Source organism: Curtobacterium sp. PhB78 (assembly GCF_003751685.1).
Taxonomy (GTDB): domain Bacteria; phylum Actinomycetota; class Actinomycetes; order Actinomycetales; family Microbacteriaceae; genus Curtobacterium.
Genome location: NZ_RKIA01000001.1, coordinates 392,678 through 503,146, shown reverse-complemented (window position 1 = coordinate 503,146; position 110,469 = coordinate 392,678). Strand labels below are relative to the sequence as shown.

The following is a 110,469-nucleotide window of genomic DNA, read 5'->3' as shown; positions in this document are numbered from 1 at the left end:
GGAGCTGCCCGTCGTCATGCTCGAGGACACCGCGGCACTGCTCGGCCTGGTGTTCGCACTCTTCGGCGTCGGGCTGACCGCGATCACCGGCAACGGGGTCTTCGACGCGATCGGCACGATCTTCATCGCCGCCCTGCTCATCGCCGTCGCGGTCGTCCTGGGCATCGAGACGAAGAGCCTCCTCGTCGGGGAAGGCGCGACCGCCGCCGACGTCGAGCGGATCAAGCACGCGGTGCTCGACGGCCCGGAGGTCGACTCGATCATCCACATCAAGACCCTGTACCTGGGTCCGGACGAGCTGATGGTCGGCGTGAAGGTCGCCGTCGACGGCGACCGCCGCCTGGGGGACGTCGCCGCGGGCATCGACACGGTCGAGCAGCGGGTGCGCTCCGCGGTGCCGATCGCCCGGGTCATCTACGTCGAGCCCGACGTGCTCCGCACCGGTCCGCGCCCGCCGACCGAGGCGATCGTCATCCTCGCCGCAGACTGAAGAACGCGTCGAGCAGCGCGGCGCACTCGCGTTCGAGCACGCCGCCGACGACCTCGGAACGGTGCGGCAGCCGGCGGTCCCTGGCGATGTCGTAGACGCTGCCGGTCGCGCCCGCCTTCGGGTCCCAGGCGCCGAACACGACCCGCGGCACGCGTGCGGCCAGGATCGCCCCGGCGCACATCGGGCACGGTTCGAGGGTCACGACGAGCGTGTGCTCGTCGAGGTGCCAGTCCCCCGTGACCGCGGCGGCCGCGCGGAGCGCGAGCACCTCGGCGTGGGCGGTCGGGTCCTGCAGCGCCTCGCGCTCGTTCCGGCCGACGGCGACGACGACGCCGTCGCGGTCGAGCACCACCGCGCCCACGGGCACGTCGCCGGTCGCCAGGCAGGCCCGGGCCTCGTCGAGCGCGCGCTCCATCGCCGGGACGAACGGACGGGCAGCGGGCGCTTCCACGGGACCTCCAGGTGGTCGGCAGCACGGTAGGCTCGACCCTATGCGAGTCCACGTCGCCGACCACCCGCTCATCACCCACAAGCTCTCGGTGCTCCGCGACCGGACCACACCCTCCCCCACGTTCCGCGCCCTGACCGAAGAGCTCGTCACGCTCCTCGCGTACGAGGCCACGCGGAACGTCCGGGTCACCGCGACGCCCATCGACACCCCCGTGGCGCACACCATGGGCGTCTCGATCGCCAAGCCGCGTCCGCTCGTCGTCCCGATCCTGCGTGCCGGCCTCGGCATGCTCGAAGGGATGGTCAAGCTCGTGCCGACGGCCGAGGTCGGGTTCCTCGGCATGGCCCGCAACGAGGAGACGCTCGAGCCGCAGACCTACGCCGAGCGCCTGCCCGACGACCTGTCCGGCCGTCAGTGCTTCGTGCTCGACCCGATGCTGGCCACCGGCGGGACCCTCGCCGCTGCCATCGACTTCCTGTTCGCGCGCGGTGCCGAGGAGATCACCTGCGTGTGCATCCTCGGTGCGCCGGAGGGGCTCGCCATGGTCGAAGAGGCCGTCGGCGACCGCAACGTCTCGATCGTCCTCGGTGCCCTCGACGAGAAGCTCGACGAGAACGGGTACATCGTCCCCGGTCTCGGCGACGCCGGCGACCGCCTCTACGGTCTGGCCGAGTAGGCAGTCGACGTCACCGACGATCGACGGGAGGCCCGTGGCGACACCGCCACGGGCCTCCCGTCGTCCGTCAGCCCGGTCCACCGCCACCCGTGCGCGGAACGCACCGTCTGCTCGGACGGTTGACACCACCTTGGTATACCGCCGATACTCGTCCCATGACTGCAACCGTGTCCACCCGCGTCCTCTCCGAGGTCCAGGGGACTGCCGGCATGATGATGCCGGTCGCCGTCATGCGTTGTCGAATGTGTGCCTGATCGGCACCCGTTCCAGCCGGATCCCCCGCGACACCACCCCGGTCGCGAGCGTGTGATCCCCGGGTGACGGACACCGTCGGCGACGCGCACCACGTCACGAGGTCTGTCTCCCGTTCCCCCGGGTCCGCCCCGGTCCGCAGCAGGACCGCAGGGCACATCGGCATCCAGCCGTACCCGGGTCGACGCATTCGACACCGCCGCCAGCGCCACACGCGCACCGGCCACATCGCCCGGAGAACCACCATGTCGCTCACCATCGCCCAGCCCCGCACCGCGCTCCGCACCGCCGCTCCGGCGCCGACCGACCTCGGGACGGTCACCCCGATCCGTCCGCGTCCCGCGACGCCGGCCACGACCGGGCAGACGAGCGTGCCGACCAGCCCGGTCGTCGCACCGCAGCGCAACCGCTCCCTGCCCGAGGGCACCGAGGCCCGTGGCTTCGCGCTCTACGTCGGGATCGACGAGGCGAAGGCGGCAGCGGCCGGTACGACGCTCGCAGCCGTCGTCGAGCAGCTGAAGGCACTGACCGCGCAGCTGGTGCCGAACTCGGAGACCTATGCTGCCGTCGCCGTCGCCGCGGAGCAGTCCGGTGGCCGTGACGTCGACGTCGTCCGACTGGCCCTGCAGGACCGGTCCGCGGTCGCCGCCCGCAAGCAGGCCGAGAAGCCCGAGCCGGAGGAGACCGGGGTCGTCATCGACATCTCCCGCAAGCGCGTCACGCTCGACGGCGACGCAGCTCCCCTGACCTACAAGGAGTTCGAACTCCTGCAGTTCCTGGTGCTGCGCGAGGGCCAGACGGTGGACCGCTCGGCCATCATCGACGGCCTGTGGTCGGACGGCGAGGACGAGACCCCGAACGAGCGCACCATCGACGTGCACGTGCGCCGGCTCCGCTCCAAGCTCGGCGCGTTCGAGGAGATCGTCCGCACCGTCCGCGGCGTGGGCTACCGGTTCGACCGGCACGCCGACGTGGCCGTGCGCTACGCCTCGACGCCCTCGCCCGACCTCTTCTGATCCTGATCGGTCGCTCTTGGTGAACTCGCAGCGAACGACGCACGCGGAGGCTAGCGCGCCGTTACCGCTTCGTTATACAGTCGGTGGTGCAGACGGTGTTTGCTGTGGCACCGCCTGCGGAATGTGATTGCAGGAAACTCTTGGTGCAAGGGAGAGGGCCGGTCGCTCGGAAGAGCGGCCGGCCCTCGTGCATGTCCGAGCGCGTGCATGTCGAACCCGCGCCTGTCGGGGGCCGTCGGTAGTGTGGACGGACCGTCCGACCAGAGGGGAGCGCCATCGTGAGCGAGTCACGCCGCAGCGAGAAGGCGACCGCCGTCGCCGCCTGGGAATCACTGTTCCGCGCCCAGGTCACCGTGATGCGGAGCCTCAACGCGGATTTCCCCGGCGGCGAGATCTCCTTCAACGAGTACGACGTCTGCTTCAACCTGTCGACGCAGCCCGGTCGACGCTGCCGCATGCGTGACCTCACCGGCCACCTGCTCCTCACCCAGCCGAGCGTGAGCCGTCTGGTCGATCGCCTGCTCGCCCGCGGGATCGTCGAGAAGCAGCCGGATCCGTCCGATGCCCGCGGCGTCATCGTGGCGCTCACCCCGCACGGGTTCGACGTCTACCGCCAGGTGGCCGTGCAGCACGCGGCGAGCATCGCGCAGCAGGTCGGCGCCGGACTGTCCGACGCCGAACTCCGCACCCTCACCGAGCTCTGCACGAAGCTGCGCCTCGCGGTCGGCACCGCCCCGAGCCGACGGGCCGTCACGCGGTCGGTCTCCGAGTCGGACCCGGCACCGGTGTGACCGGCGCACTGGTCTGGCTCCGCGACGACCTGCGACTGGCCGACAACCCCGCACTGCGTGCTGCGATCGACCACGGCGGCGACGTCACGGTGGTCTACGTCCTCGACGACGAATCCCCCGGCATCCGTCCCACCGGCGCCGCCAGCCGCTGGTGGCTCCACCACTCACTCACCGCGCTGGACGGCGAACTGCGTGATCGTGACTCGCGCCTGGTGCTGCGTCGGGGTGCGGCCGCCGCGGTGATCGACGCCCTCGTCGCCGACACCGGTGCCGACGCCGTGTTCTGGAACCGTCGGTACGGTCCGGCCGAGCGCGAGGTCGACGCCGGCATCAAGAGTGCCCTGCACGACCGCGGCATCGACGCGCACAGCTTCGCGGCGAGCCTGCTCTGGGAACCGTGGACCGTCCGCACCGGACAAGGCGAGCCGTACAAGGTGTTCACCCCGTTCTGGCGCGCTGCCCAGGCGATGCCGGAACCACGGCACCCGCTCCCGAAGCCCCGCGACCTGCCCGCCCCGGCCCGGGTCGCGAGCGACGACCTGAGCCAGTGGAACCTGCTGCCGACCCGTCCCGACTGGGCCGGCGGACTCCGCGACGCCTGGGAGCCCGGCGAGCACGGCGCACACCAGCGGCTCGAGCACTTCGTCACCCACGCGCTCGAGGACTACGACCAGCGCGACGAACCCGCCATGGCCGCCACGAGCGACCTGTCCCCTCACCTGCGCTGGGGCGAGGTCAGCCCGTACCAGGTGTGGCACCGGTTGCACGGAGCACTCGAGCCCGAGCAGCGCCAGAACGCCTCCGCCTTCCTGCGACAGCTGGCGTGGCGCGAGTTCAACTGGAACGAGTACTTCCACTGCGAGGACATCACGACGGTGAACGTGCGTCGCGAGTTCGACGCCTTCCCGTGGCGGGACGCCCCGGCTGCCGAGGTCGACCGGTGGCGCACCGGGACGACCGGGTTCGACCTCGTCGACGCCGGCATGCGCGAGCTGTGGCACTCCGGCGCCATGCACAACCGCGTCCGGTTGGCGACCGCGAGCTTCCTCGTCAAGAACCTGCTCGTCGACTGGCGGGTGGGCGAGCAGTGGTTCTGGGACACCCTCGTCGACGCCGACTCCGCCAACAACGCCGCGAACTGGCAGTGGGTCGCCGGGTCGGGCTTCGACGCGGCGCCGTACTTCCGGGTGTTCAACCCCGACCGGCAGCTCGAGCGCTTCGACCCGCACCGCGAGTACGTGCACCGGTGGGTGCCGTCGGAGGAACTCCGGCCCGAGCCGATGGTCGACCTCAAGGCGACCCGGCAGCGCGCGCTCGACGCGTACGCCGAGATGCGTCGGTCATGAGCCCGTGGGACACCGCCGTCGCGCAGGTCGACGCGCTCTTCCGTGACCGTGTCGACCGTGGCGTCGCACCGAGCAGTGTGTGGGGCGTCTTCGACCGGACCGGCCTCGTCGCCTCCGGGGGCCACGGCGATCGCGGCGACGGGCAGCGGCCGGACGCCGACACCGTCTACCGGATCGCATCGTGCACGAAGAGCGTCACCGCGGCGACGCTGCTGACGCTGGTGTCCGACGGTCGGCTGGACCTCGACGCGCCGATCACCGTGTTCGTCCCGGCGTTCGGCGCGGTGCCCCTGCCCACACCGGACTCCCCCGTGCCGACCGTGCGGATGCTGCTGACCATGTCGGCCGGCTTCCCCACCGACGACCCCTGGGCGGACCGGCAGGAGTCGATCAGCGACGCCGAGCTCGACGACGTCCTGCGCGGTGGGCTGTTGTTCGACTCGGTGCCGGGCACCCGGTTCGCGTACTCGAACCTGGGCTACGCCCTGCTCGGGCGGGTCGTCGCCGTCGTCACCGACCGTCCGTTCACCGAGGCAGCACGTGACACCGTGCTCCGACCGCTCGGTCTCGACCACACGGTGTTCAGCGCGGCCGAGGCGCAGGGACCGGTCGTCACCGGGTTCCGCCCGCACGACGGCGACTGGGAGCCCCTGCCGATGACCGGCCCGGGTGCGTTCTCGTCGATCGGCGGCCTGTTCTCCACCGTCCGCGACCTCGCACGGTGGGCGACGCACCTCGGGTCGGCGTCCTCCGATGCTCCGGAACCCGGCCCGGTCTCCCCCGCCGACCGCCGGCTCATGCAGCAGGCGATGCGGGTCGTGCCGTCGTCCGTCGTCCCCGGCTCGTCACGCGCCACGGCGTACGGCTTCGGGCTGTTCGTCGAACAGGACGACCGGTTCGGCGAACTCGTCTCGCACTCCGGCGGCTACCCGGGGTTCTCGGCACACATGCGCTGGTCCGCGCAGACCGGTCTCGGTGTCGTCGCGTTCGAGAACGCCACGCAGGCGAAGGTCTCCGCCGCTGCCCAACAGGCACACGACCTGCTCCTGGACGCAGCGCGTCCGGCGGCGTCCGACGGGCACGGCGACACGACGACCGGACCGGTGCGCCGCCCCGGCGCCGAGCCGACCGTCCGGGCGACGCGAGCGGCGCAGGCTGCCGTGACGGGCCTCCTGGCCGACTGGCAGGACGCCGTGGCGGACGCGGTCTGCACGCCGAACGTGGCGATGGACGTCCCCTACGACCGACGCCGGCGGGCGATCGCGGCGGCGGTGGCCGAGGTGGGTGCCGACCTGAGCGCCGCTCCCGTCGCGGAGCAGTCGTCGACGCCGTCGCATCTGCGGTGGTGGCTCCTCGGCACCTGCGGGCGGTTGCGCGTCGAGATCAGGCTCGCCCCTGGCGCGGCAGGACGCGTCCAGACCCTCACCGTCGTGGCGGAGCCCGCCGAGCACTGACACACCGGACCGCACGCGACGGGCCGGCCAGGTCCGTGTCGGTACCGGTCTGACGACTGCCCGTCACACCGGTGGGCGACCCCCCACGAACCCGAGTGCTCGGGCCGCCACGCGCGTGCCCTCACGTGCAGCCGCTCCGACGCGCACGGGATCGGTCGCCCAGGCACGCACGAAACCCGCGGCGAACGCGTCACCGGCGCCGACGGTGTCGACGACCGTGGCCGGCGTCGCGGGGACGCGGTGCACGCTCCGTCCGCGTCGCCCCACCAGCACGCCGTCGGCGCCCACCGTGACCACCACGAGCGGCACGTGCTCGGTGAGTCGCCGCACCGCGTCGTCGAGGTCGGTCGTCCCGGTCAGTTCGAGGGCCTCCTGCCGGCCGGGGAAGAGGACGTCGACGCCGACGAGGGCCTCGAGAAAGGCGGGGGCACCGACCGACCGGACGATCGCTGCCGAGGACGGGTCGAGCGACACCCGGGCAGATCCCGTCCGGGCGCGGGCGACCAGGGACGCGATGCGGGCGGCGCCGCCACCGAGCGTCGCGTGCCCGGTCAGGTGCACGATGTCCGCGCGTCGGGCCACGGCCTCGGGGACGTCGGCAGCCGTGAGCTTGCCGCTCGCGGCCGGGTCGGACATCGCCGTGCGGCCGCTGTCGTTGCGCACGGACACCACGACCCCGGTGGAGGTCATCGCGTCGTAGCGCAGGTGCGGGCGGACACCGGCGTCCTCCAGCGAGCGCTCGTGCCGGTAGATGTCGTCGACGCCGACCCGCGCGACGAGGTCCACCTCGGCACCGAGCCAGCCGAGCCAAGCGGCGGTGTTGCCGGCGGCACCCGTCGGTCGGTGGCGGATCACGGCGGCGGGGTCGTGCACCCCGATGGTGTGCGCGGTCGTCTGCACGAGCATGCCGTCCAGGACGTCGCCGATGACCAGGAACCGTTTTCCGGCGCCACGACGGCGGCCCGCGACCACCCGTCCGGCACGGGTCCCCTCGGGCTGCGACACGGGCACGGAGGCCTCTTGCGGCATGGACATCTGCTCCAGTGTACGGGGAACCGAGTAAAGCTCCGTTTTCGGGCCCGCACGGACCCTCATCGTGGTGGCCAATCGCACTGTCCGACCGGTAACATACGCAATGCCACCATGTGGCGGGTCGTGTGCCCGCCACCGACGATCCGACGGAGATGCCATGCCCCGGAAGCCCGACCCGACGCTCAAGCCGGCGATCCTCGAGAAGGTCACCCTGCACCTGCTGGACACCAAGCTCGAGGACGTCTCGGTCCGCAGCCTCGGGCGCATCCTGGGCACCAGCGCGTACCCGATCGTCTACCACTTCGGCTCCCGCGACGCCCTCATCGACTCCGTCGTCGTGCACCTGGCCGACACGGTCTGCCACGCTGCGCTCGATCCCGCTGCAGACCGCTCCGCCCTCGCTGACTACTTGGTGACCAGCTTCGGTCGCCTCGACGACCCGCACCGAGCACTCGCGGCCCGGCTCACCTTCGAGCTCGGGTCCGTCGAGGCGATGGACAGCCGGGTCCGGCAACGCGGTCTGCACCGGGACCACGTGGCAGCGGTCGCCGCGTGGTGCCTCGCACACGGCTACGACGCCGAGGCCGCCGACCGCGTCGCACGCGACGCCGTGACGACTGCCCGCGGTGCCCAGTGGACCGCGATCGTCGACCGCGAGCGCGCCGACACCGACGCCGCGCTCCGGGCGATCGCCGACCGGCTCGCCGCCGGCGCGGCAGTCACCGCGGGGTGATGCACGAACGGGAGGCACGGTGCCAGCTGGCACCGTGCCTCCCGTTCGTCCGTCGGTCGCGTCACGCGACCCGCGGTCGGTGGATCAGAGCGTCACGAACGACTGCGACTTCGCGTTGGCGAAGCGCGCCGCGACGTTCTCCCAGTCGACGATGTTCCAGACGGCCTTCACGTAGTCCGCCTTGACGTTGAGGTAGTCGAGGTAGAAGGCGTGCTCCCACATGTCGAGCAGGAAGATCGGCACGAGGCCGAACGGCACGTTGGCCTGCTGGTCGAACAGCTGGAACGTGGTCAGCTTCTGGCCGACGGTGTCCCAGGCCAGGACGGCCCAGCCGGAGCCCTGGATGCCGTTCGCGACGGCGGCGAACTGCGCCTTGAAGGTGTCGAACGAGCCGAAGAACTCGTCGATCGCCGCGGCGAGCTCGCCCTCGGGGACCTTCGTGTCCGGGCCGAGGTTGGTCCAGAAGATCGAGTGGTTGACGTGGCCACCGAGGTGGAACGCCAGGTCCTTCTCGAGCTTGTTGATCGCACCGAAGTTGCCCGACTCGCGCGCTTCACCGAGCTGCTGCAGCGCGGTGTTCGCTCCGGTCACGTAGGCCTGGTGGTGCTTGTCGTGGTGCAGCTGCATGATCTTGCCGCTGATGTGCGGCTCGAGTGCGGCGTAGTCGTACGGCAGCTCCGGCAGGGTGTACTCAGCCATGTGAGGTCCTTTCGATCAGTGGGTTGCGGATGGGATTCCGCGGCTCACGAGAGCCGGGAACGATCGGTGAGGGAGTGGAATTCCCGGTTGTGGTAGACCAGCGGCTCGCCGTGCTCGAGGCCGACGACGATGTCGAGGACCTCGGCGACGACGACGGTCGAGCTGCCGATCGGGGTCGTGGAGAGCGGGCGACACCGCAGCGCGCTCGCGGCACTGGGCAGGTAGCGGTCACCCGAGGGCAGCGTGCCCCAGATCGGGTCGTCGGCGGTCGGGCTGCCGGTCGAGGCGAACCGCCGGGCGAGCGCCACGCTGAGCGAGTCGACCAGGTGCACGACGAAGACCGGGGCACCGAGCACGACACCGGCGGACCCGGAGTTCGTGGACAGCGAGAAGACGAGGACCGGCGGGTCCACAGCCACGCTCGCGACGCTCGAGGCGGTGAGTCCGGTCGGACCGTCCGGTCCCTCGGCGGTGATGACGGCGACGCCGGCCGGGTGCCCGCGGAACGCGGACTTGTACGCTTCGGCGATGTTCGCCGGGGCTTCGTCGGGCATGGTGTTCGTCGTCGTTCCTTCGCGCGGGGGTGTGCCGTCACTGGGCGGGCATGTCCCAACGTATGACCTGAACCATGGTTGAGGTCAACGATTCACAGGTTCGACGGCTCCCGGGCGCGCCGTGGCGATGGCTTCGTGAGCAGAAATGGTCGGGTCGCGTGGCGCAACCCGACCATTTCCGCTCACGAAGCGACGCGCGTCAGCGGCGCTTGAGCATGACGACGGCGCCTGCGGCAGCGATCACCATGAGCACCGCGGCGACGCCGGCCGTGATCGTCACGCCGGAGTCGAACGCCGCCCGCGCCGATTCGAGGAGCGCCTGGCCGGCACCGCCACCGAGGGACGACGCGGCGGACACCGCACCGCCGAGCGTCTCCTGCGCAGCGGTGTGCGCGGTCGAGCTCAGCCCGCCGGGCACCACGACGTGCGCCCGGTAGGTGGTCGCCAGGATCGTGCCGAGGACGGCCGTACCGAGCACCGCACCGATCTCGTACGCCGTCTCGGACATCGCCGACGCCGCACCAGCCTTGTCCGCCGGTGCGGTCGAGATGATGAGGTCGTTCGTGACGGTCTCGGACGCACCGATCCCGATGCCGAGCAGCACGAACGCGAAAGCCAGCGCCGCGATCGACGCGTGGTGTCCGAGGACCGCCACGAGGGCGTACGCCGCGGCGGAGAACAGCAGGGACACCGACACGACCCAGCGCGGTGCGACCCGTGCGACGACCGGCACCACCGCGAGGCCGGCGACGATCGTGAGCACCGATCCGGGGATGAGCACGACGCCCGAGGCGAACGGATCGAGCCCCGCCACGAGCTGCAGGTGCTGCGCGATGAAGAACAGGAAGCCGGTCAGCGAGAACATCGCCATCAGGTTCATGAGCACGCTGCCGGTGAACGCCGTGCTGCGGAACAGGCGCAGGTCGAGCATCGGCGTGCGGGACCGCAGCTGCCGGCGGACGAACGCGATGCCGCAGACGACCCCGACGGCGAGCATCGCGACCGCGAACCCGCGCTCCTCCGGGTGCACGAACGACTTGATCGCCCAGGCGATCGGCGCCAGCGCACCGAGGGACAGGAACATGCTCGGCACGTCGACCGGCCCCGGCATCGGGTCGCGCGACTCCGGCACGCAGAACGGGACGCCGACGAGCATGAGCACGAGGATCGGCACCGCGACCAGGAAGACGCTGCCCCAGTGGAAGTGCGCGAGCAGCGTGCCACCGACGAGCGGACCGAGGGCGTTGCCGGCCGCGAACATGGTCGACCACACGGCCAGCGCCATCCGCCGCTCCCCCGCGTCGACGAAGACGTTGCGGATGATCGAGAGCGTCGCGGGCATGAGCATCGCCCCGAACACCCCCATCGCGATCCGTGCGGCGACGAGCATCCAGGCGTCGGTCGCGAAGGCAGCGGCGACGGAGAACAGCGCGAAACCGGTGGCCCCGATCACCAGGATCCGACGGCGGCCGATGCGGTCACCGATGCTGCCCATCACGACGAGCAGCCCGGCCAGGACGAGCGGGTACGCGTCGACGATCCAGAGCTGCGTGGTGGCGTCCGGGTTGAGCGCACGACTGATCGACGGCAGCGCGAAGCTCAGCACGGTGTTGTCCACCGAGATGAGCAGCACCGGCAGCATCAGCACGGCGAGCGCGAGGAACCGTCGGGCGCGGCTGCCGGTGACGCGGGTGGCGATGGGGCTGGTGAGCAGTGCGGACACGGCGGACTCCTGGGACTTCGAGCCGGACCTGGTCGACGGCGGGCGGTGCGTGGGGCAGACGAGACGGGACGCGGGATGGACACGCGCCCCGTCAGGACTCCGTCAGTGTACCGTCTGGACGGTTATGGTTGCAAATGCAACCAACAGGCGGACGGGAGGCCCGTGGCGGGCTCGCCACGGGCCTCCCGTCCGACGGCTGGTCCCGCCCAGGGCGGGAGGCTGGGGCGACGGCCCGACCTGCGTCCGGTGCCGGGGTTCCGGTGCCGGGGTTTCGGTGCCGGGGTTTCGGTGCCGGGGTTTCGGTGCCGGGGTTCCGGTGCCGGAGTTCCACAACACGCCGCGTGGTCTCCGCCCGGGTTCCGATGTCGGGCGGCCTGCGCGCCGACATGCCGAGATTTCGGAACCTCGGGGGCGGGCTGGGCCGGCGGGGCGGGGCGGGGCGGGGCAGGGCTGGGCCGGCGAGGCGGGGCGTGCGGGCCGGCCGCCGTCAGGCGGAGTCGCGGACCAGCAGACTGTGGCGCACGGTGCGCTGCACTGCGGCGCCGTGCCGCGGCAGCTCACCGGCGAGCATGCCGAGCGCGAGCGTGAGGGCCTCGCGCGCGACGGCGTCGAGGTCGACCGCCAGGGTCGTCAGCATCGGCGACACGAGAGCGCCGAGCGGCAGGCCGTCGACGCCGACGACCCGGACCTCACCAGGGACGTCGACGCCCGCGCGGCGGCAGGCCTGCAGCACGCCGAGCGCCATCACGTCGTTGAAGGCCAGGATCGCGTCGAGTCGCCGCTTCCGAGCCAGGATCCGCACCGTCTCGTCGGCACCGCACTCGGCGGTGCCGTGCGGCGCGTGCACGAGCTCCGGCAGGTAGCCGCGGCGGCGCAGCGCGTCCAGCATGAGCAGCCCGCGCGCACTCGTGTGGTCCGGCGACGAGTTGTCGAGCACGACCGGGTGCCGCACCCCGGTCGCCACCAGGTGGTCGGCGAGGGTTTCGATCGCGTCGGCGGGGTCGATCCACACCGCTGCCGTGGGCGGGTCGGATGACGGGTCGAGCTCGACCATCGGCACGTTGCCGAGGAGCTCGCTCCACCGGTGCCGGCGCGAGCCGAGGTAGCCGATGACCACGTCGGTCTGCGCGCCGAGCGCCTGGACCATCCGGTCGGCGTCACTCGCCAGGTCGACGTCGGCGAGCATGACGTTCCACCCCTGCTCGGCAGCGAGCCGGAACACGGCGGACGCGAGCTGGGGCGTGTACGGGTTCCGCAGGTCGTTCACGACGAGCCCGAGCTGGTGGTCGCCGCCGGTCACCAGCCCGCGGCCGAACCGCGACGGCCGGTAGTCGAGCGACGCCGCGACGGCGAGCACCCGTTCCTTCGTGGTCGCGCTGATGCCGGACATGCCGTTCATCGCGCGGGTGACGGTCTGCCGGGACACCCCGGCGGCCGCGGCGACGTCGATGATCGTCGCGCGGCCGCCGGAGTGCGGGCCGTCCGGTGGCGACTGGGTCAGTCGCGGAGGTCCAGCCATGCCACCTGTTCCGGGGTGAGGTCGACGGAGAGGCCCGTCATGGACGATCGGGCTTCCGCGATCGTACGCGGTCCGAAGAGCGGGAACGTCGGGAACGGCTGGTTCAGCACGTACGCCAGGGCGATCGCCGTGGCGGGGACGCCGAACCGGTCGCCGAGCTCCCGCGCGCGACGGAGCCGCTCGAAGTTCTCGTCGCTGTAATAGCAGCGGACGAGTTCGGCATCGCTGGTGTCCTCCGGCGTCGCGCGGCCGGTGAAGAAGCCACGAGCCTGCGACGACCACGGCAGCAGCGGGACCTGACGCTCCTCGAGCCACGCCTTCGACGCGGCGTCGGTCGCGTGCTCGCAGCCGTCCCACGGCACGTCGTAGGCCTCGGCCAGGCCGAAGTGGTTGCTGAGGACCTCGAACTCGTGCTTGCCGTTCGCCCGTGCGTAGGCGTTGGCCTCGTCGAAACGTGCCGGCGTCCAGTTCGACCCGCCGTACACGCGGATGCGGCCGGCGCGGCGGTGCTCGTCGAGGACGTCGACGAACTCCCCCACCGGGATGTCCGGGTTGTCGCGGTGCATCATGTAGATGTCCGCGTAGTCGGTGCCCTGGCGCTCGAGGCTCTCGAGCAGCTGCTTCGTCAGGGACTCCGGGTCGCAGAACGGCGTGTGCGCACCCTTCGTGATGACGACAACGTCCTCGCGGATGCCGCGGTTCTGGATCCACTTGCCGAGCCGACCCTCGAGCACACCGCCGCCGTAGATGTAGCCGGTGTCGAAGACGTTGCCGCCCTGCTCGACGAACAGGTCGAAGATCGCGCTGGCGTGGGCGAGGTCGGGCTGGTTGTCGACGCCCATCACCAGGCGCGACAGCCGCTTGCCGACACCCGGGATCTCGCCGTACTGCATGGGGTTGCCGTCCTGCACCCGGAGCGGCCGACCGCTCACGGTGGGGATGTCGGCGGACTCAGCCTCGAACGGGTAGCGCAGGCCGATCGCGGCGCGCCACTTGTCGAGGGTGCGGGCGGTCGCGAGCGACTCGTCGATCGTCATCTGTGCTGCCTCGACCGCACCGGCACGCAGGGCGTCGGTGGTGGCGTCGGCCTCACGTGCGTAGGGGTGCTCGCCGGCGAAGGACAGCGTGCGCGGATCCTCGTCGACGGTGTGCACCTCGATCGTCGGGTCGGCGCCGAGGGTCCACGGGTCGGCGAGCAGGAGGCGACCGCGCGTGCCGTACACCGCGACCGCGTTGTCGTCCTGCACGAAGACGCCGGTGCGGACGGACGCCGTGATGCCGCCGCGGTAGGTCAGCTGCGCGACGGTCCACTCGTCGACACCGGTCGGCCCGAGGGTGCCGGTGGCGGTGAGCTCCGTCGGCTCGGCGACGGCGACACCGGTCGCGGCCTGCACGATCGCGGCGGCCATCGTCACCGGGTACCCGCCGACGTCGAGGATCCCGCCGCCGGCCGTGTCGACGTCGAACAGTCGGCCGGTCCGCTCACCGGTCCGGAACGCGAACGAGGCGTCGATGTGCGTGACCTCGCCGATCACGCCGTCCCGCACGAGGTCGAGCAGTGCGGCGGTCTGCGGGTGGAAGCGGTACATGAACGCCTCGACCAGCGGCAGGCCGGCCTGGCGTGCGGCATCGGCGAGCGCCATGGCGGTGCCGTGGTTCGGGGCGAGGGGCTTCTCGCACAGGACGGCCTTGCCGGCCTCGAGCGCGGCGAGGACGAGCCGCGCGTGCCCGGTGTGCACGGTCGAGACGTACACGGCGTCGACGCGCGGGTCGGCGAGGACCTCGTCGTAGGTCGCAGCGGAGACGTCGGCGAACCCGAGCTGCGCGGCTTCGTCGGCGAAGGTCTGCGCCCGCTCGGTGGACGAGCTGCCGGCAGCCACCAGGGCACCACCGCTCGCGGGCAGCTGGGAGAGGAAGCGGCGGGCGATGCCCCCGGGGCCGAGGACGGCCCAGCCGGGGCGGTCGGCGACCGTCGGAGTCGGGGTGCTGGCGGTGTTCGCGGTCTGCGCTGACATGCGGATCCTTGTCGTCTCGTGAACCTTCACGGTCACGACGACGCTAGTGCCACACGCCCGGCGGATCAATGCGGAAGTGCTTGACACGGCGTGTCTCACAGAGGATGCTCTGGACCACTTCGTGAGCGTTCACGGTCGAACGCTCCGGGGACCCGGTATCGCTGTTTCCAACCCGATCTCAACGACGAGAGCAGGTAGTTTCGTGACGTCATCTCCATCGATCAGTCTCAGCAGGCGGGGGTTCCTCGCCGGCGCAGGTGCCCTCGGAGCCCTCGCCACCACCGCCTTGTTGGCCGGGTGCTCCACGAGCACCGCCATCTCCAAGGACCCTGACGAACTCGTCCTCTGGTACTGGAACCGGTCGCTCGACCCGAAGTTCCTGCGGCAGGCCGCCGGGGGCATCGCCGGGCAGGGGTCCAAGCGGCTCCGCCCCGACCTGATCGGCGGCGCCTCGTACGACACCAAGTTCCGGACGGCACTCGCCGGGAACGCGTTCATCCCCGACGTGCTGATGGTCAACTCGAACTGCTGGCTCTACTTCCCCGACGAAGACCTGTTCACCGACTTCGACGACCACGGCGGCGCGGCGAAGCGGGACGAGTACTACGACTGGAAGAGCGCGCTCGGCCGGACACCGAGCGGCAGGCAGTGCTTCTGGCCCGTCGACACCGGACCGACCGGCTTCTTCTACCGGCAGGACGTCCTGGCGAAGGCCGGGCTGCCGACGGACCCGGACGAGGTCTCCGACGCGATCGCGACGTGGGACGGGTTCCGCTCCTTCGGCGCGAAGATCCGGAAGGGTGCGGACGCCGCGACGGTCATCACCGCCAACCAGCTCTTCAACCAGTACATCTACGCCAGCCCCACGCGGTACTTCGACCGCGACGACCAGCCGGTCTTCGAGCAGGACGACAGCTCGGTGCGGCAGGCGTGGGAGAACGCCGTCGCCTGCGTCCGTTCCGGGCTCACCGGCAACCTGCAGTCCGGCACCGACCAGAACGCCGGGTGGGTGTCCGGCCGGGTCGCGGGACAGATCGAGGGCGCGTGGTGGACGCAGGTCATCCACGACACCGCTCCGGACGCCGCCGGCACGTGGCGGGTCGCCCGGCAACCGGATCGGCCGGGGAACAGCGGCGGGTCGTTCCTCGCCGTCCCGAAGACCTCGAAGGACCCGGCCGCGGCCGCCGCGTTCGCGCAGTGGATCACCTCGCCCGAGGTGCAGTCGCACACGTACAACGACATCCAGCTGTTCCCCTCCACCCCGGCGTCGTTCGACAACGGGATCATGCGGAAGCCCGGCGACTACTTCGGCGACCAGGACCCGCTGGCGTTCTTCAACGCCTCGGCGATGGACGTCCCGGTGACGTACATCTCGAACTCCGAACGGTTCATCGGTGCGTTCGCGACCGAGATCACGAACGTCGAGGCCGGGGGCAAGGACCCGGACCGCGCCTGGCAGGACGCCGTCGACCAGACCAACCGGGTCCTCGACAAGCGGGGGGTCCGCGCATGAGCACCAAGCAGGCACCACCGACCACGAGCATCCCCGCGGTCGTCGGGACCCCGACGTCCTCCATCACCACCGCAGCGACCGGCAAACGGTACGGCCTCCGCCGGTTCTGGCCGCAGTACGTCGCGATCGCGCCGTTCTACGTGCTCTTCCTGGTGTTCGGGCTGTTCCCGATCGTGTTCTCGATCGTGCTGTCGTTCACCGACTGGGACGGGGTCGGCTCCCCCGCGTTCGTCGGTCTGGCCCAGTACCAGTACCTGCTCGGCGACCCGCGGTTCTGGAACGCCGTCGGCAACACGTTCCTCATCTGGGTCATGTCGACGATCCCGATGCTGTTCCTGGCGCTCGTGCTCGCGTTCCTGCTGCACGGCAACATCCGGGCGAAGGGCTTCTACCGCGTCGCGTTCTTCGTGCCGAACGTCACGAGCATGGTCGCGATGGCGATCGTGTTCGGCTCGGTGTTCTCCGACGGCTTCGGCCTGGTGAACGCGGCACTGCGCGCACTCGGGGCGGACCCGGTCGGGTGGCTGTCGTCGTACTGGGGCATCAAGGTCACCATCTCGGTGATGGTGATCTGGCGCTGGACGGGCTACAACGCGATCATCTACCTGGCCGGACTGCAGTCCATCTCGACCGAGTTGTACGACGCCGCCAAGGTGGACGGCGCGAACGCGTGGCAGATCTTCTCGCGCATCACCGTGCCGCTGCTGCGCCCGGTGATCCTGTTCACCCTCATCACGTCGACGATCGGCGGGCTCGGGCTCTTCACGGAGCCGCAGATCCTGTTCAACGGGCAGGCGGTGGGCGGCCCCGACGAGGCCGGCATGACGATCGTCCTCTACCAGTACGAGCAGGCGTTCAACCAGTTCGACTTCGGGTACGGCTCGGCGATCGCCTGGGGGCTGTTCCTGTTCTCCGTGGTGTTCGCGATCATCAACTGGCGTCTGCTCAGTGAACGCGACGGCCTGAAGACCCCACGACGACTCCGCGTGGCCCGCACGGTCCGCACCAGCACGAAGGGGGTCGACGCATGACCGCGACACCGACCACGACGACGACCAACACCGCCGCGGCACTCGGCCGACCGGGGGCCGCAGGGAACGACCGCGGCCGCGGGTTCCGCCGCGGCTGGCTCGGGACCGCCGTCACGCACCTCTGCCTGATCATCGGGGTGCTGCTGTCGATCTTCCCGTTCTGGTGGCTCCTCGTGATGTCGACGTCGACGAACGCCGAGATCTTCGGCTACCCGCCGTCGCTCTGGTTCGGGGACAACGCCCTCGCGAACGTGGCGTCGGTGTTCAGCAACGTCGACATGCTGCGGGCACTCCTGAACACCGTGCTCGTGGCCGGCAGCACCGCCGTCCTGGTCATGCTGTTCGACTCGCTCGCTGCGTTCGCGTTCGCGAAGTACGAGTTCCCCTTCAAGCGCACGCTGTTCACCGTCATGCTCGCCACGTTCCTGGTGCCCGGCAGCCTGTCGCTGGTGCCGAGCTTCGTGCTCATGGCGAACCTCGGGTGGATCGGTGGCCTGCAGGCGCTCATCATCCCGGGGGCGGCGAACGCGTTCGGCATCTTCCTGCTCCGGCAGTTCGCCACCTCGTCGATCCCGAACGAGGTCATCGACTCGGCCCGGGTGGACGGCGCGGGGTTCTTCCGCACCTGGTGGTCGGTGGCGGTCCCGATGCTCCGCGGCGGGCTCGCGTTCCTCGGCATCTTCACGTTCATCACCGCCTGGAACGACTACGTCTGGCCGCTCATCGTCCTCATCGACCCGAAGGGACAGACCCTGCAGGTGGCCCTGGCCGGACTGAGCTCGGTGAACGCGACCGACCTCGGGGCGGTGATGGCCGGCGCCGTGATCAGCGTGTTCCCGCTCATCGGCGTGTTCATCATCGGCTCGCGCCACTTCATCGCCAACATCGCCGCCGGAGCGCTGAAGGGCTGACGCGCCGAGCGCCCCGACCGGCAGGGTGCAGGCGTCGCGGGACGGCCCGCGACGCCTGCACCTGCTCGTGCACAACTCCTCCTAGACTCGTGCCCATGGCCAGTGCCCGCGACCGCGTCCTCGACAGCTTCGTCGCCATCGTGTGCGAAGACGGCGAACGTCCCGCGACGCTCGACGCCGTCGCCGCCCGCGCCGGTGTCTCCAAGGGCGGGCTGCTGTACCACTTCGGCTCCAAGGCGGCCCTGGTCGAGGGGCTGTGCGAGCGACTCTCCGACCTGTCCGCGATCGACGTCGAGCGCATGGCCGAGGCCGAGGACGGTGCCGCCCGCTACTTCGTCCGAAACTGCCTGTTCGTCGGCAGCGAGCTCGACCTCGCGCTCCTCGCCGCGAGCCGCCTGCAGCAGGCCGGCTACGAAGAAGCGGGCCGGACCCTCGACGACACCGAGAACGCGTGGCTCGTGACCCTCGTCGACGCCCTCCACGACGAGCCCACCGCCCAGGCGGTCAAGCTCCTCGGCGACGGCCTGTACCACCAGGCCTCCCTCGGTGCCGCGAGCGACGGTCGACCGAAGCGCAGCACCGTCGACATGGAGGCGCTCCTCGCCGTCGTGGACCGTCTGATCGCGACGAAGCCCGGCGCGTGAACGACCATCCCCGTTCCTGGGGATAGACTTGGCGACGTTCCACTCGTCGACACCCGGAGGTATCCCGTGGGCCGCGTCATCGCCGCTGTTTTCTCGATCCTGCTGCTGCTGGTGTCGATGTACCTGTTCGGGTTCGCGTTCCAGGTCGACTCGGGCCAGGCGTTCATCTTCATGGGTGGTCTCATCCTGATGACCCTCTCCTTCTTCCTGCCGATCCACGTGTTCGGCAAGCGGTAACCACTCCGCCGACGCAGAACGGCCCCGCACCTCTCGAGGTGCGGGGCCGTTCTGCGTGCGGGAACCGTGTCGGGAACCAGGTTCCGCGAGCCCGCGCGAGCGCGGTGCACAATCAAAGTGCATCCACGCCGTGGCATCACGCGGTGCGGACGCACTGTGGCTGTGCGGGCGCAGTCACGTGCTCGGAACGCACGACGCCACGGACGGGAGGCGCAGGGCGGGGCCGCCACGAGCCTCCCGTCCGTCGTCGCGCGCGTCCACAGCCCGCCGCACAACCACAGTGCGCTCGCGCCGGGCCGTCGCGCGGTTCGGGCGCCTTGTGGTTGTGCGCAGCGCATCCGCGCCATCCGCGCGCGGCCGCCGGCGCGGCCGCCGGCGCGGCCGCGGGCGCCGCTAGGCGAGCACGCGCAGCGAGCGCAGCGTCACCGCGGTCGCGACGGCGGCGTGCACGGCCTCGGCGCCCTTGTCCTCCTTCGAGCCGGGCAGCCCGGCCCGGTCGATGCCCTGCTGCTCGTCGTCCAGGGTCAGCACGCCGAACCCGACGGGCTTGCCGGTGTCGATCGCCACGCGGGTGAGCCCACTCGTGGCGGCGTCGGACACGTACTCGAAGTGCGGGGTGCCGCCCCGGATGATCACGCCGAGCGCGACCGCGGCGTCGAACCCGGCCTCGAGGGCGGTCTTCGCGACGACGGGCAGCTCGAAGCTCCCCGGGACCGGGAACACCGACGCGGTGGCGCCGAGCCGTTCGACCTCGCGCTGCGCCCCGGCGAGGAGGCCCGCCGCGATCGTGTCGTGCCACTGCCCGGCGACGATGGCCACCCGGATCCCGGTGCCGTCGACGTGGTCGCGGTCCGCCGCGCCTGCTCCGCTCATCGTGCTGTTCCTTCCGTGGACAGGGCAGCTGCTGCCGTTGTCCGGTCTGCCGCGTCCAGCCACTCGACGAGCGCGGCGATGGTGATGACGGGCACGCCCTCGCGCGCCCCGAGTGCGACGAGCGCCGGCAGCCGCATCATGCTGCCGTCCTCGTCGACGATCTCGCAGATCGCCGCGGCAGGCCGGAGCCCGGCTGCGGTGACGAGCTCGATCGCGGCTTCGGTGTGTCCCGCACGTTCGCGGACCCCGCCCGGTCGTGCCCGCAGGGGGACGACGTGGCCGGGGCGGTGCAGGTCGTCGCGCACGGAGGTCGGGTCGGCGAGGACCCGCAGCGTGCGCGCTCGGTCGTGGGCGCTGATGCCCGTGGTGACCCCGACGGCTGCGTCGACGGTGACGGTGTACGCGGTGCCGCGGACGTCCTCGTTGTGCTGGACCATCGGCGGCAGGTCGAGGGCGTCGGCGATCTCGACGCTGACGGGCGCGCAGATGAACCCCGACGAGTGCGCCACGGTCCAGGCGATCCACTCCGGCGTCGCGAGCTCGGCGGACAGGATGACGTCGCCCTCGTTCTCGCGGTCCTCGTCGTCGACGACGATCACCGGGCGGCCGGCCGCGACCGACGCGATCGCGAGTTCGATGCTCGACGAACCGAGCGTCTGCGGGACCGAGGCGACCATCACCGGGCCTCCGATCCGACGGGCTCGAGCGGTCCGACGGGCTCGAGCGAGCCCGCGGTCTCGAGCGAGCCCGCGGCGTCGACCGAACCGACGGCGGCGTCGAGCCGCAGCATCCGGCGCACGTGCCGCGCGAGCACGTCGGTCTCCACGTTCACCCGGTCGCCCGGCACGCGCAGGCCGAGGGTCGTGGCCTCGAGCGTCTCCGGGATCAGGCTGACCTCGAACCAGGCGGCGTCCGGCGCGGTGTCCTCGGGCGAGACGGCGCTGACGGTGAGCGAGACGCCGTCGAGCGCGATCGACCCCTTGTCGACGACGAGCGGGCTGAGCGCCGGCGCGAGCGAGAACCGCGCTCGGCGCCAGCCGTCGCCGTCCGCGGTCTCGAGCACGGTGGCGGTGCCGTCGATGTGGCCCTGCACGATGTGGCCGCCGAGCCGGTCGCCGACCGACGCCGCGCGCTCGAGGTTCAGGCGGTCGCCCACCCGCAACGCTCCGTGCGCGCTCATGTCGAGCGTCTGCTTCATGACGAACGCGGTGAAGGAGTCGGGGGTCTGCTCGACCACGGTCAGGCAGACGCCGCTGGTGGCGATGGAGTCGCCGTGGCTGGCGTCCGCGACCACGATCGGCCCGCGGACGGTGAGCGCGACGGAGTCGCCGTGCTGCTCGACGGCGGTGACGGTGCCGAGTTCCTCGATGATGCCGGTGAACACTGGTGTCCTCTCAACGGGACTCCGGGGGTGTTCGACGATCGTCGGCATCGACGGACGGGTCGTCCCACGCAGGGTGGGTCGTACCGTCCGCCAGCGCGCCTCCCATCCGGACTCTCACCGTCGGTCCCGGAGTTTCACCGAGTCAACCTCTGCCGGGTTCGCACCCGTCATCAGTTCGTGGACTGTCACCACCGGTTCGGAATTGCACCGACCCCGGAGCGCTTGCGTAGTCGGAACGATACCCCAGACCGGTGACCGACGCGTCGGGCCGGAGCGGGGCACGTAACGGGGCGACGCGGCGCACGACCGGGAGGCCCGGGGCGGGCCCGCACCGCGCCTCCCGTCCGCCGCCCGGTCGCGTCCACCACACCGGCCCCGTCGACCGTGCCGCCTCAGCCGCGTCCGCGCGCGAGCGCGACCGCCTGCCGCAGGGACAGGTCCGGCAGGTACGCCCGGACGACCGCGAGGCCGATCGACGGCAGCGCGACCGGGTCGGGGTAGGCGAGGACCAGCGGGTGCAGGTCGGGGCCGAACTTCTGCTTGAACCGGAGCAGCGACCGGAAGCCGTAGACCGGTTCGAGGACTCCCCCGACGAGCTCGAGCAGGCTCTGCACGCCGTCGCTCGGTGCAGCGTTCTCGCCCGCCTGCGCGAGCGGGGCCGCCGACAGGCTGAGTCGTTCGACGCCGTCGTCGCGCATCCGTTCGGCGGCGCTCGCGACGAGGAACTCCATCACGCCGTTCGGCGCGGCCTCGGTCCGGCGCATCACGTCGAGGGTCCAGCCGACGACCCGCCCCTCGCGGTGGCTCGGCAACCAGCTCGTCACGGCGAGCACCCGCCCGGTGGCGTCCTGCGCGACGAGCGTCCGGACGGCGGGGTCGCGCATCTCGTCCACCCCGCCGAGCGTGAAGCCCATCTCGGGGAGCTCGCGCTCGGAGACCCACTCCTCCGAGATCGCCTCGATCTGCCGTGCCGTCGACGGCGGCAGGTCCTGCCAGGACGACCAGGTGGCGGTGATGCCCTCACGGCGCGCCCGGTTCACGGCGGTGCGGACGTCCTGCTTGCGTTTGCCCGTCGTCGTCCACGTGCGGGGGTCGAGGTCGGCGTCCTCGGCGACCGGCAACGTCGACCACCCCTGCGTCGTGAGCAGCTCGGCCGTCCCGGCGTCGATGCCGTAGAACACCGTCGTCCACCCGTTGTCGTCGCAGTACCGGGCGAAGTCCGTCATCGCGGCGGCGCGGGCGTCCGGGTAGCCGAACGGGCCGCCCACGGTGACGGCCACACCACCGTTGCGCCGGAACGCCACCCCGGCGCGCCCGTCGGCCGCGAACCAGTAGGCGTTGCCGCGCCAGGTCGTCATCCACCCGAAGGTGTCGCCGCCGCCGGCGAGCACCAGCGCCCGCGCCCGTTCGCGGTCGGACCGGGAGCCGTCCGCGTCGGTGTCGGGTTCCACTGCGCCGGTGGGCCGGACCGCGGCGAGCGCGACGACGAACCAGAGCACGGGGCCGGCGAGTCCGATCACGATGCGGAGCGCCGTGCCGAGCGAGGGCAGTTGCTCCCAGAAGGTCAGCGGCGAGAGGGGGCCGAGGGCGGCGACGGCGAGCCGGAGCGGGTCCTCGACGTGCTCCGGGGCCGACGCCGCGAACACCGCGACGGTGCCGACCACGACGGCGACCGCCGCGACCACGGTCACCGCGAAGGCGACCACACGCCGCCGTGAGGGCAGCACCGTGAACGACCGGCGCCGGAGCACGAGGACGGCCGCGGTCGCGAGGGGCACCACGATCGACGCACCGACCGACAGCGCCGTGACGAACTCGTCGGCGGTGCCCTGCAGCCCACCGGCCCGCGCCGGCAGCACCCCGTAGGTCACCGCGGCCGCGACCGCCGTCACCACGTCGACCGCCACCACGAGCCAGACGGCGAACCGGCTGCCCCGGAAGAGCCCGAGGCCGCCCACCACGAGGACGAGCAGCGGCGCGATGGCGAGCAGCAGCGTCCACGGGTCGGTCGCGCGGTACGCGAGCAGCGCGCGGAGGCACTGCCCAGCGGCCCCGTCGGTGCCGCAGCCGCTCACGGGGGTGACCGGCCCGGTGCCGAGGACCGCGGCGATCGGCGCGAGCAATCCGATCCGTGCGCGGGAGACGAGCGCCACCACGGGGCCGATCGCCGACACCAGCACGACCGTCCCGAGCAGGACCCGGGTCTCGCGGTGCGAGCTGCGCACCCATCCGCCGCGCTCCGGGGTGCGGCGGAGCAGCTCACCGAGCACCCATCCCGTCCCGGCGGCGAGCACCGCGTACAGGTCGGAGGCGTGTCCGGCGTAGAGCAGGAGCGCGGCCACGACGGCGAGCGCGTTCACCCGGATGCGCCGTCGCCAGAGCGGTCCGGCGAACGCGCTCGCGGTCACGATCGTGCCGACGATCGCGGTCCAGGGGTCGAAGGCCGTCGCCCGCCCGAGCAGCAGGCCGGTGAGGTCGCGGCCGTCCGTGTCGACGAACGCGGTGAGCGCGCCGGCCGCGGTGCCGACGACCGTGGTGACGACGAACGCCAGGGCGGTCCGCCACGACCCCATCAGCCGCTCGGCGGCACCGACGAGGACGACGACGCCGGCGATCGTGGTGAGCAACGCGACCGCGCCGGTGGACGCCGCGAAGATCCGGAAGGGCCCGTACGAGGCCGGGTCGGCACCGTGCAGCACCCGGACGACGATGCCGAAGACCGCGGTCGCGACCACGAGGAACGTGATGGCGGCCGTCACCGGATGCCGGACGAGGGCGGAGCGCACCCCCTCATGGTGGTGCCGGCCGGCCGTTCGGACAACTCCGGGCACGGTGACGAGGGGCGCCGGCGGTGCGACGCCCCTCGGTCACCTGCTGTCAGCGCGTCCCGTCGGTGTCGACCGCCGAGTGCCGGCGACGGAGCACGAGCGTGCCCGCCCCGGCGAGCAGCAGCAGGAGCGCGAACCCGACGGGGACGACCGGCGAGGTCGCTCCCGTGTAGGCGAGCGCGGTCGCGCCGTCACCGGCGGCGACCGTGTCGGCCACCGTGCGTGCGACGGCTGGGATCCCGCTGGTCGCGGCGGCCGTGGTGGTCACCACACCCGCTGTGGAGGCCCGGGTCGGCCCGTCCGCGCCGGTGGCACCGGCCGGGGTGGTCACGGTTCCGGGCACGGTGCCGTCGCCGGCGTCCGTCCCGTCACCGGGGGTCGTGCCCGGGTCCGTGCCGTCGCCCGGGGTCGTGCCCGGGTCCGTGCCGTCGCCCGGGGTCGTGCCCGGGTCCGTACCCGGGTCCGTGCCGGGGTCGGTGCCCGGGTCCGTGCCGTCGCCGGGCGTCGTGCCGGTGCCCGGGGTGGTGGCGGTGCCGTCACCGACGACGCCGATGCCGTTCCCACCGATGGTGATCGGCAGGCTGATCACCGGGACCACCTGGGTGCCGGAGAGCAGGCCACCGTCACCGGAGGTCGACCCTCCGGCGGACGGGGTCGTGCTGCTCGGGGTGGTGCCCGCCGGGGTCGCCCCGCCGGTGCTGGTGCCGTCGCCGATGACGCCGATGCCGTTCCCGCCGATGGTGATCGGGACCGCGACCACCGGGGCCACCTGGGTGCCCGAGGCGGTGCCGTCCGCCCCGTCCGTCGTGCCACCGGCAGCCGGAGCCGGACCGGCAGCCGTGCCGGTGCCCGCGGCGGGCGTCGTGCCCGCCGAGGTGCCGTCACCGAGCAGCCCGATGCCGTTGCCGCCGATCGTGACCGGGACGTCGACCAGTCCGCCGACCTGCGTGCCGGAGAGCAGCCCGTCGTCGCCGGACGTGCTCGGCGTGGTCGTGGCCGGAGCGGCCGGTGCCGGCGTCGCCGCCGGGCCGGACCCCGCAGCGGTGCCGTCCCCGAGCACCCCGATGCCGTTGCCGGACACCGTCACCGGGACCGACACGACCGGGACGACCTGGGTCCCCGAGGCTGTGCCGTCCTCACCCGAGGTGACCGGTACCGGAGCAGCGGGCTCGGCCGGTGCAGCCGGGGTGGAGGCCGCCGGGGTGGGCGGCGTCGTGGTCGACGCCGCGTCACCGCCGACGGCGACCGCGTTGCCACCGATTGTGACGGGGACGGTCACGTCGCCGGCGACCTGGGTCCCCGAGCCGGTGCCGTCCGAACCGGACGTGGTCGGAGCAGCGGCGGCAGCCGGAACCGGAGCAGCCGGAGCAGGCGCAGCCGGAACCGGAGCAGCCGGAGCAGCCGGAGCAGGCGCAGCCGGAGCAGCAGCCGGGGCCGACACCGCGTCGCCACCGACGGCGACGGCGTTGCCACCGACGGAGACCGGGGCGGTCACAGCCGGCGCCACCTGGGTGCCGGAGGCCGTGCCGTCGGCGCCCGAGGTCGTCGGCGCGGGAGCTGGGGCCGGTGCAGGAGCGGCGGCTGGAGCTGCAGGAGCCGCGGGCGCCGCGGCGGGCGAGGTCACCGACGACACCGCGTCGCCGAGCACCCCGAGGGCGTTGCCGGTGAGGGACACCGGAGCGTCCACCGACGGAACCACCTGGGTTCCGGACACGGCGCCGTCCGCTCCGGAGGTCGTGGCAGCGTTCGCCGCTGCCGCCCCTCCGAGCGTGAGGCCGCCGACGAAGAGGGCGAACCAGAGCCCTCTCGAGACGTACTTGTTCATGGTCGTACTCCCTGATCGAGATCGTTGGCCGACCGCGGGCGCGGTCGGTGTGTGTGCGTGCCTGCCGTGCCGGACAGGCGCACCGATCTCAGTCAGGGGCGACGTCGTGCTCGCCGACGACCGATGCGGGGACCGCGTCGTCGGAGAGCGTGCCGCGAGACCCCGCGGCGAGGGAGACGATGTCGTCGGTCGAGCCGACGATGCCGACGGCTGCGACGCCGCCGGGCGTCGAGGTGGCACTGCCACCGAGGACGCCCGCGCCGCCCTGGCCGTCGGACGGCACTCCGTGGCCGTCGCCCGGCTCGGGGACGAGCAGGGCGGTGCCGCCCAGCGTCGCGTCCTGCACGGCACCTGCGACGGGGCCGGCGAGCGGTCCGGTCACGAAGGTGGACGGGACGGCCAGACCGGGACGGCGCTCGACGCTCGTTCCGAGAGCGGCATGATCGTCGGTCGAGGCGACCGCGGGCGCGGACGGGGTCGTCGCCGGGGCGGCAGCCTGCGGCGGTCGCGCGGACGGGACAGCTGAGCCGGGCACACCGGACGGGGTGGTGCCGACGACGACCGGAGGTGCGGGGACGTCGATGACGGGATCCGAGCCTCCTGGCAGGACGCCACCGACCGACGGGACCACGCCCGCGACGACGTCGGGGACCTGTCCGACGATCGTGCCGACACCGCCGAGGGTGTCGTCGACCAGGCCGGTGACCGGAGCGGTGACCGTGCCGAGGGTGTCGTCACCGACGACGGGGCCGACCACCGGGACGCTGCCGACCACGTGGTCGAGCGTGTCGACGACCGTGGTCACGGGTCGCGCGTCGGTGACCGTCTGCACGGTCCCGGTGACGGGGCGCAGCGCCGTCGCGACGGTGTCGGTGACGGGCCGGGAGGCGGTGCCCACGTGCTCGACGACGCCCTGCACCGGGTGCGTGGCCGGCTCGGCCGCAGGGGCGGTCGTGGCCGGCACCGCGGGCGCGGTCGCCGGAGCGGCGGGGGTCGGAGCTGCGGGAGCCGGAGCTGCTGGGGCGGGGGCGACGGGAGCTGGCGCAGGCGCGGGCGCTGCCGGGGGTGCCGCGGGCGCCGGGGCCGGCGTCGGGGGTGCCGCTGCCGGTGCCGGAGCCGGAGCCGGTGCTGGTGCTGGTGCCTGCTTCGGAGCTGGCGCAACCACCGCGCGGACGGGGTCCACGACGCCGCCGACGACCTGTCCGACACCGCCGGACACGTCGTGCACGGTCTCGCCGAGCCCGTCGACCACACCGCTGACGTGCCCGCGCTGCTGCGTCTGGGCGGGCGGAGTGGACGCGGCCTCGGAAGCCGAAGCCGGACGGGCCCCGAACGCCAGGGACAGCAGCACGAGGGCAGCGAGGGTCCCGACGCCCAGCAAGGCGATCCGGAGCACCGCGAGCCAGGGTGCGCGCGACGTCGTGTCCATGCGCTCACCTCCTGAACTCGGCTGCGCACGTAGAGTGGTTGACCGGCAATGTACGCCGGTCCGTTCCGGAACGCACCCCGTTCTGGAAGAAATTCTCAGGAAAGGCCGTCCGTGGTCTCGATCTTCTCCGCCCCGACCCGCAACCTGGACATCGTCACGCTGCACGAGATCCTCCGCCTGCGACAGGACGTCTTCGTCGTCGAGCAGGGGGCCGCGTACGGCGACATCGACGGGCGTGACCTCGAGCCCGGCACCGTGCAGTTCTGGGCGGGCCAGGGCTCGGTGGACGCCACGCTCCGGCTCCTGCGCGAACCCGACGGCACCGAGCGCATCGGCCGGGTCGTCACGGCGGCCCACGCCCGCGGGCAGGGCCTGTCTGGGCGGCTGATCGAGGCCGCGATCGCCGAGTCCCGCTCCGCGAGCATCGCCCTCGGCGCCCAGTCGCACCTCGAGCAGTGGTACGCCCGCTTCGGGTTCGTGCGCTCCGGGGACGAGTACCTCGAGGACCGGATCCCGCACGTCCCGATGACCCGGCAGCGCTGACCGGACCGGCTCGTCGGGCGCGTCTGACTGGGGGCGCGCGTCATGCGCGTCTGCGTGGGCGGGCGCGTCAGGCGCGCCAGCGGCGGAGCTCGTCGAACGAGCGGCCCTGCGTGGACCGGTCGGCGACGAGCCGCTCGAACACGATGTTCGTCTGGGTCGTCGCCACCGACGGGTCGCCGCTGAGCTCGTCGGCGACGAAGTCCCGCAGCTGCTCGGTCGACTCGCACGCGATGTGCACGAGGAAGTCCTTGTCGCCGGCCAGGAACGAGACGTCCTGCACGACGGGCACCCGGAGCAGTCGCTTCGCGAAGTCCCGGAGTTCGTGGCGGGCCGCGGCGTGGACCCGGACGGAGACCATCGCCTCGATCGAGAAGCCGAGGCGCGCGATGTCGACCTCGGCCCGGTAGCCGCGGATCACCCCGGCGTCCTCGAGGGCCCGGACCCGGGTCAGGCACGTCGACGGCGCGATGCCCACCGCGGCGGCGAGTCGGTTGTTCGGGATCCGGGCGTCGCCGGCCAGGGTCCAGAGGATGCGCTCGTCGACCTCGTCGAGGCGCGGGGCGGGGTCGGGACGGCGGGCTGGTCGGTCGGACACGGCTCGACGCTACCGCGACGGTGCGAGCAGGGCGCGGAGCGCGTCGTCGAGTGCCCCGGCCACGACGTCGTCGTCGGCCGACGCGAGCGGCTCCACAGCGGTGGACCGCCGGAGCATCGTCATCCCGAGCACCACCGACAGCGCGATCTCGGCCCGGACGAGCAGTTCCGCGGTGACCTCGCCGCCGACGGCCGTGGCGAGCCGTTCCGCGTACCGGCGGAGGGTCTCGCGGCGGATGGCGTCGGCACCGTCGTCGCCGGAGGACCGGAGCAGCAGCATGAGCTGGAGGGAGTCGTCGTCGGTCGGCGCGCGGACCACGTGTGACACCAGGCCGGCCAGCGCGCGCTCGAGGCCGCGCTCGACGGGCTGCTCGACCCCGAGGTCCTGCACCACACGGTCGAGGCAGGCACGGAACAGCCCCTCCTTCGAACCGAAGTAGCGGTTGATCAGCGCGACGTTGACCCCGGCGTCGGCGGCGATGTCGCGCACCGTCGTCGCCTTGTACCCGTCGAACGCGAACCGGTGCCGCGCCGCCCGCACGAGCAGCAGTCGGGTGGCGGCGGCGTCCTTGCTCATGGTCGAAGCGTACCGGCCGGACCCGGAATGTAAGCAAGTGTTGACATCGCGTGAGAACTGCGTACCCTCGTCAAGTCAGCAATTGTTTACATCACCCGAGACACGGAGCACGATGACCGACACCATGCAGAGTCCCCGCACGGGCTCGCACCCCACCACCGCCGGACACCGGCCGAACAGCACGGCGATCATCGTCTACCTGTCCCTCGGCGGTCTGTCGTTCGCGGTCCTGCAGTCGCTCGTCGCCCCGGCGCTGTCGACCATCGGACAGGACCTCGGCGCCTCGACGAGCGCGACGAGCTGGGTGCTCACCGCCTACCTGCTCTCCGCGTCGGTGCTCACGCCGATCCTCGGTCGCCTCGGCGACATGATCGGCAAGCGCAAGGTCCTGATCGTCGTGCTGTCGATCCTGCTCGTCGGCGCCGTGCTGGCCGCGCTGGCACCGAACCTCGGCGTCCTCATCGTCGGCCGTGCACTGCAGGGCGCCGCCGGCGCGGTGATGCCGCTGTCGATCGGCATCGTCCGCGACGAGCTGCCGAAGGAGAAGGTCAGCGTCACGATCGGTCTGCTCTCCGCGATCTTCGGCATCGGCGCCGGCGTCGGCATCGTCGCCGCCGGACCGATCGTCGAGCACCTGTCGTGGCACTGGCTGTTCTGGCTGCCCGCCGTGCTCGTCGTCATCGCCCTGCTCGGCGCGATCTTCGGCATGCCGGAGTCACCGGTCCGCAAGCCCGGCCGCCTCGACATGGTCGGCACCTTCGTCCTCGCCGTCTCGCTCGTGTCGATCCTGCTGGCCGTCAGCGAGGGCGAGACCTGGGGCTGGGGCGACGGCAAGACCATCGGCCTGCTGGTCCTCGGCGCCGTGGCACTGGTCGCGTTCGTCCTGGTCGAGCTCCGCGTCGCCGAACCGCTCATCGACGTCCGCCTGTTCGCCGTCCGCGGCGTCTGGACGGCCCACGTCGTCGCGCTCGTCTTCGGCTTCGCGATGTTCGGCACCTTCGTGCTCGTGCCGACCCTGCTGCAGCTGCCGAGCGCACTCGGCTACGGCTTCGGCAAGGACGTCACCCAGGCCGGTCTCTTCCTGCTGCCGACCGTCCTGATGATGATCGTCGCCGGGCCGATCGCCGGCATCCTCGTCCGCAAGGTCGGTCCGAAGCCGCCCATGCTGCTCGGCGGGATCGCCATCGTTGCCGCGTTCCTGCTGCCCGCGATCGCGCACGGCGAGCTCTGGCAGGTCGTCGTCTCCGGCGTCCTGACCGGCATCGGCATCGGCCTGGCCCTCGCCGCGTGCTCGAACGCCATCATCGAGAGCGTCCCCGCGAACCAGACCGGCGAGGCCATCAGCGCCAACACCGTCGTCCGTACGATCGGCTCGAGCGTCGGCACCGCGGTCATCGCGGCGCTCATCACCTCGCACAGCACCCCGCAGGGTCTGCCGACGGACGACGCCTTCACCATCGGGTTCTGGGCGTGCACCGGCGTGGCGGTCCTCGCCGTGCTCGCCGCGCTCGCGGCCCCGTCGATGCGCGCGCGCCGCGCAGCGGCGGCGGCCCGTGGCATCGACGACCTCGAGGAGATCGCCGAGTAGGGCTCTCGGCCCGACCACCCCGGGAGGCCCGTCCTGCGTCGTCGACGCGGGGCGGGCCTCCCGGCGGTCGCGCCCACCGCCACCGGCGGCTCCGCAAGCTGGGAAGCGACCGAGCACGCCGCCGCCGACGTGACGATCATCGGACCGGACGCGTCACAGCAGGTGGACGCGATCACCGCGCCCCGGACAGGAGACCCATGAGCACCACGGACCACGACGACACCACGACCAGCAGCAAGCCGTCCTTCCGCGACACGGTCACCGCCGGCCTGGTGCAGAAGGCGCTGGAACCCGTGCTGCGCGCCGTCCGTGACGAGGTGGCCTCGGCTCGGCGGGAGATCAGCGAACGGGCGAACGGCGCGAAGACCGGGCTGGTGCTCACCGGCGCCGCGGTGGCCTTCGCACTGACCACACTCGTGCTGCTGGCCGGCCTCGTGGTGGCGCTCCTGGCCCTGGCACTGCCGATCTGGGCCGCGACGGGGATCACGTTCATCGTGTTCGCCGTCGTCACCGCGATCCTGTTCATCGTCGGACTCCGAGGCATCCGACGGGGCGTGCCGCCGGTGCCGAAGGACACCCTCCGCGCAGCGAAGGACCGTGTCACGCACACGGGCGACGCGTCGCCCACGACCGACTGAGCCCCGACAGCGCTCGAGCGCTACATCGCGAGGGTCATGCCGACGACGGCGACCGTCATCGCGAAGACCTCGCCGCTGCGCACGGCCCGGCGGTCCTCCTGCGCCCACTCGTACCGCAGGAGCCACCCGCTGAACGCGCAGTAGCCGATCACGCCGGCACCGAGCACCGCGGACAACGCGATGCCGTGTCCCGCGTGCCCGTCGGCGACGCCGGTCGCGTGGCCCATCAGGAGCATGCCGGCCATCACGACCGCCGACAGCGCGCGGTGCACGTCCATCGGCTCGGCGCGGCGGCCGTCGGCACGGCGTCGGCGCATCACCGGCAGCGGTGCGAGCAACAGCAGGAGCGTCGCCGCGAAGAGCGTCCACACCGCACCCGCGTGCACCACCGGCATGAGCATCGCGACGAGCATCACCGCAGCCGGCACGATCACGCCGGGGCGCGGTCGGTAGCGGTCACCGACGATGCAGCACACCGACGCGAACTGCGGCACGACGAGCATGGCGTCGGCGACGGTCTCGTGCACGGCGGGTCCTCAGCTGCGGCGGCGCGGTGCCGGGCGGGTCAGTCCTCGGCGCGGGCAGCGGCCTTGGCGGCGCGCTCCTGCTTCACACGGGCGTTCTCGACGTGCACGGCGGCCTGCGTCTCGCGCTCACGGACGAGCCACTCGGGCTTCTGCTCGAGCAGCGTCTTGATCTCCGCCGTGGTGAGCGCGTCGTCGATCCCCGCACGGGTCAGCCCCGAGATCGAGATGCCGAGCTTCTGCGCCACGACGGGTCGCGGGTGCGGGCCGTCGCGTCGGAGGTCCTCGAGCCACGTCGGGGGTTCGGTCCGGAGCTCGTCGAAGGCGGTCCGTGTGACGGGAGCGCCCTGGAAGGACTCCGGAGCGGCCGCCAGCAAGATGCCGAGCTTCTTCGCAGCCGTTTCGGGCTTCATGGTCTGTTCCTGCGCCATGCCCCCTAGAGTACGGCCCCTATGCTCGTCTGCATGACCGCGGCACTCACCATCGCATTCGTGCCCGGGGTCTCCCCGGCCAAGTGGGCCCGTGTCTGGCGGGATCGACACCCCTCGATCGAACTGCGACTGCGGCCGATCGGGTCCGACGACGTCGACGACACGCTCGCCGGCGAGGTCGACATGGTCTTCGCACGCATGCCCGTCTCCGACCGGCACAACGCCATCCCGCTCTGGACCGAGACCGCCGTGGTCGCGATGCCGAAGGACTCCCCCTTCGCCGACCTGGCCGAGGTGGACCTCGCCGACGCCGAGGTGCACGTCGTCGACGCCGGTCCGGTGCCGGCCGACATCTCCGCCGCGCTCGACCTGGTCGAGGCGAACGTCGGCGTCGTCGTGCTCCCCCAGTCGCTCTTCCGCGCGGCGAGCCGCAAGGACCTCGTCGCGCGCCCGCTCTTCGGCGCCCCCGGCACGCAGATCGCGCTGGTCTGGCGTGACGAGGACGCCACCGAGACCACCGAGGAGTTCATCGGCGTGGTCCGCGGACGCACCGCCAACAGTTCGCGGAACCAGCCGACCGGCACCGATCGCGACGTCGAAGAGGCCCTGCGTGCGACGCAAGCTGGCTCGAAGGCCGGCAGCGGATCGGGCAAGGGCGGGTCGGCCAAGGGCGGAGCGGGTGCCGGAGGCGCCGGCGGCAAGGCGAAGGCGAAGTCGCCCGGCAGCGGCAAGTCCGGCAGCGGCAAGAAGTCGAACACCGGCAAGGGCCCCACCCCCGGCCGCGGGAAGATGCGCGGCAAGCCGAGCCGGGGTTCGAAGGGCAACCGATGACGGACACGCGCCTGCAGGAGATGCCGGCCACGCGCCTCCCGGCCTGGCTCGACCGGACCATGGCCGAGTACGTGGCGTCGCGGATGCAGGCGGGTGAGACCCGCGAACAGGCCGAGGCGAACAAGCAGAAGTCGCTCGACCAGTGGTTCCCGGGCGGGTCCCCGGCCGACGGACACCTGGTGTGGGACGTCCTCGACCAGGACGGCACGGCCGTCGGGTACCTCTGGATCGGGCCGTTCGCTCCGGGCGGGACCGACTGGTGGGTGTTCGACGTCGAGATCGACGAACCGCACCGTCGTCGCGGACACGCCCGACGTGCACTCGAGCTCGGCCAGCGGGCTGCAGCGGAGCACGGGGCGACGAGCATCGGGCTCAACGTGTTCGGCTACAACACCGGCGCGCAGGACCTGTACGCCTCGCTCGGGTACGAGGTCACGGCGACGCAGATGCAGAAGCCGCTGGTCTGAGGGTTCTGCCGCTGGGTTCTGCCGCTTCGTCGCGGCAGCTGTGTCGTCACGGCAGGACGGCAGCCGCTGCGCGGGTGACCCGGTCCCCGCGAGCTGCCTCGGCCGCAGCCCGTGCGCGGGCGACCACGACGGCGTCGGCGCGCTCCGCGGAGCCCGCGTCGAACGGCGGCTGCGGGTCGTACTCGATCTGCAACTGGATCGCCTCGGCCGCTGCCCGCCCCGCGAGCTCGGCCGCCAGCCACAGCGCCATGTCGATGCCTGCACTGACGCCGGCCGCCGTGACGACCGCGCCGTCGTCGACGATCCGCTCGTCGACCGGTTGCGCCCCGAACGCCTCGAGCATCGGCTTCGACGCCCAGTGGGTCGTCGCACGCTTGCCGGCGAGGAGCCCCGCGGCACCGAGGACGAACGCACCCGTGCAGACCGAGGTCACCCAGGTGGCGCGCTCGGCCTCGCGCCGGACGAACCCGATGAGCTCGGGGTCGAGCATCGCGTCGAAGGCGCCGTCGCCGCCGGGGACCACGAGGACGTCCGCCGGACCCGCCTCGGCGATGGTCGTCGTCGGGACCAGCGCGAACCCGCAGTCGGTCGGCACCGGGTCGAGCGTCGCCGCCACGTACTCGACGCGTGCGCCGGGCACCCGGGAGAGCACCTGCGCCGGACCGGTGAAGTCGAGCTGCGTCAGGTCCGGGAAGAGCAGGAAGGCGATCCGGACCTCGGCGGGGTCGTGGCCAGGCTCCGGCTCCGTCGCCGCGTCCCCGGCCGTGTCCGGCGTGGGGGCCGGCACGTCGACGGGCACGTCGACGACGTCGGCGTCGACCGGGTGGACAGGACGCACGCGCGGGTTGGGCTGGTCGGTGCTCATGCCGCGACCCTAGCCCGGTGCCCTCGCCGGCGGTGGGGTCGGCGTCCTGGTCAGTTCCAGACGCCCGAGGTCCCGCGCCGGTGGCTGCCGAGCAGATGCGTGTCGACGATGCCGAGCGCCTCCATCAGGGCGTGCATCGTGGTCGGACCGACGAACGCGAAGCCGCGCTTCCGCAGTGCCTTCGAGAGTGCGACGGACTCGTCGGAGGTCGTCGGGACCTGGGCGTACGACTCCGGTTCGGGCGTCGTCGCCGGACGGAACGACCAGACGAAGTCGGACAGCCCGCCGTCCTGCCGCAGGGCGACCGTCGCGTTCGCGTTGGTGATGGTCGCGAGGATCTTCGCCCGGTTCCGGACGATGCCGGCGTCGGCCATCAGCCGAGCGACGTCGTCCTCGCCGAAGCCCGCGACGGTGTCGGGGTCGAAGTCCGCGAACGCCGCACGGAACGCCGGACGCTTCGCCAGGATCGTGCGCCAGGACAGGCCGGACTGGAACGCCTCGAGTGACAGCCGCTCGAACACGCCGCGCTCGTCCCGCACGGGCATGCCCCACTCGGTGTCGTAGTAGTCGCGGAGCAGCTCGTCCGTCGATGCCCACACCGGCCGGGCGAGTCCGTCGTCGCCGATCACCAGGTCGGAGTGGGGCGCGGGCTCGGTGGCTGCGGGCTCGGTGGCTGCGGGCTCGGTGGCTGCGGGCTCGGTGGCTGCGGGCTCGGTGGCTGCGGGCTCGGTGGCTGCGGGCTCGGTGCTCATCGCACCATCCTGGCGTGCGCCGCCGACACCCTCGTTGCCGACCGTGTGGTCACTCGGCCGGCGGGCCGTCCTGGGCGGCCTGCGGGTCCATCCACACGTACTCCCACCGGTGGCCGTCCGGGTCGGTGAAGCTCCGCTGGAACATGAAGCCGAGGTCCATCGGCGCGCGGTCCTCGCTCCCGCCGGCCGCGACGGCGGCGTCGACGCTGCGGTGCACCTCGTCCTTCGACCCGGCGGTGAGCGAGTTGATGACCTCGACGGTGCCGGCGTCGGCGATCGTCTTGTCGGTGAAGTCGGCGAACTTCGCGTGGGTGAGCGCCATGACGTAGATCGTGTCGCTGATGACGATGCACGCAGCGGTGTCGTCGCTGAACATCGGGTTGATCGAGTAGCCGAGGGCTTCGTAGAACGCCTTCGAACGGTCGAGGTCGGTGACGGGCAGGTTGATGAAGACCATCGTGTCCATGGGGAGGTTCCTTTCGTCACGCTCAACCTGGCCCGTGGCGCGGTGATGCGCAACCGTTCCGTCGCGGTACTGACTGATACGCGATATTCTGGACCGATGCGGGCGTACGTCGATGAATCGGAGCCGGGCGGCGGGCGCGATCACACGACGTACGTCATGGCTGCCGTGGTCATCACGGCGTCCGCCTGCGAAGCGGCACGTGTGGACGTGCGGGCAGCGACACCGCGGCGGATGCGGAAGCTGCACTGGTACGAAGCCCTCCCTGGTCAGCGTCTCTCGTGGCTCGACCTCCTCCGACGGGCGGTCGAGATCGTCGTCGTCCGCTACGAGGGAGCCGCTGCGCGCGCCGAACGGCGACGACGCCGGTGCTTGGAGCGACTCGTCTGGGAGCTCGAGGTGCGGGGCGTCACACTCCTCGTCCTCGAATCGCGAGGGAGGGCACGAGATGACGGCGACCGGTCGATGTTCGATGCTCTTCGACGACGAGGAGTCGGCGTTCCGGTGCGACACGAGCACGTCCGCGGGGTCGATGAACCACTGGTCGCACTGGCTGATCTTGCTTGCGGTGCGCACGTGGCGGGCCTCGACGACGAGCTCGACAGCACCCTTGTCCGCGTGGGGTGAACGACCCTGGACAGCGCAAAACCCCGGTCCCGCGCTGGCTGCAGGATTCTCCGGGGCTCACTTTCGACCGAGCAACACGCGGTCGACATATCAATTTTACGAGTCCAGCGCGGGCCACGTCAAGTGATCCAAGACACCGACTCGGAACGACGAAGCCGCTGTCGTGCGACAGCGGCTTCGTCGTTCCGAGTCGGCTCAGTGGCGCGCGACCGAGGTCAGGCGGACGCGCGGCCCTCGCCTGCGGCCTTCTGGTCGGCCTCGGCCTCGGCCTGGCCGATGATGTCCTCGGCCGGCACCGGGTTCAGGCGGTCCCAGAGGAAGAACAGCAGGCCGCCGACGAGCATCGAGAGTCCGACCCACAGGTTGATGTGGATGCCCCCGGTCTTCTCGGGGTCGGTGTCCCAGTGGACGATGCCGACGATCGTCACGATGACGCCGTAGAGCACGAACAGGCCGCCGAGGATGCGGCGCAGGTCGAGACGACGGGTCGAACGGACGAGGGCGGCCTTCTGCTCCTCGGTCAGCGCGCCGGGGGTGGTGGTGTCACTCATGGTCGGTGATCTCCTTCGCGGATCAGAGGAACGGCAGGTACAGGACGACGCACAGGATCAGTGCGACGGTGCCGAGCAGTGCGGGCGAGCGGTACCAGGCGGTGTCGGTCGCGACGGAGTCGCCGTGCAGGTCGATCTTGCCGATGCCGTAGACCAGACCGCCGAGCTCCTTCTCGTCCTTGGGCGTGGTGAACATCGAGACGATGAACCCGACGATCAGGACGGTCACGAACGAGATGATCGCGCCGTACAGGGTCTCGGCGGTCGCGGTGGCGAACAGGTCCGGGTTCACGAGGTACGCGATCCAGGTGATCGTCGGCGTGACGATGCCGAGCACGTAGCCCCAGAGCGCACCCTGTGTGGTCATCCGCTTCCAGAGCAGGCCGAGGATGAAGACGGCGAACAGCGGCGCGTTGAAGAACGAGAACAGCGTCTGCATGTACGTCATGATGTTCGACGCCTGGGCCGCGATGAACGCGGTCGCGATGCCGACCAGGACGCCGACGACGGTGACCCAGCGACCGGTCTTCAGGTAGTGGATGTCCGGCATGTTCGGCTTGATGTAGCGCTGCCAGATGTCGTACGTGAAGACGGTGTTGAACGACGAGACGTTGGCCGCCATGCCGGCCATGAAGGACGCCAGCAGGCCGGTCACCGCGACGCCGAGGACACCGGTCGGCAGGTACATCTGGATGAGCTTCGGGATCGCGTCGTTGTAGGTGAGCGAGCCGTCGGCGAACTGGTTGCCGACGACCGCCGCGGCGATGAGACCGGGGATCACGACGATGGCCGGGATGAACAACTTCGGGATCGCGGCGATGAGCGGCGTGCGGCGCGCTGCGGACATGTTCTTCGCCGAGAACGCGCGCTGCACCTCGGTGAAGTTGGTGGTCCAGTATCCGAAGCCGAGGACGAAGCCCAGGCCGAGCACGATCGCGAGCCAGTTGGCGCCGATCGGGTTGGTCACGTCACCGAAGCCGGTGCCGGCCCAGGCCTGCAGGTGCTGCACGCCCTGGGTCTTCACGATGGCAGACGACAGTCCGTCCCAGCCGCCGACGCGGTGCAGACCGACGATCGTCAGCGGGATGAGCCCGGCGATGATCACGAAGAACTGCATGACCTCGTTGTAGATCGCGCTCGAGAGCCCACCGAGGGTGATGTAGACGAGCACGAAGCCGGCGGACACGACGATGGCCAGCCACTCCGGCCAGCCGAGCATCGCCTCGATGACGATGGCCATGGCGTAGAGGTTGATGCCCGCGATGAGCACGTTCGACACCGCGAACGCGATCGAGTTCACCAGGTGCGGGGCCTTGCCGAACCGGCGGAGCATGAACTCCGGCACCGACCGGACCTTGGAGCCGTAGTAGAAGGGCATCATCACGAGCCCGAGGAACACCATGGCCGGCACCGCGCCGACCAGGTAGTAGTGCAGGGTCGCCATGCCGATCTGGGCACCGTTGGCGGCCATGCCGAGGATCTCGGTCGCACCGAGGTTCGCGGACACGAAGGCCAGGCCCGTGATCCACGCCGGCATCGAGCGCCCGGACAGGAAGAAGTCCATGCTCGTCCGGACCTGTTTGCGGGCGGTGAACCCGATCCCGATGACGACCGCGAAGTACACGATGACCATCAGGTAGTCGACCCAGCCCAAGTCGAGCCGGATCCCTTCGTTCGCTGCAGCGAGAACCATTCAACATCTCCACGTCAGTGTGTTGCAGTCGACAACTCCGCCGACCCGGACGGAGACGTTACACCGAATTGTGACCGTTCACATAGCCGAGGCATGTGTCTGCCGGCGGTACCCCGTGGCCCGCGATCGCTAGGCTCGCCCCATGACCGACCAGGCGCGCATCCTCGTCCTCAACGGACCGAACCTCGACATCCTCGGGCGGCGCGACCCGGAGCAGTACGGCACCGTGACGCTCGCCGAGCTCGAGGCGATCGTGCACACCGAGGCGGCCGTGCACGGGCTGGACGCGGACTTCCGGCAGACGAACCGCGAGGGCGAACTGGTCGAGTGGCTGCACGAGGCCCTCGACGACTTCGCCGCGGTCGTGATCAACCCCGCGGCCTACGCCCACACCTCGGTCGCGCTGCACGACGCGGTCGAGGCGCTGTCCGTCCCCGTCGTCGAGGTGCACCTGTCGAACACGTGGAAGCGCGAGCCCTTCCGACACGTCGACCACGTCGCCACCGCTGCGACCGCGGTCATCGCCGGCGCGGGCGCAGACGGCTACCGCCTGGCGGTCGCACACGTCGCGTCCCTCATCGCCTGACCCCCCGTCAGGCGGCACGGGCGTCTCTCGCCCCGCCGAGGTTCCGAGATCTCGGAACCTCGGCGCCGCTGCCGCCCCGGAGTGGAACCTCGGCGTCACGCGGACGGCAAGTCGTGGAACCTGGCGGTCGCGCACGTCGCGCACGTCGCGCACGTCACGCAGGTCACGCGCGCACGTCGCGCCCGACACGTGCGCAAAAGGCGGACGGCAGGCCCGTGGCGGGGCCGCAGCGGGCCTCCCGTCCGCCTCGTTGGAACGTTCCCAACTCTGGCTGGACGCGCTAGGTTCACATGTATGGACAAAGTGCGCATCGGACTCGTCGGCTACGGCATCGGAGGGCGGGCGTTCCACCGCCCGTTCCTGCTGGACGCGGCAGGCATCGAGCTCGTCGGCGTCGTCGCCCGCTCGGCCGCGAAGCGCGAGCAACTCGCGACCGACCTGCCCGGCGTCACCGTGCACGACTCCCTCGGTGACCTGATCGCCGCAGGCGTCGACGCCGTCGTCGTCACCACTCCCCCGTCCACCCGCCGCGAACTCGTCCTGCAGGCGATCGCCGCCGGGGTCGCCGTCGTCGCGGACAAGCCGTTCGCCCCGGACCCGGCCACCGCGCGCGAGATCCGGCAGGCCGCGGCCGACGCCGGCGTCGTGATCACGCCCTTCCACAACCGCCGCTGGGACACCGACCTCACGACCCTCCGGAGCGTGCTGGACGCCGGACGGGTCGGGACGCCACTGCGCTTCTGGTCCCGCTTCGACATGGTCGAGCGGCACGGCATCGCGACCGGCATCGGCGGCGGCGTGCTCTCCGACATCGGATCGCACCTGGTCGACCAGGCCGTGTCGTTGTTCGGACCGATCGCCCGGGTGTCCTGCACGCTCGACGTCCGCGATGCCCGCTCGCTCGGCCGTGACCAGGACGGCCAGATCGACGCCGGCTTCACGCTCGCAGCGACGCACGTGTCCGGTGTCGAGTCCGTCCTGACGTCGAACAAGGCCGGGTGGCTGGGTGCACGGCAGCTCCGCCTCGACGGTGTCGACGGGACGTACGAGGCCACGAGCACCGACGTGCAGGCACAGGCAGCCGTGGCGGGTGCGTCACCTGCCGACGACCGGTCGACCTGGGGAGTCGAGCCTTCGTCCGGGACCCTCACGACGGAGTCCGGCACGGTCGACGTCCCGTCGGCACAGAGCTCCTACACGGACTACTACGAGCGGTTCGCGCGGGCCGTCCGGGGGCTCGGTCCGGTGCCGGTGCCCGTCGACGACGCGGTGCACGTGGTCGAGGTGCTCGACGCGGCGCGCCGGTCGGCGGCGTCGGGCGAAACGGTCACCGTCCCCGCTCCGTAGAGCGTTCCTTCCCACGACATCTGCGATGCGAGGTCGATTCGGGCGTACCTGGTGAGAACTCCAGACCAGGTACGCCCGAATCGGCCAGGAACGCGCGGGAGAGCGGCGGCCCCGCGTCAGAAGTCCGCGGGGCGCCGCACGTCGGCCAGGCCGGCCGTGGCGAAGCCCCCGCGGATGATCGGGATCGCCCGGCGCACGGCCTGGTCGATGCGGAGTTCCAGGTCGACGTTGCCGATGTCGTAGCCACCTTCGCGCTTGGTGAAGTCGCGCTCGTTGCCGAACACCCCGATCGGCAGCGTCGTCGACTGGAAGAAGCCGAACAGCGGGCGCATCTGGTGCTCGACGAGCAGGGCGTGACGGTCGCTGCCGCCCGTTGCGGTCAGCAGGACCGGGGTGTCGACGAGGTCGTACTGCCCGATCCAGTCGAAGAACAGCTTGAACGCGCCGGAGTAGGCGGCGCGGAACGCCGGGCTGCCGACGACGAGCACGTCGGCGGCCTCGACGGTCTCGAGTGCCGCCCGGGTGCGCTCGGACATCGCCTCGCGCGACGACGCGGCACCGAGGTCGGCCAGGAGCGGGCCGATCTCGATGGTCTCGGTGCGGGCACCCTCGATCTCCTGCCCGAGGCGCGCCACCGTGGCCGCGACCAGGGTGGACGTCCTCGAGGGGTCCGAAGGGCTACCGCTGACGCCGACGACCAGTTCTCCACTCATGCGGTCGATGCTCACACGCCTGCCGCCGGGGCGGTCCGCGTGTGACGACATGTGTCGGGTGCCAGGCCCCCCGGGTACCGTCCCGCGGCATGCAGACGTTCTTGCCGTACGCCGACTTCCGGGCCTCTGCCGAGGTCCTCGACGACCGGCGTCTCGGCAAGCAGCGCGTGGAGACCCTGCAGGTGATGCGGGCGCTGACGCTGCCGGGGTACGGCTGGCAGCACCACCCGGTCACCGCGATGTGGCGCGGCTACCGTCCGGCGCTGATGGCGTACCAGGAGGCGACGTGCTGCGTCTGGCTCGACCGCGGGCACGTGGACACCTGCCTGGAGAAGACGCTGCTGGACCTCGGGCGGGTCCCGGAGGACCTGGCGGCGTACGAGCGCGGCGACGTCCCGATCCCGCCGTGGAACGACGACGAGGCCCTGCACGCGTCACACCGCTCGAAGTTGGTGCAGAAGGCGCCGGAGCACTACCGCGCACTGTTCCCGGACGCGCCCGACGACCTCGACTACGTCTGGCCGGGCGCGCCGCACGCCCCGGACGGCACGGCCGCAGTCGTCACGCCACCGGGATCCACCGCGCACCGTCGCGGCGCGTGACGACGGCGGAGCGGATCTCGACCACGTCGCGGAGGCCGTGCACGGCCCGGTCGCGCACGACCGCTGCCGTGGCGTCGTCGTCGGACTCGAACCGGACGACCGCGCACGGCACACCGCGCAGCAGGCGGACGTCCTGCGCCTCGACCACGGCGTGCTCGGCGACCAGCCGGGCCGCAGCGGGCAGGACGGCGTCGGGCGCGGTGCCGGCGGCGAGCGCGCCGATCGCCAGGGTCACACGGTACGAGGGCATGCCCCGACGGTAGCGGGAGCGGGAGACACCGGGAGCCCGCCGTGGGCTGCAGGGGAACTGACGTCGTTCAGGGGGTCGACGTCGGCCCACGGCGGGTCGCGGTGTGTGGCGGGACGCGACGACAGGGGGAACGTCGCGCCCCGCTCCGGATGTCGATCAGGGGTATCGGCATCCGGTCTGGGGCACCGGCCGGATCACGGGAGGAGCCGGGCGGTGTCGGACCTCAAGGGTGTTCGGTGTCCTCTCGGTACCGGTCCGTCTCGATCGGTGCGGGCATCGATCGTCGAGCGGCGGCGGGTCGGATCATGGGGAGCAGGGCGCTCCCGACGGTCGCGAGGGCTCCGACGGCGGCGATCAGCCCGAGGGGGGCGGTGCCGAGGTCGTGCTGCGCAGCCAGGGCGAGCGCGACGAGGGTCGCCGGTGCGGGCAGGAGCTGCACCGCTCGGAAGCGGTCGTCCCGTCGTGTCCGGGTCATCATCACGTTTGCCATGTGGACACTCTGGCGCAGATTCCGTGTCCGCATAAGGGGGGACACGACCCCACTCATGGAGTAGAACGTCTAGTACACCCTGCGTTCGACACGTCAGCCGAGTGCACGGACGGTGGCCACGGCGTCCGCGACGGCTCCGACGACGACCGGGACGTCCTCGGCGCCGAGGGAACCGTCGAAGGTGAGTCGGAGCGCGGTGCGGGCGACCTCGTCCGGGATCCCGAGCGCGGTGAGCACGTGCGACGCCTCGGTGCTGCCGGCGGCGCAGGCACTGCCGGACGAGGACACGACGTCGCGCTGTTCCAGCTCGAGCAGCACGGTCTCGCCGTTGACCCCGGGGAAGCAGAACGACGCGTGCCCGGGCAGCCGGTGCTCGCGCGACCCGGTCACGAACGCGCCGGGGACGGCGGCGAGCACCCCGTCGAGCACGGCGTCACGGACGGTCGTCGCGGCGGCGGCGGCAGCAGAACCACCAGAGGCAGCAGCACCGCCGGCGGCAGCAGCACCACCGGCGGCAGCAGCACCGCCGGAGGCCACCAGCCCGAGCGCCGTCGCGACCGCCACCGCGCCGGCGACGTCCTCGGTGCCGGAGCGTCGGCCCCGCTCCTGTCCCCCGCCGTGCAGCAACGGTTCGACGGGCACCCCCGACCGGACCGCGAGCACACCGGTCCCCTTCGGCGCCCCGAGCTTGTGCCCGGACAGCGACAGTGCGTCGACACCCAGGACGTCGAGCCCGACCGGCAGCCACGGCGCGGACTGCACGGCGTCGGTGTGGAAGCGCGCGCCGACCGCGTGGGCCTCGGCGGCGAGCGCCGGGACGTCCTGCACGGTGCCGATCTCGTTGTCGGCGTGCGCGATCGACACGAGGGTCGTGTCCGGCCGGAGCGCCGCGCGCAGCACCGACGGGTCGACCAGGCCGTCCGACGCGACCGGCAGCACCGTGACGTCGAAGCCGTGGAAGCGTGCCAGGTACGCGCAGCTCTCGAGCACGGCCTCGTGCTCGATCGCGCTGGTGACGACGTGGCGTCCGCGTGGGGCGGCGAGCGCGATCCCCTTGAGCGCGGTGTTCGCACCCTCGGTCCCACCCGTGGTGAAGACGACCTCGGCCGGTCGGCAGCCGAGCACGCCGGCGACCGTGGCCCGTGCGGCCGCGAGCCCGCGCGCGGCCTCGTCCCCGACACCGTGCGTCGACGACGGGTTGCCGAACACCCCGGTCAGGTACGGCCACATCGCCTCGAGGACCTCGCGGCGGACGGGGGTCGTGGCCGCCCGGTCCAGGTAGAACACGGTCAGCCCCCGGCCGCCACCGCGATGTCGAGCCCGAGGTCGAGCGCCCGGGCCGAGTGCGTGAGCGCCCCGACCGAGATGACGTCCACCCCGGTCGCGGCGATGGCCGCGACGGTGTCGAGGGACACCCCGCCCGACGCCTCGACGAGCGCGCGACCCGCGACGATGCCGACACCCGTCTCGAGCTCGGCCGGCGTGAAGTTGTCGAGCATGATCGTGTCGACGCCCGCCGCGACGACGGGCTCGATCTGGTCGATGCGGTCCACCTCGACCTCGACGTGCACGGTGTGCCCGAGCCGCTGCCGCGCTGCGGTGATCGCGTCACCGATGCCGATGCCGCCGGCGAGCAGCACGGCCAGGTGGTTGTCCTTGGCCAGCACGGCGTCGGACAGCGACGTGCGGTGGTTGTGGCCGCCGCCGCAGCGCACGGCGTACCGCTCGAGCGCACGGAGGCCTGGCGTGGTCTTCCGGGTGTCGACGATCCGCGCCGAGGTGCCCGCTGCGGCCGCGACGTGGGCCGCGGTGGCGGTGGCGATCCCCGACATGCGCTGCACCAGGTTCAGCGCGACCCGCTCGGCGCGGAGCACCGAACGCGCCGACCCCGTCACGGTGGCGAGCGTGTCGCCGGCGGTGAACGCGGACCCCTCGTCGGCGTGCAGGGTCGCCCGGATCGACGGGTCGACCGCGTGCATGACCGCCACGAAGACGGTCCCGCCGCTCAGTACTCCGGGCTCACGGGCTGCGAGCGTCGCCGTCGCGGTCGCGTCGGCCGGGATGAGCGTCTCGCTGGTGACGTCCCCCCAGGGCGCGTCCTCTTCCAGCGCGGTCTCGATGACGCGGCGGAGGGCGTGCGGCGGGATGGTGCCGGGGTCGATGGTCATGCGGGAACCTCCTGCGGAACGGCGATGTGTCGAGTGACCGTCTCGGCGACCCAGGCGTACGAGGCCGGGGCTGCTGGATCGGTGTCGGGGTGGTCGGTGCGGGCGTGGGCACCGCGGGACTCGGTGCGGGTCTCGGCGGCGAGCGCCACCAGCCGTGCCAGGTCGAGCAGTGCGCGGTCCTCGTGCTCGCGCACACCGCCGGCGGCGGGCGCGGTGAGCGCGTCGAGGTCCCGCCGGGCGCTCGCCAGTCCGGTCGCGTCACGCAGCAGCCCGACGCGGTCGGTCATGACGGCCTGGACCGCCTGCCGGACGGCACCGACGTCGTCGAGGTGGGTCGCGCCTCCAGGCAGGGTCTGACGGGAGGCGCGGATCACGTCCGCCGCTCGGGGAACGCTGGTCACGCGCAGGTCTGCGTTCCCCCGCAGGCGGAGCAGGCCGGGCCGGGTTCCGGCGACCGCGTCCGCTGCGCGGACCGCGAAGACGAGCCCCTCGAGCAGGGAGTTCGAGGCCAGTCGGTTCGCGCCGTGGACCCCGGTGCACGCGGCCTCGCCGATCGCGAGCAACCCCGGGAGGCTGGTGCGCCCCTCGGCGTCGGTGGCGATGCCGCCCATCGAGTAGTGGGCCGCCGGGGACACCGGCACACCCTGTCGGGTCCAGTCGAAACCGGCCGCACGGGTGGCCCGGGTGAGTCCGGGGAAGCGTCCGGTCAGGAAGTCCGCGCCGAGTCCGGTGGCGTCGAGGAGCACAGGTGCGCCGCCCTGGTCGCGGACGGCGGCGGCGATGCCGCGGGCGACGACGTCGCGTGGAGCGAGCTCGGCGTCCGGGTGCACCGCCGTCATGAAGCGGCGTCCGCGCGCGTCGCGGAGGACGGCTCCCTCGCCGCGGACGGCCTCGGACACGAGCCCGCCGTCCGGCACCGCGAGGCGGGTCGGGTGGAACTGGACGAACTCCAGGTCGGCGACGACCGCTCCGGCACGCCACGCGGCGGCCACGCCGTCCCCCGTCGCCACGAGCGGGTTGGTGGTCTCGCGGTACAGGTGTCCCGCTCCCCCGGAGGCGAGCACGACGGCGTCGGCGTCGATCCGTCGGGGTTCGCCGAGCAGGTCGAGGACGTCGATGCCGACGACGGTGCCGTCCCGGACGACGAGGTCGGTGAGGCAGGTGCGCTCGAGGATCGTGACGTGCTGACGGTGCAGCGCGTCGATGAGCGTGCGCTCGATCGCCGCGCCGGTCGCGTCGCCGTCGGCGTGGACCACGCGCCAACGTCCGTGCGCGGCTTCGCGCCCGCGGGCCAGGTCGTCGCCGTACCGGTCGAGGGCCGACGGGTCGGTCGAGCGGTCGAACGGCACACCGAGGGCGAGCAGATCGCGGACCCGGGCCGGCCCGTCGGTGCAGAGGACCTCGACGGCGCGCGCGTCCGCGCTGCCGGCCGCCGCGACGTGGGTGTCGGCCTGGTGCAGTGCCGGCGAGTCGTCGGCCCCGAGTGCCACCGCCACCCCGCCCTGGGCGTACGCGGTGGCGCTGTCGGCGAGCGCGCCCTTCGTCACCAGTGTGACGTCGTGGACGGCGCTGGCACGGATCGCTGCGGTCAGTCCGGCGATGCCGGAGCCGACGATGACGACGTGCACGGTGGTCTCCCTCGGTCGTTCGGGTTCGGGCTCGGGCTCGGGCTCGGGGCTCAGCCGCGGGGCTTGGCCGCGAGCATGCGCTCGAGCGCGACCTTGGCGTCGGCCTGGACCTCGGCGGGCACGACGATCTCGTTGAGCACCTCGCCGCGCACGAGGGCCTCGAGCACCCAGGCGAGGTAGCCCGGGTGGATCCGGTACATCGTCGAGCACGGGCAGACGACCGGGTCGAGGCAGAAGATCGTGTGCTGCGGGTACTCGGCGGCGAGCCGGTTCACCATGTTGATCTCGGTGCCGATCGCGAACGTCGTCGGTTCGGTGGCCGCGGCGACGGTCTTCCGGATCAGGTCGGTGCTGCCGGCGTGGTCGGCGGCGTCGACGACGGCCATCGGGCACTCGGGGTGCACGATGACCTGGACGCCGGGGTGCTCGCGGCGGGCCTGGTCGATCTGGTCGACCGTGAAGCGGCGGTGCACCGAGCAGAAGCCGTGCCAGAGGATGACCTTCGCCGCTTCGAGGTCGCTCGTCTCGTTGCCGCCCAGGGGCTTCCGGGGGTTCCACATCGGCATCAGGTCGGTGCTGATCCCCATGGCCTTGGCGGTGTTGCGACCGAGGTGCTGGTCGGGGAAGAACAGCACGCGCTGCCCACGCTCGAACGCCCACTCGAGCACCGTCGCGGCGTTCGAGCTGGTGCAGACGATGCCGCCGTTGCGCCCGCAGAACGCCTTGAGGTCGGCGGCGGAGTTCATGTAGGTGACGGGGATGACGGGCACCCGGCCGTCGGCGTCGGGCTCGGTGCCGTAGACGGCGGTCAGCTCGGCCCAGGCGGCCTCGACGCTGTCGATGTCGGCCATGTCCGCCATCGAGCAGCCGGCCGCGAGGTTCGGCAGGATGACGCGCTGGTCGTCGCGGGCCAGGATGTCGGCGGTCTCGGCCATGAAGTGCACGCCGCAGAACACGATGGCCTCGGCGTCGGGCTTCGTCAGCGCCGCGTTGGCGAGCTGGAACGAGTCACCGAGGAAGTCCGCGTGCCGGACGACCTCGTCGCGCTGGTAGAAGTGCCCGAGGACGACGACCCGGTCGCCGAGCGTGGCCTTCGCTCGCTCGATGCGCTCGTGCAGCTCGTCGGTCGGCGCGGTCTTGTACTCGTCCGGCAGCACGCCCTGCCGCGGTGCGCTCGTCGGGATGACGTCGGTCATCGACGAGCCCGGGCCGTACCCGGGCCGGGAGTCGAAGTCCCACGTGGGCATGGCGAGGTCGGGCGTGCAGGTGCTGCCGCCGGCCTTGCCGTTCGAGATGAGGTCGATGGTCGTCGCGATGGACACGGTGGTTCCTATCGGTTCTGCGGTCGTGTGCCCTGCTGCAGCGGGCCGTTGTCCGCGTAGGCCAGGTCGGGGTTCGAGCGGTACAGCCGGGCCGGACGGTGCCGACCCCCGCTCGTGGTCTCGTCGGTCGGCAGGATCGCGTCGGTCTTCTCGACCTGCCGACGGAAGTTCGCGGGGTCGAGCGCGCGCCCGAGCACCGCCTCGTACACCCCGCGCAGCTCGGCGAGGGTGAACCGGTCCCCCAGGAAGGCCTGGGCGATGCGGGAGTACGACATCTTGGTGCGGAGCCGCCAGAGCGCGTACTCCACGATCCGGTCGTGGTCGAAGGCGAGCGGCGGGTGCTCGTCGGCGAGGAACCAGCGGACGTTCCAGTCGTCCGGCACGACGTTCGCCTCGTCCGGGTGCACGAGCGCCCAGTACACGATCGACACCACCCGGCTCGGTGAGCGGCCGACGTCGCCGAACGCGTAGAGCTGTTCGAGGTAGCGGGGCTGCACGTTCGTCGTCTCGCGCAGTCGGGCCGCGGCGGAGTCCTCGAGTCCCTCGTCGACGCCGACCCAGCCGCCGGGCAGCGCCCACGACCCCTCGAACGGTTCGGCGACCCGGCGCACCAGCGGCATCCACAGCGCCGGCGCCCCGGTGTCGGGGTGCGGGCGCAGCGCGACGATCACGGTCGAGACCGCGACGCGGGTGCCTGCTTCGTCCATGGTGGACCTTAATGTCATTCTGACTCGAAGTGTTCGGGTTGCGATGACACTATCACCGCTTCGCGGTGTGTTGCGCCCGTGAGGGCCTCCGGGTCGTCACGAACCGGAAACAGATCGTCACGAGGCCGAAAACTCCGGGAGGCCCCGCGTGGATACGGTGAGGATCATGACGACGGTGACGAGGATGCATGCCGTGGTGTCGGGGACCGTCCAGGGGGTCGGGTTCCGGTACTGGACGGCGCGGAAGGCCGACGGGCTCGACCTCGTCGGGTACGCCAGGAACCTCTGGGACGGCACCGTCGAGGTCGAGGCCGAGGGGCCGTCGGTCGCGGTCGAGACGTTGATGGAGTGCCTGCGGAGCGGGCCGCCGTCGGCCACCGTGACGGACGTCGAGTTCCGGCCGGTCGTGCCGCACGGCGACGCCGACGGGTTCGCGATCCTGCACTGACCCGGTCGCCCCGACCGTTCACGTGCGGATGTCGGTGCGGAGCGGAATAATCGAATCCACTCAGGCGGTTGCCCTGTCTGCGCGTTCTGCGCCACCTCGTTCCACCAGTCGTGATCCACCAGGAGCTCCCGCATGACCCAGGCCGTCGATTCCGCCCCCCGCACGGGAAGCGTCTCGCAACCGACCGCTGCCGAGACCCGTCTCGTGATCGGGCTGCTGCTCGTCTCCGCGTTCGTCGTCATCCTCAACGAGACGATCATGGGCGTGGCGCTGCCGCGGCTGATGGACGACCTCGACATCAGTGCGGCGACCGGGCAGTGGCTGACCACGGGCTTCCTGCTCACCATGGCGGTCGTCATCCCGATCACCGGGTTCCTGCTGCAGCGGTTCAACACCCGCCCCGTCTTCGTCTGGGCGATGGGCCTGTTCTCGGCCGGCACCCTGATCGCCCTGCTCGCACCCGGGTTCACGCTGCTGCTCGTCGGCCGCATCGTCCAGGCCAGCGGCACCGCGATCATGATGCCGCTCCTGATGACGACGGTGCTCACCCTCGTCGACCCGGCCCACCGTGGCCGCATCATGGGCAACATCTCGATCGTCATCTCGGTCGCGCCGGCCATCGGCCCGACGATCTCCGGGCTCATCCTCAACGCGTTCGACTGGCGCTGGCTGTTCGGCTTCGTCCTGCCGATCGCGATCGCCGCGCTCATCCTCGGCATGGTGAAGGTCCGCAACGTCTCGACGCCCCGCCGGGCACCGCTCGACGTCGTCTCGGTGATCCTGTCCGCGTTCGCGTTCGGTGGGATCGTCTACGGCCTGTCCAGCATCGGCGAGGCCGGCACCACCGGCCTGTTCGTCCCGGTCACCGCGCTCGTCGTCGGTGCCGTCGCCCTGACGGTCTTCATCCTCCGTCAGACCCGACTGCAGCGCACCGACAGCGCCCTGCTCGACCTGCGCACCTTCCAGACCCGCGGCTTCACCGTCCCGATCGTCGCGATGGCGCTGAGCTTCATGGCGATGTTCGGCACGCTCATCCTGCTGCCGATCTACCTGGAGCGCGTCCTCGGGCTCGAGGTCCTGAACGTCGGACTGCTGCTGCTCCCCGGCGGGCTGCTCATGGGGCTCCTCTCCCCCATCGTCGGACGCATCTACGACCGTCGCGGACCGCGCGTGCTGCTCATCCCCGGCTCGATCATCGTCAGCGCGGTGCTCTGGGCGCTCTCCACGGTCGGCGTGGACACCAGCGTGTGGTTCGTCCTCGGGGCGCACGTCGTGCTGAGCATCGGCCTGGCGCTCACCTTCACCCCGCTGTTCACGGCGGCGCTCGGTGGCCTGCCCCCGAAGCTCTACTCGCACGGCAGCGCGGTCCTCGGCACGGCGCAGCAGCTCGCCGGAGCCGCCGGCACCGCCCTGTTCGTCACCCTGCTCACGATCGGCGCCGCCACGGCAGCGACCGGCGCGGGTGCGGACGCCGTGGCCGCTGCGACCGCCTCCGGTGTGAAGACCGCGTTCATGGTCGGCGCGGTGATCTCGCTGTTCGGCATCCTGGCATCGGTCTTCGTCACCCGTCCGGCGGTGCCCGAGGGCGCGCCGACGCCCCCGCCCGCGCACTGACCGCGGTGCCGCCCACGGGTCCACGTGGCATCGTGGGCGGCATGCGGTCGACGGCGAGCGAACTGAACTGGTCCGGCACGGTCACCTACACGGCCGAGCAGGTGCTCCGACCGGGCTCGATCGACGAAGCAGCCGAGGTCGTCGCACGCTCCCCGCGGGTGCACGGGCTCGGCACCCGGCACTCGTTCAACGACTCCGCCGACGCCCCTGGCGTCCTGCTCGACCTGACCGCGATCCCCACCGACCTGGTCGTCGACCCCGAGCGGCGGACGGCGACCCTCGGAGCCGGCACCCGCTACGGCGTCGTCGCCCCCGACCTCGACCGCGCCGGGTTCGCGCTGCACAACATGGGCTCGCTCCCGCACATCTCCGTCGGCGGCGCGGTCGCCACCGGCACCCACGGCTCCGGCACCACCCTCCGCTCGCTGACCACCGCGGTCCGGTCCCTCGAACTGCTCGGCCCCGACGGTTCGCTCCGGACCGTCGACCGCACCGACCCGGCGTTCCCCGGCACCGTCCTGCACCTCGGGCTGTTCGGCATCGTGACCCGGGTCACGCTCGACCTCGAACCCACGTACCGGATGCGGCAGGACTCGTACGGACCGTTCCCGTGGAGCACGTTCACCGACCACGTCGCCGCAGTCCACGCAGCCGGGTACTCGGTGTGCGCCTACACGGTCTTCGGCGACGAGATCAGCGAGGCGCTCGTGAAGTCCCGGGTCCCCGACGGCGCCGACGACACCGCCGTGCCGGACGACCTGTTCGGCGCTCCCCGGCTGCCCGGCTCCCCCGGCGACGGCCACCACACGGCCCGCGACGGGTCGGTGGGCCCCTGGTGGGACCGGCTGCCGCACTTCCCCATCGAGTCCGTGCCGAGCCACGGGTCCGAGGTGCAGAGCGAGCACTTCGTCCCGCTCCGGCACGCGGCGGTGGCGCTCGACGCCCTGCGCGGGCTGTCCGACCGCATCCAGCCGCACCTGCACGTGTGCGAGCTGCGGACGATGGCGGCCGACGACCTCTGGCTGAGCCCGACCCAGGGCGAGGACGTGCTCTGCATCGCGTTCACCTGGCAGAAGCACCCGGAGGCGGTCGCTGCGCTGCTGCCCGACCTCGAGGCGCGGCTCGCACCGTTCGACGGCCGACCGCACTGGGGCAAGATGAGCTCGCTCGACGGCGACGCGATCGCGGAGCTCTACCCGAGGGTGGCGGACGTCCGTGAGCTGATCGCACGAGCCGACCCGGACCGGACGTTCGCATCCGCGTTCGGCGAGCGGGTGCTGCGGGCCTGACCCGCGCCTCCAGTCCGACGCCCCCGCGCCCCGCGCACCCGCGCACCCGCGCACCTGCGCACCTGCGCCCCGGAACCAGGTTCCGGACACAGCACCACGCGATCGCGCAGTTCCGTGTCCGGAACCTGGTTCCGCAGGCCCTTGCCGACCTTGCCGACCTCGCGTCCGGGAGGCCCGGTGCCGGTCCGCAGCGCGCGTCAGCGCAGGCGGGTGACCACCTTCACATCCCCGTCCCAGTGCCGGAGACCGCCCACGGTGAGCACCTCGGGCAGGGGCCCGTCCGCAGCGAGGACCCGGAGCGCCGCCGGCAGGTCGACGTCGCGGATCCGCCGAGCGAGGGTGACGTGCGGCGCCCACCGACCGGGCAGCGACGAGTCGACCGAGCCCGGAGCGGCGGCGTCGACCGCGCGGTGGAAACGGGCCAGTGGCTCGTCGACGACCACGCCGAGGCCGAGCACGTGGCGACCGGGGCCGGCGGGGAAGAGCAGGACACCGGCGACGCGCAGGGTCTCGGGCACCGCGACGTCGAGGTCCGTCGGCACGGGCAGCGCCTCGCCGGCCACGAGGGTGACGTGCGGGTCGTTCGTGCCCGAGTGGCCGAGGCTCGGCAGTTCCGCGGCGACGAGGGTCTGCCAGAGTGCCCGGACCGCCGCGTCCGAGGGGCCGTCGAGGACGAGTTCGATGCTGCGCACGTACCGAGTGAACCAACGCACCCCGTGACGGCGATGTAACACGGCGGAACGGAACTCGCACCGGGGACCCGCTCCCGTCACACTCGACTCCACGCCGCGGACCACCGCGGCTCCCCCGCACAGCACGGCCCACGAGGAGCACCAGCATGTCCGCAGCCCCCGCACTGCCCGAGAAGCCGAAGGGCAAGCGCCCGATCGGCTGGATCGTCGCCGCCGTCATCGTCGTCGTGGCGATCGTCGTCGCAGTCATCGTCGGAGTCGTGCGCTCCGGTGGTGACAGCGGTGGCGCTGCCGCCGGTGACGCTGCGCCGAAGACCGTCACGATCGGTGTCTCGGACAAGTCGCTGCCCTACTGGAACACCTACGTGAAGGCCGCCAAGGAGCAGCTCAACGTCACCGTGAAGCTCCAGAACTTCTCGGACTACTCGCTGCCGAACCCTGCGCTCAAGGACAAGCAGATCGACATCAACCAGTTCCAGCACATCCAGTACCTGGCGAACTACAACGTCACCTCGGACGACGACCTGCAGCCGATCGGCGCGACGGCCGTCTACCCGCTGCCGCTGTACTCGACGAAGGTCTCCGACGTCGCGGACTTCGAGGACGGCGCGAAGGTCGCGATCCCGAACGACGCCATCAACGAGGCCCGTGCGCTCCTGGTCCTGCAGGCCGCTGACCTGCTCGAGCTCAAGGACGGCGGCAACGCCTTCTCGACCACGGCCGACATCACCTCGCACAAGGTCGACGTGCAGACGCTCGACGCCTCGCAGACCGCGAACGCCCTGCAGCAGGGTTCCGTCGAGGGCGCGATCGTCAACGTGAACTACGCCACCTCGGCCGGGCTCGACACCAAGGACGCGATCTTCCAGGACGACCCGAAGAGCGCCTCGGCTGCCCCGTACGTGAACGTCTTCGCCGTCCGCGACGCCGACAAGACCAACAAGACCTACCTCGACCTGGCGAAGCTGTTCCAGGACGACGCCGTGCAGAAGGTCTTCGCGAAGGACTACCCGGACGCCGTCCCGAGCGACGAGAGCGCCGCCTCGCTGCAGAAGGAGCTCACCACGGTCGAGTCCGACGCGAAGGCGGCAGCGGAGTAGTGCCGGTCCTCGTCGAACTCCGCGGCGTCTCGAAGCACTACCGCCGCGCCGACACCGGCGAGACCGTGGTGGCCGTCGAGGACGTCTCCCTGGACGTGCACCAGGGAGAGGTCCTCGGCGTCATCGGGTACTCCGGTGCCGGCAAGTCCACCCTGGTCCGTCTGGTGAACGCCCTCGAGCTCCCCAGCTCCGGGACGGTCACCGTGGCGGGCAAGGAACTGACGGCGATCCCCGAGCGGGATCGCCGTCTGGCGCGTCGCAACATCGGGATGATCTTCCAGCAGTTCAACCTGTTCCGGTCCCGCACCATCGCCGGCAACGTCGCGTACCCGCTCAAGGTCGCCGGTGTGCCGAAGGAGGAGCGGGACCGTCGCGTGGCCGAGCTGCTCGACTTCGTCGGGCTGCTCGAGCGCGCCCACGCCTACCCGGAGCAGCTGTCCGGCGGTCAGAAGCAGCGCGTCGGCATCGCGCGGGCCCTCGCGGCGTCGCCCGACCTGCTGCTCGCCGACGAGGCCACCAGCGCCCTCGACCCGGAGACCACGTCCGAGGTGCTCGGGCTGCTCCGCCGGGTGAACAAGGAACTCGGCGTGACGATCATCGTCATCACGCACGAGATGGACGCCGTCCGGCAGATCGCCGACCGCGTCGCCGTGATGGAGCAGGGACGCGTCGTCGAGGTCGGGGACGTCTACGACGTGTTCTCCGCGCCGAAGACGGGCGCTGCGCAGCGGTTCGTCCGCACCGCGCTGCACGACCGCCCCTCGGTCGACACGCTCGCTCGCCTGCGCGAACGCCACCCCGGTCGTCTGGTGACCGTGCAGATCACCGACGAGGCCGGGCTGCAGAACCGGATCGACGCGGTGTTCCGCTCCGCCGGGGTCACCGCCGAGCTCGTCTACGGCGGGGTCGGCGAGATCCGCGAGCGCCGGATCGGTTCGCTCACGTACGAGCTGACGGCCGGCGGGGTCGCCGACGCCGGTGCTGGTGCTGGTGCTGGTGCACCGGACGCCATCGATCGCGCCGTCGCCGCCCTGCGCGCCGACGGCGTCACGACCGACGAGGAGGCAGCAGCGTGAACAACTCGTTCCAGAGCGTGATCGACACGTTCGACGTCTTCCTCGCCGCCATGCGCGACACCATCGTGATGTCGCTCGTGTCACTCGTCATCGCCGGCGTCATCGGGCTCGCCCTCGGGCTGCTGCTCTACGCGACCCGGCCGGGCAACCTGCTCGGCAACCGCACCGCGTACACGATCATCAACGTCGTCGTGAACCTGGTCCGGCCGATCCCGTTCGTGATCTTCCTCGCCGCGATCGCCCCGCTGTCGCGCGTCGTGGTGCAGACCACGATCGGCGTGCCCGCGGTGACCTTCGCGATCTCACTGGCAGCGGCCTTCGCGGTGTCGCGCATCGTCGAGCAGAACCTGCTCGCGGTCGACCCCGGCGTCGTCGAGGCAGCTCGAGCATCGGGTGCGCACCCGATCTCGATCCTGCTGACCGTCCTGATCCCGGAGGGCCTCGGGCCGCTCATCCTCGGCTACACGTTCATCTACATCGGCATCGTCGACATGACGGCGCAGGGAGCGTTGATCGGTGGCGGTGGACTCGGTGAGTACGCGATCACCTACGGATCGCAGCGGTACGACTGGTGGATCGTGTACGTGTCGGTGGCGGCGATCGTCGTCATCGTGCAGCTCGGCCAGTTCGTCGGCAACCGGCTGGCGCGCGCGACCCTGCGTCGCTGACTGGTCGCGACTCCCCGCTCACGTCCGCCGAGTGGTCACGACGTGTCGCTCGGCGGAACGCTGGCCGACAGTTCGTGACCACGCGACGGCGGGCGCGGCGCGTTTCGCCGCCTCGCCACGTGCTGTGGCCGCAACCGCCTGGAGGCCCGGTGCCGGTACACGAGACCGGCACCGGGCCTCCAGTGCGTTGCCGGCTCCACCGGCGCGCCCAACGTCGCCCGCCGAGCAGTCACGACTTCCCGCCGTCGCCCGCGGAGTGGTCACGACGTGTCGTCTGCCGGACCGCCGGCCGACACTTGCTGACCAGTCGACGACATGCCCGCGGGTCAGGCGGCCGGGGACTCCACGGTCTCGATCGTGCCGGTCGCTCCGGGGTGCTCGTAGTGCGCGCGCACCAGGATCGGACGGTGGTCGGAGATGCCCGCCGGCAGGGTCTCGACGCCGGCGATGTGCAGCCCGACGCTCGTCGCGAAGTCGAAGTGGCCCGTGAACTTGCGGTACCGCAGGTACGTCGGCTGGTCGGACAGCGACAGTGCGAACCCGCCCTGCTCGATCTTGCGACGCAGGTTCGTCTGGAACCAGGGGTAGTTGAAGTCGCCGACCATGACCGCGGGGACGTCCTTCGCGAGCTCGCGGAGGAACTGGTGCGCCGCCTCGATCTGCTTGCGGCGCAGGGAGTTCGTCGCGGTCAGCGGTGAGGCGTGGAACGAGGCGACGACGACCTCGGCGTCGGCCTCGGTGTCGCGCAGGTGCATCGCGATGAGCCGTTCGTGCGCGGGTGCGAGGACCCGGTCGTGCAGGGACTTCTGCAGCGAGTGGATGCTGAAGTCCTGCACCTCGAAGCGGTCGTCGCGCTTGTAGATGGCGAGCCCGAGGCGGTTCGTGCGGGTCGACGCGGCGAGCGAGAGCCCACCGATCGACGGGGCCAGGTCGTTGCTGTCGCACTCCTGCACGCAGAGGACGTCGGCGTCGGAGGCCTCAGCCAGGGCGGCGAGTTCACCGTTCGCAGTGTGCTCCCGGAGGTTGTAGCTGACGACCCGGAGGGCAGTGGGCGGCACGCCTGCGTCGGTGGCGATCGTGCTCTGCTGTTCTGGCGCGGCCATGCTGCCTTCCTGTCCGGGTGGTCCGGGTCACCCTGCCGCGGCAACCGTACTCGGCGTTCGCAAACGGATGCTGAGACTGTAACGCCTGTCGGGTTTCGCGCGTGTGACCGTGACGGAAACGGACAGTCGCGGGCCGCGCGCAGGGCTGCGTGGAACCGCCCGGGTCAGGCGCGGACCCGGCGGGCGGGTCGGACGGTGTCCCCCGCTGTGCGGCTCATCAGGATGCCCTCGACGCACGCGACGGCGAGCAACGCCGCGATGACCCAGAACGCGACGGAGTACGGGCCGTCGCCACCGAGCCCGCCGGCCGCGCGGATCACGACCGCGGCGACGGCGACGCCGAACCCGGCGGCGGTCTGCTGCAGCGTCGACGAGAGCGTGTTGGCCGGGGTCATGTCGGCCTGCTCGACGTCGGCGAAGGCGATGGTGTTGTACGCCGTGAAGCCGACGGAGCGGGCGGCGCCGCTGACGACGAGCAGGACCGCGAGCAGCCAGAACGGGGTGTCCTCGGTCATGAACGCCATCGCGACGACGGTCAGCGCCGCGATCGCACTCGACACGATGATCACCGGGCGGTAGCCGAACCAGCGCAGGAACGGCGTCGTCATCGGCTTGATGCCGAGGTTGCCGACGAAGACCCACAGCACGGCGGACCCGGCGAGCACGGCGCTCCAGCCCCAGGCGTCCTGGAACAGCAGTGGGAGCACGAACGGCACCGCGGAGACCGCGAGGCGGAACAGGCTGCCGCCGGCGTGCGACACCCGGAACGTCTCGAGCCGGAACGCCTCGAGCCCCATGATCGGGTGCGGTGCCCGGCGGAAGTGCCGGATCGCGAACCAGCAGCAGACGGCGCCGACGACACCGGACACCACGACGGCCAGGACCGGGATGACGTCGAGCGCGAGCAGCGACGACATCACGACGAGCGACCCGAGGCCGAAGCACGCGAGCAGCGACCCGAACCAGTCGAACGGCACACGCTGCGCGGCGCGCTCCTGCGGGACGAGCACGAGCGCGGCGACGAACGCGATGACGCCGAGCGGGATGTTGATCAGGAAGATCCAGTGCCACGTCAGGGTGTCGACGAGCACGCCGCCGATGAACGGGGCGATGATCGGCGCGGCGAGGGCGGGCCAGGTGAGGATCGCGATGGCCGTGACGAGCTGCTCGCGACCGGCGCTCCGGAGCACCACGAGCCGGCCGACGGGCACCATGAGCGCACCGCCGAGCCCTTGCAGGATGCGCCAGAGCGTCAGGTCGACGAGGCCGGTCGACATCGCGCAGAGTGCCGATGCGATCGTGAAGAGCGCGATCGCGCCCGCGAAGACGGTGCGGGACCCGATCCGGTCGGTGAGCCAGCCGGACACGGGGATGAAGACCGCCAGGGTGACCAGGTACGCGGTGATCGCGACGCCCACCGCGGCCGAGTCGACGCCGAGGTCGCGTCCCATCGCGGGCGCTGCGGTCGCCAGGATCGTGCCGTCGAGGAGCTCCATGAAGAAGGTCCCCGCCACGAGCACGGCGACCGCCGTGCTGCCCGTCCGCCGTCTGGGTGTCGTCATCGTCGTCGCCATGTCGCGTCAAAGGCTATGCCCGGTGCCGGGTCGCGGGGGGATCGTGTCAGGAGGTTCCGCGATCGTGTTGTGCATTGCAGAATGATGCGCACCAGCGCGTTGCCCTGCGGGTCCGCCGAGCGGGAGCGTGGAGGCTGCGCGACGACAGGAGGCTCACCGATGACCGACGCCGACCCGACGACCCGGACCGTGACCACGAAGGGCGCCTGGGACCCGGCAGCGGGCACTCCGCACCACGTCCTCGACCGCGCCCACCTGCCCGTGATGACCCTGCGCGAGTCCGCCCTGGCGAACAACACCGCCGTCATGCAGGCCTACGTCGACCGCCACGGGCTGCTCTTCGCACCGCACATGAAGACGCACATGGCGCCCGACCTCGCCGCACGGCAGATCGACGCCGGGGCCTGGGGCGTGACGGTCGCGTCCGTGCAGCAGGCGATGGTCGCGTGGGAGCACGGCGTGCACCGGATCTTGGTCGCGAACGAGGTCCTCGACCCCGCCGGCCTCGCCTGGCTCGCGTCGCGACGCACGGTCGACCCGGACGCCGACGTCCTCTGCTACGTCGACTCCGCCGCGAGCGTCACCGCCGCCGTCGCCGCGCAGGGCACCGTCGCCGGCGAGCTGCACGTCCTGGTCGAGCTCGGGTTCCCGGGCGGGCGCACCGGGGTCCGCTCCCCCGACGACGCGCGTGCCCTCGCGCTGCTCGCCCACGACGCCGGGCTCGTGCTCCGCGGTGTCTCCGGGTACGAGGGCGGGCTGCCCGGCGTCGACGCTGCCCGCGAGTACGTCGCCGGCGTGCTCGACGTCGCCGAGGACGTCCGCGGGCTCGTCGACGGTCGCGGGCTCCTCAGCATGGGCGGCAGCGCCTGGTTCGACGCCGTCGTGGACGCCGTGGCGCACCGCACCGACGACCTCGACGTGCTGCTGCGGTCGGGTGCGTACCTGACCCACGACGACGGCTTCTACGCCGAGCGCACGCCCTTCGGCCGGCACCCGGCCGAGGGCTCGCTCATCGCCGCGATCGAGGTCTGGGGACGCGTGACGTCCTGCCCGGAGCCCGGACTCGCGTTCGTCGCCGTGGGCAAGCGCGACATCTCCTTCGACGAAGGGCTGCCGGTGGTGCGGTCGGTACGGCCGACCCTGCCAGGAGGCCCGGCGGGCGCCCCACAGGTCGTCCCGCCGCCCGGGGCGGTCACCGTCACCCGCCTCGACGACCAGCACTGCTACCTCGCGCTGGCGGACGGCGCCCCCGAGCTGACGCCCGGCGACGTCGTCGTGTTCGGCATCTCGCACCCCTGCACGGTGTTCGACAAGTGGCGGCAGGTGCACGTCCTCGCCGACGACGACACCGTGCTCCGGACGATCGCGACGTGGTTCTGATGCGCGCGACCACCGCGGCCCCGGTGCCGACGGACGGCGACGGGCCCGCCCGGAACGCCGCACTGTCCCTGCGTCGCGGGCTCCGCCTGCTCGACTGCATCGCAGACCGGACCCGCAGCGGCGCGGTGTCCGTCAGCCTGTCCGTGCTGGCCGCCGAGCTCGGCGCCTCGAAGTCGACGGTGCTGCGCCTGACGGCCCCGATGCTCGAGAACGACCTGCTGCGCCGCACCCCGGACGCCGGGTTCACGCTCGGCCTCGGCGCCCTGCTGCTCGGGCAGAGCTACCTCGAGGGGATCGACCTGCGCTCCGCCGCCGCACCGTTCCTGCGTCGGACGGCGGAGCAGACCGGGCTGACGTGCCACCTCGTCGTGCCGGACGGCACCGACATCGTCTACGTCGACAAGGTCGAGACCCGCGGCACCGTCCGCATGGGCTCCCGGATCGGGAACCGCCTGCCGATGCGGAACACGGCGTCCGGCAAGGCGATCGTCGCGTTCGGTGAACCGGAGCTGCTCGACCGGGTGCTCGCCGAGCCGGCCCAGGTCATGACGGAGCACACCATCACCGACGACGACCGGTGGCGGCACGAGGTCGACCGCACGCACGGACGGGGGTACGGCATCGACGACCGCGAGAACGAGCCGGACATCCGGTGCGTCGCCGCCCCGGTGTTCGACCACGCGAACCAGGTGGTCGGCGCGATGAGCATCTCCGGGCTGGCCTCGCGGTTCCCCGCAGCGGCGGTCCGCGAACTCGGCGACGGCGTCGTTCGGACCGCCCACGAGATCTCCGTCGCGCTCGGGTCCTCGTCGGCGCAGCTCGCCCTCGCGCGGGGTGCCCGGTGACCGGCTCGGTGCTGACGTTCGGCGAGACGATGCTGCTCCTGACCGGGCGCGACGTCGGCGCGGTGCCGGACCTGGAGCACATGCGGGTGGACACCGGCGGCGCGGAGAGCAACGTCGCGATCGGCCTGGTCCGCGCCGGGGTGCCGGCCACGTGGATCGGTCGGGTCGGCACGGACCCCGCCGGCGACCGGGTCGCCGCCGACATCGGTGGGGAGGGCGTCGACGTCCTCGCGGTCCCCGACGCCGAGCGATCCACCGGCATCATGATGAAGGAGCGGCTGCTCGACGGCCGCACCCGGGTGACCTACCACCGCCGTGGTTCGGCCGGCTCGGCGTTGGCCGCGACGGACCTGCCCGGAAGCGTCGTCGAGACCGCTGCGCTCGTGCACGTCACCGGGATCACCCTCGCGCTCTCCGAGTCCGCACACGACACCGTGACCGCAGCGCTCGACCGGGCCGCCGCCGCCGGTGTGCCGGTGTCGTTCGACGTCAACCACCGGCCGAAGCTCATCGGCGCCGACGCTGCACGAGACCGGTACCGAGCCGTCGCAGCACGGTCCGCCGTGGTGTTCGCCGGCGACGACGAGGCCCGACTCGTGCTCGACCGCGACGAACAGGACGACGACGAGGAGTCACTCGCGCACGACCTCGCCGCACTGGCACGGGGCCGCGCGGTCGTGAAGCTCGGCTCTCGCGGCGCCGTGGCGTCGATCGACGGCGTGTTCGTCCGTCGGCCCGCGACCCCGGTGCGCGTCGTCGACCCGGTCGGTGCCGGTGACGCGTTCGTCGCGGGCTGGCTCGCGGCGAGCATGGGCGGAGCGGACGCCGCCGAGGCGCTCGACCGGGCCGCCGACGCCGGCGCCCTCGCCTGCACCGTCGAGAGCGACTGGCGCCGACCGGACCCGGCCGCGTTGCACCACGCCCCGGACCCGTCGGACACCGACCACACCGTGCACGACCACGTCGACCGCTGACACCGCGTCCGCCGACACCGTGTCCGCCGAACACCACCACTCGAGGAAGCGCACCATGACGAACGACACCACGAGCACCGAGCAGCACGCCGGCGCACGGCACCGCCACCAGGCCGGACCGGCGATCGCGATCCTCCGCGGCGGCACCGGCGACCACGTCGAGGACGTCATCGCCACCCTGGTCGAGTCCGGCGTGACGGCGATCGAGATCACCACGAACACCCCACGCTGGCGCGAGGGCATCGCGTGGGCGGTCGAGCGGTACGGTTCCGCGGCCTCCATCGGCGTCGGCACGGTGCTCGACGTCCGCCAGCTCGACGAGGCCGCTGCGGCCGGTGCCTCGTTCGCCGTCAGTCCCCACCTCGACGCCGAACTCGGCGAGCGCGCGCACGAGCGTGGCCTCGGCTGGTACCCCGGTGCCGCGACCCCGACCGAGATCGTCCACGCGTGGCGGCTCGGAGCCCGCGCGGTGAAGGTCTTCCCGGCGGCGCAGCTCGGCGGCCCCGCGTTCCTGAAGCAGGTCCTGGCACCGCTCGACTTCGTCGACGTCATCCCGACCGGGGGCATCGGGGTCGACGACGCCCCGGACTACCTGGCCGCCGGTGCGGTCGCCGTCGGACTCGGGTCCCCGCTCGTCGGCGACGCGCTGACCTCGGGCGACCTCGACGCCCTGCGGGAGCGGGCCGGCCGGCTCGTCGCGGCGCTCGACCGATGACCACCGGCGATCCCGAGCACCTGACGGGCTCCGAGCAGCCCACCGGCGAGCAGTCCGCCGGCGGCGTCGTCCTGCTGCGCGGCGGGTCGGTCCTCGGTGCGGACGGGGCCCCGGTGCGCGCCGACGTCCTCGTCACCGACGCCGTCATCCGCGCCGTCGGTGCCGACCTGGACGCCCCTGCCGACGCGCACGTGATCGACTGCGACGGACGACTGGTGCTGCCGGGCTTCGTGGACGCGCACTCGCACGCCGGGTCGCTCGTGTTCGACGAGGGCGTGCAGCTCGCGCTCCTGCGCCAGGGTGTGACCACGATCGTGACCGGACAGGACGGCGTCGGACCGGCGCCGGGTGACGGTTCGTACGCCGACACGTACTTCGCCGCCATCGACGGCCCGCACCCGACGTACCGCGGTGGCGGGGTCGACGGCCTGCTGACGACCTACGACGGAACGACCCCGATCAACGTCGCGACGCTCGTGCCCGCCGGCACGGTCCGGCACGAGGTCATGGGCTACGACCCCGGGCCGGCGGACAGCGCGCAGCTGGCCGCGATGCGGGAGCTCGTGCGCGACGGCCTCGCGGACGGTGCGGTCGGCCTGGCGACGGGGCTCGACTACGTCCCCGGCCTGTTCGCCGGCACTGCAGAGCTCGCTGCGCTCTGCACCGAGGTCGCTGCCGTCGACGGCCTCTACGTGTCACACATGCGCGGTGGTTACGAGGGGAACGCCCGCGCCGGCCTCGACGAGATCGCCGACATCGTCCGCGCGTCGGGCGTCCGCGCACACGTCTCCCACCTGCACGCGCCCGTCGACCTCGCGGTGACGGCACTGGCCGAACTCGAGGCCGAGGGCGCCCCGATGTCGTTCGACGCCTACCCGTACTCGCGCGGCTGCACGATCCTGTCGATGCTGCTGCTGCCCGCGGCCCTCGCCCGCCCCGGCACCGAGGACCTCGCCCACGCGATCGCCGACGACGAGGGTCGTGCCGCGGTCCGGGCGGCCGTGCTCGACCGCGTGCTGTCCCGCGCCGACCTCGGCACTGGCTGGGCGGAGCAGATCACGCTGTCGCACGTGCCCGCCGCCGAGTTCCACGCGCTGCAGGGCCGCACCCTCGCCGACGCCGCCGAGGCGACCGGGACGGATCCGGTGGACCTGGCCATCGACGTCCTGGTCGACTCGGCACTGCAGGTCACCGCCGTGATGCGCGTGCCCCGTCCCCGGACTGCCGACGACCTGGCGCCGCTCTTCCGACTGCCCGGGCACACGGCCGGTTCCGACGGCATCTTCGTGGGCACGCACCCGCACCCACGCGCGTACGGCACGTTCGCACGCTACCTGCAGGACTTCGCCCGCACGGGGCTCCTGACGTGGCTCGAGGCCTCGCGGCACCTGTCCGCCACTGCGGTCGAGCGACTCGGTCTCGGTCGACGGGGCGCAGTCACCGTCGGGGCGGTCGCCGACCTGGTGGTCGTGGATCCCGATCGGGTCGCGGCGCGGTCGTCCTACGACGAACCGATGCGCCTGGCCGAGGGCATCGACGACGTCCTCGTCGCCGGCGTCCCCGTGCTGGCCGAAGGCGCCCTGACGCACGCGACCCCCGGTGCCGGGCTGCGTCGCCACCCGGGTCGGATCGACCACGGGCAGGGAGCAGCGGGCACCGGGGGTCGGTGACCCAGCACGGCCGGTGACGCAGCACCGCCGGTGACGCAGCACGGTCAGCGACGCAGCACGGTGCCGCGGCTCGGTGAGGCTTCACACAGCCTGCGCCGACGTCACGAAGCGCTCGGCAGCAAAGCCACGACGTCGATCTCGACCAGGATGTTCGCCAGGTGCGACTGCACGGTGGTGCGGACCGGGTACGGCTGCGAGAAGTGCTTCGCGTACTCCTCGTTGAAGGCCGGGAAGTCGCGGTCCGAGTGCTCGAGGTGCACCGTGGACTTGACGACGTCGTCGAGGGTGGCACCGTGCTCGGCCAGGACCGCTGCGACGTTGGCCAGCACCTGCGCGGTCTGACCAGCCACGTCGTCGGCGATCGCACCCGTGGCGGGGTCCTGCGGGCCGAACCCGGCGGTGTAGATGAAGCCGTTGGCGACGATGCCCTGGCTGTAGGGCCCGGCGGGCTTCGGGGCGTTGTCGGTCACGATGGCGGTCTTCGGCGCGGTGGGGTTCGGCACGGTTGCTCCTGTGGTTCGTCGGTCGTGGGCGGACTCCAGGCTAGGCGGAAGGCCGCCTCGAGAGCCGACCACGCACCCGACCGATTCCGCATTGCAGAACGCGAGTCGGGCCTCCCGTCCGGGGTGCCGCACCGACCACCCAGGTGGAGGGCGACTACCCTGGCCGGGTGCCGTCCTCCCTGCCCGAACGCCGCCGAGCGCGCACGGGCTCGCGCCGAGCACGCGCATGAGCCGGCTCGACGGCGCGGTCACCGGGACCGCCGCGACCGGACGGCGTCGCGCACTCGACACCGTGACCTCCCTGCCGGCGTGGGCGGCCGTGCTGCTCGTCTGGACCGGCGGCCGGATCGTGTCGACGCTGTGGCTGGCACTCGCGTACCCGCTCATCGGACGGGCGATGCCGGACAACGCCATCTGGGGCAACGGGCACGGCTTCACGGCGTTCCTCACCGCCTGGGACGGCCAGTACTACGAGCAGATCTCGCTGCACGGGTACCCCGACGTGCTGCCGCTCGACGCCGTCGGCAACGTGGCGCAGAACGCCTGGGCCTTCTTGCCGGCGTTCCCGTTCACGATCCGGATGCTCACCGCCTCGACCGGGCTGCCGTTCACCATCGGTGCCCCGCTCATCTCCGTGCTGGCCGGTCTGCTGGCGACCTACCTGCTGCACCGCCTGGTCCGTGACCGTGCGGGCAACGCCGCCGCGATGTGGGCAGTCTTCTTCTTCACGTGCGGGCCGCTGTCGTTCCTGCTGCAGGTCGGGTACGCGGAGAGCATGTTCCTCGCGCTCACGTTCGGCGCGCTGCTCGCCCTGGAGCGTCGCCGGTACGGGCTGCTCACCGTGCTCGGGGTCGCCGCTGCCTTCACCCGTCCGGGTGCGTTGGCCGTCCCGCTCGTGCTCGGGGTCATCGCCCTGGTGCGGTGGGTCCGGGCTCGCCGTGAGACCGGGCGGGTGCTCGACACCTTCCCGCTCCGCGAGCAGCTGCAGGTCGTGGCCGCCGGTGCCGTGATGGTGGTGGCGGGTCTCGCGTGGCCGGTCATCGCGTCGCACGTGACCGGCACGCCGAACGCCTACCTCGAGACCGAGCTGTCGTGGTGGGTGAACTTCATCGGCCGCGTGGACTTCGTGCCCTTGTCGCCGTGGTTCCTCATCGCCGGGCGCTGGCTCGGCGTCGGCGGGGTCCTGATCGTGGTGTTCCTGCTCGTCGGGTTCCCGATCTGGCTGCTCCGCCGGTCGACGAAGCGACTCGGGTCGACGACCGTGCTGTACTCGGCCGCCTACGCGCTCTACATCTTCGCGGTGTCGCTGCCGATGGCCTCGACCCCGCGGCTGCTCATGCCCCTGGCGCCGTTGTTCGGCTCGCCGGAGCTCGTCGCGAAGCCGTGGATACGGTGGACGTTCGTCACCGCGGCGCTGGCCGGGCAGCCGGTGCTCGTCGCGGTGCTCTGGCTGCTCGGGCCTCCGTAGCGGCGACGGCGACGCCGGCAGCGGCCCGACGACAGCTCCGACTCCGAACGACGAGACCGACGTCGTACGACATCGGTCCCGTCGTTCCGCGTCGGATCGCCCCTTCCCGCCCCTACAGCTCGACGGTCCCGTGGTCCCCGGTGTCCGGCTGGCTCTGCTTGCCGAGTGCGGCCTTGAGCGTCTGCACGAGGCTGCCGACCGGGCCGGTGTCCTGCGTCCAGTACTCGACCGAGTCGCCCGACACGGTGAGGAGTCGGATCGAGGGGTCGTCGCGGCCGTCCGGGAACCAGGCCTCGGCGAACGGTGACCACAGCTCGTCGATCACGGCACTGTCCTGCGTCACCGTGGCGGTGCCGGCGATGGACAGGTAGCCGCCCTGCGACTCGATGGAGACGTTGACGTGCGGGTTCCTGGCGATGTCGTCGACCTTCTCGCTGCCGTCCTGCACCAGGAAGCGGAGGGTCCCGTTGAACGCCTTGTCCTGCACGGCAAGGGGCCGGGCGTGCAGCTGGCCGTCCTCGCTCACCGTCGTCAACAGGGCCGTGTGGGCGCCGTGGACGATGTCCGAGATGGCGGCGCGCTGGTCGGTCTGCGTGTCGGTCATGATGCTCCTTTGCGTCGTGCGCCCCACCCGTCCCGACGTTCGACCGCGGGTCCGGCGGGGCCGTACCGTTCCCGCCAGTGTGCCCCTCGACGCTGGGCGCGTCCGGCACACGGCAGCACCACCCCGACCGGGAGGCGCGCGCCGCCTCCCCCGGACACGTCCGGCCACGCAGGTGGCCGGTCCGCAGTGCCCGCACCCGGTCCGGCGCGCTCCATGCGTCCGCACACAGCGACACTCCACCAGACGATCACCGCGTGCATCGTCGGAACATGCACACGCACCGGATGCATGCGCAACGAGCGACACTCCACGAGTCGATCCGGTGGTGGATCGCCGGAAGGTGCACCCGTACGGAACGCGTCAGGCGGGCTCACGGATGGTGGTCTCGACGTCGACGACCTGCGGCACCCGCGGCATCGACGCGAAGCCGAACGCCACGGGCGGGTCGAGCGGCGCCAGGGTGCCGAGGGGCTCCCCCGCCCAGGTCCCGCGCACGCCGGTGACGTCGTGCGCCCCGGTCACGCCGTAGTACTCGCGGCGGCCGTTCCCCGCCGAGCCGGCGGTGCCGGACCCCGGAGCGACGAGCCGGGCGATCGGGTCGATCGCGGCGAGCCACCGCGGGTCGCGGGCGATCGGCTTCGGCACCACGCGCAGCACCCGGCCGAGCGGTGAGATCGTGCCGACGTCGACCGAGACCTGCAGGGCGCCGGCGTCGAGCTCCAGGCCACGGGCCGTCCGTCGCGCCCGGACGTCGACCACGGACACGGTGTCGAACCGGTAGGTGCCGGAGACGTACGCGGCGACGATCTCGTCCGGTGCGAGCAGAACGCTGGTGCCGTCGGGCAGCTCGAGGAACACGTCGGTGAACGCCCCGAACGGCGAGCGGTCCCACATCCCGACGACGATCCGGACGCCCGAGGTGGTGCCGACGCCCATGATCCGGCCGCGGAACCGGCGCTCGACGGGAGGGGTGCTGGGGCGTGACGGCATGCCGTGGACCGTACCCGGCGCGCCCGTGAGCCGGACCGACGGAGCCGACCCGCGCCTCCCGGCCGACGGGTGCGCGAAAGCGACAGATCGCCGCGAACGTTCCGCGGCGATCTGTCGCTTTCGCGGGGTAGGCCCGCCCGGCCGACCGCCTACGGGACGGGGACGGGCTCGGCGAGCAGCTCGCGGACACGGGGCGCGACCTGGGTGCCGTACAGCTCGATGGATCGCAGCATGTCCTCGTGCGGCAGACGACCGGTCGCGTACCGCATGTCGAACCGCGAGGCACCGAGGATCCGCATGTTCCGGGCGATCTTCCGCGCAACGGTCTCCGGCGACCCGACGTACAGCGAGCCACCGGCGGACAGGCCCGCGTGGTACCCGGCGACGTCGAGGGGCGGCCAGCCGCGCTCCCGGCCGAGCTGGTCGGTGACGGCCTTGTGGTACGGCCAGTACCGCTCGGCGGCTTCCTCGTCGGTCGCCGCGACGAAGCCCGGCGAGTGCATCGCGATGGGCTGCTGCGGCAGGTCGAGCTGGGCGAGCGCCTGACGGTACAGCCGCGAGAACGGGGCGAACTGCGCCGGCTGCCCGCCGATGATGGCGAGGAACAGCGGCAGGCCGTACGACGCCGCACGGATCACCGACTGCGGGGAACCGCCGACGCCGATCCAGGTGGGGATGGCGCCGTGCTCGAGCTTCGGGAAGACGTCCTGGTCGACCAGGCTCGCGCGCTTCGTGCCGGACCAGGTGACGGCGTCGCCGCCGCGCAGGGCCGCCCAGAGCTGCAGCTTCTCCTCGAACAGGACCTCGTAGTCGGAGAGCTCGTGGCCGAACAGCGGGAACGACTCCGTGAAGGAACCGCGCCCGAGGATGACCTCGGCACGGCCGTCCGAGATCGCGTCGACGGTGGCGAAGCGCTCGTAGACGCGCACGGGGTCGTCGGACGACAGCACCGTGACGGCGGAGCCCATCCGGATGCGGGAGGTCGAGGCGGCGATCGCGGCGAGGACGACCTCGGGTGCGCTCACCACGAAGTCGGCGCGGTGGTGCTCGCCGACGCCGATGAAGTCGATGCCGACCTGGTCGGCGAGGACGGCCTGGGCCACGACGTCGCGGATGCTCTGCGCGTCGGACTTGAGGCTGCCGTCAGCGAGTTCGGTGACGTCGCCGAAGGTGTCGATGCCGAGCTCCGCGCGTCCGATCCGCTCGGGTGCGGGCAGCGGGACGTCCGAGGGGCGGTCGGTGCCGAATGCGTTGCTCATGGTTCCTCCTGGTCGCACTTCCATGCGTTTGCATCAAACTATCACGATCGGGCCGCCAGGGCCAGGCCGGCGGGCCGGCACGGCCAGCGCCCGCGTGTACGGTCGCCCGCATGCCGAAGCTCCCTGACCAGACCGGACGCAGGATCGTCGTCACCGGCTCCAACAGTGGCACCGGGAAGGAAGCCGCGACCCGTCTCGCGGCCGCCGGCGCGAGCGTCGTGCTCGCCGTGCGCACGACCGCGAAGGGCGATGCCGCCGCGGCCGAGATCCGTGCAGCCCACCCGAACGCCGACGTCGAGGTGCGCGAACTCGACCTCGCGGACCTGGCGAGCGTGCGCCGCTTCGCCGACGGCATCGTCGGCGAGGACCGCCCGATCGACGTCCTGATGAACAACGCCGGGGTCATGGCGCCGCCGCAGCGCTTCGAGACGGTCGACGGGTTCGAGCTGCAGTTCGGCACGAACTTCCTCGGTCCGTTCGCGCTGACGAACCTGCTGCTGCCCTCGCTGCTGCGTGCCGAGGCACCGCGGGTCGCGACCATGTCGAGCCTCGCCGCGATCCCCGGCCGGATCCGCTTCGGCGACCTGCAGTGGGAACGCGGGTACAACGGCTGGCGCGCCTACGGCCAGTCCAAGCTCGCCGACCTGCTCCTCGCGCTGCACCTGCACCGACTGACCGTCGAGGCGGACGTCCCCCTCGTCAGCACCGCGGCGCACCCCGGCTACACCCGCACGAACCTGCAGTCGGCCGGGCGCTCGCTCGGACGCGCGAAGCCGGTGCGGCCCAGCAACCGCGCGCTCCCCTTCACGCAGGCGGTCGAGCAGGGCACCGAGCCGCTGCTCTACGCCGCGGTCGGCCCGAACGCGGTCGGTGGCGCCTACTACGGCCCGGCCGGCCCCTTCGGCCTGACCGGACCGACGACCGCCGTCTCGATCCCCGGGTCGGCACGGAGCGCCGACCTCGCCCGCTCGCTCTGGGCCGTCGCGGAGGACCTCACCGGGACGCGTCCGCCCCTCTGAGCGCGGGGCGCCGCTCGCACGGTGCGAGGGCGCTGCGGTCTGGTGCGAGGTTCCGCACTCGGTGCGGCGGACCGCGGCTCGCACTGAGTACGGAACCTCGCACGGTGCGCGGGCGCGGGGCGCGGCCGGGAGGCCCGTGGCGCGTCCGGCGCGCCGCCCGCGTCAGGCGCGGTGCAGCTCCACCGACCCCTCCAGCCGTCCGGGTTCGGTCAGGCGGGCGTGCTGCAGGACCGTGCGGTCCGGACCGATCGCCGCGGCGACGATCGACAGTGTCGTCATGTGCCCCTCGGCCTCGTGCGCGTCGCGGAGGATCGCGTCGGGGTGGTCGCTCGGCAGCGCTGCGGACTCGGCCAGGACACCGAACCAGCCGCTCCACCCGTCTCCGGCGTCGTCGCCCGCGTCCACCGTCCGGAGTTCGTCGAAGGGTCCGAGCACCGGCGGCCCGACCGGGGCGTCCGCGGCACGGAAGGCCTCGAGCCACCGCCCGATGCGCGGCGCCGCCGGGTCGTCCGGTTCGCCGTGCGTCACCATGTGCACGCCCGGGCCGAGCTCGGTCGTTCGGACCCGTGTGCCGTCCCAGGTCAGGACCGCGGCGCCGTCGGCGGTCGCCCGCACCAGGTTGAACGCGCGGGTGGTCGGCAGCGTGCCGTCGTGTCCCGGCAGCAGGTCGTCGGCGACGGCGTCGACCGGCACCACGCCGCGGGTCGTCCACCTGCCGTCGACACTCGGCACCGGTTCGCCGCGGTTGAGCACGACCGCCAGTCCGGCGCGGTCCGAGGCGGCGAGCCACGCACCGCCGGCAGCACGGTCACGCACGCCGCGGACCCCGGGGTCGCGATCGGGCCACCACGCAGCGGGCGGATCCCACGGACGCTCGGGTGACTCGTCCCGCAGGGCGAGCACGGTGACGGGCCACGCGGACCCGGGGTCGACGCGGACGACGACGGTGCACATGCCGTCGATCCTCGCACGTGCCCCCGGTAGCGTGAGCGGCGTGAACGCAGCAGCAGAGCGCACCCTGACCGTCATCGTGGGGATCACCGGGGGCATCGCCGCCTACAAGGCCGTCGGCGTGGTCCGCGACCTCGTCAAGCGCGGGCACGAGGTGCACGTCGTCCCCACCGAGGGGGCGCTGCGCTTCGTCGGACTGCCGACGCTCGAGGCACTCAGCCGCAACCCCGTCACCACGAGCGTCTGGGACGACGTCTCCGAGGTCCGCCACGTCGCCCTCGGCCGTCGCGCGGACCTGGTCGTGGTGGCCCCGGCGACCGCGGACTCCCTGGCACGGATGGCGAACGGCCTGGCGAGCGACCTGCTCGGCACGACGCTGCTCGCCACCGACGCCCCGGTCGTCGTCGCTCCGGCGATGCACCCGCAGATGTGGGAGCACCCCGCGACCCGGGCCAACGTCGCCGTCCTGCGCGAGCGGGGCGTGCACCTGGTCGGACCGGTGGTCGGCGCGCTGACGGGCGACGACGCCGGCATCGGCCGGATGGCGGAACCCGAGGACATCGTCGCCGCTGCGCTCGCCGTGCTGGACGACACGGCCGGTGCAGGCGCGGGGCGTCGCGCCGGCACCGACGGGGGGACGCAGTCCGGCGCCGGGGCCCGTGGCGAACAGGGGGACCTGTCCGGCGTCCGCGTGGTCGTCAGCGCGGGCGGCACCCGCGAGCCGTTCGACCCCGTGCGCTTCGTCGGCAACCGGTCGAGCGGTCGGCAGGGCCTGGCGATCGCCGCCGACGCAGCGGCGCGCGGCGCCGTCGTCACCGTCGTCGCCGCGAACGTCGAGGCCGGCCTGACCGCGGGCATCGACGCGACCGTCGTGCCGGTGGGGTCAGCGCTCGAGCTCGCCGAGGCCGTGCACGCCGCGGCGGTCGATGCCGACGTCGTCGTGATGACCGCTGCCGTCGCCGACTACCGGCCGGCCGAGGTCCTCGCCGAGAAGCTCAAGAAGGACGCGCAGGGCGAGCGGATGACGCTCGAGCTGGTGCGGAACCCCGACGTGCTCGCCGACCTGGTGGCGGCGCGGCGCACCGGGCAGGTCATCGTCGGGTTCGCCGCCGAGACCGAACCCGACCGCGACGCCCGCATCGCACTCGGCCGCGCGAAGATCGCCCGCAAGCCCGCCGACCTGCTCGTCGTGAACCACGTCGGCTGGTCGGCCGGGTTCGAGCGCGAGGAGAACGCGATCGAGGTCCTGGTGCCGGGCGGCGAGGTGGTCCGCGAGACCTCGGGCACGAAGGCCGAGGTGGCGGCGGCGGTCCTCGACCTCGTCGCGACCGCACTGACCTGATTCCGAGGACGGGCGAGCACGATGGGGCCATGCGACGACGTGAGCGGATCAAACGAGCCACCCGGACTGCCACCATGCTCGCGGTGCTGCTCGGCGGGGCCGGCGTCACCCACTTCCTGCAGCCGCGCCACTACGACCGGATCGTGCCGGACACCCTGCCACCGCGCCTGACGACGGTCGCCTCCGGCGTGGCCGAACTCGGCATCGCAGCCGGGCTCGCGTTCCCGGCCACACGGCGGGCCTCGGGGTGGGCGGCAGCTGCCCTGTTCGCCGCGGTCTTCCCCGCGAACGTGAAGATGGCGAACGACCTGCTCGACAGCCCGCGGTCGACCCGGGCGATGCGCCTCGTCTCCGTGCTGCGGCTCCCGCTGCAGGTCCCGCTCGTCCTGTGGGCCGTGCGCGTCGGTCGGCACGCACCGAAGCGGTGACCCAGCCGTCCTGGACCCGTGCGGCCGCACCGCTGCTGCACCGGCCGGTGACCCAGCACGCATGGGACGACATCGTCTTCGCGCACTGGCGGCACGACCCGGGCTCGCTGGCGCGACTCGTCCCGCGGGGGACGCGCCCCGACGTGGTCGACGGCAGCGCCTGGGTGGGACTGACGGCCTACGTCTTCCACGAAACGCGGGTGCCGCCGTTCCCCTCCGCCGGCCGCCTCGGCCACATGACCGAGGTCACCATCGAGGTCCTGACCGTGGACGACCAGGGCCGACGCGGGGTCGCGTACCGCACCGTGGACACCGCGAACGTGCCGGCGATCGTGGCCGCGCACGCGCTGCTCGGCGTGCCGTACACCTTCGCGCACGCCCGGTCGCGCCGCCGCGGCGAGGTCGTCGCGCACCGGTCGGTCCGGCACCCCGCACGTGCACTGCACCCGGTGCGCTGGGCGCGGTCGCTGCGGCAGGAACGCCCCTCGGGCACGGCCAGACCCCGGCACGCGGCCTCGATCCGGGTCACCGCCGGTGACGTCGTCGACACGCCCCTGGCCGCCGAACTCACCACCCGCGCCGGCATCCACGCCCGGTACCTGGCCCAGACGCTGTTCTGGCAGCGACAGCACCCGCCGCTGACCGTTCGGGCCGCGCACCTCGACCGGCTCGAGGGGGACCTGCCGGACGCCGTCGGCATGCCGGGGCTGTTCGACCGGGCACCCGACTCGCTGCTCGTCGTCGACGGCACCACGGTGCGGTACGCCTGGGGTGGGGTCGTGCGGTGAGCGACCACGCCACGGACGATGCCGCCCAGGACAGCCTCGACCGCTTCGTGCGGGCGCAGGACGGCGTGCACGACGACGCCCTCGCCGAGCTGCGGCATGGACGGAAGACCTCGCACTGGATGTGGTTCGTCTTCCCGCAGCTCGCCGGCCTCGGGCGGAGCGCCACCGCTGAGCGCTACGGCGTGCGCGGGCTCACCGAGGCCCGCGCGTACCTAGCGCACCCGGTGCTCGGGGACCGACTCCGGACCGCCGCGACCGTCGTCGCGGCGGCGCCGGCCCCGTCGGCCGAGGCGCTGCTCGGTGGGACGGACGCCCTGAAGCTCCGGTCCTCGATGACGCTGTTCGCCCGGGCGGCGACCGACCCGGAGCCCTTCGCGGCGGTGCTCGACCGGTGGTACGACGGGGCGGAAGACCCGGTCACCGTCCGGCTGCTGGACGCGGGCGAGCGAGCGACCGGTGACACGCGCTGAGCCGAGCGGAACGCCGGTCTCATATCAGGTACGGTGATCGGTGCGCGTGCACTGACCGCGCCCCGATCGAAGGAGAACCCATGCCGGTCCCCCGCAGCGCCCCGACCGAGCACCAACTACTCCGCGACACCGTCCGGCACAAGATCCACGACGCGATCATGGACGGCACGCTCGTCCCCGGCGAGCGGCTCAACGACGACGAGCTCATCGCCTGGCTCGGCGTCTCCCGCACCCCGATCCGCGAGGCGCTGAGCCAGCTCTCCCGCGCCGGCCTCATCGAGATGGCGCCGAACCGGTACACGCGCGTCACGACACCCCAGCCCACCGAGGTGATCGAGGCGATGCAGACCCTCGGGGTGCTGTTCGGCGGCGTCGTCCGCCTCGCGGTCCCGCGCCTCGGAGCCGGCGCTCGGAAGAAGATCCTCACGCAGATCGACAAGACGATCGCCGAGCTCGAGTCGCACGACGTCCCCGCGGTCAACCACGACGCGCTCGACGTGTTCGCGCTCTACGTCGCCGAGTGCGGCAACGAGAACCTGCAGCGCGTGTGCCGCGACACCATGGACGGTCTGGCCTTCCGCCTGCGCCTGCCGAACCTCGACGAGCTGGTCGATTGGGACCGCATGACCGCGGACTTCCGTCGGCTGCGCACCGCGACCGAGTCCGGCGACAACGTCGCCGCCGAGCTCGCGACCGAGGCGATCCACCAGCTGCCGGGCGAGAAGCACTGAGTCCGGCTGTACCCCCGTACAGGAACCCGCCCGTCTCGCGCACGCGAGGCGGGCGGTCCGCGTTCCACGGGCCTCCCGGACACCCCGTCCGGACCCGCGACCGACGCGCACGACGCTCCCAGACTGCGGATCCGGCGAGCCGATAGCATCGCTGGCGACCACCCGATCGCCCACCCGGAGCAGCACATGAGTCCTCGATCGACGGACCGTACCGAGGTCGCCGCACGTCTGGCCGCGGCGGTCGGACGGATCAACCGGCGAGCACGGACGGACTCGGCCTCGCTCGGGTACGGGATCGTGTCCGCACTCGCCACCATCCAGCGCGAAGGACCCCTGCGCCCGGGCGACCTGTCGCGGATCGAGGTCGTCACGAAGCCCACGATGACCCGCATCCTGACCGAGCTCGAACAGCGCGGCTTCATCGAGCGCGAAGCGGACCCGAGGGACGGCCGCGCCTTCATGGTCTCGGCCACCGACGAGGGCATCGCGGCGGTTGAACGAGCACGATCGGACCGCACCGGGATCGTCGCCGAGCTCATCGCCGAGCTCGGCGAGTCCGACGTCACCGCGATCGCCGGAGCGCTCGACGCCCTCGAGCGCGTCGCCCAGGGCGACCGCACCCAGGAACCTCACACGTTCTAGGTCCGAACCGGCCGTTACCGAACCGTTACCAACGGGTGGACGGACGGTTCTGCCAGCGATCCTGGACGCGTCATCCAGTCTGACGAGTCATCGTGTCGGCTTCGCCCGACGGCGGCCTCCCCAGGGCCGGTCGCGGCGGACGGACGGGCCCCACACCACCGTCCGGTCCTCCCCGGTTCGCCGGACTCCCCCTGCTGCGCGCACCTCGACGCGCGCAGCATCGCTCACCGTCCCCGACGTGCCGCGCAGCCCGGAGTCCCGCACCACGAACCGCCCGACCACCGGAACCGATGCCAGGACACACCCCCGACCTCCCCACCACCACCGCCTCGACCCGACGTGAGGCCCTGAACTCCCCCAGCCGGCGTGTGCGCCGCGCCCTCCGCCACCGTGCGCTCCGACACCGTGCGACGTTGATCGTCGGCGGCGCCGCGGTCCTCGCCGTCGCCGGCGGTGCCCTCACGATCGGCACCCAGCCGGCCATCGGCGAAGCGCTCGGCATGCCGACCGGTACCGCGAGTGCGTCCGCGACGGCCCAGCCCGCCCTGCGCGGCACCGCCCTCGACCGTGCCCAGGCAGCGGCGACCATCTCGACCGCGAAGACCGTGATGACGACGGCGAACACCAAGACCGACACGGCCTCGCTCGAGCAGCACATCGACGCGCTCAGTGACTACCCGGAGCTGTCCGGCGCCGCGCTCACGACGCGCATCTCGTCGACCGTCGAGTCGACCGCGCACGTCGCGCAGGCCAGCGCCACGCAGGACAAGCGCGACGTCGACGCGAAGGCGGCCGCCGTCGCGAAGGCCGCCGCCGAGAAGCGGGCCGCCGCAGCAGCAGCGGAGGCCGCACAGAAGCTGGCGGCGGGCAACACCGTCGCAGGCGCCAAGGCGACGGCGACCTCGCTGGCGTCGTCCGAGTACGGCTGGGGCTCCGACCAGTTCCAGTGCCTCGACAACCTGTGGACCAAGGAGTCCGGCTGGAACTACCAGGCCGTCAACGCCAACGGCGGGGCGACCGGCATCCCGCAGGCGCTGCCCGGTTCGAAGATGGCGACCATCGGCTCCGACTGGCAGACCAACGCCACGACCCAGATCAAGTGGGGCCTGCAGTACATCAGTGCCGCGTACGGCACCCCGTGCTCGGCGTGGGCGCACTCGCAGGCGAGCAACTTCTACTGAGCGGCGTGGGCCGGCCACCTGCTGGCCCACGCGCCTGCACATCGAACGGCCCCGGGTACCGCCCGGGGCCGTTCGTCCTGTAGGCATGCCGGGTGACGACGATCGGACTGCGCCGGATGGCGCCCCGCGACCCCGCCGAGGGACACCGTGCCGCGAGCCCCCTGGAACTGCTGTTCGACCTGGTGTTCGTCGTCGCGGTGGGCTTCGCCGCCACCAACCTGCACGAGATCGAGACCGAGGGGCACGTCAGTTCCGCGGTGGTGGCGTACGCCATGGTGTTCTTCGCCATCTGGTGGGCGTGGCTGAACTTCAGCTGGTTCGCGACCTCGTTCGACACCGACGACTGGCTGTACCGCGTCACGACGTTCGTGCAGATGGCCGGCGTGCTCGTGCTCGCCGCCGGGGTGCACGCCGCCATGACCGAGGGCGACTTCACGGTCCCGGTGATCGGCTACGTCGTGATGCGCCTGGCGATGGTGGCGCAGTGGCTCCGCGTCGCCGTCTCGTCCCCGCGGTACCGCCGCACCGCACTCCGGTACGCCGTGGGCATCGTCGTCGTGCAGGTGCTCTGGGTCGGCATGCTCGCGCTGCCGCAGGGATCGACGGCGTGGGCGTTCCCCGTTCTCGTCCTGCTCGAGGTCCTCGTCCCGCCGATCGCCGAGGGCGCGGGCGAGACGACGCCGTGGCACACGCACCACATCGCCGAGCGGTACGCGCTGTTCACCCTCATCGTGCTCGGCGAAGGACTCGTCGCCTCGGCGAACGCGGTCATCGACGGCATCGCCCAGGCCGACCACCTCGCGTCGCTGCTCGTCCTGGCCGCCGCCGGGCTCGTCATCGTCGCCGGACTGTGGTGGATCTACTTCTCGCGTGAGCAGCACGACCACATCCGGAGCCTGCCGAGCGCGCTCGTGTTCGGCTACGGCCACTACTTCGTCTTCGCCGCTGCGGGTGCACTGCCGGCCGGGATCGAGGTCGCGGTCAGCGCGGACGCGGGCGAGGCCGACCTGTCGCACGCCACGGTCGCGGCGACCGTGGCCGTCCCGGTCGCGCTGTTCGTGCTCGCGATCTGGGCGCTCGCACTCCGGCCGTCGCTGTCCGCCGGGTGGAACGCGATCGTCGTCGTGTTCGCCGTCGCGATCCTCGTGACGATCGCGGTGCCCGATGTCTCCCTCGTCGCGACCGCGCTGCTCGTCGCCGCGATCGTCGTGGTGCTCGAGGTCGCCAAGCGGCGGCCGGGGATGCGCCGCGTGCGCTGAGGACGCGACCGGGGGTCGGACGGGAGGCCCGTGGCGGTGCCGCCACGGGCCTCCCGTCCGCCGTCGCCGAAGCGACAGAATCCTGCGAACGGTTCACGGGATTCTGTCGCTTCAGCGGGACGGTCCGTGCACGGTGACGGGACTGTGTCGCGTTGACGAGCCGGGTTCACCCCACCCGCGCGACCCGCACGTCGACCCGCGTGAGCGCCAGGCCGTGCGCCGACGCCGTCGTCAGGGCGACGTCGTGCACGGCGCGGGCGACCTCGGGCGCGGGGCGGTGTCCGTCGGTGCCGATGACGACCCGCAGGACGCCGTCGTCGACCACGACGCGGGCGGGGGCCGTGCTGGACGCCATGCCGCGGACGGCGCTGACCGTGCTGGCCACGGTCGGGCGGGCACGGTAGAGGTCGGCGACGCCGGGGACGTCGACCACGGCCTGTTCGACCACGGCGAGGGTGTCGTCGGTGGTGCTCATCGGGTCCCCTCGGTGTCGATCTCGGTGCCGGTGTCGGTGTGCGGGTCGTCGGCGTCGGGCTGCGGTTCGAGCAGGTCGCGGACCACCACGTCGATCGACTCGACGACCAGGTCGGTCTGCTCGGCGAGCGCCTGGGCGACCCCGGTCCGGACCAGGTCCGCCGTCGCGACGATCGACGGACCCGACATGATCGCGACCTCGACGACCACGCGGATCGGTGCGGCGAGTTCGGTGACGTCGCCCTCGAGCCGGCACCGGGCGACGAGGACGCCGGGAACACCGTCGCCGGTCCGGCGGATGAGCGATCGGATGGCTCCCTCGGTCATCACCGGGCGCTCCGACTCGGACTGCGCGCGGAGTGGGACGTCCCGTCCGGAGCGGGACTCCAACGAGATGTTGGCGAGCACGCCGCCGATCCACGACTCGTCGGCCGGGGCCTCGTCGCGGGCGGCGGCCTCGAGGGAGCCGAGCGACGCGTGCCGCACCCGCAGGATCGCCGCGAGGGCGTTCTGGCACGCGGGTGAGCCGTCGATGCTGGGGTCCGGCGGCTGCATGCCGGCGTCCAGGTAGTCGGCGAGCTCGTCGATGGAGTGGCCGTCGAGGTCGTCGAGTTCGAGTGCGTCGAGGTCGCTCATCGCCATCCCTCCATGAGTCGGATCATGTTCTTCCTCGCTCGGGACAGGAGTCCGCGGACCGTCGAGGGCGGCAGGTCGAGTTCTGCGGCGATGTCGTCGTAGCTGTACTCGAGCACCTCCTTCATGATCCAGCAGCGTCGTTGGGCTTCGGGCAGTTCAGCGAGCGCCGTCTCCGCCGCTTCCTCACGCGAGCGGGCCTCGGCGACCCGGTCGGGGGCGTCGTCGGCGGGTGCGGCGACCTCGAGTTCGGTGACGTCGTCGTGGAACCGTCGGGCCCGGATGCGGTCCAGGCACTTCCGGCTGAGGATCCGCATCAGCCAGGACTTCACCTTGGCGTGGTCCTCGAGCCGGTCCAGGCGGTCCCACGCGGTGATGAAGGTCTCCTGCACGACGTCGTCGAGTTCGTCGGTCGATCCCAGGGTCCGACGGGCGTAGGCGCGCAGGAGCGGTGTGTAGCGGCGGATCAGGACCTCGAAGGCCCGGACGTCGCCATCGGACGACCGGCCGGCGAGGACCGCGTCGTCGAGCTCGGCGAGGGACTGGTGGTGCACGCTTTCCTTCTACTGGTGGTGGATGGTGTTCCGCTGGACGCGCTTGCGGACGGGGACGACCCGCAGCGGGCCGACCGGTCGGGAGCTGAGCGAACGGATCCGGGCCTGCACCAACCCGTGCGTCGGTGCGTGCCTGCCATGTGAGGTCAGGCGGACGGCAACGATGTCGTCGTCGAGCATGGGAACTCCTCGGTCGGACCACCGGGCATGGTCCCTCACCGGTGTGACGCACCGAACCGGCGGATCGTCACACTTCTCGTCACACTTGCGCCAGAGTTGTGGCATGTCGCTCGTCACCGCCGTCTGCCGCGTCGACCGCCTGCTACCCGACTCCGGCACGATCGGCGTCACCGCCATCGACAAGCGTCCGGTCGACGGCAGGGTCCGGGTCCGACCGCTCGGGCTGTACGCCGACGTCCAAGCCGACCGGAAGCATCACGGCGGCGAGGACCAGGCCGTGTACGCCTACGCCGACGAGGACGCCGCGTACTTCGCCGCGTCGCTGGAGCGCGAGATCCCGCCGGGCCTGTTCGGCGAGAACCTGCGGACGACGGGTGTCGACGTCACCGGGGCCGTGACGGGCGAGCGGTGGCGCATCGGCGAGACGCTGGAGCTCGAGGTGACGATCCCGCGGATCCCGTGCGGCACGTTCGCGCGCCGGATGGGCGTCGACAAGTGGGTCCGGCGGTTCACCGAGGAAGGCCGTCCGGGCGCGTACCTGCGGGTCGTGAAGTCTGGCCCGGTGGCAGCAGGCGACCCGGTCGTCGTGACGTACCGGCCGGAGCACGGCGTGACGATCGGCGAGGTCTTCGCGGGGCTGACCCCCGAGCGTGCCCGTGCCGTGCTCGAGTCCGGGGAGCGACTCGCGCCGAAGGTCGTCCGCGACGTCTCGAAGGTGCTCGCCCGGTCCTCGGCAGCCGCCAGCTCCTCGGCAGCCGCCAGCTCCTGATCAGTCGCCGCGCGTCGGGTCGAGGGGCCGCTTCGCTCGGGGCAACCCGGCGACGACCAGGTCGTAGGCGTTCGCGACGAGGTCCTCGACCAGGGTCTCGTCGATGCCGTCACCGGGAGCGAGCGTGATCCAGTGCCGCTTGTTCATGTGCCACCCCGGTGTGATCTCGGCGTGGTCGCGGACGAGTGCTGCCCCGTGCGGTGGCGCGCACTTCAGGTTGACGATCGGCACACCACGGAGCTCGCTCGTCATGACGAACATCTTGTCGACGACCTTGTAGACCAGGGCGCCCTCGCCGAAGGGCTCGGTCTCGAACACCGCGGGCAGGCCCATCGCGGTGCGACTCGCGATCTCGTGCAACTGCGCGCCGTCCATGCACCCAGCATGCCCCAGACGCCCGACACCGCGGCTCGCGGACCGGACCTGTTCGGGGGCATGTCATGAGCGTCGTTCACATCGTAGGATCAGGTCGCCGCGTACCCGACGCGGCGGTCGCTCCGGCGATCACCCACTCGTTCCAGGGGGAACCCGTGCGCATCATCCGTACCCTCGGCATCGCCGCCGCCACCGCAGTCCTCGCCACCACCGTCGTCGTCGGTGGGGCCTCGACCGCGCAGGCCGCCCCGAAGACCTACGCCAACTGCACCGCGGTGCACAAGGTGTACTCGGGCGGCATCGCGAAGAATTCCGTCACGAAGAACAAGGTGGTCTCCGGCGGCAAGACCACGACCCGTGCGCTCAAGGGCACGGTGAAGAAGGACGACGCCCTGTACAAGGCGAACGCGAAGCTCGACCGCGACAAGGACGGCATCGCCTGCGAGAAGAGCTGAGGCGCTGACGCGCTGACGCACCGAACCGCTGACCCTCGAACGCCCCGTCGATCCGGCGGGGCGTTCAGAGCGTCGGGACGCCCTCGTGCCCGGACCTCGGGCGGGCGGTCCCGGCGACCCCGGTGACGACCGACCCCGCGGGGACGTCCTTCGTCACCACGGTGTTCGCACCGACGACGGAGTCCTGCCCGATGCTGATCGCCCCGATGAGGGACGATCCCGCGCCGAGCACGACGCGGTCGCCGACGACCGGATGCCGGCGGGCCCCTGGGCCGTGGTCGCCACCGCGCCCGCCCAGGGTCACCCCGTGGAACAGCACGACGTCGTCCCCGATCACCGCGGTCTCCCCGATCACGACGCCCATGCCGTGGTCGATGAAGAACCGACGGCCGATGCGGGCGCCAGGGTGGATCTCGATGCCCGTCACCGACCGTGCTGCCTGGCCGATGACCCGTGCGACGAACCGCGATCCGGGCAGGCCCCTGGCGAGCCAGAGCCGGTGCGTCACGCGGTAGGTCCAGATGGCGTGCAGCCCGGAGTAGACGATCGCGTTCTCGAGGTCACCACGGGCGGCGGGGTCGCCGCGGCGTGCTGCGGCCAGGTCCTCCCGGACCGTCCGCAGCACGCCTCGTCGGACGGAACGACTCACGCAGTGAGTCCCTCGAAGAGCACCGTCGACAGGTAGCGCTCCCCGGTGTCGCAGACGATCGCGACGACGCGCTTGCCGGCGTTCTCGGGTCGCGCTGCGATCTCGAGCGCGGCGTGGATGATCGCGCCGGACGAGATGCCGGCGAGGATGCCCTCGTCGGTCGCGAGCGCCCGCGCCACACGCAGGGCGTCGTCGAGCTCGACGTCGAACACCTCGTCGATGACGGACTGGTCGAGGACCTCGGGGATGAAGTTCGCACCGATGCCCGCGATCTTGTGCGGTCCGGCCTTGCCCTCGGTCAGGAGCGGGGAGTCCTTCGGCTCGACCGCGACGATCTGCACGCCGGGCACGCGCTCCTTGAGCACCTGGCCGACACCCGTGATCGTGCCACCGGTCCCGACGCCGGCGACGAACACGTCGACGTGCTCCTCGGTGTCGCGCAGGATCTCCTCAGCGGTGGTCTTCCGGTGGATCGCGGCGTTCGCGGCGGTCTCGAACTGGTGGGCGAGGATCGCGCCGGGCGTCTCGTCGACGATCGCGGCGGCGCGTTCGACCGCGCCCTTCATGCCCTCGGGACCGGGGGTGAGCACGATCTCGGCACCGTAGGCGCGCATCACTGCACGACGCTCGACGCTCATCGTCTCCGGCATCGTGATGATCACCTTGTACCCGCGGGCCGCACCGACGAGCGCGAGGGCGATGCCGGTGTTGCCCGACGACCCCTCGACGATGGTGCCGCCCGGCTGCAGGTCGCCGGACTGCTCGGCCGCGTCGATGATCGCGACGCCGAGGCGGTCCTTCACGCTGGCGCCGGGGTTGTAGAACTCGAGCTTGGCCAGCACCTCGGCGCCGCCCGCCTTCGGCAGCCGGTTCAGCTTGACGAGCGGGGTGTTGCCGAACGCCTGGGAGATGTTGTCGTAGATCGTGCCGCTCATCCGGTCCGTCCTCATCGGGTCAGGTCGCGCATCGCTCTTCCTGGAGGCGCGGTGTGCGCCCGATCCTAGCGACCGGACCCCAGGTGGTCCTGTCCACGGCGTCGGGCCCCCGTTGCCGTGTGGCCCACCTGGGCGTACGGTGCCGGGCAACGACGAGGAGGTCGCCATGTCCAAGCTGCAGCAACCCGAGGTCGCACCGCCCGTGGTCGACCGTGCCGCGTTCGACGAGGCACTCGCCACCCAGGTCCGCGACGAGAAGGAACTCACCCGGCACGGCGACCGTGTGTCCGCTGCCCGCCGACGACTCCCGATGGTCCAGGTGGAGGACTACGAGTTCCAGGGCGCCGACGGCCCGGTCCGGCTCTCCGAGCTGTTCGACGGCCGCTACCTGCTCCTCGTGCAGAACGTGATGTTCGCGCCCGACTGGGACGACGGCTGCCCGAGCTGCACCTGGGCCGTGGACAACCTGCCGGCGAACACGGGTCGGCTCGACGACGAGGGCATCGCGTTCGCCATGGTCTCGCAGGCTCCGATCGAGAAGCTCGAGCGCTGGCGGGAGCTGCGCGGCTGGCCGCACCGGTGGGTGTCGTCGGGTGCCACGAGCTACCACGACGACTGGGGGTGGACCCTGCACCACGACGACTACGACGGTCCGGTGCCGGGCTACTCGTACTACCTGCTGCGCGACGGCGTGCCCTACCTGACGTACGCCACCGGATCGCGTGGGACCGAGGCGATCCTGCCCGTCGCGCACATCATGGACCGCACCGCGTACGGCCGCCAGCAGGACTGGGAGGACAGCCCCGAGGGCTGGCCGCAGTACCCCACCTACGGCTGACTCCGGCGCTCCATCTCGATTGGTCCGCAGCTTGTGGACCTATTGACGATGTCTCAGCGCAGGAACGCCGTCCGCGCGAACCGCTCGTCAGTCGCTTCGAGCACCCGCAGCACGTTGCCCCCGGCGAGCGCCCGCAGGTCATCCGCTCCCCACCCGCGCCGCTGCAGCTCGGCCGCGAGCACCGGGTACCGCGACACGTCTCGCAGGTCCGGCGGCAGCACCGGGGTGCCGTCGTAGTCCCCGCCGAGGCCGATGTGCGCTGCGCCGGCGAGGTCGCGGGCGTGCTCGACGTGGTCGGCGACGTCCGACACCGTCACGAGCGGCGGCTCCCCCACCGAGCCGGCGTCCTCCCAGTCCGCCCAGTCGCGGGAGACGAACTTCGGCACGAACGTGATCATCACGATGCCGCCGTTGTCCGACAACCGGGCGAGCACGTCGTCCGGCACGTTGCGCGGGTGGTCGTCGACGGCGACGGTGGACGAGTGGCTGAAGACGACGGGCTGCGTGGCGACGTCGAGGGTGTCCCGCATGGTGGCCGGTGCGGTGTGCGACAGGTCGACGAGCATGCCGATCCGCTCCATCTCGGCCACCACCTGGCGGCCGCGATCGGTCAGCCCGTCGTGCGGACGCGAGCCCGTCGCCGAGTCGGCCCAGGGGGTGTCGTCGTTGTGCGTGAGCGTCATGTAGCGGACGCCGAGTCGGGCGAAGTCGCGGAGCACCGCCAGGTCGTCGCCGATGGAGTGCCCGCCCTCGGCGCCGAGCAGCGACGCGATCCGGCCGGACTCGACCGCCGCCCGGACCTCGGCCGCCGTCCGGGCCAGTACGAGCGACTCCGGGTACCGCTCGATGATCCGGTGCGCCAGGTCGATCTGCTGCAGCGTCGTCCGCACCGGGTCCGGTTCGTCGACGGGCACGAAGACCGACCAGAACTGGCCGACGACCCCACCGGCGCGGAGCTTCGGCAGGTCGGTGTGCAGCGAGTCGACCTCGGTGTCGATGCCCTCGACCCCGGAGTCGTGGGTCTCGCGGCGCTCCCACGGCAGGTCGTTGTGGCCGTCGATGACCGGGAACGGGATCGCGTCGAACGTCATGCCCCCGACGCTACCGCGCACGGCCCCGTGGCTAGGCTCGGCACGTGGACCCCGTCACCCTCCGGACCGATCGCCTGGTGCTCTCCGTGCCGGTGCCCGCCGACACCGAGAACGTCATCGCCTACGCGAACGACCCGGACGTCGTCACGTTCATCGCGATGCCCGAGCCGTACGGGCACGCCGAGGCGCACCAGTGGCTCACCGCGGTGGTGCAGGAGGGCTGGGCGACGGGCACCCGCTACGAGTTCGGTATCCGTCGCGCCGGTGACCCGCGCCTGCTCGGCACGGTCGGGCTCTTCGGCATCGACGGTGGCGGTGCCGAGATCGGGTACGCGACGCACCCGGACGCCCGTGGTCAGGGCCTGGTGACCGAAGCGGCCGAGCGGGTGCTGCAGTGGGCGTTCGCACCGGCTCCGCAGGGACTCGGACTCGTCCGGGTGCAATGGCGGGCGAAGGCCGAGAACACCGGCTCGATCGCGGTGGCCCAGCGACTGGGCATGCGGTACGAAGGCCGACGGCGCTCGGCGGTCCTGCACCACGGCGTCCGGCACGACGAACTGCTCGCCGCGGTGCTCGTCGACGACGACCGCTCGGCCGGAACGGTCTGGCCGGCCTCGTGACGGTGACGTTCCGCGTGGTGACCGAGCTCGCGGCACCGCCCGAGCGCGCGTTCGCGCTGTCGCTCGACATCGGCGCGCACGAGCGGTCGATGGCTGCGACCGACGAACGCGCCGTCGCCGGCACGACGTCCGGCACGATCGGCCTGGGCGAGTCCGTCACCTGGCGCGCGCGGCACTTCGGGATCGTCTGGCGGATGACGAGTCGGATCACTGCTCTGGAGGCCCCGCACCGGTTCGTCGACGAACAGGTGCGTGGGCCGTTCGCCCGCTTCCACCACGAGCACCGGTTCGAGCCGTCGGCCGGCGGCACGCGCATGGTCGACACCATCACGTTCCGCGCACCGTTCGGCCCGCTCGGTCGTCTGGCCGAGGTCGTCGCCCTCGAGCGCTACCTGCCGCGGCTCATCCGTGAGCGCAACGCGTCGCTCGCCACCGAGCTGCACGCCGACGGCCGCGACGGCCCCGACGGCCCCGACGGTCAGGGCGCTGCGAGCTCCCCCAGCGCGTCGTAGGCACTCGCCACCGCGTCGACCCGCGCGCGGCCGGCCGGTCCCGAAGCTTCGTACACGTCGTTCGCGATGGCCGCGACGACCGCGAACAAGGCCGCCATCGAGTCGAACGCCGCCGGTGAGTCGACCGGGCACAGGATCGCGGTGTTCGCCGGTGCCGCGATGACGGCTGCGGTCGGATCGCCCAGCACGACGACGTCGGCGCCGGTCGACACGCAGTGCCGCACGATCCGGTCGACGCCGGCAGTGTGCCGACGCACGGTCACCAGGACGACGAGGTCACGGCGGTCGAGGTCGGCGACCTCTTCGCCGAGCCGCTGCCCCGGTGCCGGACCGACCCGGACGTCGGAGCGGACCTGGGCGAGCTGCGCGCGGAGCTGCAGCGCCACCGGGTAGGCGCCGCGCTCCCCGAACACGAGCACGCGATGAGCGCGGACGATGCGGCGAGCGAGTCGCGGACGATCGGCACGGGCCAGCGAGGCGAAGGCCGCGTCGAGGTTGCGGGCCTCGACGGCGCGCTGGTCGACGTGGGCGGCGTCTTCCGCGACCCACGGCAGGCCGGACCCGCGTGCGGACATCAGGTTCTGCCGGACCTCGGCCGCGTCCTGGAACCCGAGCGACCGGACGAGCCGGGACACCGTGGCCTTCGATGTGCCCGACTCGGCGGCGAGCTCGGCCGAGGTGCCGACGAGCAGGAGTTCCGGGTCGTGCCGGACCATCGCGGCGACGCGTCGTTCTGCGGGCGAGAGCTGCTCCCAGACGGAGTCGATGCGAGCGCGGACGTCCGGTCCGGCGGTGCTCATGCCCGGGCCACCCGCTCCACCGCGACGGCGAGCGCGTCGAGCCCGAGCGCGATGTCGGGCGTCGAGACGAACTCGTCCGGGTGGTGGCTGATACCGTCCGGGTTGCGCAGGAACAGCATCGCGACGTCGGTGACGAGCCCGAGCGACATGGCGTCGTGTCCGGCCCGCGAGAACAGCTCCATCGGCGCGGCCTCGCCCGTCGACTCGATGCCGGCGCGGACGGCGTCCATCAGCCGCGGCGCGCAGAACACCGCCGGCGCGCGGTGCACCTCGGTCGGCGTGACGCTGACCCCGCGTCGTTCCCCGATCAGCGAGAACGCCTTCGTGAGCTCGTCCCACACCGCGTCGCGGCCGTCGTCGAACTCGCCGCGCAGGTCCACCGAGAACCGTGCGAGGCCGGGGACCACGTTCACCGCGCCCGGTTCGACGGTCATCGTGCCGACGGTGCCGACGTGGTGCGACGCCCGGCAGATCCGCTCGACGGCCAAGGCGGCCTCGGCCGCGGCGAGCAGCGCGTCGTGGCGGCGCTCGTAGGGGGTGCCGCCCGCGTGCCGGGCCTCGCCCACGGCCTCGACCGAGAACCGTCGGGCGCTCGCGATGCTCGTGACGACGCCGAGGGCCTGACCGGCCTGCTCGAGGTACGGACCCTGTTCGATGTGCGCCTCGAGGTACCCGGCGAGCGTCGTCGGGTCGGCCGCCGCGTCACCCACCCGGGCCGGGTCGAGCCCGAACCGGGTGAAGGCCTCGCGCAGGGTCACGCCGTCGCCGTCCGCCAGGTCCCACCAGGACTCGTCCCACACCCCGGCGACGGCGGACGACCCGAGCAGGGCCTTGCCGAAGCGGGTCCCCTCTTCGTCGGAGAACGCGATGACCTCGAGCGCGACGGGCAGCGGTCCCGCGGCCGTCAGTCGCGCAGCGGTGCGGATGGCCATCAGGACCCCGACGATCCCGTCGTAGCGGCCGGCGTCCACCACGGTGTCGAGGTGCGAGCCGAGCAGCAGCACGGGGGCGTCGGGTGCCGCGCCGTCGACCCGTCCGTGCAGGTTGCCGGCGGCGTCCTTCCAGGTGGTGAGTCCGGCGTCCTGCATCCACCCGGCGACGATCCCGTTGACGCGGGCGTGCTCGGGCGACAGGTATACGCGGGTGATCCGGCCGGTCTCCTCGGTGACCAGGGCCAGCTCGTCGCACCAGCGCGCCACGAGCTCGGCGTCGGCGGTGCCCAGGGCGGTGGCGGTCACGACCGGGGCCGCGCTCACGCCAGCACCCCGACCGGCGCACCGGCGAAGACGTCGAGGGCGGCGTCGACCCCACCGCCGTGCGGGACGGCGTGCCCCGCCCGGCGGAGCGCGTGCTCGAGGGCGGCGAGGGTCGTCACGACGGTGTCCTTGCGGGCGTTGTAGCCCATGGTGCCGATGCGCCAGACCTTGCCGTGCAGCGGTCCGAACGAGGTGCCGATCTCGATGCCGTGGTCGTCGAGCATCGAACCACGGACCTGGTCGCCGACGACGTCGGACGGGATCTCCACCGCGACGACGTTGTGCATCTTGTGTGCGACGTCACCGAACACGCCGAGCCCGAGCGCCTGGACACCTTGCAGCATCGCGCGGCCCGCGACTTCGTGCCGAGCGATCGCCTGCTCGCGCCCTTCGTCGAGCAGGATGCGGGCGCACTCGTTGGCGGCGTAGAGCATCGACGCGGCCTCGGTGTGGTGGTTCAGCCGCCGCGGACCCCAGTAGTCCAGGATCATCGCGAGGTCGAGGTAGTTCGAGCGGATCGGCTCGTCGGCGACGTCGTCACCGGGTTCGCGGATGCCCGCCTCGACGCTGCGGCGCTCGTCGAGCACGGCGGTCGCACGCGGCGAGACGGTGACCGGCGCGCTGCCGGACGGCCCGCCGAGGCACTTCTGCAGGCCGGCACTGACGGCGTCGATGCCCCAGGCGTCGACCTCGAGCGGGTTGCCGCCGACGGTCGCCGTGGCGTCGGTGTAGAACAGCACGCCGTGCCGCTCGCAGATCGCGCCCAGTTCGTCGAGCGGCTGGTTCATCGTGGTGGAGGTGTCGCCCTGCACGATCGCCAGCACCTTCGGCCGGACACGGACGATGGCGTCCTCGATCGCGGACGGCGTGAACACCTGACCCCACGCGGTCTCGATGGTGTGGACCTCGGCCCCGGCACGGCCGGCGATCTCGGCGAGCAGGTGCCCGAACCGGCCGAACACCGGCACGAGCACGCGATCCCCGGGTGCGAGGAGCGACACGAGCACCGCCTCGATCCCGGCGCGCGAGGTGCCGTCGACGAGCACGGTGGCGTCGTTCGTGGTGCCGAACACACCGCGGTAGAGCTCCTGGGTGTCGTTCATGGCGGAGGTCATCCACGGGTCGTACTGCCCGACGAGCGGGGTCGACAGGGCGCGGAGCACACGCGGGTCGGCGGTGATCGGGCCGGGGCCCATGAGGAGGCGGGCTGGCGGGTTCACGGGGTGCATGGTTGGTCCTTCCGTTCCGGTCACGAGCGTACCGGAACGATCGTTACAGACGTGTTTCGGTGACCCGGGCATCCGCGGTCACGGGAGCCGCGACGAGCTGCCCCTCGACGGCGGTGACGCCGCACGCGGTGGACGCCACCACGCGCCCGCGCAGCCAGGTCTCGGTGACGCGGCCACGGGCCTCCAGGCCGGCGAACGCGGAGACCGGGTTGCGGTGTGCCAGGCCGGCCACGTCGATGACCGCAGTGGCGGACGGGTCGAACACGGCGAAGTGGGCCAGCGCGCCGGGGGCGATGACCCCGCGGTCGGGGAAGCCGACGAGTGCTGCCGGACCGGTCGTGAACAGTGGCAACAGCACCTCGAGCGGGATGCCGCGGCGGAGGGCCTCGGTCCAGACGGCTCGGAAGCCGACCTGCAGGCCGGCGATCCCGCCCCAGGCGAGTCCCCAGTCGTCGACCTTGAGGTCGGCGGTCGACGGCGAGTGGTCCGACACGATCATGTCGATCGTGCCGTCGAGCACGCCGGCCCACAGGGCGTCACGGTTCGCGTCGTCACGGATCGGCGGGCAGCACTTGTACTCGGTCGCGCCGTCGGGGATGGACCCCGCTTCGAACGACAGGTAGTGCGGGCAGGTCTCGACCGTGATCCGGACGCCGTCGTCCTTCGCGGCGCGGATCATCGGGATCGCTCCGGCGTCGGACAGGTGCAGGATGTGGACCCGCGCGCCGGTGGCCCGTGCGCCGTCGATGACCCGCGCGATGGCAGACCGCTCGGCGTCGACCGGGCGGGTGGCGAGGAAGTCCTCGTAGTGGCCGCCGAGCGCGGCGTGGTCGACCAGGAACTCGGGGTCCTCGGCGTGCACGATGAGCAGGGCGTCGATCCGGGCGACCTCCTCGATCGCGGCGCGCAGTTGGTCGGCGTCCAGGTGCGGGAACTCGTCGACCCCGGACGGCGCGGTGAAGCACTTGAACCCGAAGACGCCCGCGTCGTGCAGTGCGCCGAGCGAGCCGGCGTTGTCCGGCACGGCTCCGCCCCAGAACCCGACGTCGACGGCGACCCGCCCCTCGGCACTCGCGCGCTTCACGGCGAGCGCCTCGACCGTCGTCGTCGCGGGGATCGAGTTGAGCGGCATGTCGATGATGGTCGTGACCCCGCCGAGTGCGGCGGCCCGGGTCGCGGACGCGAACCCCTCCCACTCGGTGCGTCCGGGTTCGTTGACGTGCACGTGGGTGTCGACGAGGCCGGGCAGCAGGACCTGGTCGTCCGGCACGGTGCGGTCGTCGAGCGTCCGGACCTCGGCGTCGACCGGCAGGACGCCGTCGACGCGGCCGTCGCGCACGACGACCGCTGCGGGCCGGAAGCCTCCGTCGATCCAGGCGCGATCTGCGCGCAGGACGAGGTCCGCGACGGTGTCGGTGTCGACGTCGGTGCGGGACCCGGTGCTGCCGTCGGCCGGGAGGCCCGTCATGCGCCCGCCCCGACCGTCGCGCCCGCCGCCGGCTGGCGTTCGAAGCCCGCCAGCAGACCCGACATCGCCTTCGTCGGCGGGGTGGCGTACTCGCCGTGCTTGCCCGTCGAGAGCCCGAGCCGCACGAGCGACTCGGCGAGCACGGTCGCCGCGGCGACGCCGTCGACGACCGGTGCCCCGATCGCCCGCGAGACCTCGGCGCAGAAGTCCGCCATCCCCGCGCAGCCGAGCACGACCGCGTCGGCTCCGCCGGCGATGACGGCCCGGCACTCCTCGATCACCAGGGCGCGTGCGCCCGAAGCGGGGTCGTCGAGCTCGAGCACCGCGACCTCGCACGCCCGGATCTCGGTGACGAGCGACGCGAAGCCGTAGCGCTCGGCGAGCTCGTGGGCCCGTCCGGTCGTCCGCGCCAGGGTCGTCACGACGCCGAACCGGCGCCCGAGCATCGCCGCTGCGTGGAAGCCCGCCTCGGCGATCCCGATGACCGGCCCGGAGGCGAGCTCCCGCGCGGCGTCGAGGCCCGGGTCACCGAAGCAGGCGACGACGTAGGCGTCCACGCCGTCCTGCTCCCCGAGCGCGATCTGCTCGAGGAGCCCCGGCACCGCGAGCGCCTCTTCGTAGTGGCTCTCGATCGACGCCGGGCCCATCGTGGGGTTCACCGCCTCGACGATGGTGCCCGGGCCGGCGACCGCGGTGGCGGCGACGCCGATCGAGCGGGTCATCGAGGCGGTGGTGTTCGGGTTGACGACGCGGATGCGCATCGGGGTCCTTCCGGTGGTGCGGGCGGTGCGGGTGTCGCTGGTGGTGCGGTGTCGCTGGTGGTGCGGTGTCGCTGCGGCGTCTCAGGCTCGTCCGACGGCGGCGCCGTCGTCGACCGTCGGGTCGTCCGAGGCGAGCTCCGGCATGCTCGGCCGGACCCGCTCGAGTCCCCAGAAGACCACGAGCCCCAGGCCGCAGCCGATGAACCAGCTGTAGTTGTTCAGCCCCGGCAGGATCCCGAGCGCGGGCGGGAGCACCGCACTGGCGACCGAGACCACCCCGGTGACGACGAGGGTACCGATGGCGTTCGGGTTGAAGCCGCCGCGGTACCAGTACCGGGCCGAGGTGTCCTTCGTGTACATGTCGTCGACGGCGATGCGCTGCTTCCCGACGATGTAGTACCCGGCGATCAGGATGCCGAACAGCGGGCCGATGAGGGCGCCGAGCACCCCGAGCGTGTACAGGATGGCCTGGTCGTTGCCGTACCAGTTCCACGGGGTCAGCAGCACGGAGCCGACCGCGGCGATCATGCCGCCGGCTCGCCACGAGATCTTGCGCGGAGCGACGTTCGAGAAGTCGAACGCGGGGCTGATGAAGTTCGCGACGATGTTGATGCCGACCGTCGCCGTGACGAAGGTCAGGCCGCCGAGCAGGATCGCGAACGGGGCGCCGATCGCCTGCACGGTCTCGATCGGGTCGGTGATGAGCTTGCCGAACACCGGCACGGTCGCACTCGCGCACAGCACGGTGAGCACCGAGAAGAACAGGAAGTTGATCGGCAGGCCCCAGAAGTTGCCCCGCTTGACCGCTGCGAAGGACTTGCCGTAGCGCGAGAAGTCACCGAAGTTGAGCATCGGGCCGGAGAAGTAGCTGACCACCAGGGCGACCGCGGAGAGCATGACCGGGATCGACGCGCCGAACGAGAGCGGCTCCCCCACCGACAGCGTGAACGAGATGTTGCCGATGCCGGCCTGGCTGACGAGGTAGATCGCCAGCGCGATCATCACGACGTACACCGCCGGGCCCGCCCAGTCGATGAACTTCTTGATGGCCTCCATGCCCATCCAGAACAGGGCCCCCTGCGCGACCCACAGGATCGCGTACGAGATCCACCCGAGCGCTGACAGCCCCAGGAACGAGTGGTCGAGCAGCCCGGCCGAGGCGGGGATGAACTTCAGGAAGATGATGTTGAGCGACTGCGCGGCGAGGAACGTCTGCACGCCGTACCAGGCCATCGCGATCAGCCCGCGGATGATCGCGGGCACGTTCGCCCCGAGCACCCCGAACACCGCACGGTTGATGACCGGGTAGGGCACGCCGGTGCGCTGCGACGGCTTGGCGACGAGGTTGGCGAAGACCTGCACGATCAGGATGCCGACCACCAGGGCGATGAGCACCTGCCAGCTCGCGATGCCGAGTGCGAAGAGCGACCCGGCGGTGACGTAGCCGCCGACCGAGTGCACGTCGGACATCCAGAAGGCGAAGAAGTTGTAGCTCGTCCAGCTCTGCTTGCGCAGCGGGGCGAGGTCCTCGTTCGTGAGCGCCGGGTCGTACCCGGGCTTGACGACGCCGGCACCAGCGGGTGCGGCGGTCGTGGTGGGGGCGTGGGGCGCTGCGACGGGTGTCACGAGATCGGTAGCCATGGCGTCCTCCGAGGGAGTGGGGTGGGGAGGCGGTGATCGCCTCCACCACAGAAGTTAGGGAGCCTCTTCGCGCCCGCCGTTTCCCTCGTGTAACGGTCGTGTGTCGTGGTCGCTGTCCTGAAACGCTCGTTCCACACCAGAACGTGCACAGACATGTGCACGATGATGGCCGCATGCCCGACACCATCCGTTACGTCGCGATCGGCGACAGCTTCTCGGAGGGCATCGGCGACGCCGGCGCCGTACCGTTCCCCGGCTGGACCGGTCGACTCGCGAGCGGCATGGCCCGAGTGCACGACGCAGACGTCCGGTACGCCAACCTCGCGGTCCGCGGGCGCCTGCTCGCCGGGGTCCTCGGAGAGCAGCTCGACGCGGCTCTCGCACTCGACCCCGCACCGACGCTGATCACGTTCTGCGCGGGCGGCAACGACCTGCTGCGGCCACGGTTCGACGCCCGCGCCCTCATCGCACCACTCGAAGCGGCGGTCGACACGGTCCTGGGCCGCGGGGTCCGGCTGGCGCTGCTCAGCCCCGCCGACCCGAGCGCCCGGCTCCCCCTCGGACGCCTCATCAACGCGCGCGGCGACGCCTGGGCCGACGCCCTCGCCGACCTCGCCCGGCGGTACGACCTGCCCTTCGTCGACGTGTCCCGTGACCCGCACCTGCGCCGTGCGGAGTTCTGGTCAGAGGACCGGCTGCACATGAACGACACCGGCCACCAGCGCGTCGCGGACCTCGCCCTGCACGCGATCCAGGACGGACCGGCACCGATCGAGCCGGCGTCCGAACAGATCGGTCGCCCCCGACTCTCCGAGGAACTCCGCTACTACCGCGAGCACGTCCTGCCCTGGGTGCAGCGCCGTGTCACCCGGCGGTCCTCGGGCGACGGACGCTCGGCAACGTACCCGGCGTGGACGCCCGTCGATTGATCACGCACGATCGCGGCGGTTCTCCGCACGCGTCCCGCGCTCAGCTTGTCCTCCCCCGCGCGCAGCCGTTCTACTCGGGTGATCCACGTCCGAGCCGAACTCAGGGGAGACGGCACCATGCACACTGCGCCACGCCCATCCGGCACCACCGCGACACGTCCTGCAACCGTCACAACCCCGACGGGCACCCCCAGCACCGCACACGGCATCGACCACATCGGCCTCACCGTGCCCGACATCGACCAGGCCACCGACTTCTTCGTCCTGGGACTCGACGCCGTCCCCCTGTACGACCGGTTCCTCCGGAGCGAACCGCTCCGCGGTGAACCCGACGTCCAGCGGCGCCTCGGCATCCCGAAGACCATGGCCCAGGGGGCACTGCGTATGCTCGCGCTGCCGAACGGGCCGGGACTCGAGCTCTTCGAGTACCACGGCCCCGACCAGCGCCCGGCCGTCCGCGCGAGCGACCTCGGCTGGCAGCACGTGGCGTTCTACGTCGACGACATCGACCACGCGCTGTCGCACATCGAGACGGCGGGCGGCCAGCGGTACGCCGACCCGCGTGACCTCGGCGGCAACGAGGGTGGGTTCGGCAACCGGTTCGTGTACGTCGGAACGCCGTGGGGATCGACGATCGAGCTGATCACCTACCCGAGTCGGCAGTCGTACGAGGACCACGCCCCGCGACCGAAGTGGCGCGTCTGACCGTTCAGCGCGCCGGGGCCGTCGCGATGTACGTCCGCGTCGGCCCGCCCGTCAGGGCGTGCGGGAACTCGACCCCGTCCGCCCGGAACCCGCCGGCTTCGTAGAGCCGCAGCGCTCGCTCGTTGCCGGCGAGTGCGTGCAGGACCACCGCGGGGTGTCCCGCCGCCGACGCCGCGTCGACCGACGCGGCCAGGAGCGCACGCCCGACACCCCGCGCCTGCACGTCCGGGCGGACGGCGAGCAGCGACAGGTAGGCGGCGTCGGACGGGTCGGTCGACCGTCCGGACCCCGGCGCCGTCACGAGCGCGAAACCGTCGATCGCACCGGCCGTTCCGGCAGCGACGAGCAGTGCGACGCGCGGTACGGCGAACTTCGACGCCGCGCGGGCTCGCACCGCGTCGGACTCCGGAACGCCGTCCCGTGCCGCGACCGCTGCGACCCACAGGTCGACACAGGCCGACACCTCGTCCGGGGCCGCTGGACGCACGGACACGGACGGTTCGATCACCCGGTCAGCCTACGACCGCGCTGCTGCCGATCCTGAACGACGCCCCACGGTGCTCGTCGGGCAGCCGGTCACCGCGGCCGTGCAGCTTGTGCCGCAGCGAACCGGGCTCGTAGCCGGTCGGGTACGCCCCGCGCGCCCGGAGTTCGGGGATGACGAACTCGATGACGTCCTCCCACGTGCCCGGCGTCACCGCGTACGCCAAGTTGAAGCCGTCGACGTCGGTGAGCTCCTGGATCTCCTGCAGGCGGTCGGCGATGGTCGCTCCCCCGCCGACGGCGACCGGCCCGAGTCCGCCGATCGCGGTGTGCCGGGCGAGGTCGCGGATCGTCCACGAGCTGCCGTCCTCGCCGGTCGCCGCCGCGATGTTGGCCGCAGCCGACTGGATCGCGTTCGACTCGACGTCACCGAGGGGCTCGTCGAGGTCCCACTGCGACAGGTCGACGCCCATCCAGCCGGAGTTGAGCACCAGGGCACCGAGCTCCGACGCGTACGACAGGTAGTCCTCGTACTTCGCCTGGGCCAGCTCGTCGGTGGCGTCCGTGATCACGGTGAGCAGTGTGTAGACGCGAGCGGCGTAGCGGTCGCGACCAGCTGCCTCCAGGCCGTCACGGACCTTCGCGACGGTCGACGCGAGCTGCTCGACGGTCGGTGCGCCCACGAAGACGGCTTCGGCGTTCTCCGCTGCGAAGCGGATGCCGCGCGGCGACGCGCCCGCCTGGTAGATGACGGGCGAACGCTGCACCGACGGCTCGGACAGGTGGATGCCCGGCACGTCGAAGTGCTTGCCGTGGTGCTCGATCGGGTGCACCTTCGCCGGGTCGGTGAAGACGCCGGACGCGCGGTCGGCGACGACCGCGTCGTCCTCCCACGAGCCCTCCCACAGCTTGTAGAGGACCTCGAGGTACTCGTCGGCCACGTCGTACCGGTCGTCGTGCGACAGCTGGTCGGTCTGGCCCATGTTGCGCGCGGCGCTCGGCAGGTAGCCGGTGACGACGTTCCAGCCGACGCGCCCCTTGGTCAGGTGGTCGAGCGTGGAGATCCGCCGGGCGAACGGGTACGGGTGCTCGTACGCCGTGCCCGCCGTGATCCCGAAGCCGAGGTGCTCGGTCACCGACGCCATCGCCGACACCAGCAGGATCGGGTCGTTGACCGGCACTTGCGAGCCCGTGCGGAGTGCGGCCTCGTTCGAGTCGCCGTACACGTCGTACGTGCCCAGCACGTCGGCGATGAAGATGCCGTCGAACGCGCCGCCCTCGAGCGTCTTCGCCAGGTCCGTCCAGTACGTCAGGTCGCGGTAGTCCCGCGATCGGTCGCGCGGGTGCCGCCACAGCCCGGAGGACTGGTGGGCGACGCAGTTCATGTCGAACGCGTTGAAGCGGATCTGCCGGGGTTCGCTGCTGCTGGTCACGCTTGGCGACGCTACGTGCGGGGTCTGCGTCCGTCATCCATCGTGACGAAGCGTGACGGCCGACTGTCGGTAGGTGCTGCTGCGTGTGCCGTTGCCGGTGCCGGTCCGTCCCGCACAACCAAAGTCGTCCGGAACCGGGGATTCACCCTGCTCGGATGCACTTTGGTTGTGCGGCTGTGCGCTGCCCACGACTCAGGCGCGGTCGTGGAGCGTGACCTGGTAGCCGTCCGGGTCGGCGAACGTGAACGTCCGGCCGAACGGGCCGTCGATCGGTGCCGACACGATCGTGTGGCCGTCGGCCACCAGGGCGTCGTGGATGGCCTGCACGTCGGTCGCGTGCAGCCAGATCGCCGCGCCGATGCCCGGCTGAGAGACCGCGTCGAGGTCGGTGCCGGGGACGACGTCCCGCAGCGCGAAGGCGATGGGCGTCGTCTCGAAGACGACGGCGTGTGGCGGGCCGGCCTGGGAGCGGACGAGACCGAGGTACTGCTCGTAGAACGCCTGCGACGCCGCCAGGTCGCGGGTCTGCAGGGAGATGAAGTCGGGGCCGGTGACGGGCATGTGGTGCTCCTTCGGTTGTGTCAGTTTTCTGACACGGCACAACCTATGTCAGACTCCTGACATGAGTCAAGACGGCACCGACAGCAGCGACGTCATCTACCTCGAGACGTCCCTCGGATACCTGCTCAAGGAAGCCGCGAGCGCGCTCCGCGCTGCGATGGAGGCCGTGCTGCGCCCGCTCGGCATGACGATGACGCACTACTCGTGCCTCGAACTCCTGGCACAGCGGCCCGGGCTGTCGAACTCCGAGCTCGCACGCGGCGCCTTCGTCACGCGGCAGTCGATGAACGTGCTGTTGCAGGCCCTGGAACGGGACGGCTTCGTGACGCGGGCCACCGAGGCACCGGTGGGCAAGGCGCTCCCGACGCGGTTGACGGCGAGCGGCCGGGCGAGCCTCGAGCTCGCGAGCGCGGCTGTCCGCGGCGTCGAGGTCCGGATGCTCGGCGGACTGTCCGACGAGCAGCAGGCGGTGGCGCGGGGAGCATTGCGCAGCATGGTGCGCTCACTCCGCCGCACCAGCGACGACGAGGCCGACACGGTCTGACGACGCGCTACCCTTCGACCGGTATTGATGTATCTCTGGAAGGGAACCGTTCGTGCACGAGGACTTCACCGGCCTGTACCTGTCGAGCCTCTGGCTCAGCGTCGCGATGCTCGCCGGCGGGTACGCCCGGACCCGGAACCGATCGGCGTGGACCTGGTTCCTCCTGACGCTGCTGTTCGGCCCGCTCGCGGTGCTGCTGCTCGTCACGTGGCCAGCGCGTCCGCCACGCCGCACCGACCCCGCGCGGACCGATGCGTCCGTATCGGCACCGGACACGGGCGGTTCCGAGGAGTAGCCCTGACGCAGAAGCGCGCAGGACCAGATCCTCTCAGGGAAGGGCGGACACCATGGCGCTGGAGGACGACGTCGTCACCGACGTCGGCGGGGATCGACGACTACGGACCGCGCTGCTGATCGTCGGCATCGTGGCGGTCCTCGTCGGTGTCGCCTCACTCGTGCTCCCGCACGCGACGCTGTTCGCGGTCGCGTGGGTGTTCGGCATCTACCTGCTGGTGTCCGGCCTGTCGATGATCGTCCGTGCGTTCGCCCGCGGGATCGGCACCGGCCGCCGCGTCGGCTTGGTCGTCCTCGGTGCGCTGATCCTCGCCGGGGGCATCGTGGCGCTCGTCGCCCCGCCGGTCGGGGTGCGGTGGATCGCGTTCGTGATCGGCTTCGCCTGGCTGGTTGAGGGCATCACCCTGCTCTACGCCCCGACACCGACGAACCGTGCCCTGACGATCGGCGCCGCGGTGCTCAGCATCGTCATCGGCGTACTCGTCATCAACCTGCCGTCCATCGGGGCAGCGCTGGCCGTCGTCGCCATCGCGGGCTTCCTGATCCTGTTCGGCATCGTGCAGATCGCCCTCGGGGTCACCGTCGGACGCGCTGACCGATCCGCCACGACCGCCGGACGAGCGGCCTGACCGCAGCTCCTGCGCAGGGGTCCGTCACCCATCGAAGAAGACGTCGGCAGCGTCCATCGGGGCGAACTGCACTTCGAAGTCGCGTTCGTTGGGGATCCACACATCCCGCCACAGGTCGTCGTGGTCACGTCCGAGCCGGCGGTCGCGGGCCATGCCGCGACGAGCGGCGGTGTCGAGGTCCACGTCGCACCAGACCGCCACGTCGATGTGCGGCATCGCGTCGGGGTGGAAGAGGCCGATGAGGTCGACGACCACGACGTCCGTCGTCGGCAGTGGCTCCGCGGGACCGAGCGCCCGGACCGACCAGTCGAACCGCTGGAACGTGCTCGCTCGCCCCGTCCGGTGCGGTTCGAGGACGGACGACATCAGACGCTCCCGATCGACACCGTCCCAGTCGGCCGACCGCCGGTGGGACCGCTCCGGATCGAGGAAGTCGTCTCCACGGATCCGCACCGCGCCCGGCACGTTCCCGGCCAGACTGCGCGCCAGCGTGGACTTCCCGGAGCCGCAGTACCCCGAGATGCCGACGACGATGGCGTGCCCGGCCGAGGCGCGGCGTGCCGCCACGAGGTCGATGACACCGTGCTGATCCATCGGACCAGCGTACGAGCCGATCACCAGCACGGGATCCGCGCCGACGACTCCTAGGCTCGACGGGTGGACGTCACACTGCGGAACAGCATCCCCGAGGACATCGAGTGGCTCGTCGAGCTGCGTGCACAGGTCCTCCGTGCCGACCTGGAGCGTCTCGGCCGCTTCGACGCGGTCCGGGTCCGCGGGCGGATGCGTGATGCCTTCGCGCCCGAGCACACCCGTGTCGTCGTGGTCGACGGCCGCGATGTCGGCTCGATCGCCACACGGATCGACGACGACACCCGCTGGGTCGAGCACTTCTACCTCGCGCCGGACATCCAGGGGCGCGGCATCGGGTCCACAGTGCTCCGGACCGTCCTGTCCGACTCCCACACGGGCGCAACCCGACTCAACGTGTTGCAGGGAAGCCCCGCACGCCGGCTCTACGAACGGCACGGTTTCGTCGTGGACACCGAGGACGACGTCGACGTCTTCATGACGCATCGTCACGTCTGAACGGTAGGTTCGACGCATGAGCCACGTCCTGCGATCCATCGGCCGGGTGGTGCTGACCACGCTGCAGTACCTGGCCGCCGTACTGAGCGCCACCGGTTCCGGCGGTGCCACCGCCCCGGCCCAGCCACCTACCCGATCCACGAAGCCTCGGGACGAGTACCGCCCCTGAGCCGGGCCTACAGCACCTTCGCGTACCAGCGGTCGGAGTACGGGTCGTCGTTGAACGGTGCCACCCGCACGAAGCCGAGCCGTTCGTAGAGCGCGCAGGCCTCGGCGAGCTCGGCCCGGGTGTCGAGCCGCAGCAACGTGATCCCGCGTACCCGGCAGACCTCCTCGACGTGTCGCAGGAGCGCCGAACCGACACCCCGACCGCGGCGATCCGGCAGCGTGAACACCTTCGTCAGCTCACCGACGACACCCACGAAACGCACGCCGGCACACCCGACCACCGCTCCCCCGTCCGAGGCGACGACGAACAGCCCGGAGTCCCCTTGCAGGTCGTCGAAGGGCTCGTCGAGCATCGCGCGGTCGACCTCGGCCGAGGTCGCCGCCCGCCCGTACCACCGCGACGCGACCTCGGTCAGGTAGTCCCGCACGATCGCGTCGGCCCGGCCTGCGCCGGGTCGCTCCGTCTCGAAGATCATCGCGCCCCTCCGACAAGCACACCGTTCAAGCCGTTCGGGGCTCGGTCGGCGACCAGCTGCGGACGGGAGGCGCGGGGCGGGCCCGCACCGGGCCTCCTGGCCGTCACGTGGTCGCGATCGCGAGCCGCACCCGGCTCAGCGGGACGCCGTCGCCTCACGCGCAGCGGCTTCCGCCGCGACCCAGGCGAGCATGCCGCACTTGACCCGCATGACGAACTTCGAGACGCCGTGGAAGGCGATGAGGTCCTCGAGGACGTCCTCGTCGGGCTCGCCGATGCCGCGGGAGCGCATCATCGTGCGGAACTCGTCGGTCAGTGCGAGGAGCTCCGGGACCGTGCGGCCCACGGCCATGTCGGTGAGGACCGATGCCGAGGCCATCGAGATCGAGCAGCCGTCGCCCTGCCAGGCGAGACCGGCGATGCGGTCGGTGCCCGGTTCGAGACGGATGCGGACGGTGATCTCGTCGCCGCACGTGGGGTTGCGCTCGAAGTGCGAGGCGTCGGCGTCGGGCAGGTCGCCGTCGCCGTGCCGGGCCTTGGCGTGGTCGAGGATGACCTGCTGGTACAGGCTGTCGAGGGAGTTCATACGGTCGCTCCGAAGTAGCCGCGGACCTCGCCGACGGCCGCGATGAACCGGTCCACGTCGTGCTCGGTCGTGTAGACGTAGGTGCTCGCGCGGCTGGTGGCGACCAGGCCGAGTCGGCGGTGCAGGGGTTGGGCGCAGTGGTGCCCCGAGCGGACGGCGATGCCCTGCGCGTCGAGGTACTGCGACACGTCGTGGGCGTGCACACCGTCGACGTCGAACGACACCAGGCCCGATCGCGGGACGCCGACCGGCGGACCGACCACGCGGATGCCGGGGACGGCGGCCAGGCCGTCGAGCATGCGCCGGGCGAGGTGCTCCTCGTGCGCGCGGACACGCTCCATGCCGATGCCCTGCAGGTAGCGGACGGCCTCGGCCAGGGCGACGGCCTGCGAGACGGGCTGCGTGCCGGCCTCGAACCGCTCGGGTGCCGGCATGAACTCCGACGCCTCCATGGTCACGGTGGTGATCATGGACCCGCCGGTGCGGAACGGAGGCAGCGCGTTCAACAGCTCGCTGCGGCCCCAGAGCACGCCGATGCCGTTCGGGCCGAGCATCTTGTGCCCGGAGAACGCGGCGAAGTCGACGCCGAGCTCCTGCACGTCGAGCGGCCGGTGCGGCGCGGACTGGCAGGCGTCGAGGACGACCAGTGCGCCGCGGGCGTGGGCGAGACCGACGATCTGCTCGACGGGGGCGACCATGCCGGTGACGTTCGAGACGTGCGCGAACGCGACGACCTTGGTGTGGTCGGTGATCAGGGCCGCGGCGTCCTCGGCGGTCCAGGTGCCGTCGGCGGCGACCGGGACCCAGCGGAGCGTCGCGCCGGTCAGCGCGGCGAGTTCCTGCCACGGCACGAGGTTCGCGTGGTGCTCGGCCTCGGTGACCAGGATCTCGTCGCCCGGTCCGATGCGGAAGCGAGCGGAGTCGACCCCGCCGCGGCCACGGCTGGCGTTCGCGATGCCGTAGGCGACGAGGTTGAGGGCGTCGGTGGCGTTCGCGGTCCAGACGACCTCGCTCGGACCGGCAGCGCCGATGAAGTCGGCGACGGTGGCACGGGCGTCCTCGTAGGCATCGGTGCTCAGCGCCGCGAGCGTGTGCGCCCCGCGGTGGACGGCGGCGTTGTCGTGCTCGAGGAACCGGCGTTCGGCGTCGAGGACCTGGGTCGGGCGTTCCGCCGTCGCCCCGGAGTCCAGGTACGCCAACGGTTGCCCGTTCACGTCCTGCGCGAGGATCGGGAAGTCCGACTTGATCGTCTCGACCTCGGCCTCGGTGAGCGGCTGGTTCGGCGCCACGACTGTCACGTCTCGTCCTCCTGGTGTTGCTGTCCGGAGCAACCCGTCAATGGTGGCCGTTGTTCCCGACGGCGTCCAGTCGGCGCGGGAACGGCCCAGGACCACGCCGGGTCCTGGGCCGTCGCACGGTGGGGCTACTCGTTGCCGATCTTCTTGTCCGCAGCGTCGCGGGCACCGTCGATCTTGTCGTCGTACTTGCCGCCGGTGGCCTTCTTGACCGCGTCGGCGACGCCCCCGAGGACCTTGTCGCTGATGTCCTCGGCCTTCTCGCTCTTCAGGGCGTCCTGGACCTTGTTGTCCTTCAGGAAGTCCTGGGCCTTCTTCGTGATGTCGTCGAACCCCGCCATGGCCTGCTCCTCAGCTCGGTGCGGAGCCCGTCGCTCCGTCATGCCGCAGATCGTAGGCCGCAGAACCGTCGTCTGTCCCGGAACGTGACGAAGTGTTCACACCATCTGGGCGCTGCGTCGACGTGCCAGGACGTACCCGACCGCGACCGCCCCGGACACCGCGAGCAGCGACGGGATGAGGATGTCGGTGCCCTCCTGCGTGAACTCGACCACCAGGACGAGCGCCGTGAACGGGGCCCGCATCGTGGTCGCCAGGAACGCCGCGGCGCCGACGAACGCGAAGGCCGCCAGGCCCGGGCCGTCAGCCGGCCAGAGCAGGAGCCACGCGCCCCCGAGGCCGCCGCCGATCGCCGAACCGATCGCGATCGATGGTGTCAGGGTGCCGCCGACCGCGCCGGCACCGATCGTGGCCGACGTGGTGATCGTGCGGACGACGCCGAGCAGCAGGAGCAGCACGATCGGCGCCAGGCCGGCGACGGTGTCGTCGTCGAGCGAGGCGTTCATCGCGACGAGGCCCAGCGCCCGCCCGTTGCCGAGGATCTCCGGGAACGGCACCGCGATGAGCCCGACCATGGCGAACACCACCGGCAGCACGACGAGCAGGTGCCAGCCCTTGGGCGCGATGCCCTGCAGCCGGTTGGTGAGCTTCACGAACCCGACGCCCGCCAGGCCGAGGACGGGCCCGACGATGATCGCCCAGACGAGCAGCGACGGCGACATGTGCATCGCCGGCACGTGGTAGAGCACCTCGTCCGGGATCACGAGCCGGGCGACGAACGCGGCGACCGCACTCGTGGCGAACGCGGGCAGGGCCGTGGCGAAGCTGATCTCGCCCAGCAGGACCTCGACGGCGAAGAGCGCACCGCCGAGCGGGACGTCGTACACCGCGGCGAGGCCCGCTGCCGCTCCGCAGGCGACCAGGATCTTCGTCTCGCGCGGGGTGAGACCGGCACGACGGGTGACGAGTTGGGAGAGCCAGGCGCCGACCTCGCGCGGGGCGACCTCCTTGCCGATCGAGGCGCCGAGCCCGACCGCCAGGATCTGCACGCCGGCGTTCGCCAGGGTCGCGAGTGCGGGCATCCGCTTGCCGCCGACCGCCGCGGTGACCGACACGATCGGACGCCCCCAGCGCCGGAGCGCCCACCAGGCGAAGCCCGTCAGGACACCGGCGGCCACGAGGGCGAGGAACCGGTTCAGCGCCGACGGTGCGTCCGCCGCCTCGAGGTGCCCACCGAAGCCGTACCCGAAGGCCACGAACTGGATGAGCTGCAGCGCGAGCCACACGGCGATGCCGGCGATGCCGCCGGAGACGCCCACCAGGGCGGTGACGACGGCGAGCTTGAGCGCCCAGACGGGGGTCGCGTGTCCGGAGCGCGGCATGTCGGAAACCCTAGCGGCTCCGATCACCGGCACCGGGCCTCCCGGTCGTCCCACCTGCCGTCAGACGGCCGTCAGACGGAACGGGACCACGCAGTCGGCGGGCATGAGCGGCGGGTGCAGGCCGACCGCGACGAGCACCCGACCGCTGAACACCCGTGCGCCGCTCCACCAGTCCGGCCGGACGATCCCGTGCCCGTCACCGACCACGATCGGGTCGACGCGGTACGAGACGTCCGGGTCGAGGTCGCGGAAGGTGACCCGACCGGTGCCGGACACCTCAGACCGCCCGATGCTCGCCAGGAAGAAGACGGCCTGCTGCCGGTCCGGCGTGACCGTGCCGTACACGAGCCGGGAGTCGTCGACCTCGTCCATCCGCACCAGGTCGCCGCCGTGCAGCAGCCCGCGCAGCTCCTTGTACAGCGCGATCCACTCCGCCAGCGACGCCGACTCCTCCGCCGTCGCCTCGGTGAGGTCCCACTCGATGCCCAGGTGCCCGACGAGCGCGGTGCCGGCCCGGAAGGCCAGGTCGTGCACGCGGCCCGTCGAGTGGTTCCTGCCGCTCGCGATGTGCGCGCCGAGGAGTTCCGGGGGCAGGAGCTGCTGCGTCCACCGGTGCATCTGCTGCCGCTCGAGGGGGTCGATGTCGTCGGACACCCAGACGCGGTCGGTGTGCTCGATCACGCCGAGGTCGACCCGGGCGCCACCCGACGCGCACGACTCGATCTCGAGCGTCGGGAAGCGTGCCTTCAGGGTCGCCATCAGCCGGTACGTCGCCAGGGTCTGCTCGTGCACCGCCGCGCCGGCACCGGGGAACCCGGCCTCCACAAGGTCGCGGTTGTGGTCCCACTTGACGTACTCGATGCCGTACTCGCCGATGATCGCCGTCATCCGCTCGAGCACGTACTCGTACGCCTCGGGGATCGCCAGGTCGAGCACCTGCTGGTCGCGGGACCGCATCGGCAGTCGGCCGTCCGCCTGCATGATCCACTCCGGGTGGGCGCGGGCGAGGTCGCTGTCCTCGTTCACCATCTCGGGTTCGAACCACAGGCCGAACTCCATGCCGAGGGCCCGGACACGGTCCACGATCGGCCCGAGCCCGTCGGGCCAGACGTCCTCGTCGACGTACCAGTCGCCGAGCCCGAGGTGGTCGTTCCGGCGGCCGCGGAACCACCCGTCGTCGAGCACGTACCGCTCGACCCCGAGGGCCGCGGCGCGCTCCGCCAGGTCGGTCAGCCGGGCGAGGTCGTGGTCGAAGTACACGGCCTCCCAGACGTTGATCGTCGTCGGTCGCGGCGTCGTCGGGTGCTGCGGCCGGCTCCGGAGCCACTGGTGGAAGCGTCGGGCCTGGTCATCGAGCCCGTCACCGTGGGCGAACCACACCCACGGCCCCTCGTACGTCTCGCCCGTGCCGAGCCGGACCTCGCCCGGCAGCAGCAGTTCGCCGCCGCCGATCACCTGGCGCCCGGTCGACAGGCGTTCGGCGTGGTGCCGGTGGTTCCCGCTCCAACCGGTGTGCACGCCCCACACCTGACCGCGGGCGAAGCCGAAGCCGGGCTCCCCCACCGTCAGGACGGTCGCGGCGTCGGCACCGGTCCGGCCCTTCCGGCTCTCGCGCTGGTGGGTGCCGACGACGAGCTCGCGGCGCTGCGGGGTGCGTTCCTTGCCCCATCGACCGGCGAAGTCCAGGACCTCGCGCGCCCCGGACGGGATCGGCATCGCCACCGTCAGGTCGTCCACCGTGTAGACGCCGTCGGCGGTGTTCGTGACGGCAGCCCGGGCACGGACGAGTCCGGAGCCGAGCACCTCGATCGTCACGCGGACCGCGAGCCCCGCGGTGTCGTCGGCAGCCTCGGCCCTGACGGTCGTGTCGGTCACGTCGAGCGACCGCACGGTGAACGCCGGCGACCAGTCGTGGCCGTCGCGGTGTCCGGCCAGGCCGGGTCGTCCGCTCCACCCGCGGTTCGGCTCGGGCAGCACGGCGACACGGACGGGATCGTCCATCTCGTTCTGGGCCACGGGGGCGACGTCCGCGTCGGCGAGTGCGACGAGCGCGTCGTCGTCGAGTGGCCCGAGGGCTGCTCCCCAGTGCACCACCGCGGGCAGCGCGTGGTCACGGCAGTCGAGGACGAGGGAGACGCCCCCGGCGGTCAGGTGGACGAGGTCGTACGAGGTCACGGCCCCAGTCTTCCTCAGAACCAGCGCTTGACCTTGAACACGACCCACAGGATCGCGGCGAACAGGACCATCCCGACGATCGACAGCGGGTAGCCCCAGGTCCACGTCAGCTCGGGCATGTGCGTGAAGTTCATGCCGTAGATGGCGGCGATGAGCGTCGGGGCGAACAGGATCGCCGCCCAGCCGGAGATCCGCTTCGTGTCGTCGTTCTGCTTCTGCGCCGCCAACGTCGAGTCGACGGTCAGGGCGTTCTGCAGCAGCTGCCGGAACGTGTCCAACCGCTCCACCGTGCGGATGGCGTGGTCGAGGACGTCGCGGAACCGGCGCTGCATCTCGATCGGCAGGTGGTACTTCTCGGCGCCGCGGTGCAGGTTCTCGATGATGTGGATGAGTGGGCGGGCCGCACGCTGGAAGTCGACGACCTCGCCGAACAGTTCGTAGATGCGCCGCGAGACCCCGGCCTCGCCCGCGAACAGCTGGTCCTCGATCTGGTTGATGTCCTCTTCCAGCCCGTCGATCACCGGCACGTAGCCGTCGACGATCGTGTCCATGAGCGCCCAGAGCTGCGCCTGCGGTCCGACCGTCACCAGGCCGGGCTTGCCGCTCATCCGCTGCAGCGCTCGCGGGACGGTCGGCTTGCCGCGCGGGTCGGCCTTCACCACGACGAGGAAGAAGTTCTCTCCGACGAAGGCGTGCACCTCGCCGAACGCCACCTCTTCCTGCCCGTCGTTGTAGAGCGCGGGCTTGAGGACCACGAAGAGCGTCGAGCCGTACCGCTCGAGCTTCGGTCGCTGGTGCCCCTCGGCGGAGTCCTCGACCGCGAGCTCGTGCAGGCCGAGCGCGACCGCGACGTCGCCGAGCTCCTGCGCGTCCGGTTGGTACAGCACGATGCACGCGCTCGCGCCCTGCTCGTCGAGCATCCGGAAGGTGTCGTCCAGCGACGGACTCGCCATCGGGGCGATCCGGTCGACGTACACGGTGTTCATCTCGACGCTCACGCGACCACCGTACGCAGGTGACCGGCTTTCGGACGGGAGGCCCGTGGCGGGCCCGCCACGGGCCTCCAGTCCGCCGTCCCCCACAGGCTGAACGCACGCTGCGCGCCCGACAGGACCGCCCGCCTACGGTGCAGGTCATCAGCATGCTGACGAAGGGAACGGTCATGAAGAGGATCTGGAAGCGCATCGCGGTCGCCGTGAGTGCCGTCGTCGCGGTGGTCGGGGCGTTCGTCGGGTCCGGCGCCGCCGGCGGGACACCGATCCAGGACGCTGCCGGCGGAGCGCTGTCGGCGTCGTCGACCGCCATCGCACCGGACGGCCCGGCGTTCTCGATCTGGAGCGTCGTCTACGTCGGCCTCATCGCCTACGCCATCCGCCAGCTCTTCCGCACGTCGGACGATGACCGGCACGCGAAGCTGGCGGTGCCGGCGATCCTGTCCCTGCTGCTCAACGCGGCGTGGATCCTGTCGGTGCAGTTCGGGTTCCTGTGGGCGAGCGAGCCGATCATCGTGGCCCTGCTCGCGGTGCTGGTCTGGACGTTCACGATCCTGCGGCGGACGAAGCCCTCCGGCGTCGTCGAGGCGATCGTCACCGACGGCACGTTCGGCCTCTACCTCGGGTGGGTGTGCGTCGCGACGGCGGCGAACACGGCCGCGGTGCTGACGGCAGCGGGCTTCCGGGGCTTCGACCTCGGGCAGGACGTGTGGGGTGTGCTCGTCGCAGCGGTGGCCGGGCTCGTCGGGCTGCTGCTGGCGGTGTGGGGTCGGGGTCGCCTGGCGCCGATGCTCTCCCTGGCCTGGGGGCTGGCCTGGGTGGCGGTCGCGCGGCTCGACGGTCCGCTGGTGTCGACGCCGACCGCCGTGGCCGCGGTGGTCGCAGCCGCCGCGGTCGTGGTGGTGACGGTCGCCGTGCGGGCGCGTGCGGGTTGGTCCGGCGCGCGTGGCTTGGCGGCGCGCACGGCCTAGCCAACATTCGCGCTCAGCGACAGTTCACGGCCGCGAGGCTGCGTGAACTGTCGCTGAGCGCGAAACAACGCGCGCCAGCGCCGGGCCCGCAGGCGGCCGGGGCCTACCGCGCGGACGCCACGAGCCCGTGCGCGGACGCCACGGCCTCGTTCGTGACCTCGCCGGCGTGCACGTTCAGGCCGAGGGCGAGCGACGGGTCGGCGGCCAGCGCGGCCTCCCACCCGCGGTCGGCGATCGCGACGGCGTACGGCAGCGTCGCGTTCGTCAGCGAGATCGTGCTCGTGCGCGGGACGGCACCGGGCATGTTCGCCACGCAGTAGTACACGGTGTCGTGCACCGCGAACGTCGGGTCGTCGTGGGTGGTCGGGTGCGAGCCCTCGAAGCAGCCGCCCTGGTCGATCGCGATGTCGACGAGCACCGATCCCGGCCGCATGTCCGCGACCATGGCATCGGTGACGAGCTTCGGCGCGGACGCCCCGGGGATGAGCACGGAACCGATCACCAGGTCGGCGTCCCGCAGGGCTTCCGCGATGGCGTGCGCCGACGACCGCAGCGTCGTGATCCGCCCGTCGAACCGGGCGTCGAGCGCGCGCAGCCGGGGCAGGCTGATGTCGAAGACCGTCACGTCGGCCCCCATGCCGAGCGCCATCGTCGCCGCGTGCTCGCCCGCGACCCCGCCGCCGATCACGACGACGCGGCCCTTCGGCGTGCCGGGCACCCCACCGAGCAGCAGTCCGCGTCCGCCGTTCGTGCGCATCAGGTTGTAGGCGCCGACCTGGGCGGACAGCCGTCCGGCGACCTCGGACATCGGCGACAGCAGGGGCAGCGAGCGGTCCGGCAGCTGCACGGTCTCGTAGGCGATCGCGGTGGCCCCGGAGTCGATGAGTGCATCGGTCAGCGGGCGGTCGGCCGCCAGGTGCAGGTACGTGAAGAGCACCTGTCCCGGACGGATGAGCGGGTACTCGGACGCCACCGGCTCCTTGACCTTCAGGATCAGCTCGGCGCGCGCCCAGACCTCGGCGGCGGTGTCGACGATCTCGGCGCCCGCGGTGCGGTACTCGTCGTCGGGGAACGCCGACCCGGTGCCGGCGCCGGCCTGCACCAGGACCTGGTGGCCGTGCAGCGCCAGCTCCGCGACACCCGCCGGGGTGGCCGCCACGCGGTACTCGTTGTTCTTGATCTCGGTGGGGACGCCGATGCGCATCGCAGACTCCTTCGTGGGTGGTGCTCTCGTCCACACCATTCAGCGCCGGATTCGTTGCGGTGACGTTACGGCCGAAGATCCTGACGACACACGGCGCATCCGTGCGATGAGATTCGGCGATCAGCCGCTCAGAAGACCTTGCCCGGGTTCAGGATGCCTGCCGGGTCGAACACCCGTCGGATCCCCCGCTGCAGCTCGAGCACGTCGTCCCCGAGCTCGTCACCGATCCACCGACGCTTCAACACCCCCACGCCGTGCTCGCCCGTCAGGGTGCCGCCCAACTCGATCGCGGCACGGAACATCGCATCAGCGGCGTCCCAGACCTGAGCCGGCACCTCGTCGCCGTCGAAGACGAAGTTCGGGTGCAGGTTGCCGTCACCGGCGTGCGCCACGGTCGGGATCGGGACGCCGTGTTCGCGGCCGATGGCCTCGACACGGGCGAACATCTCGGCGAGCCGGCTGCGCGGCACCGCGACGTCCTCGATGAGCACCCGGCCTCGCGACTCCATCGCGGCGTGGAAGGACCGACGGATCGTCAGCAGGCGCTCGCGTTCCGCCGCCGACCCGGCCAGGTGCACGGTCCCGCCCTCGGCCTGGAGGCGCGGCACGGCTCCCAGCGCGGCCTCGGTCGCGCCCGGGCCGTCGAACTCCACGAGCAGGAAGACCCCGCCCGCCGCGGTGCTCCCCACCGTCTCCACGATCACCTCGGGTCCCAGGTACGCCGCGATCCCCTCGAGGGCGAGGACGTCCAGCAGCTCGACCGTCGACGGCCGATCCGCTCCCGCCACGACGGCCGCTGCCGCGGCCGCCGCCTGCTGCACGGACGGGTAGACGGCCCCGAGGGTCGCGGGCTCCCCCGCCGGGATCGGGACGAGTCGGACCGTGGCGCCGACGATGACGCCGAGCGTGCCCTCGGACCCGACGAGCAACGCCGTCAGGTCGAGGCCGGTCACCCCCTTCACGGTGCGGTGGCCGGTCGACACGAGCCGACCGTCCGCCAGCACGACGTCGAGTCCGAGTACGGCCTCGCGCGTGACGCCGTACTTCACGCACCGCAGACCACCGGCGTTCGTGGCGATGTTCCCGCCGACGCTCGCGATCGCCGCACTCGCGGGGTCCGGTGCGAAGCGCAGCCCGTGCTCGGCGACGGCGGCGTTCAGCGCACCGTTGAGCACCCCGGGTTCGACGACGGCGAGTTCGTCCTCGACGGACACCTCGACGATGCGGTCCATCCGCGCGACGCTGAGCACCACCGTGCCCTCGGTGCCGTTCGCGCCACCCGCCAGACCGGTGCCGGCGCCGCGCGGGACGACGGGGACGCCCAGGGCCGAGCAGGTCCGGAGCGTCGCCTGCACGTGTTCGACGGTGCGGGCCTCGACGACGGCGACCGGACCGCCGGGTGCGATCCAGCCGGACTTGTCGGTCCGCGCGGCGTCGAGCACGCCCGGTTCGGTCCGGACGACGGTGCCGTCGGGGTCGTGCAGGGCGGAGCGGAGCTCGGTGACGACGGTGTCCATGTCGTCACGCTACCGCCGCCGGGTGGACTCCCCGGCTCGGTGCCCCCACGGCGGTCAGCGCGTACGGAGCGACTCGCTCGGCAGCTCGCCGAAGCGGGCACGGTACGTCGCCGAGAACCGCCCGAGGTGCCCGAAGCCCCACGACCGGGCGATCTCGGCGACCGAGGTCTCGTCGCGCGCACCCCCGAGCAGGTCCGCCCGCGCACCGTCGAGCCGCACCTCGCGCAGCAGGTCGCCGGGCGTCTGGTCGAGGTGCCGTCGCAGGGACTGCTGCAGCCCGCGCGGGCTGAGC

119 protein-coding genes, 1 tRNA gene, 1 pseudogene and 1 riboswitch (2 of these 122 only partly in view) are annotated in these 110,469 nt (G+C 72.0%); of the genes and pseudogenes, 55 read left to right on the top strand and 66 right to left on the bottom strand.

Annotation, left to right across the window (positions count from 1 at the left end):
* Positions 1–490: the 3' portion of a cation diffusion facilitator family transporter gene (locus tag EDF53_RS02530; protein ID WP_123292082.1), read on the top strand. Its footprint begins 467 nt before the window's first position; 490 of the gene's 957 nt are visible here — the last part of the coding sequence; its start codon lies beyond the left edge, outside the window; it ends in the stop codon at positions 488–490.
* On the opposite strand, the gene EDF53_RS02525 is transcribed toward EDF53_RS02530, so the two are convergent.
* Complete coding sequence (locus EDF53_RS02525) at positions 471–905, bottom strand: nucleoside deaminase (RefSeq protein WP_123292335.1); 435 nt, start codon at positions 903–905, stop codon at positions 471–473. The genes EDF53_RS02530 and EDF53_RS02525 overlap by 20 nt on opposite strands.
* A 76-nt stretch (positions 906–981) precedes the next feature.
* On the opposite strand from EDF53_RS02525, the gene upp reads away from it, so the two are divergent.
* The 5 genes from upp (at position 982) to EDF53_RS02500 (ending at position 6,476) form a co-directional block, all read left to right on the top strand.
* On the top strand, positions 982–1,617 hold the full coding sequence (gene upp, locus EDF53_RS02520; protein ID WP_111084293.1) for a uracil phosphoribosyltransferase: 636 nt from the start codon (positions 982–984) through the stop codon (positions 1,615–1,617).
* A 497-nt stretch (positions 1,618–2,114) separates the two neighbouring features.
* Positions 2,115–2,885, top strand: a complete 771-nt coding sequence (locus tag EDF53_RS02515; protein ID WP_123292081.1) for a winged helix-turn-helix domain-containing protein — start codon at positions 2,115–2,117, stop codon at positions 2,883–2,885.
* A 278-nt stretch (positions 2,886–3,163) separates the two neighbouring features.
* Positions 3,164–3,676, top strand: coding sequence for a MarR family winged helix-turn-helix transcriptional regulator (locus tag EDF53_RS02510; RefSeq protein WP_111084295.1), 513 nt, complete (start codon positions 3,164–3,166; stop codon positions 3,674–3,676).
* Positions 3,673–5,022, top strand: a complete 1,350-nt coding sequence (locus EDF53_RS02505; RefSeq protein WP_123292080.1) for a deoxyribodipyrimidine photo-lyase — start codon at positions 3,673–3,675, stop codon at positions 5,020–5,022. The genes EDF53_RS02510 and EDF53_RS02505 overlap by 4 nt, the downstream gene beginning before the upstream one ends.
* On the top strand, positions 5,019–6,476 hold the full coding sequence (locus EDF53_RS02500) for a serine hydrolase (RefSeq protein WP_123292079.1): 1,458 nt from the start codon (positions 5,019–5,021) through the stop codon (positions 6,474–6,476). Before EDF53_RS02505 ends, EDF53_RS02500 begins: the two co-directional genes overlap by 4 nt.
* Before the next feature lie 63 nt (positions 6,477–6,539).
* Here EDF53_RS02500 and EDF53_RS02495 read toward each other — a convergent pair whose 3' ends face one another.
* On the bottom strand, positions 6,540–7,511 hold the full coding sequence (locus tag EDF53_RS02495) for a carbohydrate kinase family protein (protein ID WP_185020913.1): 972 nt from the start codon (positions 7,509–7,511) through the stop codon (positions 6,540–6,542).
* A 154-nt stretch (positions 7,512–7,665) separates the two neighbouring features.
* Between EDF53_RS02495 and EDF53_RS02490 the strand changes: the two genes are divergently transcribed.
* Entirely contained in the window at positions 7,666–8,241 is a 576-nt protein-coding gene (locus EDF53_RS02490) for a hypothetical protein (RefSeq protein ID WP_123292077.1), read from the top strand.
* Positions 8,242–8,325: 84 nt separating this feature from the next.
* On the opposite strand, the gene EDF53_RS02485 is transcribed toward EDF53_RS02490, so the two are convergent.
* From EDF53_RS02485 to EDF53_RS02465, 5 genes are all read right to left on the bottom strand, one after another.
* Positions 8,326–8,940, bottom strand: coding sequence for a superoxide dismutase (locus EDF53_RS02485; RefSeq protein WP_111084300.1), 615 nt, complete (start codon positions 8,938–8,940; stop codon positions 8,326–8,328).
* Positions 8,941–8,984: 44 nt separating this feature from the next.
* Complete coding sequence (locus tag EDF53_RS02480; protein ID WP_111084301.1) at positions 8,985–9,494, bottom strand: flavin reductase family protein; 510 nt, start codon at positions 9,492–9,494, stop codon at positions 8,985–8,987.
* 199 nt (positions 9,495–9,693) lie between these two features.
* Positions 9,694–11,217: an MFS transporter gene (locus EDF53_RS02475; RefSeq protein WP_123292076.1), complete on the bottom strand. Its 1,524-nt coding sequence runs from the start codon at positions 11,215–11,217 to the stop codon at positions 9,694–9,696.
* A gap of 487 nt (positions 11,218–11,704) precedes the next feature.
* Positions 11,705–12,736, bottom strand: a complete 1,032-nt coding sequence (locus tag EDF53_RS02470) for a LacI family DNA-binding transcriptional regulator (protein ID WP_123292075.1) — start codon at positions 12,734–12,736, stop codon at positions 11,705–11,707.
* Entirely contained in the window at positions 12,715–14,751 is a 2,037-nt protein-coding gene (locus EDF53_RS02465) for an aldo/keto reductase (RefSeq protein WP_123292074.1), read from the bottom strand. Before EDF53_RS02465 ends, EDF53_RS02470 begins: the two co-directional genes overlap by 22 nt.
* A gap of 202 nt (positions 14,752–14,953) precedes the next feature.
* On the opposite strand from EDF53_RS02465, the gene EDF53_RS02460 reads away from it, so the two are divergent.
* The 5 genes from EDF53_RS02460 to EDF53_RS19155 all read left to right on the top strand — a co-directional run bounded on the left by EDF53_RS02460 (position 14,954) and on the right by EDF53_RS19155 (position 19,087).
* The gene (locus EDF53_RS02460; protein ID WP_235036058.1) at positions 14,954–16,264 is read left to right on the top strand and encodes an ABC transporter substrate-binding protein; all 1,311 of its coding nucleotides are present in this window, start codon (positions 14,954–14,956) and stop codon (positions 16,262–16,264) included.
* Positions 16,261–17,295, top strand: a complete 1,035-nt coding sequence (locus EDF53_RS02455; RefSeq protein WP_123292073.1) for a carbohydrate ABC transporter permease — start codon at positions 16,261–16,263, stop codon at positions 17,293–17,295. Before EDF53_RS02460 ends, EDF53_RS02455 begins: the two co-directional genes overlap by 4 nt.
* The gene (locus EDF53_RS02450) at positions 17,292–18,206 is read left to right on the top strand and encodes a carbohydrate ABC transporter permease (protein WP_123292072.1); all 915 of its coding nucleotides are present in this window, start codon (positions 17,292–17,294) and stop codon (positions 18,204–18,206) included. The genes EDF53_RS02455 and EDF53_RS02450 overlap by 4 nt, the downstream gene beginning before the upstream one ends.
* Positions 18,207–18,301: 95 nt before the next feature.
* On the top strand, positions 18,302–18,850 hold the full coding sequence (locus EDF53_RS02445; RefSeq protein WP_123292071.1) for a TetR/AcrR family transcriptional regulator: 549 nt from the start codon (positions 18,302–18,304) through the stop codon (positions 18,848–18,850).
* Between the two features lie 66 nt (positions 18,851–18,916).
* The gene (locus tag EDF53_RS19155; protein ID WP_159574085.1) at positions 18,917–19,087 is read left to right on the top strand and encodes a hypothetical protein; all 171 of its coding nucleotides are present in this window, start codon (positions 18,917–18,919) and stop codon (positions 19,085–19,087) included.
* Between the two features lie 393 nt (positions 19,088–19,480).
* Here the strand turns inward: EDF53_RS19155 and ribH are convergent, their stop codons facing one another.
* The 6 genes from ribH to EDF53_RS19150 all read right to left on the bottom strand — a co-directional run bounded on the left by ribH (position 19,481) and on the right by EDF53_RS19150 (position 27,426).
* Positions 19,481–19,960 (bottom strand): 6,7-dimethyl-8-ribityllumazine synthase, encoded by a 480-nt coding sequence (ribH, locus tag EDF53_RS02440; RefSeq protein ID WP_123292070.1) that lies wholly within the window; start codon positions 19,958–19,960, stop codon positions 19,481–19,483.
* On the bottom strand, positions 19,957–20,637 hold the full coding sequence (gene ribB, locus EDF53_RS02435; RefSeq protein ID WP_123292069.1) for a 3,4-dihydroxy-2-butanone-4-phosphate synthase: 681 nt from the start codon (positions 20,635–20,637) through the stop codon (positions 19,957–19,959). The genes ribH and ribB overlap by 4 nt, the downstream gene beginning before the upstream one ends.
* Positions 20,637–21,344 carry a riboflavin synthase gene (locus EDF53_RS02430; protein WP_123292068.1) on the bottom strand — a complete coding sequence of 236 codons (708 nt, stop codon included), beginning with the start codon at positions 21,342–21,344 and terminating at the stop codon, positions 20,637–20,639. The genes ribB and EDF53_RS02430 overlap by 1 nt, the downstream gene beginning before the upstream one ends.
* 90 nt (positions 21,345–21,434) lie before the next feature.
* Positions 21,435–21,569: riboswitch (FMN riboswitch) on the bottom strand.
* Positions 21,570–21,736: 167 nt separating this feature from the next.
* The gene (locus tag EDF53_RS02425) at positions 21,737–24,130 is read right to left on the bottom strand and encodes a bifunctional lysylphosphatidylglycerol flippase/synthetase MprF (RefSeq protein WP_148058251.1); all 2,394 of its coding nucleotides are present in this window, start codon (positions 24,128–24,130) and stop codon (positions 21,737–21,739) included.
* Between the two features lie 91 nt (positions 24,131–24,221).
* On the bottom strand, positions 24,222–25,997 hold the full coding sequence (locus EDF53_RS02420) for a hypothetical protein (RefSeq protein ID WP_123292066.1): 1,776 nt from the start codon (positions 25,995–25,997) through the stop codon (positions 24,222–24,224).
* 88 nt (positions 25,998–26,085) lie between these two features.
* Positions 26,086–27,426: a hypothetical protein gene (locus EDF53_RS19150; RefSeq protein WP_185020912.1), complete on the bottom strand. Its 1,341-nt coding sequence runs from the start codon at positions 27,424–27,426 to the stop codon at positions 26,086–26,088.
* A gap of 111 nt (positions 27,427–27,537) precedes the next feature.
* Between EDF53_RS19150 and EDF53_RS02410 the strand changes: the two genes are divergently transcribed.
* Positions 27,538–27,969 (top strand): GNAT family N-acetyltransferase, encoded by a 432-nt coding sequence (locus EDF53_RS02410; protein WP_123292065.1) that lies wholly within the window; start codon positions 27,538–27,540, stop codon positions 27,967–27,969.
* Between the two features lie 67 nt (positions 27,970–28,036).
* Here EDF53_RS02410 and EDF53_RS02405 read toward each other — a convergent pair whose 3' ends face one another.
* Together EDF53_RS02405 and EDF53_RS19145 are read right to left on the bottom strand one after the other, a co-directional pair.
* Positions 28,037–28,564, bottom strand: a complete 528-nt coding sequence (locus EDF53_RS02405) for an Lrp/AsnC family transcriptional regulator (RefSeq protein ID WP_123292064.1) — start codon at positions 28,562–28,564, stop codon at positions 28,037–28,039.
* Positions 28,565–28,573: 9 nt separating this feature from the next.
* On the bottom strand, positions 28,574–29,140 hold the full coding sequence (locus EDF53_RS19145; protein ID WP_123292063.1) for a TetR/AcrR family transcriptional regulator: 567 nt from the start codon (positions 29,138–29,140) through the stop codon (positions 28,574–28,576).
* A 112-nt stretch (positions 29,141–29,252) separates the two neighbouring features.
* Here EDF53_RS19145 and EDF53_RS02395 point away from each other — a divergent pair, with 112 nt between their 5' ends.
* Complete coding sequence (locus tag EDF53_RS02395; RefSeq protein WP_123292062.1) at positions 29,253–30,728, top strand: MFS transporter; 1,476 nt, start codon at positions 29,253–29,255, stop codon at positions 30,726–30,728.
* A gap of 197 nt (positions 30,729–30,925) precedes the next feature.
* Entirely contained in the window at positions 30,926–31,366 is a 441-nt protein-coding gene (locus EDF53_RS02390) for a phage holin family protein (RefSeq protein WP_123292061.1), read from the top strand.
* Between the two features lie 20 nt (positions 31,367–31,386).
* Here the strand turns inward: EDF53_RS02390 and EDF53_RS02385 are convergent, their stop codons facing one another.
* Positions 31,387–31,893 (bottom strand): hypothetical protein, encoded by a 507-nt coding sequence (locus EDF53_RS02385; RefSeq protein ID WP_123292060.1) that lies wholly within the window; start codon positions 31,891–31,893, stop codon positions 31,387–31,389.
* 38 nt (positions 31,894–31,931) lie between these two features.
* Positions 31,932–32,321, bottom strand: coding sequence for a DUF5997 family protein (locus EDF53_RS02380; RefSeq protein ID WP_123292059.1), 390 nt, complete (start codon positions 32,319–32,321; stop codon positions 31,932–31,934).
* A 33-nt stretch (positions 32,322–32,354) separates the two neighbouring features.
* Between EDF53_RS02380 and EDF53_RS02375 the strand changes: the two genes are divergently transcribed.
* Positions 32,355–33,152, top strand: a complete 798-nt coding sequence (locus tag EDF53_RS02375) for a LysR family transcriptional regulator substrate-binding protein (RefSeq protein ID WP_185020911.1) — start codon at positions 32,355–32,357, stop codon at positions 33,150–33,152.
* Positions 33,149–33,619, top strand: a complete 471-nt coding sequence (locus EDF53_RS02370; RefSeq protein ID WP_123292057.1) for a GNAT family N-acetyltransferase — start codon at positions 33,149–33,151, stop codon at positions 33,617–33,619. Before EDF53_RS02375 ends, EDF53_RS02370 begins: the two co-directional genes overlap by 4 nt.
* Before the next feature lie 46 nt (positions 33,620–33,665).
* On the opposite strand, the gene EDF53_RS02365 is transcribed toward EDF53_RS02370, so the two are convergent.
* Genes EDF53_RS02365 through EDF53_RS02355 form a run of 3 tightly spaced genes read right to left on the bottom strand, consistent with a single transcriptional unit; the run spans position 33,666 to position 35,702 of the window.
* Positions 33,666–34,484, bottom strand: a complete 819-nt coding sequence (locus tag EDF53_RS02365; protein ID WP_123292056.1) for a DJ-1/PfpI family protein — start codon at positions 34,482–34,484, stop codon at positions 33,666–33,668.
* A 50-nt stretch (positions 34,485–34,534) separates the two neighbouring features.
* Positions 34,535–35,236, bottom strand: a complete 702-nt coding sequence (locus tag EDF53_RS02360; protein WP_123292055.1) for a DNA-3-methyladenine glycosylase I — start codon at positions 35,234–35,236, stop codon at positions 34,535–34,537.
* 49 nt (positions 35,237–35,285) lie between these two features.
* A complete protein-coding gene (locus EDF53_RS02355) occupies positions 35,286–35,702 on the bottom strand; it encodes a VOC family protein (protein ID WP_123292054.1) in 417 nt (138 codons plus the stop codon).
* Positions 35,703–35,798: 96 nt separating this feature from the next.
* Between EDF53_RS02355 and EDF53_RS02350 the strand changes: the two genes are divergently transcribed.
* Positions 35,799–36,326, top strand: a complete 528-nt coding sequence (locus EDF53_RS02350) for a hypothetical protein (RefSeq protein ID WP_123292053.1) — start codon at positions 35,799–35,801, stop codon at positions 36,324–36,326.
* Between the two features lie 215 nt (positions 36,327–36,541).
* Here EDF53_RS02350 and EDF53_RS02345 read toward each other — a convergent pair whose 3' ends face one another.
* Positions 36,542–36,877 (bottom strand): hypothetical protein, encoded by a 336-nt coding sequence (locus EDF53_RS02345; protein WP_111084327.1) that lies wholly within the window; start codon positions 36,875–36,877, stop codon positions 36,542–36,544.
* A 22-nt stretch (positions 36,878–36,899) separates the two neighbouring features.
* Entirely contained in the window at positions 36,900–38,570 is a 1,671-nt protein-coding gene (locus EDF53_RS02340) for a sodium:solute symporter family protein (protein WP_123292052.1), read from the bottom strand.
* A gap of 142 nt (positions 38,571–38,712) precedes the next feature.
* Here EDF53_RS02340 and aroQ point away from each other — a divergent pair, with 142 nt between their 5' ends.
* Complete coding sequence (gene aroQ / locus EDF53_RS02335) at positions 38,713–39,156, top strand: type II 3-dehydroquinate dehydratase (RefSeq protein WP_123292051.1); 444 nt, start codon at positions 38,713–38,715, stop codon at positions 39,154–39,156.
* 294 nt (positions 39,157–39,450) lie between these two features.
* Positions 39,451–40,503, top strand: coding sequence for a Gfo/Idh/MocA family protein (locus tag EDF53_RS02330; protein ID WP_123292050.1), 1,053 nt, complete (start codon positions 39,451–39,453; stop codon positions 40,501–40,503).
* A 116-nt stretch (positions 40,504–40,619) separates the two neighbouring features.
* Here the strand turns inward: EDF53_RS02330 and EDF53_RS02325 are convergent, their stop codons facing one another.
* On the bottom strand, positions 40,620–41,216 hold the full coding sequence (locus EDF53_RS02325; RefSeq protein ID WP_165901113.1) for an NAD(P)H-dependent oxidoreductase: 597 nt from the start codon (positions 41,214–41,216) through the stop codon (positions 40,620–40,622).
* Between the two features lie 89 nt (positions 41,217–41,305).
* On the opposite strand from EDF53_RS02325, the gene EDF53_RS02320 reads away from it, so the two are divergent.
* Entirely contained in the window at positions 41,306–41,818 is a 513-nt protein-coding gene (locus EDF53_RS02320) for an MSMEG_6728 family protein (RefSeq protein WP_123292048.1), read from the top strand.
* Between the two features lie 69 nt (positions 41,819–41,887).
* On the opposite strand, the gene EDF53_RS19140 is transcribed toward EDF53_RS02320, so the two are convergent.
* From EDF53_RS19140 to EDF53_RS02285, 7 genes are all read right to left on the bottom strand, one after another.
* Positions 41,888–41,969, bottom strand: a tRNA-Ser gene (locus EDF53_RS19140).
* A 322-nt stretch (positions 41,970–42,291) separates the two neighbouring features.
* Positions 42,292–42,558: a hypothetical protein gene (locus EDF53_RS02310; protein WP_131921776.1), complete on the bottom strand. Its 267-nt coding sequence runs from the start codon at positions 42,556–42,558 to the stop codon at positions 42,292–42,294.
* Positions 42,559–42,651: 93 nt separating this feature from the next.
* Positions 42,652–43,845: a cysteine desulfurase family protein gene (locus EDF53_RS02305; protein WP_123292045.1), complete on the bottom strand. Its 1,194-nt coding sequence runs from the start codon at positions 43,843–43,845 to the stop codon at positions 42,652–42,654.
* Positions 43,846–43,847: 2 nt separating this feature from the next.
* Positions 43,848–44,726 carry a carboxylating nicotinate-nucleotide diphosphorylase gene (gene nadC / locus EDF53_RS02300; RefSeq protein ID WP_123292044.1) on the bottom strand — a complete coding sequence of 293 codons (879 nt, stop codon included), beginning with the start codon at positions 44,724–44,726 and terminating at the stop codon, positions 43,848–43,850.
* Positions 44,723–46,354, bottom strand: coding sequence for an L-aspartate oxidase (nadB, locus tag EDF53_RS02295; protein ID WP_123292043.1), 1,632 nt, complete (start codon positions 46,352–46,354; stop codon positions 44,723–44,725). Before nadB ends, nadC begins: the two co-directional genes overlap by 4 nt.
* A gap of 50 nt (positions 46,355–46,404) precedes the next feature.
* Positions 46,405–47,676, bottom strand: a complete 1,272-nt coding sequence (gene nadA, locus EDF53_RS02290) for a quinolinate synthase NadA (RefSeq protein WP_123292042.1) — start codon at positions 47,674–47,676, stop codon at positions 46,405–46,407.
* Between the two features lie 8 nt (positions 47,677–47,684).
* Positions 47,685–48,383: an NrtR DNA-binding winged helix domain-containing protein gene (locus tag EDF53_RS02285; protein ID WP_123292041.1), complete on the bottom strand. Its 699-nt coding sequence runs from the start codon at positions 48,381–48,383 to the stop codon at positions 47,685–47,687.
* 166 nt (positions 48,384–48,549) lie between these two features.
* On the opposite strand from EDF53_RS02285, the gene EDF53_RS02280 reads away from it, so the two are divergent.
* From EDF53_RS02280 to EDF53_RS02270, 3 genes are all read left to right on the top strand, one after another.
* Positions 48,550–48,831 carry an acylphosphatase gene (locus tag EDF53_RS02280; RefSeq protein ID WP_228504877.1) on the top strand — a complete coding sequence of 94 codons (282 nt, stop codon included), beginning with the start codon at positions 48,550–48,552 and terminating at the stop codon, positions 48,829–48,831.
* A 132-nt stretch (positions 48,832–48,963) separates the two neighbouring features.
* A complete protein-coding gene (locus EDF53_RS02275) occupies positions 48,964–50,445 on the top strand; it encodes an MDR family MFS transporter (RefSeq protein WP_123292040.1) in 1,482 nt (493 codons plus the stop codon).
* Between the two features lie 41 nt (positions 50,446–50,486).
* Positions 50,487–51,734, top strand: a complete 1,248-nt coding sequence (locus tag EDF53_RS02270; protein WP_123292039.1) for an FAD-binding protein — start codon at positions 50,487–50,489, stop codon at positions 51,732–51,734.
* 197 nt (positions 51,735–51,931) lie between these two features.
* On the opposite strand, the gene EDF53_RS02265 is transcribed toward EDF53_RS02270, so the two are convergent.
* Positions 51,932–52,426 carry a 2'-5' RNA ligase family protein gene (locus tag EDF53_RS02265; RefSeq protein WP_148058250.1) on the bottom strand — a complete coding sequence of 165 codons (495 nt, stop codon included), beginning with the start codon at positions 52,424–52,426 and terminating at the stop codon, positions 51,932–51,934.
* A gap of 146 nt (positions 52,427–52,572) precedes the next feature.
* Between EDF53_RS02265 and EDF53_RS02260 the strand changes: the two genes are divergently transcribed.
* Genes EDF53_RS02260 through EDF53_RS02250 form a run of 3 tightly spaced genes read left to right on the top strand, consistent with a single transcriptional unit; the run spans position 52,573 to position 55,270 of the window.
* The gene (locus EDF53_RS02260) at positions 52,573–53,526 is read left to right on the top strand and encodes a MetQ/NlpA family ABC transporter substrate-binding protein (protein WP_123292037.1); all 954 of its coding nucleotides are present in this window, start codon (positions 52,573–52,575) and stop codon (positions 53,524–53,526) included.
* Positions 53,526–54,602, top strand: a complete 1,077-nt coding sequence (locus tag EDF53_RS02255) for a methionine ABC transporter ATP-binding protein (protein WP_123292036.1) — start codon at positions 53,526–53,528, stop codon at positions 54,600–54,602. Before EDF53_RS02260 ends, EDF53_RS02255 begins: the two co-directional genes overlap by 1 nt.
* Positions 54,603–54,652: 50 nt before the next feature.
* Positions 54,653–55,270, top strand: a complete 618-nt coding sequence (locus tag EDF53_RS02250; protein WP_111084480.1) for a methionine ABC transporter permease — start codon at positions 54,653–54,655, stop codon at positions 55,268–55,270.
* Positions 55,271–55,596: 326 nt separating this feature from the next.
* On the opposite strand, the gene EDF53_RS02245 is transcribed toward EDF53_RS02250, so the two are convergent.
* Positions 55,597–56,373, bottom strand: coding sequence for an endonuclease/exonuclease/phosphatase family protein (locus tag EDF53_RS02245; protein ID WP_111084345.1), 777 nt, complete (start codon positions 56,371–56,373; stop codon positions 55,597–55,599).
* A 164-nt stretch (positions 56,374–56,537) separates the two neighbouring features.
* Complete coding sequence (locus tag EDF53_RS02240) at positions 56,538–57,935, bottom strand: MFS transporter (protein WP_123292332.1); 1,398 nt, start codon at positions 57,933–57,935, stop codon at positions 56,538–56,540.
* Positions 57,936–58,106: 171 nt separating this feature from the next.
* Here EDF53_RS02240 and EDF53_RS02235 point away from each other — a divergent pair, with 171 nt between their 5' ends.
* The 5 genes from EDF53_RS02235 to EDF53_RS02215 are packed head-to-tail and all read left to right on the top strand — an operon-like array spanning position 58,107 to position 63,531.
* Entirely contained in the window at positions 58,107–59,327 is a 1,221-nt protein-coding gene (locus EDF53_RS02235; protein ID WP_185020910.1) for an alanine racemase, read from the top strand.
* Entirely contained in the window at positions 59,327–60,172 is an 846-nt protein-coding gene (locus EDF53_RS02230; RefSeq protein WP_123292034.1) for an IclR family transcriptional regulator, read from the top strand. Before EDF53_RS02235 ends, EDF53_RS02230 begins: the two co-directional genes overlap by 1 nt.
* Entirely contained in the window at positions 60,169–61,146 is a 978-nt protein-coding gene (locus EDF53_RS02225) for a sugar kinase (protein WP_123292033.1), read from the top strand. Before EDF53_RS02230 ends, EDF53_RS02225 begins: the two co-directional genes overlap by 4 nt.
* 55 nt (positions 61,147–61,201) lie before the next feature.
* Complete coding sequence (locus EDF53_RS02220) at positions 61,202–61,861, top strand: bifunctional 4-hydroxy-2-oxoglutarate aldolase/2-dehydro-3-deoxy-phosphogluconate aldolase (protein WP_123292032.1); 660 nt, start codon at positions 61,202–61,204, stop codon at positions 61,859–61,861.
* A complete protein-coding gene (locus EDF53_RS02215; protein ID WP_123292031.1) occupies positions 61,858–63,531 on the top strand; it encodes an amidohydrolase family protein in 1,674 nt (557 codons plus the stop codon). The genes EDF53_RS02220 and EDF53_RS02215 overlap by 4 nt, the downstream gene beginning before the upstream one ends.
* 101 nt (positions 63,532–63,632) lie before the next feature.
* Here EDF53_RS02215 and EDF53_RS19595 read toward each other — a convergent pair whose 3' ends face one another.
* Positions 63,633–64,034 (bottom strand): RidA family protein, encoded by a 402-nt coding sequence (locus EDF53_RS19595; RefSeq protein ID WP_260215188.1) that lies wholly within the window; start codon positions 64,032–64,034, stop codon positions 63,633–63,635.
* A gap of 226 nt (positions 64,035–64,260) precedes the next feature.
* Between EDF53_RS19595 and EDF53_RS02205 the strand changes: the two genes are divergently transcribed.
* The gene (locus EDF53_RS02205; protein ID WP_123292029.1) at positions 64,261–65,502 is read left to right on the top strand and encodes a hypothetical protein; all 1,242 of its coding nucleotides are present in this window, start codon (positions 64,261–64,263) and stop codon (positions 65,500–65,502) included.
* A gap of 112 nt (positions 65,503–65,614) precedes the next feature.
* Here EDF53_RS02205 and EDF53_RS02200 read toward each other — a convergent pair whose 3' ends face one another.
* From EDF53_RS02200 to EDF53_RS02190, 3 genes are all read right to left on the bottom strand, one after another.
* Positions 65,615–66,106, bottom strand: coding sequence for a pyridoxamine 5'-phosphate oxidase family protein (locus EDF53_RS02200; RefSeq protein WP_123292028.1), 492 nt, complete (start codon positions 66,104–66,106; stop codon positions 65,615–65,617).
* Between the two features lie 360 nt (positions 66,107–66,466).
* Positions 66,467–67,096 (bottom strand): hypothetical protein, encoded by a 630-nt coding sequence (locus tag EDF53_RS02195; RefSeq protein ID WP_123292027.1) that lies wholly within the window; start codon positions 67,094–67,096, stop codon positions 66,467–66,469.
* 149 nt (positions 67,097–67,245) lie between these two features.
* Positions 67,246–68,355, bottom strand: coding sequence for an LLM class flavin-dependent oxidoreductase (locus EDF53_RS02190; RefSeq protein ID WP_260215187.1), 1,110 nt, complete (start codon positions 68,353–68,355; stop codon positions 67,246–67,248).
* Positions 68,356–68,465: 110 nt separating this feature from the next.
* Here EDF53_RS02190 and EDF53_RS02185 point away from each other — a divergent pair, with 110 nt between their 5' ends.
* Positions 68,466–69,374, top strand: a complete 909-nt coding sequence (locus EDF53_RS02185) for an SDR family oxidoreductase (protein WP_123292026.1) — start codon at positions 68,466–68,468, stop codon at positions 69,372–69,374.
* Between the two features lie 162 nt (positions 69,375–69,536).
* Here the strand turns inward: EDF53_RS02185 and EDF53_RS02180 are convergent, their stop codons facing one another.
* A complete protein-coding gene (locus EDF53_RS02180; RefSeq protein ID WP_185020909.1) occupies positions 69,537–70,328 on the bottom strand; it encodes an NRDE family protein in 792 nt (263 codons plus the stop codon).
* 64 nt (positions 70,329–70,392) lie between these two features.
* Between EDF53_RS02180 and EDF53_RS02175 the strand changes: the two genes are divergently transcribed.
* From EDF53_RS02175 to EDF53_RS02140, 8 genes are all read left to right on the top strand, one after another.
* On the top strand, positions 70,393–71,667 hold the full coding sequence (locus EDF53_RS02175) for a phosphopantothenate--cysteine ligase family flavoprotein (protein WP_123292330.1): 1,275 nt from the start codon (positions 70,393–70,395) through the stop codon (positions 71,665–71,667).
* 29 nt (positions 71,668–71,696) lie between these two features.
* Complete coding sequence (locus EDF53_RS02170; protein ID WP_123292024.1) at positions 71,697–72,095, top strand: hypothetical protein; 399 nt, start codon at positions 71,697–71,699, stop codon at positions 72,093–72,095.
* Positions 72,092–72,883 (top strand): YqjF family protein, encoded by a 792-nt coding sequence (locus tag EDF53_RS02165; RefSeq protein WP_185020908.1) that lies wholly within the window; start codon positions 72,092–72,094, stop codon positions 72,881–72,883. Before EDF53_RS02170 ends, EDF53_RS02165 begins: the two co-directional genes overlap by 4 nt.
* Positions 72,880–73,353, top strand: a complete 474-nt coding sequence (locus EDF53_RS02160; protein WP_123292022.1) for a DUF1810 domain-containing protein — start codon at positions 72,880–72,882, stop codon at positions 73,351–73,353. Before EDF53_RS02165 ends, EDF53_RS02160 begins: the two co-directional genes overlap by 4 nt.
* A gap of 80 nt (positions 73,354–73,433) precedes the next feature.
* A complete protein-coding gene (locus EDF53_RS02155) occupies positions 73,434–74,084 on the top strand; it encodes a GntR family transcriptional regulator (RefSeq protein WP_123292021.1) in 651 nt (216 codons plus the stop codon).
* Positions 74,085–74,270: 186 nt separating this feature from the next.
* Complete coding sequence (locus tag EDF53_RS02150; RefSeq protein ID WP_111084361.1) at positions 74,271–74,726, top strand: MarR family winged helix-turn-helix transcriptional regulator; 456 nt, start codon at positions 74,271–74,273, stop codon at positions 74,724–74,726.
* A gap of 290 nt (positions 74,727–75,016) precedes the next feature.
* The gene (locus EDF53_RS02145) at positions 75,017–75,907 is read left to right on the top strand and encodes a phospholipase (protein ID WP_123292020.1); all 891 of its coding nucleotides are present in this window, start codon (positions 75,017–75,019) and stop codon (positions 75,905–75,907) included.
* Between the two features lie 92 nt (positions 75,908–75,999).
* Positions 76,000–77,166 (top strand): low temperature requirement protein A, encoded by a 1,167-nt coding sequence (locus EDF53_RS02140; RefSeq protein ID WP_123292019.1) that lies wholly within the window; start codon positions 76,000–76,002, stop codon positions 77,164–77,166.
* 166 nt (positions 77,167–77,332) lie between these two features.
* Here the strand turns inward: EDF53_RS02140 and EDF53_RS02135 are convergent, their stop codons facing one another.
* From EDF53_RS02135 to EDF53_RS19135, 4 genes are read right to left on the bottom strand one after another with little or no spacing between them, the layout of a single operon-like run.
* Positions 77,333–77,641 carry a hypothetical protein gene (locus tag EDF53_RS02135; protein WP_123292018.1) on the bottom strand — a complete coding sequence of 103 codons (309 nt, stop codon included), beginning with the start codon at positions 77,639–77,641 and terminating at the stop codon, positions 77,333–77,335.
* Positions 77,638–78,276 carry a hypothetical protein gene (locus tag EDF53_RS02130; protein ID WP_148058249.1) on the bottom strand — a complete coding sequence of 213 codons (639 nt, stop codon included), beginning with the start codon at positions 78,274–78,276 and terminating at the stop codon, positions 77,638–77,640. Before EDF53_RS02130 ends, EDF53_RS02135 begins: the two co-directional genes overlap by 4 nt.
* Complete coding sequence (locus EDF53_RS02125) at positions 78,273–78,827, bottom strand: RNA polymerase sigma factor (RefSeq protein ID WP_111084365.1); 555 nt, start codon at positions 78,825–78,827, stop codon at positions 78,273–78,275. The genes EDF53_RS02130 and EDF53_RS02125 overlap by 4 nt, the downstream gene beginning before the upstream one ends.
* Before the next feature lie 9 nt (positions 78,828–78,836).
* On the bottom strand, positions 78,837–79,007 hold the full coding sequence (locus EDF53_RS19135; RefSeq protein ID WP_165901117.1) for a hypothetical protein: 171 nt from the start codon (positions 79,005–79,007) through the stop codon (positions 78,837–78,839).
* Between the two features lie 103 nt (positions 79,008–79,110).
* Between EDF53_RS19135 and EDF53_RS02120 the strand changes: the two genes are divergently transcribed.
* Positions 79,111–79,776, top strand: coding sequence for an MOSC domain-containing protein (locus EDF53_RS02120; protein ID WP_123292016.1), 666 nt, complete (start codon positions 79,111–79,113; stop codon positions 79,774–79,776).
* Here the strand turns inward: EDF53_RS02120 and EDF53_RS02115 are convergent, their stop codons facing one another.
* Positions 79,777–80,151, bottom strand: a complete 375-nt coding sequence (locus EDF53_RS02115) for an MmcQ/YjbR family DNA-binding protein (RefSeq protein ID WP_123292015.1) — start codon at positions 80,149–80,151, stop codon at positions 79,777–79,779.
* Positions 80,152–80,306: 155 nt separating this feature from the next.
* Between EDF53_RS02115 and EDF53_RS02110 the strand changes: the two genes are divergently transcribed.
* Positions 80,307–80,606: an excalibur calcium-binding domain-containing protein gene (locus tag EDF53_RS02110; RefSeq protein ID WP_260215186.1), complete on the top strand. Its 300-nt coding sequence runs from the start codon at positions 80,307–80,309 to the stop codon at positions 80,604–80,606.
* A 64-nt stretch (positions 80,607–80,670) separates the two neighbouring features.
* Here EDF53_RS02110 and epsC read toward each other — a convergent pair whose 3' ends face one another.
* Both epsC and cysK read right to left on the bottom strand, forming a co-directional pair.
* A complete protein-coding gene (gene epsC / locus EDF53_RS02105; RefSeq protein WP_243692431.1) occupies positions 80,671–81,255 on the bottom strand; it encodes a serine O-acetyltransferase EpsC in 585 nt (194 codons plus the stop codon).
* Positions 81,252–82,190: a cysteine synthase A gene (gene cysK, locus EDF53_RS02100; RefSeq protein ID WP_123292013.1), complete on the bottom strand. Its 939-nt coding sequence runs from the start codon at positions 82,188–82,190 to the stop codon at positions 81,252–81,254. The genes epsC and cysK overlap by 4 nt, the downstream gene beginning before the upstream one ends.
* Before the next feature lie 166 nt (positions 82,191–82,356).
* Between cysK and EDF53_RS02095 the strand changes: the two genes are divergently transcribed.
* Complete coding sequence (locus tag EDF53_RS02095; RefSeq protein WP_123292329.1) at positions 82,357–83,028, top strand: DUF899 family protein; 672 nt, start codon at positions 82,357–82,359, stop codon at positions 83,026–83,028.
* 53 nt (positions 83,029–83,081) lie between these two features.
* On the opposite strand, the gene EDF53_RS02090 is transcribed toward EDF53_RS02095, so the two are convergent.
* Positions 83,082–84,119 carry a dipeptidase gene (locus EDF53_RS02090; RefSeq protein ID WP_123292012.1) on the bottom strand — a complete coding sequence of 346 codons (1,038 nt, stop codon included), beginning with the start codon at positions 84,117–84,119 and terminating at the stop codon, positions 83,082–83,084.
* A 44-nt stretch (positions 84,120–84,163) separates the two neighbouring features.
* Between EDF53_RS02090 and EDF53_RS02085 the strand changes: the two genes are divergently transcribed.
* Positions 84,164–84,739: a GNAT family N-acetyltransferase gene (locus EDF53_RS02085; protein WP_123292011.1), complete on the top strand. Its 576-nt coding sequence runs from the start codon at positions 84,164–84,166 to the stop codon at positions 84,737–84,739.
* The gene (locus tag EDF53_RS02080) at positions 84,736–85,251 is read left to right on the top strand and encodes an SRPBCC family protein (RefSeq protein WP_123292010.1); all 516 of its coding nucleotides are present in this window, start codon (positions 84,736–84,738) and stop codon (positions 85,249–85,251) included. The genes EDF53_RS02085 and EDF53_RS02080 overlap by 4 nt, the downstream gene beginning before the upstream one ends.
* Here the strand turns inward: EDF53_RS02080 and EDF53_RS02075 are convergent.
* From EDF53_RS02075 to EDF53_RS02050, 6 genes are all read right to left on the bottom strand, one after another.
* On the bottom strand, positions 85,218–86,051 hold the full coding sequence (locus tag EDF53_RS02075; RefSeq protein WP_123292009.1) for a MurR/RpiR family transcriptional regulator: 834 nt from the start codon (positions 86,049–86,051) through the stop codon (positions 85,218–85,220). The two genes, EDF53_RS02080 and EDF53_RS02075, sit on opposite strands and share 34 nt — an antisense overlap.
* Positions 86,048–87,307 carry an allantoate amidohydrolase gene (locus EDF53_RS02070; protein ID WP_123292008.1) on the bottom strand — a complete coding sequence of 420 codons (1,260 nt, stop codon included), beginning with the start codon at positions 87,305–87,307 and terminating at the stop codon, positions 86,048–86,050. The genes EDF53_RS02075 and EDF53_RS02070 overlap by 4 nt, the downstream gene beginning before the upstream one ends.
* A complete protein-coding gene (locus EDF53_RS02065) occupies positions 87,304–88,536 on the bottom strand; it encodes an alanine--glyoxylate aminotransferase family protein (RefSeq protein ID WP_123292007.1) in 1,233 nt (410 codons plus the stop codon). The genes EDF53_RS02070 and EDF53_RS02065 overlap by 4 nt, the downstream gene beginning before the upstream one ends.
* Positions 88,537–88,579: 43 nt before the next feature.
* Entirely contained in the window at positions 88,580–90,004 is a 1,425-nt protein-coding gene (allB, locus tag EDF53_RS02060) for an allantoinase AllB (protein ID WP_123292006.1), read from the bottom strand.
* Entirely contained in the window at positions 90,001–90,765 is a 765-nt protein-coding gene (locus EDF53_RS02055) for an aspartate/glutamate racemase family protein (protein WP_123292005.1), read from the bottom strand. The genes allB and EDF53_RS02055 overlap by 4 nt, the downstream gene beginning before the upstream one ends.
* 81 nt (positions 90,766–90,846) lie before the next feature.
* Entirely contained in the window at positions 90,847–92,406 is a 1,560-nt protein-coding gene (locus EDF53_RS02050) for an NCS1 family nucleobase:cation symporter-1 (protein WP_123292004.1), read from the bottom strand.
* Between the two features lie 173 nt (positions 92,407–92,579).
* Between EDF53_RS02050 and EDF53_RS02045 the strand changes: the two genes are divergently transcribed.
* Positions 92,580–93,335, top strand: coding sequence for an SGNH/GDSL hydrolase family protein (locus tag EDF53_RS02045; protein WP_221181182.1), 756 nt, complete (start codon positions 92,580–92,582; stop codon positions 93,333–93,335).
* Positions 93,336–93,452: 117 nt separating this feature from the next.
* Complete coding sequence (locus tag EDF53_RS02040) at positions 93,453–94,040, top strand: VOC family protein (protein WP_123292003.1); 588 nt, start codon at positions 93,453–93,455, stop codon at positions 94,038–94,040.
* Between the two features lie 4 nt (positions 94,041–94,044).
* On the opposite strand, the gene EDF53_RS02035 is transcribed toward EDF53_RS02040, so the two are convergent.
* The 3 genes from EDF53_RS02035 to EDF53_RS02025 form a co-directional block, all read right to left on the bottom strand.
* Complete coding sequence (locus EDF53_RS02035; RefSeq protein ID WP_123292002.1) at positions 94,045–94,548, bottom strand: GNAT family N-acetyltransferase; 504 nt, start codon at positions 94,546–94,548, stop codon at positions 94,045–94,047.
* A 4-nt stretch (positions 94,549–94,552) separates the two neighbouring features.
* Positions 94,553–95,956, bottom strand: a complete 1,404-nt coding sequence (locus EDF53_RS02030) for an LLM class flavin-dependent oxidoreductase (protein WP_221181181.1) — start codon at positions 95,954–95,956, stop codon at positions 94,553–94,555.
* 192 nt (positions 95,957–96,148) lie between these two features.
* Entirely contained in the window at positions 96,149–96,517 is a 369-nt protein-coding gene (locus tag EDF53_RS02025; protein WP_123292001.1) for a VOC family protein, read from the bottom strand.
* Between the two features lie 61 nt (positions 96,518–96,578).
* On the opposite strand from EDF53_RS02025, the gene EDF53_RS02020 reads away from it, so the two are divergent.
* The 3 genes from EDF53_RS02020 to EDF53_RS02010 are packed head-to-tail and all read left to right on the top strand — an operon-like array spanning position 96,579 to position 97,984.
* Positions 96,579–97,061, top strand: coding sequence for a MarR family winged helix-turn-helix transcriptional regulator (locus EDF53_RS02020; protein WP_123292000.1), 483 nt, complete (start codon positions 96,579–96,581; stop codon positions 97,059–97,061).
* 52 nt (positions 97,062–97,113) lie between these two features.
* Complete coding sequence (locus EDF53_RS02015) at positions 97,114–97,356, top strand: hypothetical protein (protein WP_221181180.1); 243 nt, start codon at positions 97,114–97,116, stop codon at positions 97,354–97,356.
* Between the two features lie 52 nt (positions 97,357–97,408).
* Positions 97,409–97,984 carry an HdeD family acid-resistance protein gene (locus EDF53_RS02010; RefSeq protein ID WP_185020907.1) on the top strand — a complete coding sequence of 192 codons (576 nt, stop codon included), beginning with the start codon at positions 97,409–97,411 and terminating at the stop codon, positions 97,982–97,984.
* 24 nt (positions 97,985–98,008) lie between these two features.
* Here the strand turns inward: EDF53_RS02010 and EDF53_RS02005 are convergent, their stop codons facing one another.
* Positions 98,009–98,578 carry a uridine kinase gene (locus tag EDF53_RS02005; protein WP_123292325.1) on the bottom strand — a complete coding sequence of 190 codons (570 nt, stop codon included), beginning with the start codon at positions 98,576–98,578 and terminating at the stop codon, positions 98,009–98,011.
* 63 nt (positions 98,579–98,641) lie between these two features.
* On the opposite strand from EDF53_RS02005, the gene EDF53_RS02000 reads away from it, so the two are divergent.
* Positions 98,642–99,073: a GNAT family N-acetyltransferase gene (locus tag EDF53_RS02000; RefSeq protein WP_173169263.1), complete on the top strand. Its 432-nt coding sequence runs from the start codon at positions 98,642–98,644 to the stop codon at positions 99,071–99,073.
* 16 nt (positions 99,074–99,089) lie between these two features.
* Positions 99,090–99,242: a hypothetical protein gene (locus EDF53_RS19130; RefSeq protein ID WP_185020906.1), complete on the top strand. Its 153-nt coding sequence runs from the start codon at positions 99,090–99,092 to the stop codon at positions 99,240–99,242.
* A 7-nt stretch (positions 99,243–99,249) separates the two neighbouring features.
* On the opposite strand, the pseudogene EDF53_RS01995 reads toward EDF53_RS19130, so the two are convergent.
* From EDF53_RS01995 to EDF53_RS01965, 7 genes and pseudogenes are all read right to left on the bottom strand, one after another.
* Positions 99,250–99,723 (bottom strand): annotated as a pseudogene (locus tag EDF53_RS01995) (GNAT family N-acetyltransferase); the annotation flags it as partial.
* A 129-nt stretch (positions 99,724–99,852) separates the two neighbouring features.
* Positions 99,853–100,302, bottom strand: a complete 450-nt coding sequence (gene sufU / locus EDF53_RS01990) for a Fe-S cluster assembly sulfur transfer protein SufU (RefSeq protein WP_123291997.1) — start codon at positions 100,300–100,302, stop codon at positions 99,853–99,855.
* Positions 100,299–101,591, bottom strand: a complete 1,293-nt coding sequence (locus EDF53_RS01985; RefSeq protein WP_123291996.1) for an aminotransferase class V-fold PLP-dependent enzyme — start codon at positions 101,589–101,591, stop codon at positions 100,299–100,301. The genes sufU and EDF53_RS01985 overlap by 4 nt, the downstream gene beginning before the upstream one ends.
* Before the next feature lie 134 nt (positions 101,592–101,725).
* A complete protein-coding gene (locus EDF53_RS01980; protein WP_374102075.1) occupies positions 101,726–101,980 on the bottom strand; it encodes an antitoxin in 255 nt (84 codons plus the stop codon).
* Between the two features lie 54 nt (positions 101,981–102,034).
* Entirely contained in the window at positions 102,035–103,318 is a 1,284-nt protein-coding gene (locus EDF53_RS01975) for a chloride channel protein (protein ID WP_123291995.1), read from the bottom strand.
* A gap of 60 nt (positions 103,319–103,378) precedes the next feature.
* The gene (locus EDF53_RS01970; protein WP_185020905.1) at positions 103,379–105,493 is read right to left on the bottom strand and encodes an alpha-galactosidase; all 2,115 of its coding nucleotides are present in this window, start codon (positions 105,491–105,493) and stop codon (positions 103,379–103,381) included.
* Between the two features lie 14 nt (positions 105,494–105,507).
* Positions 105,508–106,491, bottom strand: a complete 984-nt coding sequence (locus EDF53_RS01965) for a magnesium and cobalt transport protein CorA (protein ID WP_260215179.1) — start codon at positions 106,489–106,491, stop codon at positions 105,508–105,510.
* Between the two features lie 164 nt (positions 106,492–106,655).
* On the opposite strand from EDF53_RS01965, the gene EDF53_RS01960 reads away from it, so the two are divergent.
* On the top strand, positions 106,656–107,456 hold the full coding sequence (locus tag EDF53_RS01960) for a tryptophan-rich sensory protein (RefSeq protein WP_123292320.1): 801 nt from the start codon (positions 106,656–106,658) through the stop codon (positions 107,454–107,456).
* Positions 107,457–107,559: 103 nt separating this feature from the next.
* Here EDF53_RS01960 and ald read toward each other — a convergent pair whose 3' ends face one another.
* The 3 genes from ald to EDF53_RS01945 all read right to left on the bottom strand — a co-directional run.
* Positions 107,560–108,660: an alanine dehydrogenase gene (gene ald / locus EDF53_RS01955; protein ID WP_123291994.1), complete on the bottom strand. Its 1,101-nt coding sequence runs from the start codon at positions 108,658–108,660 to the stop codon at positions 107,560–107,562.
* A 128-nt stretch (positions 108,661–108,788) separates the two neighbouring features.
* Positions 108,789–110,177, bottom strand: coding sequence for an FAD-binding oxidoreductase (locus tag EDF53_RS01950; protein WP_123291993.1), 1,389 nt, complete (start codon positions 110,175–110,177; stop codon positions 108,789–108,791).
* A 54-nt stretch (positions 110,178–110,231) separates the two neighbouring features.
* A protein-coding gene (locus tag EDF53_RS01945) for an AraC family transcriptional regulator (protein WP_123291992.1) crosses the window boundary here: on the bottom strand, positions 110,232–110,469 show its final stretch. 722 nt of this gene lie beyond the right edge of the window; only the last 238 of its 960 coding nucleotides appear in the window; the start codon falls outside the window, past its right edge — the gene reads right to left on this strand; its stop codon occupies positions 110,232–110,234.

Coding starts and splice junctions, on each gene's coding strand:
- EDF53_RS02525 (WP_123292335.1), bottom strand. CDS start 905: ATGGAGCGCGCGCTCGACGAGGCCCGGGCCTGCCTGGCGACCGGCGAC.
- upp (WP_111084293.1), top strand. CDS start 982: ATGCGAGTCCACGTCGCCGACCACCCGCTCATCACCCACAAGCTCTCG.
- EDF53_RS02515 (WP_123292081.1), top strand. CDS start 2,115: ATGTCGCTCACCATCGCCCAGCCCCGCACCGCGCTCCGCACCGCCGCT.
- EDF53_RS02500 (WP_123292079.1), top strand. CDS start 5,019: ATGAGCCCGTGGGACACCGCCGTCGCGCAGGTCGACGCGCTCTTCCGT.
- EDF53_RS02495 (WP_185020913.1), bottom strand. CDS start 7,511: ATGTCCATGCCGCAAGAGGCCTCCGTGCCCGTGTCGCAGCCCGAGGGG.
- EDF53_RS02490 (WP_123292077.1), top strand. CDS start 7,666: ATGCCCCGGAAGCCCGACCCGACGCTCAAGCCGGCGATCCTCGAGAAG.
- EDF53_RS02485 (WP_111084300.1), bottom strand. CDS start 8,940: ATGGCTGAGTACACCCTGCCGGAGCTGCCGTACGACTACGCCGCACTC.
- EDF53_RS02480 (WP_111084301.1), bottom strand. CDS start 9,494: ATGCCCGACGAAGCCCCGGCGAACATCGCCGAAGCGTACAAGTCCGCG.
- EDF53_RS02470 (WP_123292075.1), bottom strand. CDS start 12,736: ATGGCTGGACCTCCGCGACTGACCCAGTCGCCACCGGACGGCCCGCAC.
- EDF53_RS02465 (WP_123292074.1), bottom strand. CDS start 14,751: ATGTCAGCGCAGACCGCGAACACCGCCAGCACCCCGACTCCGACGGTC.
- EDF53_RS02455 (WP_123292073.1), top strand. CDS start 16,261: ATGAGCACCAAGCAGGCACCACCGACCACGAGCATCCCCGCGGTCGTC.
- EDF53_RS02450 (WP_123292072.1), top strand. CDS start 17,292: ATGACCGCGACACCGACCACGACGACGACCAACACCGCCGCGGCACTC.
- EDF53_RS02445 (WP_123292071.1), top strand. CDS start 18,302: ATGGCCAGTGCCCGCGACCGCGTCCTCGACAGCTTCGTCGCCATCGTG.
- ribH (WP_123292070.1), bottom strand. CDS start 19,960: ATGAGCGGAGCAGGCGCGGCGGACCGCGACCACGTCGACGGCACCGGG.
- ribB (WP_123292069.1), bottom strand. CDS start 20,637: ATGGTCGCCTCGGTCCCGCAGACGCTCGGTTCGTCGAGCATCGAACTC.
- EDF53_RS02420 (WP_123292066.1), bottom strand. CDS start 25,997: ATGAACAAGTACGTCTCGAGAGGGCTCTGGTTCGCCCTCTTCGTCGGC.
- EDF53_RS19150 (WP_185020912.1), bottom strand. CDS start 27,426: ATGGACACGACGTCGCGCGCACCCTGGCTCGCGGTGCTCCGGATCGCC.
- EDF53_RS19145 (WP_123292063.1), bottom strand. CDS start 29,140: ATGAGCAAGGACGCCGCCGCCACCCGACTGCTGCTCGTGCGGGCGGCG.
- EDF53_RS02395 (WP_123292062.1), top strand. CDS start 29,253: ATGACCGACACCATGCAGAGTCCCCGCACGGGCTCGCACCCCACCACC.
- EDF53_RS02390 (WP_123292061.1), top strand. CDS start 30,926: ATGAGCACCACGGACCACGACGACACCACGACCAGCAGCAAGCCGTCC.
- EDF53_RS02380 (WP_123292059.1), bottom strand. CDS start 32,321: ATGGCGCAGGAACAGACCATGAAGCCCGAAACGGCTGCGAAGAAGCTC.
- EDF53_RS02375 (WP_185020911.1), top strand. CDS start 32,355: ATGACCGCGGCACTCACCATCGCATTCGTGCCCGGGGTCTCCCCGGCC.
- EDF53_RS02370 (WP_123292057.1), top strand. CDS start 33,149: ATGACGGACACGCGCCTGCAGGAGATGCCGGCCACGCGCCTCCCGGCC.
- EDF53_RS02365 (WP_123292056.1), bottom strand. CDS start 34,484: ATGAGCACCGACCAGCCCAACCCGCGCGTGCGTCCTGTCCACCCGGTC.
- EDF53_RS02360 (WP_123292055.1), bottom strand. CDS start 35,236: ATGAGCACCGAGCCCGCAGCCACCGAGCCCGCAGCCACCGAGCCCGCA.
- EDF53_RS02355 (WP_123292054.1), bottom strand. CDS start 35,702: ATGGACACGATGGTCTTCATCAACCTGCCCGTCACCGACCTCGACCGT.
- EDF53_RS02350 (WP_123292053.1), top strand. CDS start 35,799: ATGCGGGCGTACGTCGATGAATCGGAGCCGGGCGGCGGGCGCGATCAC.
- EDF53_RS02345 (WP_111084327.1), bottom strand. CDS start 36,877: ATGAGTGACACCACCACCCCCGGCGCGCTGACCGAGGAGCAGAAGGCC.
- EDF53_RS02340 (WP_123292052.1), bottom strand. CDS start 38,570: ATGGTTCTCGCTGCAGCGAACGAAGGGATCCGGCTCGACTTGGGCTGG.
- aroQ (WP_123292051.1), top strand. CDS start 38,713: ATGACCGACCAGGCGCGCATCCTCGTCCTCAACGGACCGAACCTCGAC.
- EDF53_RS02330 (WP_123292050.1), top strand. CDS start 39,451: ATGGACAAAGTGCGCATCGGACTCGTCGGCTACGGCATCGGAGGGCGG.
- EDF53_RS02325 (WP_165901113.1), bottom strand. CDS start 41,216: ATGAGTGGAGAACTGGTCGTCGGCGTCAGCGGTAGCCCTTCGGACCCC.
- EDF53_RS02320 (WP_123292048.1), top strand. CDS start 41,306: ATGCAGACGTTCTTGCCGTACGCCGACTTCCGGGCCTCTGCCGAGGTC.
- EDF53_RS02310 (WP_131921776.1), bottom strand. CDS start 42,558: ATGGCAAACGTGATGATGACCCGGACACGACGGGACGACCGCTTCCGA.
- nadC (WP_123292044.1), bottom strand. CDS start 44,726: ATGACCATCGACCCCGGCACCATCCCGCCGCACGCCCTCCGCCGCGTC.
- EDF53_RS02285 (WP_123292041.1), bottom strand. CDS start 48,383: ATGGACGAAGCAGGCACCCGCGTCGCGGTCTCGACCGTGATCGTCGCG.
- EDF53_RS02280 (WP_228504877.1), top strand. CDS start 48,550: ATGACGACGGTGACGAGGATGCATGCCGTGGTGTCGGGGACCGTCCAG.
- EDF53_RS02275 (WP_123292040.1), top strand. CDS start 48,964: ATGACCCAGGCCGTCGATTCCGCCCCCCGCACGGGAAGCGTCTCGCAA.
- EDF53_RS02270 (WP_123292039.1), top strand. CDS start 50,487: ATGCGGTCGACGGCGAGCGAACTGAACTGGTCCGGCACGGTCACCTAC.
- EDF53_RS02260 (WP_123292037.1), top strand. CDS start 52,573: ATGTCCGCAGCCCCCGCACTGCCCGAGAAGCCGAAGGGCAAGCGCCCG.
- EDF53_RS02250 (WP_111084480.1), top strand. CDS start 54,653: ATGCGCGACACCATCGTGATGTCGCTCGTGTCACTCGTCATCGCCGGC.
- EDF53_RS02245 (WP_111084345.1), bottom strand. CDS start 56,373: ATGGCCGCGCCAGAACAGCAGAGCACGATCGCCACCGACGCAGGCGTG.
- EDF53_RS02240 (WP_123292332.1), bottom strand. CDS start 57,935: ATGACGACACCCAGACGGCGGACGGGCAGCACGGCGGTCGCCGTGCTC.
- EDF53_RS02235 (WP_185020910.1), top strand. CDS start 58,107: ATGACCGACGCCGACCCGACGACCCGGACCGTGACCACGAAGGGCGCC.
- EDF53_RS02230 (WP_123292034.1), top strand. CDS start 59,327: ATGCGCGCGACCACCGCGGCCCCGGTGCCGACGGACGGCGACGGGCCC.
- EDF53_RS02220 (WP_123292032.1), top strand. CDS start 61,202: ATGACGAACGACACCACGAGCACCGAGCAGCACGCCGGCGCACGGCAC.
- EDF53_RS02215 (WP_123292031.1), top strand. CDS start 61,858: ATGACCACCGGCGATCCCGAGCACCTGACGGGCTCCGAGCAGCCCACC.
- EDF53_RS02205 (WP_123292029.1), top strand. CDS start 64,261: ATGAGCCGGCTCGACGGCGCGGTCACCGGGACCGCCGCGACCGGACGG.
- EDF53_RS02200 (WP_123292028.1), bottom strand. CDS start 66,106: ATGACCGACACGCAGACCGACCAGCGCGCCGCCATCTCGGACATCGTC.
- EDF53_RS02195 (WP_123292027.1), bottom strand. CDS start 67,096: ATGCCGTCACGCCCCAGCACCCCTCCCGTCGAGCGCCGGTTCCGCGGC.
- EDF53_RS02190 (WP_260215187.1), bottom strand. CDS start 68,355: ATGAGCAACGCATTCGGCACCGACCGCCCCTCGGACGTCCCGCTGCCC.
- EDF53_RS02185 (WP_123292026.1), top strand. CDS start 68,466: ATGCCGAAGCTCCCTGACCAGACCGGACGCAGGATCGTCGTCACCGGC.
- EDF53_RS02180 (WP_185020909.1), bottom strand. CDS start 70,328: ATGTGCACCGTCGTCGTCCGCGTCGACCCCGGGTCCGCGTGGCCCGTC.
- EDF53_RS02170 (WP_123292024.1), top strand. CDS start 71,697: ATGCGACGACGTGAGCGGATCAAACGAGCCACCCGGACTGCCACCATG.
- EDF53_RS02155 (WP_123292021.1), top strand. CDS start 73,434: ATGCCGGTCCCCCGCAGCGCCCCGACCGAGCACCAACTACTCCGCGAC.
- EDF53_RS02150 (WP_111084361.1), top strand. CDS start 74,271: ATGAGTCCTCGATCGACGGACCGTACCGAGGTCGCCGCACGTCTGGCC.
- EDF53_RS02145 (WP_123292020.1), top strand. CDS start 75,017: ATGCCAGGACACACCCCCGACCTCCCCACCACCACCGCCTCGACCCGA.
- EDF53_RS02135 (WP_123292018.1), bottom strand. CDS start 77,641: ATGAGCACCACCGACGACACCCTCGCCGTGGTCGAACAGGCCGTGGTC.
- EDF53_RS02130 (WP_148058249.1), bottom strand. CDS start 78,276: ATGAGCGACCTCGACGCACTCGAACTCGACGACCTCGACGGCCACTCC.
- EDF53_RS19135 (WP_165901117.1), bottom strand. CDS start 79,007: ATGCTCGACGACGACATCGTTGCCGTCCGCCTGACCTCACATGGCAGG.
- EDF53_RS02120 (WP_123292016.1), top strand. CDS start 79,111: ATGTCGCTCGTCACCGCCGTCTGCCGCGTCGACCGCCTGCTACCCGAC.
- EDF53_RS02115 (WP_123292015.1), bottom strand. CDS start 80,151: ATGGACGGCGCGCAGTTGCACGAGATCGCGAGTCGCACCGCGATGGGC.
- cysK (WP_123292013.1), bottom strand. CDS start 82,190: ATGAGCGGCACGATCTACGACAACATCTCCCAGGCGTTCGGCAACACC.
- EDF53_RS02095 (WP_123292329.1), top strand. CDS start 82,357: ATGTCCAAGCTGCAGCAACCCGAGGTCGCACCGCCCGTGGTCGACCGT.
- EDF53_RS02090 (WP_123292012.1), bottom strand. CDS start 84,119: ATGACGTTCGACGCGATCCCGTTCCCGGTCATCGACGGCCACAACGAC.
- EDF53_RS02075 (WP_123292009.1), bottom strand. CDS start 86,051: ATGAGCACCGCCGGACCGGACGTCCGCGCTCGCATCGACTCCGTCTGG.
- EDF53_RS02065 (WP_123292007.1), bottom strand. CDS start 88,536: ATGCACCCCGTGAACCCGCCAGCCCGCCTCCTCATGGGCCCCGGCCCG.
- allB (WP_123292006.1), bottom strand. CDS start 90,004: ATGACGGGCCTCCCGGCCGACGGCAGCACCGGGTCCCGCACCGACGTC.
- EDF53_RS02055 (WP_123292005.1), bottom strand. CDS start 90,765: ATGCGCATCCGCGTCGTCAACCCGAACACCACCGCCTCGATGACCCGC.
- EDF53_RS02050 (WP_123292004.1), bottom strand. CDS start 92,406: ATGGCTACCGATCTCGTGACACCCGTCGCAGCGCCCCACGCCCCCACC.
- EDF53_RS02045 (WP_221181182.1), top strand. CDS start 92,580: ATGCCCGACACCATCCGTTACGTCGCGATCGGCGACAGCTTCTCGGAG.
- EDF53_RS02040 (WP_123292003.1), top strand. CDS start 93,453: ATGCACACTGCGCCACGCCCATCCGGCACCACCGCGACACGTCCTGCA.
- EDF53_RS02025 (WP_123292001.1), bottom strand. CDS start 96,517: ATGCCCGTCACCGGCCCCGACTTCATCTCCCTGCAGACCCGCGACCTG.
- EDF53_RS02020 (WP_123292000.1), top strand. CDS start 96,579: ATGAGTCAAGACGGCACCGACAGCAGCGACGTCATCTACCTCGAGACG.
- EDF53_RS02010 (WP_185020907.1), top strand. CDS start 97,409: ATGGCGCTGGAGGACGACGTCGTCACCGACGTCGGCGGGGATCGACGA.
- EDF53_RS02005 (WP_123292325.1), bottom strand. CDS start 98,578: ATGGATCAGCACGGTGTCATCGACCTCGTGGCGGCACGCCGCGCCTCG.
- EDF53_RS19130 (WP_185020906.1), top strand. CDS start 99,090: ATGAGCCACGTCCTGCGATCCATCGGCCGGGTGGTGCTGACCACGCTG.
- sufU (WP_123291997.1), bottom strand. CDS start 100,302: ATGAACTCCCTCGACAGCCTGTACCAGCAGGTCATCCTCGACCACGCC.
- EDF53_RS01980 (WP_374102075.1), bottom strand. CDS start 101,980: ATGACGGAGCGACGGGCTCCGCACCGAGCTGAGGAGCAGGCCATGGCG.
- EDF53_RS01975 (WP_123291995.1), bottom strand. CDS start 103,318: ATGCCGCGCTCCGGACACGCGACCCCCGTCTGGGCGCTCAAGCTCGCC.
- EDF53_RS01960 (WP_123292320.1), top strand. CDS start 106,656: ATGAAGAGGATCTGGAAGCGCATCGCGGTCGCCGTGAGTGCCGTCGTC.
- ald (WP_123291994.1), bottom strand. CDS start 108,660: ATGCGCATCGGCGTCCCCACCGAGATCAAGAACAACGAGTACCGCGTG.
- EDF53_RS01950 (WP_123291993.1), bottom strand. CDS start 110,177: ATGGACACCGTCGTCACCGAGCTCCGCTCCGCCCTGCACGACCCCGAC.